Consider the following 111,552-nt stretch of genomic DNA (forward strand, 5'->3'; position numbering starts at 1 on the left):
GGGCCGATCCTTCTCCGATAAATCTTTCCCCCGAAGGGCGTATAAGGTATTACTCACCGTTTCCAGTGGCTATTCCTTAGAGAAGGGCACGTTCCCACGCGTTACTAACCCGTCCGCCGCTCCCTCCGAAGAGAGCGCTCGACTTGCATGTGTTAGGCCTGCCGCCAGCGTTCGTTCTGAGCCAGGATCAAACTCTCAAGTTGAAACGCTGTCACCAGCGTATCCTTGACGTTCGAACCTCTGCACATCTTCAATACTCAGGACCGCTTTGGGGGCTGATCCCTATGTCCACCCGGCTAAGGATTGAACACGTATTGAAAGTCATCTGTTTGATGCACACAGTTTTCATCAGAAAACCGCGAGCCGTTCAAACAGTGAAGCTGACATCTTATCATCGGCGTTACCGCCTAAAGATGCTGATATACAGACGTTGATCCATCGAAACGAACCAAACCGCCCACATATCTCTTCAGTTATCCATCAATGTCAAAGAGCACCACCCAGAGGCCAAAAACAAGACCGATGCGCCAGTAGTTCCCAGCGCGCCCGCCTGTCAGATCGCCCAAATGACCCAGTCTCTCCTGAGCGTCCGGCCGCCTCTCCGGCCCGTCCCTGTCTCTCCAGGCGTCCCAGCGTCTCTCCGCCGCGTTTCCCGTCCCGTCCTGCGTTCCCGCCGTCCCGTCCGGTGTGTCTCAGCAGCATCTCGTCGCTGCCGGTGAAGGGGGTTCTAAGGTTACTCCCAACAACCCGCAAGCCAAAAAACAGCAAAAACCGGGCTTTCCGCAAAGAAAAGATGCAAACCAAACAAAATCAATGGCTTACGCACCAAAAAAGTCAGCAGCACTGACCCGGATGCCGCAGCCGCAAACACCGCAGAACACCCAATCCGCCCCGCAGCACAACTTACCCACAGAACAACCGCGCTTATCCACAGACTCACAAACCGGAAGCACAGCAAATCACCCCACAAAAACGAGTCACCCCGCCCGGAATCACACCAACCCGGCCAAAAAAAGCCAATCAGCACCGCCCCGCCCAAGTCTCACCCGCCAAAAACACTCAGCGGCAGCCGCAAAACAGCCACCACAACAGACCAAAAGAAAAAAGACGGCCAATCAGGCCGCCTTGCTATTCATACGCCAGTGACGCGGATCCGATTCAGGCCCTGCCTGACGCCCTGGGTGCAGACTGCCGCTTCCGGAATTGAGCGGCAGGCAATCGAAGGGCCAGCAGGACAACCACCGCGCCAAGATAGAACAGCGGTTCAATTTGGAAGCCCTTCACAAGCATCACGTAGTGCAGCGCACCTAGAAGGCCTGCCGCATAGGTCAGCCTGTGCAGCCGCGGCCAGGCACGCCCCAGCCGCCGGACAGAGAAATTGTTGGAGGTCAAAGCCAGCGGCAGCATCAGGACAAAGCCCCCCATACCAATGGTGATGTAAGGACGCTTGGCAATATCCGCGAGGATCTGGCCAAGGATCTGCACGTCCAGCACCAGCCAGACCAGCAGATGGCAAGACACATAGAAGAAGCACAGCAGGCCGATCGACCGGCGGAACTTCATCAGGTTCAATCCCAGCAGCCTGCGCATCGGGGAAATAGAAAGCGTCAGAACCATCAGCTGCAGCGCCAGTTCGCCATATTCATGCTCCAGCGCCTTGATCGGCTCTACCCCCAGGCCGCCGGTGAGGCCGAGGTAAAAGAGCCAGAACGCAGGCAGCGTTCCGAGCAGATAAACTGCCCAGACTGGAAAGCGGCGGAAAAGCTGGTTTACCGTGTCCATCAGGCGGCTCCGGTCAGAAGTGCTGGGCAAGGTCCATCCCGTCATACAGGGCGGCCACCTCTTTCCCGTAGCCATTGAACATCAGCGTCGGCTGACGCTTGGCAAACAGCCCGCCGCCAATGCGGCGCTCACTGGCCTGGCTCCAACGCGGATGCGAGACATCGGGGTTCACATTACTATAGAAGCCGTATTCCCGGCTATTGGCCATATTCCAGCTGGTCGGCGGCTCCTTATCCGTCAGCGTGATGCGCACGACGGACTTGATCGACTTGAAGCCGTACTTCCATGGAACCACCAGCCGCAGCGGTGCGCCGTTCTGGTTGGGCAGCGGTTTACCGAAGATACCTGTTGCCATCATCGTCAGCGGGTTTATCGCCTCATCCAGGCGCAGGCCTTCGCGATAGGGCCAGTCCAGCACCTTATAGGCAGTGCCTGGCATTTCAGACGGCCGGTACAGCGTCTCGAATGCAACATATTTGGCGCCATCCTGCACACCGGCCATGTTCAGCAGGTCCGCCAGCTCGAACCCCTGCCAGGGCACCACCATGGACCAGGCCTCGACACAGCGGAACCGGTAGATACGCTCCTCCAGTGTCATTTCTCCCAGAATCTGTTCAAACGAGTAGTCGCCCGGCTTATCCACCAGGCCGTCAACCTTGACACTCCAGGGCTTGGTGGTCATCCGGTCCGCGTATTTGGACGGGTCGCCTTTGCCGGTGCCAAACTCATAAAAGTTGCAGTAGTTGGTCACTTCCTCCCAAGTATTGGGCTCCAACGCCTCTTCCGCATGCGCCTGACCGCCGAGCGCCGCGGCCAGCCCGCTGCCTGCCAGCCCCGCCATGATCTGGCGGCGGTTCCAGAACGCAGCCTCCGGGGTTGCATCTGCAAGGGTCAAATCATTGGTCCAACGGCCCGCCATCTGCGTCTCCTGAGTTTGCTGCTCCCTTTCAGGTAACGGTCCCGTGCGCAAAACCCAAAACATATCCTGTAACGACTGCGCGAGAGAACTGTAACGTTGCACCGTCTTCTTCATTCAGCGTTAACAAAATGGGGCTTTCAGCGGCGCGGTGCCTGAACCGGCTAAGCGGAAACTTTCCGGTGGCGGCTGCCTCCAACTCATGCAAGAAATGTAATATGTCAGCGCACGGCCCTGCAGGGCAGCGGACGCGGGTCAGCAGTCACCAGGGAGATACCCGATGAAGATATACGTAATTGCAGCCGCCCTTGCCCTCAGCACCGGTGCGGCTGCGGCGCAGGACATGGTGAGCTACACCACTCCCCTGTCCTTTGATGACGTAACCTTCGGGCTTGAGAGCGCCGTCACTAACCGGGGATTGCGGATCGACCACATCAGCCATGTGGGCGACATGCTGGAACGCACCCGCGCCGATGTCGGCTCGGATATTGTGCTGTTTGAACATGCGCAGGTCTTTTCTTTCTGCTCCGCCAAACTGTCTCGCCAGGTGATGGAGGCCAATCCCATGAACATCACCTTCTGCCCTTATGACATATTCGTCGCTCAGCCTCCTGGCGCAGAAAACGTCACCATCGGCTTCCGCGCCTTCCCCGAGGGCGAGATGCAGGTGATCCACGATCTGCTGGACGGTATCGTGCAGGAGGCGATCGAGGAGTAAGCTCTGGAGTATCCCCTGGCTGCAAAATTCCCCGCTGCACTGCTTGCGCGTTTTCACTATGCTGGCCGGAAACTGAAATTCCGGCACGGGCAGACCATGATGAAATCCCTTTTTGCTTACCTGATGATGCTGGCAGCCGCCACGCTGGCTGGCTGCGCTACCGGCCCTGCGGCGACCAAGAATGATGTCCAAGAACTCTCGCTGGCGCTGCAAACCCTGGATCCGAAAGTGGACCCGGCTGAGGCCCGCCGCGCGGCCGAGATCGCCTACAGCCACTCCGCCAGGCTGGCCGAGCAGTATAATGTCACCACCTCGCCGATCCTGCACAACACGATGGTGAACACCGGGGTCAAAGACCGCGGCCTTTGCGTGCATTATGCCGAGGACATGCAGGCGCGGCTTAGCCAGGAGAACTTTCAGACGCTCACGATGCTGCGCGCCATAGCCGAGCCGAAGAACGATTTCCGCATCGACCACAGCACCGCGGTGATCGCCGCCAAGGGTGATGGCATCTATGAAGGTATCGTTCTCGACCCCTGGCGCTACGGCGGCAAGCTGTTCTGGTCCGCCACAACCGAGGACGGACGTTACAATTGGGAACCCCGCCTGAAAGTCCTGCGCCGCAAATATGAGCGGCGGGTGGCCAAGGACGCGATAGCACAGTGAAGCTGCCTCTCTGGGACTACGGGCCTGCTGCGTCAATAGCTGCCCGGAACTGCCCCGGTGTCATTCCGAACTGCTTCTTAAATTCGCTGATAAAATGGGACGTGCTGTCATAGCCGACAGCCAGCCCGATGCCGGTGACTGCCTCTCTGGTGCTTTCCAGCAACCCCTTGGCCTGATCCAGCTTACGTTGCTTGCGCCACTGCGCTGGCGACGCACCGAAAATACGCGGCCTGCTGATTGTTGAGGAATGGCTCTCCAAACAGCACCACGCCGCGTACATCCAGGCCATTTCCGAAAACGGTGTCCTCGCCCGCCTGGCCGCCTTCATGACCGCGCCGCCCAAGGTGCGTTACTACAAAAGGCTGGTGATCTGATGGCAAGCTGCTCCGAAGGCATTTCGCGCCGCACTGCCCTTAGCTGCACAGCCGCGGCCGCCGCGGCCGCCTGGTTTTCGCCGGCAATTGCTGCGACGGCATCCACAGAGATGCGTTTCCATACCGTAAGGCTCCGCAAGTCCGGCACGTCTGAATACCTTTTGGGCATGCGCCGCAACCCGTCTTCAATCAGCCGACTGGTACTGGAAGGTGAGGACTTTTGCCGGATCCTGGCGGGTGAACGCGCCCGAACGGGCGCACGCCGACTGGAACTGTAAGGCTCCCCATTCATGACAAAGGCCCGCCATCGCTGGCGGGCCTTCTTTGTTACTTCTCCTTAATGCACCACCGCATCGTCGGGTCTGGGCCGGTCTGACGTCCCCAGCCGGTCGCCGATGACCAGCCCGTCACTGCCGGCAGAAACCGGGACGGTATCGCCGTCCTTGATCTCACCTCCCAGCAGGGCTTCTGCCAACGGGTTCTGCAACGCGCGCTGTATCACCCGCTTCAGGGGCCGGGCGCCGAACACCGGGTCATAGCCCTCATCCGCCAGCCAGGTCTTGGCCACCTCGTCCAACTCCAACGCGACCTTGCGGCCTGCCAGCCGCTTCAGCAGCCGCGCCAGCTGGATCTCGACGATACCGTCCATGTCAGCCCGGGCCAGACGGTCAAAGATGATGGTCTCATCCAGGCGGTTCAGGAACTCGGGCCGAAAATGCGCCCGGACCGCATCCATCACATCACGCCGTGCGTCTGAGGCATCCGCGCCCTCAGGCAGTTGGCTCAGCGCCTGAGCGCCCAGGTTCGAGGTCAGGATGATCAGCGTCTGTTTAAAATCCACGGTGCGGCCCTGGCCATCGGTCAGCACACCGTCATCCAGCACCTGCAAGAGCACGTTGAACACATCCGGATGCGCCTTTTCGACCTCATCGAACAGCACCACCTGATAGGGGCGGCGGCGCACGGCCTCAGTCAGCACCCCTCCCTCATCATAGCCGACATAGCCCGGAGGCGCGCCGATCAGACGGGCGACCGAGTGCTTCTCCATGAACTCCGACATGTCGACGCGGACCATCGCGTGCTCGTCGTCGAACAGGAAGCCGGCAACCGCCTTGGTCAGTTCGGTCTTACCCACGCCGGTCGGCCCAAGGAACAGGAACGACCCCAGCGGCCGGTTCTCATCGTTCAGGCCTGCACGTGCCCGGCGTACAGCATTGGCCACTGCGGTCACTGCAGCGTTCTGGCCGATCACCCGGCGGTGCAGATCATCTTCCATGCGCAGCAGCTTCTCCCGCTCGCCCTCCAGCATTTTGGAGGTCGGAATGCCGGTCCAGCGCTCGACCACCCCGGCGATCTGCTCCGGCCGCACGGCCTCTTCGACCATCAGGCCCTTTTCTTCGCGGCTCTCGGCATCGGATAGCTGCTTTTCCAGCCCCGGAATGACGCCATAAGACAACTCTCCCGCCTTGGCGAGATTGCCCTCCCGCTTGGCTATGTCCAGGTCGGCGCGGGCACGGTCCAGCTGCTCTTTCAGGTCGCGAGCCCCTGCCAGCTTGTCCCGTTCCGACTGCCACTGAGCGGTCATCTCGGCAGACTGCTCCTGCAGGTCCGACAGTTCCTTTTGCAGCGTCGTTAGCCGGTCCATGGAAGCCGCGTCGTCCTCAAGCTTCAGCGCCTCTTCCTCGATCTGCATCTGCAGGATCTGCCGGTCCAGCGCATCCAATTCCTCGGGCTTGGAATCCACCTGCATGCGCAGGCGGCTGGCGGCCTCGTCCATCAGGTCGATGGCCTTATCCGGCAGGAAGCGGTCGGTGATATAGCGGTTCGACAGCGTCGCCGCCGAGACCAGCGCCGCATCGGCAATCCGCACCCCGTGGTGCAGCTCATACTTCTCCTTGATGCCGCGCAGGATCGAAACAGTGTCTTCCACCGTTGGCTCGGTCACCATCACCGGCTGGAACCGGCGGGCCAGCGCTGCGTCCTTCTCAACATACTTGCGGTATTCATCCAGCGTGGTCGCACCGACGCAGTGCAGCTCGCCGCGCGCCAAGGCCGGCTTGATCAGGTTGGCGGCATCCATCGCGCCGTCGGATTTACCGGCGCCGACCAGTGTGTGCATCTCGTCGATGAACAGAATGATTTCGCCTGCAGCCTCAGTGACCTCGGTCAAAACCGCCTTCAGGCGTTCTTCAAACTCGCCGCGGTACTTCGCACCGGCAATCAGCGCGCCCATGTCCAGCGACAGCAGCTTCTTGTCACGCAAAGACTCCGGCACATCGCCATTCACAATGCGCAGCGCCATGCCCTCGGCAATCGCGGTCTTACCCACACCTGGCTCACCGATCAGCACCGGATTGTTCTTGGTCCGGCGCGACAGCACCTGCATCGAGCGGCGAATTTCTTCGTCGCGGCCAATGATCGGGTCGATCTTGCCCTCGCGCGCCGCCTCGGTCAGATCGCGGGCGTATTTCTTCAGCGCATCATAGCCTTCCTCAGCCGTGGCCGAGTCAGCTGTGCGTCCCTTACGGATATCGTTGATCGCCTCATTCAGTTTCTGCGCGGACACGGCACCAGCCTCCAAGGCGTCCTTCGCCTTGGACTTCACCATGCACAGCGCCATCAGCAGACGCTCAACCGGCACAAAGCTGTCGCCTGCCTTCTCGGCAATCTTGGCAGCCTCGTCCAGCACCTTGGCAGTCTGGCCGTCCAAATAGATCTGCGCCGCATCGCCGCTCACCTTCGCCTGCTTGGCAACAGCAGCCTCGACAGCCTCAACCACGCGCGCCGGTGCGCCGCCCGCGCGGGAGATCAGGTTGCTCGCCAGCCCCTGATCATCGTCCATCAATGCTTTCAGAATATGCTCCGGCACCAGCCGCTGGTGCCCCTCGCGCATCGCAATCGTCTGCGCTGCCTGCACGAATCCGCGTGCACGCTCCGTGAACTTGTTCAAGTCCATCTTGCTCTCCTCTATCAAGCGCCCGATGTTTGGCAGCGCCCGCTCTGCGGCACGCCCCGGTCCGGGCCTCAAAGTTCAATGTGGGAAGCAATCCAGCCGCTTCAAGATCATTAAACACCGAAAAGATGAGCAATTCACTGACCTGCGTCAATTCCCTCTGGCGCCCCAGGCGCAACCGCGCCGCGCCTGCGCGGCGCCGGGCCCAAAACTGTAATCTGTCCCCGCGCGGGGGCAGCTTCAGTTGCGGGAGCACCCGGCCGCCGCGTCCGCATCTTGCCGAATGGCCGCCCCTTGCGTATGAAACGCCAGTTTCACGCCAAATCCGCCAAAAGTAAGGACCGCCCCATGACCCAAACCCCGCGCGCCGATGACCGCCTGATTGTTGCCATGGATGTCCCCGACGCGCTGGCCGGGCTGAAGCTGGCCGAACAGCTGGGCGATGCGGTCTCCTTCTATAAAATCGGCCTCGGCATGCTGACCGGCGGCGGGCTGGCGCTGGCCAATGAACTGAAGCAGGAACACGGCAAGCGCATCTTCCTCGACATGAAACTGTTCGACATCGGCGCCACCGTGGAAAATGCAGTGCGCGGTCTGGCCCAGTTCGACCTCGACTTCCTCACCGTTCATGGTGACCCTTACGTGGTGCAAGCTGCCAAGGAAGGCGCTGCCGGCAAAGACCTCAAGATCCTCGCCGTCACCATCCTGACCTCGCTGGACCGCCAGGATTTGGACGGCGCGCTGATCAAAAAGGGTGCGGTGCAGGAACTGGTACTGGAACGCGCAGGCAATGCCTTTGCCGCCGGCGCCGACGGGGTCATCGCCAGCCCGCAGGAAGCGGCACTGATCCGTGCCCTGCCCGAAGCCGAAGGCAAGCTGATCGTCACCCCCGGCGTCCGCCCCGCCGGTGCCGACCTCGGCGACCAAAAACGGGTCGCGACACCTGCAAGCGCTATTGCTGACGGTGCTGACCATATCGTTGTCGGCCGCCCAATCTGGAAGGCAGACAGCCCCCGCACCGCGGCTGAGTCTATCCTGGCTGAGCTGGCCGGCGTGCAGGATTAACACCGAACAGCCACAGACTGCCTGCGCTGCCAATAGTTCAGGCGCCTTATTGCCCAAAAATTAGGCAGGAATAAATCTTTTGCGCCAAGCACAAGACAACAGCCGTGGCTACAGTTCGAAAGTATAGTGACGCGACGTCAAGCGTTTCTTTTCACTGAGAAATCCGCCAATAGCGGCAGAATCTGCGCCAAATTACCCTGTGCCTTCAAAAGCACACCACGCAACTCCGCAAGCTCTGACCGCTACCGCGGACTTTGCGAACTACCGCCGACTGAGCGATTCTAGGACTTGAGACACTCCCCAGACGGGCTTTTCTTCCTGAGACCCGTCACCTCCCCCCGCTAATTAGCGGGGGATCTTTCTTTCAGCCCCCCGGTTCAGGCGGCCCGGACAACAAGATACTCCCGCAGCCGCTCGGCAAAATGCGGTACCGCCAAAGGGTGCGCGCAATAGGTTTCCGGTGTCATTAATCTCCAGCGCTGCCCCTCGTCCCCCAGCCTGACCTGCCTGACGGCCGCCGCGGGCAGATGTCCCGCAAAGAACCAGACTCGCCCGCGCGGGCGTTGGTAGGAGCGGGCCCAGACCAGCACATCAGGCTGCAGAACCAGCCCGGCTTCTTCCTCGGTCTCCCGCAGCGCGCAGGCTTCGGGACTTTCGCCGCCTTCGCGTCCGCCGCCCGGCAGGTCCCAAAACCCGGGGTATGGGATATCCGGCTTGTCATCCCGCTGGATCACCAGCAAATCCTGCCCCAGAAAAAGAGCCAGCTTTGCGCCTGAAAAATCTTCGTCTGCTCGTGCCATGATCTGTCACTTGGACACGGGCCGCGTTAAAGACAAGGCCTCCGCCGCAAGCTATACTAGCCCGTCCCTTGATCCAGCAGAATCCTTGCCCGCCATGCATGCCCTGTGCCGAGACTGCCTGAGCCAGATCGCCCCCGCCCGGCGCTGCCCGCATTGCGGCAGCCCGCGGATCAAGGCGCATGCAGAGCTGTTTTCCCTCACCATCGCCCATATGGACTGCGATGCTTTCTATGCCAGCGTCGAAAAGCGCGACAATCCAGAATTGGCCGCCAAGCCGGTGATTATCGGGGGCGGCAAACGCGGTGTGGTCTCTACCGCCTGCTACGTCGCCCGCATCCGCGGAGTGCGCTCGGCCATGCCGACGTTTCAAGCCTTGAAACTTTGCCCTGATGCGGTGTTCATCAAACCGCGGATGAGCGTCTACGTCGAGGTCAGCCGCGAAATCCGCAAGATGATGAACGAGCTCACTCCGGAGGTGGAGCCGCTGTCGCTGGATGAAGCCTTCATGGATCTCAGCGGCACCGAAAAACTGCACGGTGCGCCGCCCGCCGTGATGCTAGCCAGGCTGGTCAAACGGATGAAAAACGAACTGGGCGTCACCGGCTCCATCGGCCTCAGCCACAACAAGTTTCTGGCCAAGGTTGCCTCCGACCTCGACAAGCCGCGCGGGTTTTCGGTGATCGGCAAGGCAGAGACCGGTGATTTCCTGCGCGAAAAACCAGTGCGGCTGATCTGGGGCATCGGCCCCGCCGCCCAAGCCAGCCTTGAGAAAGCCGGCATCCGCACCTTCTCGGACCTTTTGCGCTGGGACCGCGAGGCCCTGCACAGCCGCTTCGGCTCCATGGGGGACCGGCTCTGGCATCTGGCCCGCGGTCAGGACCGCCGCCGGGTCTCTGCAAACGCTCCGGTCAAATCGATTTCCAAGGAAACCACGTTTTTTGAAGACACCGCCAGCATAGACATTCTGGATGGTCATCTGTGGCGGCTTGCAGAACAGGTTTCCGACCGCGCTAAGGCGCGGGAGCTTGCAGGCAGGGTTGTCACCCTCAAACTGAAACGCGCCAATCATTCCGCATTGACCCGGCGGGTGACACTGCACAGTCCCACCCAGATCGCCGACCGCATTTACCGCACCGCACGCAACCTGCTGGACCAGGCGGGCAATCAAGGGCCCTACCGGCTGCTGGGCTGCGGCATCTCTGATCTCGTGCCCGAATCGCAAGCCGACGAAACCGGCGACCTGCTGGATCCGCAGGCTGGCAAGCGGGCTGAGGCGGAACGCGCCACCGATGCCATCCGCAAACGATTTGGAGACAGCGCGATTCTGAAAGGCCGCGCGCTGCGCTGAGCCGCGCAGGCGTTTTCTTCTTACTCCGCCGCCAGTGGCAGTTCTTCACGTCCAATAGCCGCGATCTCGGCAATCACTTGGCGCAACAGCTGCTGCAGCAATTCAAAATTCCCGTTGGGGCGGATTTTGGCCTCATCCATATACAACGCCCGGTCTATTTCGATCTGAACCGCGTGCTGGCGCCGTGATGGGCGGCCATAGGTCTGGGCGATATAGGCCCCGGCAAACGGCGTGTTGCGGGCGACGTTCAGTCCGGCCGCAGCAAAGGCAGCCTCAATCCGGTCCACAACGCTGCTATCGGCTGCGGCACCGAAGCGATCGCCCAGTACCACCTCTGGCTTGCCGCCCTTGCACGGAACCATGGTATCGATCGCCTCATGCGGCATCGAATGACAATCAACTAGAATTGCTTGGCCGAAATGCTGATGCGCCTGCTCCAGAAGTCCTTTCAGCGCCTGGTGGTAGGGGTGCCAGCAGCATCTGATCCGCAGCTCGGCTTCCGTCGCTGGCAGTTTGCCCCGGTAAATAGCACGGCCATTGGCCACCACCCGGGGAATCACCCCAAGGCCGGACGCCACCCGCGGGTTCTGCCCGCGCCGCTGCACTCCTTCGATCACCGCCGGATCCAGCTCATCCGGAGACCGGTTCAGATCCAGGTAGGCACGTGGTTTGACTGCCATCAGCAGCGGCGATCCAAACTCTGGCGCGGCCTTAAACAGCCGGTCGACAAAGGCGTCCTCCGAGCTGCGGATCTCCTTCCGCCCCAGAATCGACTGGGCCAGAAAGGAATCGGAATAGTCCGTGCCGCTGTGCGGAGAGGCAAAAACCACGGCCGAAGCCAGTTTCTGCGGTGAAATCACGGAAAACGCTGTATCAGGCATCCTTGCTCCGGTGCTTCTTGTGCAAGAAACAGCATATCGCGGAAATTTCTGCGGTCAAAAGCTCTTGCACCCCTGAGCGACTCTATTTATAGACCCCCTCACCGGCGCGGCACCCCGCGCTCCTTTCACTTCTAAGGGGCAGGACGGCGCGCAGGCCAGAGTGGGCGATTAGCTCAGCGGTAGAGCACTTCGTTGACATCGAAGGGGTCACAAGTTCGATCCTTGTATCGCCCACCATTCATTCACGGCTTCGGCTCCGGCCGAGCCACCCGCTAACCCAGGCGCTGGTTCGCGCCGCAGACAAGGAGAGAGACCATGAAGGTCAAGAACTCGCTCCGTTCGCTGAAGAACCGGCACCGCGATTGCCGGGTTGTGCGCCGCAAAGGCCGCGTTTACGTGATCAACAAGACCCAGCGCAAGTTCAAAGCGCGCCAGGGCTAAGATCCGACACAGCGACACGCAAAAAACCGCATCATCCGATGCGGTTTTTTTGCGTTTGGCAGCTGCGGTTTCCGGAAAAGACACAGGTAAATGCTCCCGCGCCCGCAGATCCCCGGCCAAAGCCGGGCGAGTCTCGCGGCCTTGGGCGTGGCACCGCGCATGGCGCGGAGCCACGCCCAATCGGAACGGGCTTTGCCAAAAGTCCGGCGACGGGCGGGAGCGCACCGCGCCATCTGCCCCTCTCCTCTACTGATGCCCGGCTGCTCTCAGTTGGAACCCGGCCAAGCGAAGAATTTACCAAGTGTTTCAGTCGGAAATCCGTTGCATCTTCTGTCAATTGCTTTAATTGACTATTTCAGTCGGAATAAAAGCCACAGAAGAACGGGACACCCAATGCTGAAAGCCACCACTGTACTGGCCGGCGCCCTGACCGCTGCCATTGCCACCTGCGCTGCTGCCGAAGGCGAGCTGAACATTTATTCGTCGCGCCATTACGACACCGACGAACAGCTCTATTCGGATTTCGAAGCGGCCACCGGCATCACCATCAACCGCATCGAAGGCAACGCGGACGAGCTGATCGCCCGAATGAACGCCGAAGGTGAGAATTCCCCTGCCGACATCCTGATCACCGTCGACACCTCGCGCCTGACGCGCGCCAAAAATGCCGGTGTGCTGCAGAGTATCGACAACGATGTGCTGGAATCCCGCGTGCCTTCTTATCTGCAGGATGAGGACAATCAGTGGTTCGGCTTCAGCCAACGCTCCCGGATCATCTTCTATGACAAGGACGAACTGGCTAACCCGCCGCTCACCTATCTGGATCTGGCAGATCCCGCCTACAAAGGCCTGGTCTGCATCCGCTCTTCCAAGAACACTTACAACCAGACCCTTCTGGCCTCGATCGTGACTCACCACGGGGCCGCAAAGGCCCAGAAATGGGCTGAGGGCGTAGTCGCCAACATGGCCCGCGCCCCACAGGGCGGCGACACCGACCAGATGCGCGGCATCGTCTCAGGCGAATGCGATATCGCGGTGGCCAACACCTACTACTTCGCCCGTTCGATCCGTAAAAACGTCAAAGGTATCTCGGACAACCGCGATCAGATCGGCTGGCTGTTTCCCTCGCAGAACACAGAGGGTGCGCATATGAATCTGTCTGGCGGCGGCGTGGCCGTGCATGCGCCGAACAAGGAAAACGCCATCACCTTCCTGGAATATCTCGCCGGTGATTCCGCCCAAGCGTATTTCTCGGCCGGGAATGACGAATATCCGGCGGTTCCCGGTGTCGGTCTGGCGCCCTCAATCGCAGCGCTTGGCCACTTCAAACCGGATGACGTGAGCCTTTCGGACGTTGCCAAGAACCTTCCCGAAGCACAGAAGATATTCAACGACGTTGGTTGGAAGTAAGTCCAGCCGGCAGCCAACACCTAATAAGCGCGGCTTGAGCCGCGCTTATTTTAACTACTGGTTCCCCAAAAACACACTGGCAGGCCCCTGGCGAAAGATTGAAGCTGACAGAGCTTTTGCTAGACCCATTCAGGCCACCGGCCTATAGATTCCCGCATCTTGAATTTCGGGGGGAATCATGCAGTCGAGAGCTTTCCACGCTCTGAAGGAACAGAGCGTATGAACCGGTTGCCGGTAACGATTATCAGCGGCTATCTGGGCGCTGGCAAAACCACGTTAATCAACCGCCTTTTGGCCGAAGATCACGGATTAAAGCTGACCGTGATCGTGAATGATTTTGGTGCAATCAACATTGATGACGCCCTGATCCAGGACACCGCTGGCGGCACGGTTGCTCTCACCAATGGCTGCGCCTGCTGCACGATGGGCGATGACCTGTCCCTCGCGTTGCGCGACATCTTGAACCAGCCGAACCATCCGGATCATCTGGTCATCGAGGCCAGCGGCATTTCCGACCCGGTCGCCATTGCCAATTCGGTGCTGAATGAAACCGGGCTGAGCTATGGCGGTATCGTTACTCTGGTGGATGCGGAAAATGCCGAAACCTTGCTGAGCGACCCGCTGGTTGCACCGCAGGCTGAGCAGCAGATCCGTGCGGCAGACCTTGTGATCGTCACCAAATGCGATGACATGTCCGAAGCGGTCTCCGCCCTGCTGACGAAGGCCGGCGCCCGCACTCCCACCGTGCTGAATGGGTCGCCCGTGGCCGAGCTGCTGTTCGACGTGGTGCCGCTGCCCAAAGGCGGCGCCGTTGCCGCACATCCCGCCTATGCCACCTGGCAGCACCGCAGCAGCGATGTGCTGGACCGCCGCGCATTGGGGGACAAGCTGGCGGCCCGGCCCGCGGGGCTTTACCGGATGAAAGGCTTTGTGCTGACTACCGGAGGCGCCTATGAGCTGCATGTGGTAGGCCGCCATGTCGAGGCCAAACGCTGTGAGGCTGAGGAAACCGTGCTGGTGGGCTTGGGTCCGGCAAACCGGATTTCCCGCGATGAGATTGAGGCCTGGTGGGCGGCCTAAGCCGCACCCGGGCTAAGAAAATTCAAATTTTCTTGGCAAGAATTTTCAAAAACTCTTACGCCTAGCGCCGCCGCCCCACCTGGCGGCAGATCAGAATCACCGGCAGCAGCCCCACCGCCATGATCACCAGCGAGGGCACTGCAGCGCCTTCCAACCGCTCATCCGCCGCCAGCCGGTGCGCCTGCACCGCCAGCGTGTCGAAATTGAAAGGCCGCATGATCAGCGTCGCCGGCAGTTCCTTCATCACATCGACAAAAACAATCAGCAGCGCGGTCAGCAGGCTGGGCGTCAGGATCGGCAAATGCACCCGGCGCAGCATCCCCAAGGGCCCCTGCCCCAGCGACCGCGCCGCCGCATCCATGTTGGAATGCATCGTCGCCTGCCCGCCCTCATAAGCGCCAAGCGCGGCGGCCATGAAGCGCACGCCGTAAGCCGCGACCAGCAACCAGATCGACCCTGTCACCAGCAGCCCGGTGCGAATGCCAAAGGCCTCGCGCATCCAGGCATCCAGCGCATTGTCAAAGGCCGCAAAGGGAACGATAAGCCCCACCGCAATCACCCCGCCCGGCACCGCATAGCCCAGCCGCGCAAAATAGGCCGCAGCAGCGGACACCCGCCCGGGCCGCAGCCGCTGGTAGAACCCAAGGCACACCGCTGCCGCCACCGTCAGCACCGCTGCCGCCGCCGCCAGGGTGATCGAATTGGCGGTGAAATCAATGTAGCGGCGGCTGAACAGGTTCTGTTCGGAATCAAAGCTCATCGAAAACAGCACTGCCACCGGCAGCAGGAACCCCAGAACCACCGGCACCGCGCAGAAGAAGACCGCAGCCGCTGCCTTGATACCGCCCAGCTCTGCCGGCGGCATCTGGTTGTGATGCTTGCCCGCATGGTGATATTTAGCCCGCCCGCGCGTCGCCCGCTCCATCACTGCAAGCGTCAAGGCAAAGCCCAAAAGGCACAGCGCCAGCTGCGCCGCCCCGCCCCGGTCACCCAGCGAGAACCAGCTGGTGTAAATCCCGGTGGCAAAGGTCTGCACTCCGAAATAGGAGACCGTGCCGAAGTCTGCGATGGTCTCCATCACCGCCAGAAGGACGCCAGAGGCAATTGCCGGCCGAGCCATCGGCAGGCTGACCAGCCAGAATCCCTGCCAGGCGCTCTTCCCAAGTGCCCGCGCCGCCAGAAATGCCCCGGCGCTTTGCTGCATGAAAGCCGCCCGCGCCAGCAAATAAACATAGGGGTAAAGTACCAGCACCAGCATCGCCGCCGCCCCTCCGGTCGAGCGGATCTCTGGAAACCAGTAGTCCCGCGGCCCCCAGCCTGTCACCTCGCGCAAAGTCGACTGCACGATGCCGGGATGATCCAGAACATGGGTATAGGCATAGGCCAGCACATAGGCCGGAAAAGCCAGCGGCAGCACCAGCGCGATTTCCAGAAACCGCGCAGCGGGAAAACGCGTCATCGTCACCAGCCAGGCCGCCCCGGTCCCGATGGCAAAAGTGCCAAGCGCCACCATTGCCACCAGCGCCAGTGTGGTCAGCGAGTAGCCGGACAGAACGGTCTCAGCCAGGTGGCTTATGGTCTCGGTTCCGCCAAACGCCGCCGCCAGCGCCACTGCCACCATTGGCAGCAGGCAGGACAACGCCACCACCCAGGCCATCACAGAAAAGATACCGCCGCCGGTCTTGCCGCCGCGTCGCCGTCCGTGCGGAGCGTACTCTATGAGATCATTGGCAGCAGTCATTTGCGTGGGTTACGGGTCCTGCAGAAGTTTTACACTGCCCTATTTCGACCATTCCAGTCAGAAATTCCAGCCGGAAAGCGCGGCGCAGGCCGCAGAGGCTCCTCGAATAGCAAACGGGCGCCGGCATCCGGCGCCCGTTCCCTTCCAATTAACAGGAGGGTTAGTCGTAGGTCCGCTGATCTTCGATCACCAGCCCGTCCTTGGGCAAAGCATCCGGTGCCACAACTTCAACCTTGCCCTTGAGCTTCAGCACCTCGATCACCGAGCGCGCATAAGCCGCCTCGTCGCCGCCCAGCGCTTCGATCTGCACTGTCATTGCGTCCATCTCGCCATCGCGGCTCGCAACCACACGCGCCTTGACGATCTCGGTATGTTTGTCGACCAACGCCGCCACCTGTTCGGGCCGCACAAACATGCCCTTGATCTTGGTGGTCTGATCGGCCCGGCCCATCCAGCCCTTTATCCGCATATTGGTGCGGCCGCAGGATGAAACGCCCGGCATCACCGCCGACAGATCGCCGGTGGCAAAACGGATCAGCGGGTAATCCGGATTGAGCGTGGTCACCACGACTTCGCCCACCTCACCCGGCGCCACCGGGTTACCGGTGCCGGGTGTGACGATTTCGACAATCACATGCTCGTCGACAATCATCCCCTCCATCGCCGGGCTTTCATAGGCGATATTGCCCAAATCAGCGGTGGCATAGCATTGCAGGCAGGAAATCCCGCGATCGGCATACTCCTGACGCAGGGAAGGAAACAGTGCGCCGCCACCCACCGCCGCCTTGGTGAAGGCCAGCTCCACGCCCATCGCATCGGCCTTGTCCAGGATCACCTTCAGGTAATCCGGCGTGCCGGCATAAGCGGTGGCTCCAACATCGCGCGCAGCCGTCACCTGCAGCTCGGTCTGGCCGGTGCCGGCTGGAAGAACCACGGCCCCCACCGCCCGTGCACCGTTTTCAAAGATCATGCCCGCAGGCGTCAGATGGTAGCCGAAACAGTTCTGCACCACATCGCCCTGGCCGATCCCGGCGGCGTTCAGGAACCGCCCCATCCGCCACCAGTCGCCATCCACTCCGCCCGGCTCATAGATCGGGCCCGGACTTTGAAAAACATGGGCAAAGCCGGTCGCAGGCTTCACGGTAAAGCCGCCAAAGGGCGGGTTCTCGGCTTGCGCCCGGCTCAGCTCCGACTTGCGCAGCACCGGCAGCGCCGCCAGTGCCTCGACCGAGGTCACCGCCGCCGGATCCACGCCGTCCAGCAGTTCTGCATACCCGGAAGCGGACTTGGCGCGGGCGATCTGCTCTGGCAAAGCCCTGGCAAGATCTGCGGCGCGTTCATCTGCGCTGCGGGTCTCAAGCGTGTCAAAAAAGGTCATCACGTCATCTCCCCGCATCAGCTCAGCCACCTCTTGCGGCGGCGGTACGACCGCACGTCGCGGAAGCTTTTGCGCCCCTCATCCGACATGCCCAGGTAGAATTCCTTCACATCCGGGTTTTCCCGCAGCTCCGCCGCAGGCCCGTCCATCACCACACGGCCCGATTCCAGGATGTAGCCGTAATGGGCATAGCGCAGGGCGACGTTGGTGTTCTGCTCAGCCAGCAGGAAGGTCACGCCCTCCTGCTCGTTGATCGACTTTACGATCTCGAAAATTTGCTCCACCAGCTGCGGTGCCAGTCCCATCGAAGGCTCATCCAGCAGGATAGTTTCCGGTTTGGACATCAGGGCGCGGCCCATTGCCACCATCTGCTGCTCGCCGCCCGAGGTATATCCGGCCTGGCTTTTGCGGCGCTCCTTCAGACGCGGGAAATAGTGATAGACTCTCTCCAGATCTTCCTGAATCTTTGCGCTGCTGTCCGAGCGGGTATAAGCGCCGGTCAGCAGATTTTCTTCCACCGTCAAATGCTCGAAACAATGGCGGCCTTCCATCACCTGGATCACGCCTTTCTTCACGAGTTCCGCCGGATCCTGCTCATGCACATGCGCACCACGGTATTTGATCGATCCTTTGGTGACCTCGCCGCGTTCCGAGTGCAGCAGGTTCGAAATTGCCTTCAGCGTGGTGGTCTTGCCGGCCCCGTTGCCGCCCAGCAGCGCAGTAATGCCGCCCTTAGGCACATTCAGGCTGACGCCTTTCAGAACAAGGATCACATGATTGTAGATCACCTCGATATTGTTGACCTCCAGCAGGGTCTCTGCCTGCACATCGGCGGTGTCGGCGGCGGTGTTCGCTGCATCCAGCATCAAAGCGTGTCCTCATGCCTGTCCCGGATCTGAACCGGGACCCGTTTGCGCGGCGCGGCGGCTCCCCGCCGCGCCAGTTGTTCCAGGCTCTGCCAAGGCAGAGCCGCCAAGCCCTTAGTTGCAGCGGGGCTCAATGTTGTTTTCAGCCGCATAGGCGCCCGAATCTTCCTCGATCAACTTGCCGATCACTTCGGTATCGGACGGTTTGAAGTCCGAGATCAGCGACCAGGTTTTGCTCTCCGCATCCCACTGGGTCACACCCACCAGGCCAGGGCCGCCGTGGTTATCGCAGGAAACATTGAAGGTCGGGCCAAAGTTCGGCATCCCCAGCGCAGCCATCTTGGCTTCGTCGATTACCAGCGCTTCCATGCCGTCCCGCATCATCGCAGCGTCGATATCCCCGGTGCCGTGGATGTCTTGCGCGGTTTTAGCGGCCTCGGCAGCCAGCATCGCCGCGTACATGCCGCGGTTATACAGAACGTTGCCCACCTGATCGCCGGCACCTGCAGCCTTGCCTGCGTCCACGACATACTTCTGGATGTCGTCAAACACAGGGAAGTCGCGGCCCACGTTGTGGAAAGTCACCGCCTTGTAGCCATCCGCCTTGGCGCCCGCCGGCATCACGTCATGCTCGGCACCGGACCACCACACGCCGATGAAGTTCTCCATCGGGAAGCGGATGTTGGCGGCTTCCTGAATCGCCACCTGGTTCATCACACCCCAGCCCCACATCACGACATTGTCGGGACGCTCGCGGCGGATCTGCAGCCATTGCGACTTCTGTTCCTGGCCCGGGTGATCCACCGGCAGGGCGATCAGTTCGAAGCCATGCTTCTTAGACAGCTCCTCCAGGGTGCGGATCGGCTCCTTGCCATAGGCAGAGTTATGATAGATCAGCGCAATCTTCTTGCCGCTGACGTCGCCGCCGTTGGATTCCAGCAGGTAGTTCACAACGCCCGAGGCGCCGTTCCAGTAGTTGGCGGGATAGTTGAACACATGGCTGAACACTTCGCCGTTTGCCGCCGAGGTGCGGCCATAGCCCATGGTGTGCAGCGGGATGTTGTCCGCGGTCACCTTGGGGATCAGCTGATAGGTAATGCCGGTGGACAGCGGCTGATAGATCAGCGCGCCCTGGCCCTTGGTAGACTCATAGCATTCCACGCCTTTTTCGGTGTTATAGCCGGTCTCGCATTCGATCACCTTGGCCGGCACGCCGCCGATACCGCCATCGCGTTCATTCAGCAGGGTGAAATAGTCGTTATAGCCGTCCGAGAACGGAATGCCGCCCGCCGCATAAGGCCCTGTCCGGTAGCTGAGGTCCGGGAACACCAGGTCCGCCATTGCCGGACCGGCTGCCATCGCGGCGCCCAGCGCCAGTGTGGTCAGTGTCTTTTTCATCGGCTTAAATCCTCCCTATGGTCTTATCCGATTGTTTCTCAAAAACGGGGGTGGTCTTGCTTTTCTCCCCGCCAGCTCTCAAGGCCGCCCGCATCAGTGCGGGAAGGGCCACAGTCTCAGTTTTTCCTTGGCGACGCGCCACAGCTGCGCCATGCCGTGCGGCTCGGCGATCAGGAACACCACAATCAGCGCCCCCACGATCACCAGCTGAAAATGCGCCACGATATCGGTGGGCCAGCCCAGAAGATCGACGCCTACCACCTTCAGCACCACCGGCAGCAGCACCAGGAAGGCCGCGCCGGCAAAGGAGCCGAAGATCGAGCCCAGACCGCCCAGGATCACCATGAACAGCACCAGGAACGACTTGTTGATACCAAAGGCCTCGCCGACCTCGACCGCACCCAGGTAGACCGCAAAGAACAGCGCGCCGGAAATCCCGATGAAAAAGCCGGACACCGCAAAAGCCGTCAGTTTCGCCTTCAGCGGGTTCACCCCGATGATTTCAGCCGCGATATCCATGTCGCGGATTGCCATCCAGCTGCGGCCCACGGTGCCGCGGGTCAGGTTGCGGGCAACCAGCGCGCAGAACGCAAGGAAGATCAGACAGAACAGATAGGTGGCCCAGGCCGGCGCATTGGGGCCGGTGATTAGGATGCCGAAAGTATCGCGCTCCGGCGCGTTGATCTGGCCCGACGCCGAATAGTTGTAGAACCACGGCACCCGATTGAACAGCCACACCAGGAAGAACTGCGCCGCCAGCGTCGCCACCGCCAGGTAGAAGCCCTTGATCCGCAGGGACGGCAGGCCGAAGGCCACACAGACCACCGCGGTAATGCCGCCCGCCAGCAGCACATGAATGAACATGCTGACCTCTGGAAAGGCCGTCATCAGCTTGTAGCAGGCATAGGCGCCAACGGCCATGAACCCGCCGGTGCCAAGGCTCACCTGCCCGCAGTATCCAACAAGAATGTTCAGCCCGATCGCCGCAATGGAATAGATCAGGAACGGCAGCAGGATCGCATTGGCCCAGTAGTCATTGACCAGGAAGGGGATGATGCCGAACGCCACCGCCAGCACCACGTAATAGCGGACGCGGTCGAACTTGATCGGGAAGGTCTGGCTGTCATCGGCGTAGGAGACTTTGAAATCTCCGGCTTCACGGTAGAACATGTCTCAGATGCTCCCTTTCTGTTGCAAACGGGGCCCGGTCCGGGTGTTTGTCTTTGATATTTCAGCGGCGGCAGTCATTCGATCTGCCCCCATTGCGCCTGCGCCGCGTCGCGCTGCGCGCGGGTCATCCGGTTCGACGGTTTGGCATAGCCGCTGCACTCGCTGCCGCGCACCAGACGCAGGTATGCAATGATGCCGGTGATCAGGCCTGAGGCTGCCAGCAGCGATGCGGTGACGATCTGGGTTTCCGTGAACCCTTCCGCCGTCAGCGCCAGGTATCCGAACGCCCAAAAGCCCGCCCAGGCAATCACGTTGATGACGGCAATCGCCTTGGTCATGCCGCCGCCCCGCCGTTAACCAGTTTGTCAGAAATCCGTGCTTGGCCACATTTTGCCCATTTCTTTCTGCCACCCTGTTCTTGGGTAAAGTGAGTGGGATCAATGACCGCGATTTTCGAGGAAATCCGGCGGCTGGAGGCCGCGCGGAAAAAGGGTGATATATCCGCTGCCGAATTTGCAGAGGCCAAGGGCCGGCTGCTGGCAACGGTGGAAGATGCAACAGTGCTGCCGCCGTGCGAGTTCGAGCCGCCGCGCCGGGAGACACGCAGGGAAACCTCCGGGACCGCACCCGGCCCCTGGGGGCTGATGCTGATGGGGCTTCTCGGGGCTGGTCTGCTAACGCTCCTGGCCGGGCAGCTGATCGGCGATCTGACCATCGCCTTCACGCTGATCGCCACGGTGTTCGCCGCCATTGTCATCGCCGCCTTCCGCCGGCTCGAAAGCTGAACGTTCCGGGAGCAGGTCATATGCGGATCAGACCCGTTCAATGATCTTCTCCCCGAACAGACCCTGCGGACGGAACACCAGAAAGATCAACGCCAGCACATAGGCAAACCAGTTCTCGGTGGCACCGCCGACCATCGGGCCGATGGCGAACTCGAAAAGTTTCTCGCCCACACCGATGATCAGCCCGCCGACAATGGCGCCGGGGATCGAGGTGAAGCCGCCCAGCATCAGCACCGGCAGCGCCTTCAGCGCGATCAGCGACAGCGAGAACTGCACGCCGGACTTGGTGCCCCAGACGATGCCCGCAACCAGCGCTACAAACCCGGCAACCGACCAGACCAGCACCCAGATGAAGTTCAGCGAGATACCGACCGACAGCGCCGCCTGATGGTCATCCGCCACCGCACGCATCGCCCGGCCCTGCTTGGTGTATTGGGCAAAGCAGACCAGCCCCGCCACCAGCAGCGCAGCAATCACCGTCGCCACAATGTCCAGATTGTCGATAAAGAAGCCGTAGCCGAAGATGTTGAAGGTGGCCTCGTCGATCCACAGGTTGATGCCCTGCGGCAGACCGACGTCCAGCGTCTTAATCTCGGAACCCCACATCAGGTCGGCAACGCCTTCCAGGAAATAGGCCAGGCCAATGGTGGCCATGAACAGGATAATCGGCTCCTGCCCCACCAGATGCTTCATCACCAAAACCTGCACCAGCCACGCCAGCAGAACCATGACGCCAATGGTCAGCGCAATCGCCAGAACCCCCGGCACGTTCCAGCCGAAATGGGTGATATGACCGCCAAAGACCGCGTTGATGATATGCGCAAAGGGCACCTGCCCCTGCATGATCCCCACCAACGTCATCGCCGCAAACAGCGCCATCACGCCCTGGGCATAGTTGAAAATGCCGGAGGCCTTGTAGATCAGCACGAAGCCCAGCGCGACCAGCGCGTACAGAACGCCTGCCATCAGGCCGTTCAGCGTCACTTCCATCGCAAAGACGAGTTGTTCGGGCATTAGATGCTCTCCTCGGAATTCTGCACTGCGGCGGGGCACAGGGGGGGCACAAGGGGTGTATGGGTGTTACCCTGCCGGGGCCGGGTGTTGCTGCATTGCAACTCAGTCATGGCTGACCCCCAGATAGGCGTCGATCACATCCTGGTTATTGCGCACCTCATCCGGGGTGCCGTCGCCGATTTTTTTGCCGTAGTCCATCACCACGACTCGGTCCGACAGATCCATCACCACCCCCATGTCGTGCTCGATCAGGGCGATGGTGGTGCCGAATTCGTCGTTCACATCCAGGATAAAGCGGGACATGTCCTCCTTCTCCTCGACGTTCATGCCGGCCATCGGTTCATCCAGCAGCAGCAGCTTTGGCTCCGCAGCCAGCGCGCGGGCCAGTTCGACCCGTTTCTTCAGGCCATAAGGCAGCCGGGACACCGGGGTCTTGCGGATGTGCTGGATCTCCAGAAAGTCGATGATCCGCTCTACAACCTCGCGGTTTTCGGTCTCTTCCTTTTCCGCCTTACCCTTCCACAAAGCCTGCGAAAACAGGCCTGTTTTCATATGGTTGAGCCGTCCTGTCATCACGTTGTCCAGCACGCTCATGCCTTCGAACAGCGCGATATTCTGGAACGTGCGTGCGATGCCCTGACGTGCCACCTCATACGGGCGCATCTGCGGGCGCTTCTTGCCGTGGAACAGCACTTCGCCTTCCTGCGGCACATAGAACCCCGAGATCACATTCAGCATCGAGGATTTGCCGGCGCCGTTGGGGCCGATGATCGCGCGGATCTCGCCCTCGCGGATGTCAAAGGAGATGTCCTTGATCGCCACCACACCGCCGAACCGCAGGGTGATGTTCTTCATTTCCATCACCACACCACCGATGGTGCGACCGTCTTCGGTGACATAGCTTAAGGAATTGTCAAGCATAACAACGGCCTCCATTATTCTGCCACATAGAAATTTTAAGATTTCCATGCGATACTTGTTCAAAACGAGCAGCAAGGAGACCAAAGCAATGTTTGGCGAACTTGAACATTCCTGCCTTCTGAAGATGGCCGTCGAATGCAAGCAGATGGGCCTCAGCCAATCCGAAAGCCTGACCTCGATCATCGAGCAGACACACGGGTTCAGCTCTCCCTTCAAGATCCAGCAGGTGGTCAACACGGCCTTCAATCCCGGCCTCAATCCCGACTTGATCTGAGATCGGCCCGGCCTGCCCGGCACGGGGCAGATTTTTCTCCGCAAATACGTGCATCATTCTGCGGCCACCTTGTGAACCGCAACCGGTTTCACGTCCGCATCGACTATGGTCAACGTCGCGCTGATCGACCCCTTGCGTCCGTCTTCATAGGTCACTTCAGTCACTGTCGAGACCTGCTCCGAGCCGTCGTACAGCGCCGTAATGATGTCGTCGAACTTCTCCTCGACGATGCGGCGGCGCACTTTGCGGGTGCGGGTCATTTCGCCGTCATCCGCATCCAGTTCCTTGTGCAGAACCACAAAGCGGTGGATCTGGCAGCCTGACAGCATCGGGTCTTCCGCCACCGATTGGTTCACCGCCGTCACATGCTCACGGATAGACTCCAGAACCTGCGGATGCCCGGCCAGTTCCTGATAGGATGCATAGGCGATATTATTGCGCTCGGCCCAGTTTCCAACTGCTGTAAGATCAATATTGATGAAGGCCACGCAGCGGTCTTTACCATTGCCAAACAACACAGCTTCCAGAATGTCCGGGTAGAATTTCAGCTTGTTTTCAACATACTTGGGCGCAAACATCGCACCATCGGCCATCTTGCCCACGTCCTTGGCACGGTCGATTATCCGCAGGTGGCCGGAGCCTTCCTCAAAGAAACCAGCATCGCCGGTGGCTACCCAGCCCTCCGGATCCTTGGTTGAAGCGGTAGAGTCAGGATTGTTGAAATACTCCACGAACGTGCCGGGAGAGCGGTAGTAGATCTCGCCGTTGTCGCCGATCTTGATCTCCACCTCCGGTGCAGGAACCCCTACGGTATCGGCGCGCACTTCGCCATCCGGCTGCACGGTGATGAACACGGTGGCCTCGGTCTGGCCGTAAAGCTGTTTCAGATTGATGCCCAGAGAGCGGTAGAAATCAAAAATCTCCGGCCCTATCGCCTCCCCTGCGGTATAGCCGACGCGGATGCGTCCATAGCCTAGTGTGTCCTTGAGCGGACCGTAGACCAGCACATTGCCCAGCGCGTATTTCAGCCGGTCCATCAGGCCAACTGGCTTGCCATCCAGAATGTCGCCACCAACCTTTTTCGCATGCGCCAGGAAATGGTGGAACATCTTGCGCTTCAGCGCGCCCGCGTCCTCCATCCGGATCATCACATTGGTCAGCTGGCCCTCGAACACCCGCGGCGGAGCGAAAAAATAGGTCGGACCGATTTCGCGCAAGTCGGTCATCATGGTGTCAGCGCTTTCCGGGCAGTTCACGCAGAAGCCGCACCAGTAGGCCTGGCCAATTGAGAAGATAAAGTCACCCACCCAGGCCATAGGCAAGTAGGACAGGATGTTCTCACCCAGGGTCAGATGGTCGAACTCAGCCGAGTTTTTCGCGCTTTGGATCACATTCCGGTTCGAAAGCACCACACCCTTGGGCTTGCCGGTAGTGCCGGAGGTGTAAAGCATTACGCAGGTGCTGTCGTAGGTCAGCTTGGCTTGACGCGCCTGCAGCTCGCCGGTCAGCTCGTCACGCGCCGCGCGGCCCTGATCCTGGATATGGCTAAACTCATGCAGTTGGGTATGGTCGTATTTCCGCATACCGCGCGGGTCGAGATAGATCATATGCTCGAACTGATGCAGCTGATCCTGGATCTCGATCACCTTGTCGGCCTGCTCCTGATCGCCCACGATCACGAAGCGCGCGCCGCAATGGCCCAGCACATAGGCCATCTCCTCGGCCACCGCGTCCTGATAGAGCGGTACCGGCACTGCACCCACCGCCTGCGCGGCAACCATCGACCAGTAGAGATAAGGACGGTTGCGGCCGATGATAGCGACAAAATCGCCCTCATTCACGCCAAGGTTGATGAGGCCCAGCGCCAGTGCCTCGATTTCCTTTGCCGCCTCGGCCCAAGTCCAGCATTGCCAAATGCCGAATTCTTTTTCCCGGTAGGCCGGCGCGTCTGCGAATTGCGCCGCATTGCGTTGAAGCAGCGCCGGCAGGGATTGCATCCCTTCGGCGCCCATCTGCATCTGAGCCAACTTTCTTTCCTCCCTTTCCGGCGTTCCTGCCGGACTGACCGCTGCCCGCGGTTCTGGCCCCGAGTAGGGACGTGCAAAGAATAGCCCGTCAACTTTTTCCTGATGTTTTCCCAAATCTTACGAATTGTAACAACGCTGTTCCCCTTGTTTTACCGGCTGTTACGCAAGCTGCCGTGCCACCGGACACACAAAATCCTTCAGCGCTCGGAAACACGACGGGGCAAAGCGCGCGGGATGCGCACGAACTGGCCGGGATTCGAATCAAACACAGCGGGCAGGCGTTTCAGGTTTCACATCGGATGCCGCATCTTCCGCTCACTGCGTCCAGTAACCCTATAGGCGATTGCCAGTCTGACGCGACTGCATGGCCTTCTCCCGCGGCTGAATGGCAATTTGCCCCGCACCCACCGCAGTGCTAGCCATGAAGCGGGGAGAACCATGAACCGAACAAGCAAGCCGCACGCCGCCATGACTACCGCCGGGCTGAACCTGATCGCCCAGGCGCTGTCGATCTATGACAACGATCTGCGCCTGGCGGTCTGCAACAGGCGCTTCCAAGAGATGTTCTCTCTGCCCGATCACCTGGTGCAGCCGGGCGCGCCCTTTGCCGACACCATCCGTTTTCTAGCAGAAGCCGGTGAATATGCGCCGGAAACAGATATCAAGGACATCGTGCAAAACCGGGTCGATCAAGCACTGGATTTTGTGCCGCACTACCTGGAGCGTGAACGGCCCAACGGGCAGATGATTTCGATCGAAGGCTCGCCATTGCCGCAGGGGGGCTGGGTCACTGTCTATACCGACATCACCCGCGCCAAACAGGCTGAACAGCTGCTGCGTTCCCGGTCCGAGGAACTTTCGGAAAAGCTGATCACCCATACCGAGGAACTATCCGCCGCCAACCGCCAGCTGGAGGCCACCAATACAGCCCTGGAAGAGGCCAAGCGCCAGCTGACCGAGATCGAAGGCCGCACCCGGCTGACGACAGAGATGATGCCCGCCCATATCGCCCACGTCGATGCGGACGGTTTTTACACCTACACCAACCGCCGCCTCAGCTCGGTGTTTCCCAGCCGCCCCTCTGAAATCCTGGGCATGCATATCGCAGACGCGCTGGGAGAGGCTGCTTTTGACCGGATTGAGCCGCATTTGCTGGCCGCCTACAAGGGCAGCAGCCCGGTATTCGAGTTCACCGAAAGCCACGGCAGCCGCCGCATCCGGGTAGCGTTCACCCCGGATCAGCACGGCGGCGTCTATATCCTGTCAATGGATGTAACCGAAGAAACTCAGGCCCGTGTGGCCCTGCAACAGGCGCGCCGCCGCGAGATGGCAGCGCAGATGACCAGCGGCCTGGCGCATGATTTCTCCAATCTCTTGACCATAATCCTCGGCATGCAAAGCAAGCTGGAGAAAATGGGGCTGAACAGCGAGGCCAGCGAACTGGTCCAAGGCACGCTTTTCGCCGCCAAGCGCGGCGGCCGGCTGCTGAGCCGGATTGCCGAAATGACGGGCCAGCGCACCTTGCGCCCGCAGGCGGCCGACATGCATGCGCTGCTGGGTGAATTGAAGATCCTCGCCTCTCCCTCTCTGCCGCAGGGAATTGGGCTAAGCATCCTTGATAACATGCCGGACGAGGTGCTGCTTTTGGACAGCGGCAAGCTGCAGGATGCACTCTTGAACCTGATCCTGAACGCCCGCGACGCTTGCGGAACTTCCGGCCAGATAACTGTCAGCGCCCACGCAGTCGGGCAGACCTGGGTGGAAATCACGGTGACTGACAGTGGCCCCGGTTTCTCCCCCGAAGCGCTGGACAAGGCGTTGAATCCTTTCTTCACCACCAAAGGCAGCGAAGGCTCCGGTCTTGGCCTGCCAATGGTCTACGACATGGCCAAACTGGCCGGCGGCGACATGCGGATCAGCAACACCCAAACCGGCGCTTCGGTCACCCTGCGCCTGCCCTACCGATTGGCGCCTGATGCCAAGGGCGGCATGGCCCTGCTGGTCGAGGACAGCCAGGAGCTGCGTGCCGCCTTTCGCGATATGCTGATTGATCTTGGCTACTCGGTGATCGAAGCGGCCAGCGTGGACGAAGCCAGTGCGCTCACCGCCGATTTGCCGGACATCGCGCTGGTGCTCTCCGACATCAAACTGGAGGGAACTGCCACCGGCATAGACCTCGCAACCCGGCTGGACGGCTCAAACCTGCCTTGCATCCTGATGACGTCCCTTCCCGTCAGCGACCCGTTGTTCCGCAAGGCCTTGAAATGCGGCCCGGTATTGCGCAAACCATTCACCACGCACCAACTGTCCGCGCTGATCAAACCGGAGCCTGCCGCATGACATCGCCCTTGGTCACCATCCTGGATGACGAGCCGGAAATCCGCCGGATCCTGACCAGCACGCTGGAGGACGCAGGCTTTCGCACCCAAAGCTTCGCCCGCGCGCGCGAGTTTGAGGCGGCTCTGAACCGGATGACACCGGATGTCTGCCTGGTAGACCTGTCACTGCCCGACACGGATGGGCTGACGTTGGTGCACCGGCTTGCACTGGAACAGGGCGCGGCGGTCATCATCATCTCCGGCCGCGCCCAGGTGCAGGACCGGGTGACAGGGCTGGAACTGGGAGCTGATGACTACATCACCAAACCGTTTGATCCGGCCGAAGTGGTCGCCCGTGTCCGCGCCCGTCTGCGCAGCGCCCCCCGCACAGCGGCTCCAGCCAGCGACACTGCCCGGTTCTCAGGCTGGATCGCGCATTTCGACCGCTATGTGCTGGAAGATGACACAGGCTGCGAAACCCCGTTTTCCCATGCCGAGGGCGAAGTACTGCGGTTGTTCCTCGACAGCCCCAAACGGCTGATCTCCCGCGCCCAGATGCAGGAGGCGCTTGGCGGTGCGGCAGGTGAAAGCTTTGACCGGGCAATGGATGTGCGCGTCTCCCGCCTGCGCACCAAGCTGCGCGAAGACCCCAAGAACCCGCGTCTGATCAAGACGATCTATGGCGCGGGCTACATCTTCTTGGGAGATGTGGATTGGGGCTGACCCTGTTCTGGTAGAAAACCAATTTGCCTGTGCTACGCTCTTTCTTCCAAGTAAGAGGTCGAAAGAAGACGCAGCTGCAGTATTTCACCGCCCTTGTCCATTCCGGCTATGCTGGCGTTCGCCGTGGCGGCGCTGTCTTCCGCGCTCTTAAGCCTCACACTTGTCAGCACGGCACAGAGATTCTTGCCGCGGCGAATCGCTTGACGTAGAATCAGGTCATGGCCACCTGTCTGCTCTACCGCCAAGCCCCTTCGCGCCCGTCCCGGTTTTACCGCATTGAGCTGGCCATGAACCTGTTTTCCGAGGTCTCCGTGCTGCGCGAATGGGGCATAGCCGGCGGCAACGGGCAAAGCGTCATCAACATCTATGGCAATCTGCGCGAGGCTTCCCTGGCCGCCGACAGGCACCGCAACCGGATGCTCAAACGCGGCTACGGCCGGGACTGACTGCGCCGCGCCAGCGGCGCCCGGCCCAACTGTGAGAGCACATCCCGCACGATGTTCGGGAACAGGTGGGAGAACCTGCCGGCAAATCACACAGCCAACACCCGGGCAGCGCGATCCAGCACCTGCAGGCCCAGAACCAGATCCGCCTCCGCCGTATCCTCGTCAAAGGCATGGCTTATGCCGCCGATTGAGGGCACAAACAGCATAGCCGCAGGCATCACCGCCGCAAGATTAGCCGCATCATGCAAAGCTCCCGACGGCATCTTTTGCCACTTGCCCGGTGCAAGTATCTCGGCGGCGGCACCCAACTCTGCCTGAAACCGGGCATCCATCGCCTCCGGGTCCAAGCCCTTCACCGGGCCAAGCTCCGATGCCACACCGTGATCGGCCGCAATCTCCTGCGCTGTCGCCTTGATGAGCGTTTCCATCCGCGCCAGCCGGTCTGCATCAGCATCTCGCCATTGCACGGAAAATTCGACGCGCCCGGGCACAACAGAGGACGCATTGGGATGCAACGCCACATGACCGATAGTCCAAACCGTGGCAGGCGTGACCACATTCTCGAAGCGGCTGCTCAGCGCCGTGTTGAAGGCCGACAGAGCCTGAAAGGCATCCCGGCGCAGGTGCATCGGCGTGGTGCCGGCATGGTTCTGACGGCCCTCAAACGTGATTCGCACATCGCGGATGCCGACGATATCCGTCACCACTCCAAGCCCAAGCCCAAGCCCGGCTTCCTCCAAATACGGCCCCTGTTCGATATGCATTTCCAGAAATCCGCAGAACCGGTCGTGCGGCAGGAAACCCCCGGCCAGGTCCGCCATCTGTGCCCGCATGTCCGCAAGCGTGTTGCCCTGAGTGTCTGTAAACCCGTCCGCCTCCGCCAGCGCCAGCTTGCCGGTCCAGACGTCCGAGCCGGTCAGCACTCCGAACCGCCCCTCCTCATCCTGGAAACTGACGCATGAGATGGGCGGCCTGCCATCCTCCTTCGCGGCGCGGGCAATCTCTAGCCCGGCTGCAACGCCCAGCGCGCCGTCCAGCCAGCCGCCTTCGGGCTGGCTGTCGCTGTGCGACCCCACCAGCAGGCTCTTCTCTCCGGCCAGTCCGAACAGGTTGCCGAGCGGGTCAAAATGCAGCTCTAAACCAGCATCTTTCATCCGTTGGGCCAGCCATTGGCGCGCGGCATAGTCCGCATCTGAGTAGGCCTGCCGCACCACTCCCTTACCTACGCCGGACGCGCCAAAACTGCGAAGCACGTGCAAGTCGCCGGTAAAGCGCTGAGGGTCGAGGGGCATGCCGAGTCTCCAAACTGACAGAGGCACATTGCGCCATGTTTCGGCAGCCCTCAACGAATTTGATCCGTGCAGCGCCAAGCCTGCCCTTCCCTCTGCCCGGAACCTCCCCTAAGACTTCCCCGGTAACAACGGAGCCGCCTGCCCATGTCCCACATCACGCTGATCCGCCACGGCCAGGCCAACACCGGCGCCCGGGACGAGGCCAGCTATGACCGTCTCAGCGATCTGGGCCATCAGCAGTCAGCCTGGCTGGGTGACCACCTGCGCGCCAGCGGCAGCCATCATCCGCGCATCTATTGCGGCACGCTGACCCGGCATATCGAAACCGCTGCATCGATGGGCTTTGCCGCTCCGGTGCAAGACGCCCGCCTGAACGAAATGGAGTATTTCACCCTCGCCGAGGCGATGCGCGATCAGCACGGGCTGCCGATCCCGGAAGAGCGCGAGGGCTTTGTCGAGCATCTGCCAAAGGTCTTTGCCGCCTGGGCAGCCGGCGACATTGCCGAGCCTTACGAAAGCTGGGAAGCCTTCGAGACCCGCACCCGCCAAGCGCTGGACGACATCGCTGCGGGCGAGGGTCCGGCACTGGTGGTCACCTCCGGCGGGCTGATCTCGATGGCACTGCGGCAGGCCATGGGGCTCGAAACCGCGGCCATGGCACGGGTTACGCTGGCCATCATGAACACCTCCATGCACCGGCTGTTCCCCATCGGCGGCCACCTCAGCCCGGTTTTGTTCAACGCAGTGCCGCATCTGGAAGCGCCGGACCGCCATTTAGCCCAGACACATCTCTGAATGCCCTGAGGGAGGAAAAGACATGCAGCTCTATTACGCCCCCAACACCATCTCGGTGGCCGTCGCCATCGCGCTTGAGGAAGCCCGGATCGACTACGAGACGGTCAAGGTGGACTTTGCCGCCAAGGAACAGACCGGCGCCGCCTATGCCCAGATCAACCCCAAGGGCCGCGTGCCCGCCCTGGCGGTCGAGGGCGGCATCCTGACCGAGACCGGCGCGCTGCTGGAATATATCGCTGACATGGCACCCGACGCAGGCCTGCGCCCGCAGGACCCGGTGCTGCTGGCCCGGATGCGCGAGGTGATGTTCTACCTCGCCTCCACCATGCATGTGAACCACGCCCATATGCGGCGCGGCCACCGCTGGGCCAAGGAACGCTCCAGTTGGAAGGACATGCAGAAGATGGTGCCCCAGACGATGGCGGCCTCCTGCGAATACCTCAGCCAGTCCGGCCTGCGCGGGCCGTTTGTGCTGGGCGAGGCGGTCAGCCTCGCCGATTGCTACCTCTATGTGGTCTGCACCTGGCTGAAGGGCGACGGGGTGAATGTGGAAAACTTCCCCAAAATCCAGAATTTCATGACGGCAATGGAACAGCGCGAGTCCGTGCGCGCGGTCTACGCCAAAGGAATGCTTTGAAGGACATGACGATGACGCATCTGTGGGTACGGGCCGAACAGCGCCCCAATGAAGAGCGGGTGGGCCTGACCCCCGAAGGCGCTAAGGCCCTGCAGGCAGGCGGCATCGAGGTCACGGTCGAGGAAAGCTCAGTGCGGGCGATCCCGCTGCAGGGCTACATTGATGCAGGCTGCGAAATTGCGCCGGAAAATTCCTGGCCCCAGGCGCCTGCGGACGCCATCATCTTTGGCCTCAAGGAACTGCCCGAAGACGGCACCCCGCTGCCGCACCGCCACATCATGTTCGGCCACGCCTTCAAGGGCCAGCATTCCGGCAAGGCGCTGCTGGAGCGGTTCAAGGCCGGCGGCGGGACCCTTTATGATCTCGAATACCTGGTGGACGAGGCCGGCCGCCGGGTTGCGGCCTTCGGCTATTGGGCGGGCTATGCGGGCGCGGCGGTAACGCTGAAAGCCTGGGCTGCCCAGCAGCGCGGCGAGCTCTGCGGTCCGGTTGGCGTCTATGGCGGCAAGGATGCGCTGCTGGCAGATCTTGGCGCGGAACTCGACGCGCTGAACAAGGACCGCCCTTCGGCAATTGTGATCGGCGCGCTTGGCCGCGTCGGCACCGGTGCTGCCGACCTCTGCGAGGCGATGGGCGTTCAGGTCACCAAATGGGACATGGCTGAGACCGCCAGCGGCGGCCCTTTCCAGGAGATCCTGGCACACGACCTGTTCCTGAACTGCATCTTCGCCCGCCCCGGCACCCCGGTCTTTGTCCCCCGCGAGGCGCTGACTGCGGACCGCCAGCTGACCGCCATCGGCGATGTCGCCTGCGACCCGGACAGCGATTACAATCCGGTGCCGGTCTATACCCAAGCCACCGCTTGGGAGGCCCCGGCGCTGCGCGTCGCCGACAACCCGGTGCTCGACGTGATGGCGATCGACAACCTGCCGTCGATGCTTCCGGTGGAAAGCTCCGAGGACTACGCCGCTCAGCTGCTGCCCTCGCTGCAGACACTGACCGATCTGACGTCCGGCGTCTGGGGCCGGGCGGAAGCCACATTCAACGAACATCTTCCGGGCTGAATGCCGCCGGAACCAAGCAAGGGAGAACTCTCATGACAATTCACTGGTGCGGCACCGGCCTCTCCGCCATCCCCGGCCTCCGCCGCCTGCTCGAAGCGGGCCACGACGTGGCGGTCTGGAACCGGACCACCGACAAGGCGCGCGAGGCCGTCGGCGATCTGACCACCAACATTCACGCCTTCAGCATCGCCAACCTTGGCCAGATGCTGAGCCCTAAAGACGTCATCGTTTCGATGCTGCCGGGCGACTGGCATGTGCCGCTGGCCGAGCTGGCCATCGAGCACGGCGCGCATTTCGTCTCGTCGTCCTACATCGCACCGGAAATGCGCGCGCTGGACCAGAAGGCCAAGGATGCAGGCGCCTGCCTGATCAACGAGGTGGGCCTGGATCCCGGCATAGACCACCTGATGGCGCATGCGCTGGTGGCGGATTACAAGACGTCGGATGCCTTTGACGCGGGAAACGAGATCAGCTTCATCTCCTACTGCGGCGGCATCCCCAAGACACCGAACCCGTTCCGCTATAAGTTCAGCTGGTCGCCGCTGGGCGTGCTGAAGGCGCTGCGTTCGCCGTCAAAGTCGATCCGCGATTTCCAGGAACTGGACGTCGCCCGCCCCTGGGATGCGATCTCCTCCTACGAAGCACCGCTGCCAAGCCCCGAAAGCTTCGAGGTCTACCCGAACCGCGACTCGATCCCCTTCATGGCGCAGTACGAGTTCGGCGAGGACTGGAAAGTGAAGGAATTCGTCCGCGGCACCCTGCGCCTCAACGGCTGGGCGGATGCCTGGGCGGATGTGTTCAAGGAGGTCGAGACCCTGTCCGGGCCCGAAGGCGACGCCCGCCTCAAGGAAATGTCGGACCAGTTCTGGACCGAGAACGCCTATGACGAAGGCGAGCCGGACCGGGTGGTGCTCTGCGTTGGCTTGCAGGCGGAAAAAGACGGCACCGAGGTCTGGCATAAAACCTATGTGATGGACGCCTGGGGCGACGACCGCGGCACCGCAATGGCGCGTCTGGTCTCCTATCCGGTGTCCTTCGCCGTCGAGGCGGCCATGAACGGCAGGATCGCTGCCGGCGTGCACGCCGCGCCCAGCGACAAGGGCCTGGTCGAAAAGTGGATGGACGAGATCGGCAAACTGGCCCAGCACCTAGAGGTCGTCGATAGCAAGGCCTGATGGTTGCTGGAAACAACAAGGGGCGCCGGATTGCGGCGCCCTTATACCTTTTAAACCGGTGCGGCCCCTAGCGGCCGATCACATCATCTTCGACATCGTTCACGTCAACCCCCAACGCCTCCATACCAGCCTCAAGATTGTCAGCCAAATGCGGCGTGCCGAGCAAGTAATCGACGGTCGGCGTGGTTGCTTCCTGCCGGGCGGTATAGATCGCTTCATCCAGCTCTTCCGGCTCAAAACTGCCGCGGCCGACCCACATGATACCAACCAGTTCGGACTGCTGGTCTTCCCCCATCCGGTCGATGAAGGCACGCAGTTCCCCTTCAGCCCGACCCAGTTCACGGGCCATCATCGCCACCTGTGCCACCTTACGGGCTGAGATCTCCAGCATAGCCTCATTCCTTCTGTTCGCTGCCTCAGCATATCAAACAGCAGGCCAAACGCCTAAGTCTTTGATCTGTGGCAAATGGAGAGGTGCCTAGCCTTGCGTCTTTCCGAACAGCGCGAGCCCGCTGCGGCGCCCGCGCAATTGCTCCGCCGGCAGCTTGGTCCAGCCGCCGCGCGCAGGCTCTGTTCCGGCTTCCTGCAGCAAGGCTGCAGACGCGATCAGCGCCATGCCATTCGTCTTGGTCAGCTGCTCCAGCCGCGCCGCAGTGTTCACCGTGTCTCCGAACACGGAATACTCCAGCCGTGCCTGTGTGCCTGTGACACCTGAAAACACCTCGCCCCAATGCACTCCGATCCCTGCAGCCAGGCCGGTTTCTCCAGCGGTCTCCCGTTCCTGGCCCCAATCCTCCATCTCCGCAAGCAGCTCTTCGGCGCAATTCAGCGCCCGCGCTGCAGCCCGCTCTCCTTCAAAGAGGATCATCGCTGCGTCGCCAATGTATTTGTCGATCAGCCCGCCGGTCTGACCCGCCGCCTTTTCTACACGGCTGCGGAATTCGGTGATCAGTCTGCTGACATCTTGCGGTTCGCGGCCTTCGCACCAACTGGTGAAGCCGCGGATATCAATGAACAGGATCGCCATTTTCTGCTGGCGGCCTTCCTGCAGCGCCTCCAGCCCGCCGCCGGCAAGACGGCCCGCCATTTGGGCCGGCAGATAACGAGTCAGATTGGCCTTCTGCCGCGTTTCTTCTATGGAGCGGTGCAACAGTCCCCGCATCCGAAGCGCTGCAACCATCAGCACCAAACCGGCCAGCGCCACCATCAGCACCCGCATCAGATTGGGGGGGGTGGCCATGGCCAAATGCACCCGCTGCATGGCAGCGTCAGAGATGATCGCCGGTTCCCACAGAACCAGCCACAAAAGGCCGGCCGTAACCAGCAGCACTTGGTATCCCAGCAGCAGCGGGTTGAATCGCAACACGCCAAAAGCCAGGATCAGCGGTGCCATCCAGGCCGAAGGCATGGCAAAGACAACTTCACCGGATAGCCCGGAATTCACCAAAGACAACCACGAATTCAGGAAAAGAAAGACACCGTCCGCGGTCACTGCAGCCCAGATCATCCAGTGCCGGAAGACGCCTTTGCGGATAGCCGCAAAACTCAGGCCTCCAACCGCCATGTAAGCCAGTATGGTTGCCGCCGCCAAACCGACTTGGTGCCAAAGGTAATCCTGGTCCACCGTCTGCACCGCGTCAACCGCCAGCACCAAAGCTGCCAGCAGCCCGGCGGATACAACAATCCGCAACAGTGCAACAATGCGCTCCGCCTCGACCTCGGCCGCACGCAGCAGCGCCGCCTCGCCCGGGTTGCCCCTGCGGAACGCGGACGGAAGCCGCACTTACTCCTCCGCCAGCAGCGCCACCTGGCGCGGCTCGACTTCCACCTGGCCGGGGTTCTCCAGCTCTGCGCCTTGCGCGACAACGCCCATCGCCTCGAATTTGCGCGCCGATGGCAGCACACGGGCTTCCAGCGAGCCGACCGCCTTGTTGTAGTTGTTCACCGATGACGACAGTGACTTGCCCACCGAAGCGAGGCTCTTGGAAAACGTCGCCAGCCGATCATAGAGTTCTTTGGCAGTCTTCTGCACTTCGACCGCATTTTCCGCCATCTTCTCCTGCTGCCAGCCATAGGCAATGGACTTGACCAGCGCCATAAGGGTGGTTGGCGTGGCGATCAGGACCTTGTTTTCAAAGGCATATTCAATCAAACCCGGATCCGCCTCTGCCGCGGCAGAAACAAAAGTCTCACCGGGGATGAACATCACCACAAAATCCGGCGTCTCTCCCAGCGCGCTTTGATAAGATTTCGACGCAAGCTGACGCACATGGGTTTTCACGTGGCTCGAATGGCGCAGCAGTGCCTCCTGCTGCAGTTCCGGTGTCTCCGCCTCCAGCGCATCCAGATAGCCCTCCAGCGGGGTTTTGGCATCCACCACAATGCTCTTGCCGCCGGGGATGCGCACCACCGCATCGGGGCGGCGCAGACCGTCATCGGTGCCGACGCTTTTCTCCAGCTCATAGTCAACATGCTCGGCCATGCCAGCCATCTCGAATACCTGGCGCAGCTGCATCTCACCCCAACGGCCGCGGGTCTTGGGCGCGCGCAGCGCTTGCACCAGCTTGCGGGTCTCGCCGCCCAACGCCGCCTGACCATCGGCCAAATACTTTACCTGCGTCTGGATCGCGCCATAGGCCTCGTTGCGGGCCTTCTCGATTTCTTTGATCCGCTCACCGAACTGGCCGAGTTTCTGATCCAGCGGCTTCACCAGTCCCTCGATGGCGGCATGGCGCTTGGCCAGATCCGCATCCGCCGATTTGCTATGCGCCTGAAAGCGTTCGCTGACCAGGCTCAGGAAGTTTTCCGAGTTCTGCTTCAGCACGCCAGAGGCCAGCGATGCAAACTTGTGTTCCATCTGCTGGTTCATGTGGCTGAGCTCTTCCAGCCGTGCCGCATGCTCGGCCTTCAAGGCCTGCACCTGCGCTTCGGCCTGATAGCGGGCGGCGCGTTCGTTTTCGCTGGTGCGGCGCAGCGTTGTCAGCTCATCGTTCAGCTCCGGCAGCCGCTTGAGCTCTGCCCGAAGCCCGGCCGCCTCCTGGTTCAGACCTGCATTGGCATGTTCCAACTGCCGGGCTGCCCCGCGTAGACGCAATCCTGCCAAGGCAAAAACCGCGGCCAGCCCGGCCAACGCGTAAATGACCCATTGGGTCTGTTCCAGTGTCACTGCTCGTCCTCCCTTTACCGGGGGTTCTTTTCAGGTGCGCCCGAACAGGCGCTCGATATCTGCCAGTTTCAGTTCCACATAGGTGGGGCGGCCATGATTGCACTGGCCGGAATGGGGTGTTGCCTCCATCTCGCGCAGCAGCGCATTCATCTCCTCGCCCCGCATCCGGCGGCCTGAGCGGATTGAACCATGGCAGGCGACCCGGCTCAGGATTGCTTCGATCTTGGCTTGCACCAGCTGGCTTTCGCCCTGGTCGGACAGTTCGTCCAGGATGTCCTTGATCATCGCCTCGGCGTTGACCTCGCCCAGGATCGCCGGGGTTTCGCGCACCGCAACCGCACTGCCGCCAAAGGGCTCGATGCCAAGGCCGAACTTTGCCAGTTCCTCCGCCACGCCCAAGAGGCAAGCACAGTCATTGTCGCTGAGCTCAACAATCTCCGGGATCAGCAGCGCCTGGGCCGCAACACCATTCTCTTCCATCTGATGTTTCAGCTTTTCATAAACCAGCCGCTCATGTGCTGCGTGCTGGTCAACGATCACCATACCGTCGGTAGTCTGAGCGATGATGTAATTCTCATGCACCTGGCCGCGCGCCGCGCCCAGCGGCAGGGCTTCTGCCCCGGGCACGGTGGCCCCGGACGCATCCGAAGCCTGACCCGGGGACACTGGAGTCACTGGCACCTCTGTGACCTGCCCGCTGTAGACCCCCTGCAATTCGGCAAAACCCGGCGATGGCGGCGCATCCAAGGGAGACGCCTGCGGCAAACCGGGGGATTGCGCCGCGTACGCACTGCTGCGCGCGCCCAGCGAAGGCCGGTCCATCTGATAAATCCGCGGCGCACCTGTCGCCGTGGGCTGTTCCGGTTTCATCGCCCCCAGCGTGGCGCCTGCCACTGTGGTCGACGCACGGTGCCCGGCCTCTGCCAGCGCATGGCGCAGGGCAGACACGATCAGCCCCCGAGCCAATCCGGGATCGCGGAAGCGCACCTCGGATTTGGCGGGATGCACATTCACGTCCACCAGCTGCGGGTCGCAATCAATGAACAGCGCTGCCGCCGGATGCCTGTCGCGGCTGAGGAAATCAAAATAGGCCGCCCTGAGAGCGCCGGTCAGCATCTTGTCCTTTACCGGCCGGGTATTCACAAACAGGAACTGCGCCACCGCCGCGCCGCGCGAATAGGTCGGCAGCGCCGCATAGCCAAAAAGCCGGATCCCTTCGCGGGTCGCGTCGATCTTCAGCGCGTTTTCGGCAAACTCACGCCCCAGAACCGAAGCCAGCCGCCCGTGCAGCGCATCAAACAAGTCTCCCGGCAAAGGATCGGCGCGGAAGGTCACCCGGCCCTCGCTGCCTCCGGGCACGTCGCGCAGGGTGAAGCCAACCGAAGGTTCCGCCATCGCCAGCCGTTTCACAGTATCGGAAATCGCCTGGCTCTCGGCCCGGTCGGTGCGCATGAACTTGAGCCGCGCCGGAGTGGCGAAAAACAGATCGCGCAGTTCGACAATGGTGCCCGCCCGCAGCGCCGCCGGTTTGACTGGCTCCAGCCTGCCGCCCGACACCCGGATCTGCGCCGCCTCATGCCCTTCCGCCCGGCTGGTAATGGTCAGCCGCCCGACCGCGCCAAGCGAGGGCAGCGCCTCGCCGCGGAAGCCGAAGGTGTGGATGTTCAACAGGTCAGAACCGTCGATCTTGGAGGTGGCATGACGGCTCAGCGCCAGCGGCAGATCCTTAGGTGTCATGCCGCAGCCGTCATCACTCACCCGGATCAGGGTCTTGCCGCCATCGGCGATTTCCACAGTGATGCGGGTGGCGCCAGCGTCAATGGCATTTTCCACCAGCTCCTTGACCGCCGAAGCGGGCCGTTCCACCACCTCGCCGGCCGCAATCCGGTTAATGGCGCTGTCATCCAGCTGGCGAATGATTGGCCGGGTATTCGAAGGCGATTCTTCGCTGATATGGGGGTTTGCACTGCTCATACCGCTAAATTTAGCATGTATGTGCGATTCTGCCACCGGAATGCGCAGCCATCTGGCTGCAGTCCCGTAAAACAGGAAGGTGCCCCCGCAAGCCATGCTGCGAACGGGAAACCGCAGGCACCCTCACCCCGCAGCTTGCATTTTTGTCCATTCAGTCAAAAAATATGCCCGTCTGCGAGGCCGCTCGCTTGCCAATATGCCGCACCCGTGCGAATTTCGCACGGAACTCTGCTGAGGACTCCCCGAATGGAAAGCCAAATCGCTGAACGAAGCGCGCAGTTGCCGCAGCTGGCCGAACCGCGCAATCCGGGCATGGCGCTGGACCTGGACTGGGTCGCCGCCGTGCAGGCCAATACGTCGGCCATCGAACACCGCTGCGCCACCCTCCCGGGCCGCCGCAGCGTGAAGAAAGACCATCAGGCTGCCTGGCTGCTGAAGGCCATCAGCCTCATTGATCTCACTACACTCTCCGGTGACGACACCGAGGGCCGTGTCCGCCGCTTGTGCGCCAAAGCCCGCCAGCCGGTCAGCGCCGGTGTTCTGAGCACATTGGGGATGGAGGGTCTCACCACCGGGGCGGTCTGCGTCTACCACGACATGATCCCCACGGCTGTTGCCGCACTGCAAGGCACTGGCATTCCGGTTGCCGCGGTCTCCACTGGCTTTCCGGCCGGCCTGTCGCCCTTCCACCTGCGGCTGGCGGAGATTGAGGAAAGCGTCAAGGCAGGCGCCGAGGAAATCGACATCGTGATATCGCGCCGCCATGTGCTGACCGGCAACTGGCAGGCGCTTTACGACGAGATGAAGGCCTTCCGCCAGGCCTGCGGCGACGCCCATGTGAAGGCGATCCTCGCAACCGGCGAGCTGGGCAGCTTGCGAAACGTCGCCCGCGCCTCGCTGATCTGCATGATGGCAGGCGCCGATTTCATCAAGACTTCCACCGGCAAGGAAAGCGTCAACGCCACCCTGCCCGTGTCGCTGGTGATGATCCGCGCGATCCGCGACTATTATGACCGCACCGGCTATCGGGTCGGCTACAAGCCCGCAGGCGGCATCTCCAAGGCCAAGGATGCACTCGTCTATCTGGCACTGATGAAGGATGAGCTGGGCGACCGTTGGCTGCAGCCCGATCTGTTCCGCTTTGGCGCTTCTTCGCTGCTCGGCGATATTGAGCGTCAGTTGGAACACCATGTCACCGGGGCATACTCCGCCGGCTACCGCCATTCCATGGGCTGAGGGCTGAATACATGACTATCAAAGAGATTTTCGACACCATGGAATACGGCCCCGCCCCCGAAAGCGCTGCCGAGGCACTGGCCTGGCTGGTCGATCAGGGCAGCCGGTTCGGCCATTTCATCAATGGCGGTTTCACTGCCCCTGGCGATGGCTTTGAGAGCAAGAACCCAGCCACTGGCGAGGTGCTGGCAACCCTGACCCAGGCCACGCAGGCAGATGTGGATGCTGCGGTTGAAGCTGCACGCAAGGCGCAAGACGGCTGGGCGGGCCTGGGCGGAGCGGGACGCGCCAAGTACCTGTATGCCATCGCCCGGTTGCTGCAGAAGCATTCCCGACTGTTTGCAGTTTTGGAAACACTGGACAACGGCAAGCCGATCCGCGAATCCCGCGATATCGATATCCCCCTGGCCCAGCGGCATTTCTACTATCACGCAGGCATGGCCCAGCTGATGGAAAGCGAACTGCCGGACGCCGAGGCCCTGGGCGTCTGCGGCCAGATCATTCCGTGGAATTTCCCCCTGTTGATGCTGGCCTGGAAGATCGCGCCTGCTATTGCCATGGGCAACACCGTGGTGCTGAAACCGGCGGAATACACATCCCTCACCGCGCTGCTGTTTGCCGATATCTGCCGTCAGGCGGGCCTGCCTAAGGGTGTTGTCAACATCGTCACTGGCGATGGGGCCGCGGGCGAGATGATCACCGCGGCGGATGTGGACAAGATCGCCTTCACCGGCTCCACCTCCGTTGGCCGCCGGATCCGCGAGGCCACCGCAGGCAGCGGCAAGGCGCTGACGCTCGAACTCGGCGGCAAATCTCCCTACATCGTTTTTGACGATGCCGATATTGATTCAGCTATCGAAGGGCTGGTCGATGCGATCTGGTTCAACCAGGGCCAGGTCTGCTGCGCCGGCTCACGCCTCTTGGTGCAGGAAGGCATCGCCGGACGGTTCCACACTAAGCTCAAGACCCGGATGGACGGCTTGCGCATCGGCAACCCACTGGACAAGTGCATCGACGTGGGTGCCGTGGTCGATCCGGTGCAGTTGGACACTATTTCCGGCATGATCGCCTCCAACCGGGCTGGCACCATGCACCAGGCCCAGGTGGAAATGCCTGAAGGCGGCTGTTTCTACCCGCCGACGCTGATTGAAGGCCTGTCGCCGGCCGATCCGCTGATGCAGGAAGAGATCTTTGGCCCGGTGCTGGTCTCCTGCACCTTCCGCACGCCGGAAGAAGCGGTGGAGCTGGCCAACAACACCCGCTACGGCCTTGCTGCAACGCTTTGGACCGAGAACGTGAACCTGGCGCTCGGCATGGCGCCGAAACTGGCGGCCGGCGTTGTCTGGATCAACGGTACCAACATGTTCGACGCCGCTGCGGGTTTTGGCGGCGTGCGCGAAAGCGGCTTTGGCCGCGAGGGCAGCTGGGAAGGCTTGGCGGCATACACCCGGTCAAAAGCCAAGGCGAAACCGCTGACCGAGATGGAAGCATTCGAGGGCAATGGCGCCCCGGCGGACCCGCTGGACCGTACTGCCAAGATGTATGTCGGCGGCAAGCAGACCCGCCCGGACAGCGGTTACTCCCGAGCGGTTTATGGCAAGTCCGGCGCGCTGCTGGGCCACGTCGGCCTTGCCAACCGCAAGGACGTCCGCAACGCAGTTGAAGCCGCCGCCAGTGCCGGAAAATGGTCCAAGACCACCGGCCATCTGCGGGCACAGATCCTATACTATATTGGAGAGAACCTCTCAGCCCGAGCCGCGGAGTTTGCCGCCCGCATCGACGCAATGACCGGCAAGAAGGGCGGCACGGCAGAGATCGAGGCCTCGATCCAGCGCCTGTTCACTGCTGCAGCCTGGGCCGACAAATACGACGGCCAGATCCACGGCGTGCCAATCCGCGGCGTGGCGCTGGCAATGAAGGAACCCGCCGGTGTGATTGGCGCGCTTTGCGCCGCTGAGGCACCGCTTCTGGGTCTGGTCTCGGCAATGGCGCCGGCCATTGCCATGGGCAACCGGGTGGTGCTCGCGGCCTCCGAACCCTTCCCGCTGGCGGCGACCGATTTCTACCAGGTTTTGGAGACATCAGACGTGCCCGCAGGCGTGGTCAACATCCTGACCGGCAGCCACGCCGAGCTGGCAAAACCGCTGGCCTCGCATTTGAACGTGGATGCGGTCTGGAGCTTTTCCTCCACCGATCTGTCGGCGGCGATCGAAGCCGCATCGGCGGGCAATCTAAAACGGACCTGGGTCAACAACCGTACCGCCACCGACTGGACGCAGGACCACAGCAAACGGTTCCTGCAGGAAGCCACCGAGATTAAGAACATCTGGGTGCCCTACGGCGAATGAAGCACAGGTCCCAGGGCTTTCCCGCTTCTGGTCAAGATATACAGCGCCGCTCCATCGGGGGCGGCGGTTTCTATTCGGCCCTGCCGGCGTCCCAGGCCCAAGACAGGGCTTGCGAGCAAAAGAAAACGCCCGCTCCTTTCGGAACGGGCGTAGAAATCCGGGATTAGCGCGGATTAGCGGCGGATACCCAGGCGCTTGATCAGGTCCTGGTAACGGGACACGTCCTTGCCTTTGGTGTAATCCAGCAGCTTGCGGCGCTGAGCAACCATCTTCAGAAGGCCACGGCGGCCGTGGTTGTCCTTCTTGTGGGTTTTGAAGTGCTCAGTCAGGGTGTTGATGCGCGAGGTCAGGATTGCAACCTGGACTTCCGGCGAACCGGTGTCGCCGTCCTTGGTTGCGAATTCTTTCATCAGGCGGTTTTTTTCTTCTGCAGTGATCGACATCGGGGTCTCCTTAAAAGGTTAGAGTGGATGGCTCAGGCCGGGATGTCGTCCAGCACAGGCCCATGGAGAAATCCGCTGCAGAATCGCAGCGGATGCGGGCGTATATGATGTTTCCCTGGTAAAGGCAAAGATTAACTGCCAGCCGCTGGATCCGCGCGGGCCTACTGCGGCAGCAACCCGGTTGCAGCGGCTGAGGCCGGATCGATCAGCACCAGATCCGCCGCTGTCAGCCCGCTGGCTCCGGTAACCCGCAAGGCAGGCTCGCCGTCGACAAGGATAACCTGTTCGTCCTCTGCTTCAGGGTTTTGCTGCAGCTCCACGGAAGGCTCTTCACCGTCTTCAAAATCCCAAACAAGCACTAGCGTGTCTTCGTTCGAATCAAAATCCATCAACTGCACCGCATCGTCGGTCCCGGTCCAGTCGCCCGCCATGAACTGATCCTCCCCGGCACCACCGGTCAGCACATCCCCTGATCCGGCAATCAGTGTGTCATCACCGGCACCGCCATTGACATAGTCCTGCTCCGTGCCGTCCCCGGCACCGGACACCACATCATTTCCATAACCGCCAAACAGCGTGTCGGCGCCGCCGCCGCCGGCAAGGCTGTCGTCGCCGTCATTGCCGTGCAGTGAGTCCCGGCCTTCACCGCCCTCCAGCCAGTCCTGGCCTTGGCCGCCATGCACCAGATCCGAGCCGCCGCCGCCCTGAAGCTTATCATCCCCGAAATGCCCAAAAAGACTGTCCTCTCCGGCATCTCCTTCCAGCGAGTCGGAACCGTCTGCGCCGTGCAGCAGGTCCTGGCCTTTGCCGCCGGACAGGCTGTCATCGCCGCCATCGCCGTGCAGAACGTCGCTGCCCTGGCCCCCGTCGATCCAGTCATGACCGCTGTACCCGCCAAGCTGGTCATCGCCATCCCCGCCCCTAAGGCTGTCAGCCGCCCCGGTTCCCGTGATGACATCATTTTCATCTGTACCGGTTACGGTTCTGCCTTCCGGCTCGATAAACCCTCCATCCAGCCCATCCCCGCCGGTGTCAGCCTCCTGATCGGGGCCGGAGGCCGTCCCCTCCCCATCCGGGGTTTCGGTATCAACCAGGACCGCGCTGCCCACCGCAACAAGGCCCAGAACACTTGCCAGCCACAACATTGCCCGCTCAACCTCAATAAACACTCATAACCCACTTGCACGATCACACGCTATGATTGCAGGTGCAAAACAAATAGGGAACATCAGTTAACAGCCACCGAAGAGCCCGCTAAAGCTGCTGCCAAAGCTCCGGTTGCTCGGAGTAGGCGATGTAAAGCGGATGCTTCGGATGGCCGGCCTTGCTGAGACCGAGGTGATGCAGCGGCTTTCCGGTTGCGCGCAGCGCCGCCGCAACCCGGGCCCCTTGCCCGCGATGCTCACCGTGGGTGCCCCAGGCGCAGATCACCATGTCAGCCCAATCCATGCCGTTCAAAATGGCCGCCATGTTGTCTGGGCCTTCTGGTTCTTCCAGATGCCGCATCCCGCGCGGATCGGTGACCCGGCAGGCAAAGATATTGGTGGCCCGGAAACCGCCGAACCCCAATGACCGTGCGCGGCGCTCGCAGCGTTCAATGGTCGGATCGTTCTGCACTTCGGTTGCGGTTGACGGGTTCAGCATCACAAACATCACCCGTCGCCCGGCAGGATCCCAAACCCGGGTCAGGCTGTAGCGATAGGTTTCGCAATCGGAATAGACGGCGGTTGAGGGCGCATCGCCCTTGGTGTGGCTGCGGGTGATCATCAGCCGTCTGTAGCAGGGCTTTTTCGACTGTCCAAGCTTACTGTCCTAGTATCAGTACCAACCCTGAATACACCCCTAAGTGTATTGCCGGACGCCACAATACATATTAGTTGTTGGTGACGCATTTCATTCGGACAGTTTATTCATGGAATTGCTGCCGCTAGGATTTGGCTTTGCGGCAGCCGGTCTCATCCTAGGTGCGGACAGGCACACAGACATACTCAATCATAAGAGGAATAGGTCAGAAATCCTGGCCCAATGTTTCGCGCGCGAAACATTCAGTCAAAACTACTGACCTGTTAAATTGCCCTTGTGGCTGACAGCTCAGCAGCGTGGACCGGCTGCAGGCAGATCATTCCGGCTGCACAAACACCCGGCTTGGGTGCAATTCACCAGCCTTGTAGATCCCCACAGCCACCGCCTGCCCGTCCAGAGAGGCCCAGGCCTCATCGCCGTACTCCACATCCGCGGCTATCACCATGCCCGGGTTGCCATTGCGCAAGCGCACCGCACCCTGCGGGGTGCATTTCAGCTCGGGCAGATCGGCAAGCCCTTCTTCCAGAGGCCGCAGATACCGGTCCAGATCGGTGGATTTCGCTAGTTCATCCACCAGCTCCAGCGAAATGCCGTCTTCTGCATCAAACGGGCCGGACCAGATCCGCCGCAGCTGCTTCACATAGCCATGGCAACCCAAGGCCGCACCCAGATCGCGGGCGATTGAGCGCACATATCCGCCTTTGCCGCAGGTCATCTCCAGTACTGCATGGTCTTCGTCGGGACGATCCAGCAGGATCAGCTCTTCGACCCACAGCGGGCGGGCAGAAAGCTCCACCTCTTCGCCGTCACGAGCCAGTTTATAGGCACGCTGGCCGTCTATCTTCACCGCGGAGAACTTGGGCGGCACCTGCATGATCTCGCCCAGGAAGGGTTGCAAAGCTTCCTTGATCTGTTCGTCGGTGGGGCGCTCGGCGCTTTCTGCAATCACCTCGCCCTCGGCGTCGTCGGTATTGGTTGCAGCACCCAGCCGTACAGTGAATGTATAGGCCTTCAACGCGTCGGTGATATACGGCACAGTCTTAGTTGCCTCGCCCAGCGCCACGGCCAGAACACCGGTTGCCTCGGGGTCCAGGGTGCCCGCATGGCCTGCCTTCTTGGCATCCAGCGCCCAGCGCACCTTGTTCACAACCGCCGTGCTGGTCAGCCCCGCGGGCTTGTCCACCACCAGCCAGCCGGAAATATCGCGCCCTTTGCGTTTGCGTGCCATGCCTAGTCCCCATGTGTACGTGAGGCGCGCCGGTTACCGGATCGCCGGGACAGTGTCAATTTAGCAAATGACAGGTCCCGAAGGAAAGCCTGGAGATAAACCCGATGGGGACCGGAACCGGCCAGTGCTTGCCCCTGCCGACCAGTGGCGCTAGGCAGGCGGTCATGGCCGTTTCAAGCGAATACACACCGCCGCAGGACCCGCTGGAGATCCTGCACCACGACGCCGAGCTGCTGGCAGTAAGCAAGCCTGCCGGGCTGTTATCGGTGCCTGGGCGCGGCGCGCATCTGGCCGATTGCCTGATCTCCCGCATTCAGGCGGTGTTCCCCGAGGCGCTGCTGGTTCATCGGCTGGACCGGGATACGTCGGGCGTGATGGTGTTCGGCCTCTCCCCGCATGCGCAGCGGCATCTGTCGATGCAGTTTGAAAAGCGCACGGCGAAAAAGGCCTATGTGGCGCGCGTGGCTGGCAGGCTGGAGCCGCGCAGCGGCACAGTGGATCTGCCGCTGATCGTGGATTGGCCGAACCGGCCCAAGCAGAGGGTCTGCAACGAGACCGGCAAACCCGCCGTCACCGAATGGCGGGTGATGAAGTACGAGGACGGCGCCACACGGGTGCGGCTGACACCGAAGACCGGACGCACGCATCAGCTGCGGGTGCATATGCTGTCGCTGGGGCACCCGATTCTGGGCGATCCGCTTTATGCCAGCGGTGCAGCACTGGAGCATCCCAGGCTCATGCTGCATTCCCAGGAGCTGCGGATCAAACACCCGAACAGCGGCGAGTCTCTGAAATTCCGGGTTAAGCCGGAGTTCTGAGGCCCCGGTCAGGGCGCCTCCATCACCATCAGGAACACTGTGCCGCTCCGCGTCGCCTCATAACTATGCGGGTGGTCGCCGGGAAAGCTGTAGTAATCACCCGGCCACAGCAGCTCCTCCCGCCCTTCCAGCCCTGCCCGCATCTGCCCGGAACAGACCAGCATATGCTCCACTGTGCCGCGCGGATGCGGCGCGGCGCGGCGGGTTTCGCCCGGCTGCATCACCACGCGGTAGACATCCCGGCGCACATTCGGCGGGCTGCGGGACAATAGAACGGCAGCGAAGTCTGACTGCTCCGACTCCAGCACCTCACCCTCGCTTGCGCGGATGAGCCTAGTGGCAGGGGCCTCGGTCTCGAACAGCAAGCTCAGCGGAACGTCCAGCGCTGCGGCCAGTGCCCAAAGTGTCTCTACACTGGGGTTTCCGTTACCGGCTTCAAGCTGCGAAAGGGTTGATTTGGCAATTCCAGCTTGTGCGGCCAGCCCCGACAGCGACTTTCCCGCGCGGCTGCGCTCGCGTTGGATGGCGGCAGCAATCATTTGATGAGGTGCTGACATGTTCGATATTTCACCCTTTTGTTCGACTTGACGAACGAACGTATCGTTCGGTATACAATACTTGCGTTCGATTTAAGCGAAATCATGCCCCGTTTCCAGAGGAACTTCCCTCAATGGCAATCCAGAACATCTCCGCCCGGCCCCCCGCCTTCAGCCAACTGACCTCCGGACTGCGGGATATCCTGCCATTGGCTGCCGGCGTGGCTGTCTATGGGCTGGCTTTCGGCCTGCTCGCAGCGCAGGCAAGCATGGATGGGCTGCAGACCGGAGTAATGGGCACCATCGTCTTTGCCGGATCTTCACAGATCATCGCAGTGGAACGGCTGGCTGCGGGCACCGGCGCGGGTGCAGCCATCCTGGCCGGGCTGGCACTGAACCTGCGGCTGCTTCTGATCACGGCCTCGCTCCGGGATGAGTATTCCGGACGGCCCTGGTGGCAAGTGCTGCTTGGTGTGCATCTGGCCACGGACGAAAATTGGGCTCTGATGCACGCGATGCGCGCCCGCGGCCATCAAGCCGGTTACTGGTACTTGATCGGCGGCGGCATCGGGCTGATTGCAGTCTGGGTGCTGTCCACAGTGGCAGGCGCGAGTTTTGCCAGCACTGTGCCTGAACCCAAGGCCCTGGGTATGGATTTTGCCTTCACCGCAGCTTTCATCGCCATTCTCCGGTCGCTGTGGAGCGGTTCAACTATGCTTTTGCCCTGGGCCGGTTCTGTGGCCATCGTACTGCTGGCAGGTCTCTTAACGCCGATGGATCCCACCTGGACACTGATCCTGGGCGGCCTGGGCGGAGCGGTCCTTGCCGGAGTGCTGAATGATGACTGAAACATGGATCCTGATTCTCGGGCTGGCAGCGGCTACTTTTGCGGTACGGCTGTCCGGTTATCTGCTAGGCCAACGGCTGCCGGATCATGGCCCTTGGGCGCGCGGCCTGCAGGCGCTGCCAGGCTGCCTGATCCTGTCGCTGGTTACTTACCTCTTGATGCAGGGCGGCCCGCAAGAATGGGCAGCCGGAACGGTGGCCCTGGCAGTGGCTCTTGCCACCCGCAGCCTGCCCCTGACTATGGCTGCCGGAATAGCAGTGATCTACCTTCTTAGAGCCTATTTCTGACCAACCCCGCGAAGGCCCCCTGCCCGTGCGCAGCACGGGCCACGCCCAAGGCTGAGGACCGCCCGGCGCAGCCGGGGGAACAAAGGCACGGGAGCTCTGCCGGTGCCCAAATTACAACGCCGCAAATAGAAAAGCCGCCCGGAAAGGCGGCTCTCCATAACTTCGAAGGCTGCGGGTTTATTCAGCCGCCCAGCCGCCGACGGCCTTCACTTCCAGAAAGTCCTCGATGCCCCATTTGCCGCCCTCACGGCCCTTGCCGGACTGCTTCATACCTCCAAAGGGCGAGCCGGCCGAGCGGGACTTACCGTTCATCTCGACCATGCCAGAGCGCAGCGCACGGGCCACGCGGTTGGCGCGGGCGCCATCCTGGGTCTGCACATAATTGGTCAGCCCATAGGGCGTGTCGTTGGCGATCCCGATCGCGTCTTCCTCATTCTCAAACGGAATGATCGACAGAACCGGGCCAAAGATTTCTTCGCGCGCGATGGTCATCTGGTTGTTCACATCGGCAAAGACCGTGGGCTTTACATAGTAACCCTTGTTCAAACCGTCCGGACGTCCAGTGCCGCCGGCAATCAGCTTGGCGCCTTCATCGATGCCCTGCTGGATCAAGTCCTGGATCTTGGTCCACTGCATCTCGTTCACCACCGGACCGATGTGACGGCCTTCCTGGCTGGCCGGGCCGACCTCGACCTTGGCAGCCACTTCCGCCGCCTCGGCAACCACGCGGTCATAGATGCTGTTCTGCACCAGCATCCGGCTGGGCGCGTTGCAGCTTTGACCGGTGTTTTGCATCATGTGCAGCACACCGCGCTTCACCGCCTTCTCGTCAGCGTCCTCAAAAATCACATTGGCGCCTTTGCCGCCCAGCTCCAGGTCCACCTTCTTCAGCGTCGGTGCCGCAGCCTGGGTAATCGCGATCCCTGCGCGGGTGGAGCCGGTGAAGGAGATCATGTCCACATCCGGATGGGTGGTCAGCTGAGAGCCAACACCCGGGCCGTCGCCGTTCACCAAGTTGAAGACACCTGCCGGGAAGCCGGCCTCATCCATCAGCTCAGCAAAGATCATCGCGTTCAGCGGGCTTTGTTCGGAGGGCTTCAGCACCATGGTGCAGCCGGCAACTGCCGCCGCGCCAACCTTAAGCGTCACCTGGTTCATCGGCCAGTTCCACGGCGTGATCAGTGCGCAAACGCCCACCGCCTCGTGGATGATGCGGTCGTTAGGGCTGCGCGCGTTCAGCGGCGCGTCAAAGTCAAACTCCTTGGCCGCGGCGATGAAGTTACGCAGGTGCCAGCTGCCGGCGCCGACTTGCGAGCTGCGCGACATGTCGATCGGCGCGCCCATTTCCAGCGACATCGCCTGAGCCAGGTCCTCGGCGCGGGCTTCATAGACATCGACCAGTTTTTCCACCAGCGCGATACGCTCTGCCACTGGGGTCGCCATCCAGCCCGGCAGCGCTGCCTTGGCCGCGGCAACCGCGGCGTTGGTGTCGGCTTCGGACCCCAGAGAGATCACCGCGCAGGGTTCCTCGGTCGAAGGGTTCACCACCTCGAAATCGTTTGAAGCAGCAGGAGCGGCCCACTGGCCGTTGATGTAAAAGTCGCGTTTCTCGATCATGTCGGGATCTCCCAAGTCAGAGGTATTCTGGTTTCCGCCTTGCCAGTTTCGCGGCCACTGTGTCACTGCTCCGGCATAGGGGCAAGGGCGGGGCAAAGGCATCGCCGCGTAATTTGATCAAATTATCGCGGGCGCTGTCAATGGCCCCTTGGAACGGTTGCAATTCTTCGCCATGGGGTCTTGCGGCAATTTTTCGTGGTTTCCCGGTACGGGGACTGTATCCTTGCGCTAGACTACTTAGGTTGCAGACAAGACGACTCAAAATTCATATGACAAGGAGATACCGCCATGGGTTTGCGCATTAACGACACGGTCCCCGATTTTACTGCGGAAACGGATCAGGGCACCATCACCTTCCATGACTGGATCGGCGACAGCTGGGCGATTCTGTTCTCGCACCCCAAGGATTTCACCCCGGTCTGCACCACCGAATTTTCCGCTGTGGCGCAGCTGAGCGAGGAGTGGAGCAAACGCAACACCAAGGTCCTTGGCGTTTCGGTTGACGGTGTTGAGGACCATAAGAAATGGAAAAAGGACATCGAGGAATACGGCAAGGCCGCGCCGGGCTTCCCGATCATCGCCGATGACGGACTGGCGGTTTCCAAAGCCTTCGACATGCTGCCTGCCGAGGCGTATCTGCCCGACGGCCGCACCCCGGCGGACAGCGCCACCGTGCGGTCGGTGTTCATCATCGGCCCGGACAAGCAACTGAAACTGTCGATGACCTATCCGATGACCGTGGGCCGCAATTTTGCCGAGATCCTGCGGGCGCTGGACGGCCTTCAAATGTCGCTGGGCAAAGGCGTCGCCACCCCGGCCAACTGGATGCCCGGCGAGGATGTGATCATTCCGCCTACCGTGTCGAACGAGGACGCTAAGGTGAAGTTCGGCGAATTCGATACCATCTTCCCCTACTTGCGCAAGACCAAGGCACCAGAGTAACCCGCACTTTCCATCGCAGTGCTTGCAAGCCGCCTTCGGGCGGCTTGTTTATTTATATTATGACTGAAATCCGCCCGGTGCCGGTGGAAACTCCGGCGCCCGGCTTTGACGCAGTTGGCGCGCCTCTGCGGCAAAGGCTTGACCAGCTTCTCCTGTCAGCCCGGCTGCAAAACGCAGAGTGATATCCGACCCGTCCCGGGTCAGCCAGCAGGACGATTTCTTGAGGAAGGCAAACCCTGCCTCGGCATGCAGGTAGGCGGGCAGCGTATAACTGACGCCTTGGGTGGCAACGGCGGTCAGGATGAAAGACAGGTAATCTTCCGTTGGGGCGTCGTCGTTTGACAGCAGCCTGGCCTTTAGCGCCGCCAGGCTGGGGCGGCCAAAGATGACAGCTTCTTCGGCGATGCGCCGGATCCCGTCCCGGGGCAGCTGCGCCAGACGATGATCCAAATCCGCGATTTTCAGCACCGCGCCATGCGAATACCCATGCGCCAGAACCCACTGGGTGAGGCCGGTTTCACCGCGGCGGACAATGAATTTCTTGTTGTTGGTCAGCGGGAAGCGCTTCCAGAACCTGATGAACTCCGGATCCGCCATCATCCGCCCGGACAGCATCAGCGCATAGGAGCAATACTGGAAATTCCGGCTGGCGGTTGAATACCCCCAATTGATGCTGCGGAAATGCTCTGCCTCCACCCGCGGATGGCCATAATTGCAGGCGGCGGCGGCAAAATCCACAGCCAGCGCCTGTGCGCCCGCCAGCCAGTCGCCTGCCTCCGGCAGCGGAAACCAGGAAGAGTCGTTCAGCAGCACCAGCCGGTCAATGTGCGTCAGCCGCGTACGCGCCGCCAGCAGCCCGTCGCGGTAGCCGCCAAAGTCATATCCGAAATTCGGGCGTTCTATGCACAGCCAGCAGACGTCGCTCAGCCGTTGCCGGTCTTCCTCGCTAAGCGGGATGTTGGAGACCACAACCGGGGCATAGCCGCTGGCGATCAGATAGCGCAGCGCGATGAAGTGGGACTCCTGCAGACCCTGACTGGGGAAGATCAGATAGACCGCAGGCTGCGGCCCGGGCGGTACGGCGCCCTCGGTGCAGCGGATCTGGCGCGCGAGGAACACGTCATAATACCAGCGCCCCAGCAGCAGTGAGCCGAGGCGGCTGGGCAGCTGGGTGATCTGCTGCAACGGGCGTTTCAGCTCGCGGATGATTTTCCAGAACGGGGGCCGTTTCATGCGGGTCGCCTGTAACTAGTAACGAATGGATTGCGCACCAGGTCAGCGCGGCTGCCAGGGCGGCGGGCGGTCTGCAGACCGCTGGCCGGCGCTGCTGAGAATGGCGCGAAAGTAGTACCAGTTCTTGGACCGTTTGCGCGCCGACAGAAGGTTCAGCGGTGAGATCAATTGCAGCGATGCCTCCCCCAGAGCCCGCAGGAAGCCAAAAGGCAAGCCGTGCTTGCGAGCGCCATAGACGCGCGACTGGCCCATGTACCAGGCTTTCAAAGCCGCTGTTTTGGCGGAGCGTTCGGTGGAATGGCCCAGCAGATGCCGGACTTGCGCTGCGTAAACATACCGCAGCGGCCCGCATTCCGCCTTCAGCCGCAGGCTGAGGTCGTCATCCTCATGGAACAGGAAAATTTTGGGGTCAAATCCACCGACCTGGTCAAAGGCTGATTTGCGCACCAGCAGAGCACCGCCGGACAGCACCGGCACCTCACCGCCCTGTTTCGCGGCTTCGCGGCCCAGCCAGTGCGATTTCGCGATCAGTTTGCTGCGGCGTTTGAAAAACAGCGAACCGTCGCCTTTGACAATGCGGGTGTTGAAGGCGGAAGCCTTTGGGTGGGCATCGGCTGCGGCGAACAGGTGCTCCAGCGTGTCCTCGAACAGCTCGGCATCGGGGTTCACGAAGAACAGAAATTCAGTTTCCGCCTGTGCAGCCCCCTGATTGCAGGCCGGGCCAAAGCCGGCGTTTTTCGGGTTCTCTATAAACCGGGCACCATATGCTGCAGCCAGCGCGCCGGTGTCTTCTGCATCCTGGGACGCGTTATCGACCAGAATGCAAGGCACCGAAGATGGAATGGAGCGCAACAGGCCCTCAACAACGGCGGAAGAATTATAGGTGACCGTTATGATGGTCACACGGGGCGGCAAAGACTGTTCCATAAGCGTCCCGGCGGAAATGGAAAACCCGGGGCGCGGATCAAACGCGCCCCGGGCTGGTTATGTGCAGTCAAACAGGGATTAGTCCTGCTCTGCTTTTTCTTTCTTCTCCGGCGCGATTTCTTCGCCGGTTTCCTGATCGACAATCTTCATCGACAGACGGACCTTACCGCGGTCATCAAAGCCCAGCAGCTTGACCTTCACTTCCTGGCCTTCCTTCAGAACGTCCGAAGGATGGTTCAGGCGGCGGTTTTCGATCTGGCTGACATGCACCAGGCCGTCGCGCTTGCCGAAGAAGTTCACAAAGGCGCCGAAGTCGACGATCTTCACAACCTTGCCGGTGTAGACTTGGCCTTCTTCCGGCTCTGCCACGATCGAATAGATCATGTCATAGGCCTTCTTGATGGCTTCGCCGTTCGGGCTGGCGATCTTGATCACGCCATCGTCGTTGATGTCGACTTTTGCGCCGGACACTTCGACGATCTCGCGGATCACCTTGCCGCCCGAGCCGATCACTTCACGGATCTTGTCGGTCGGGATCTGCATGGTTTCGATGCGCGGAGCGTGGACCGAGAATTCAGACGCTTCGGTCAGGGCTTTCGCCATCTCGCCGAGGATGTGGATACGGCCGTCTTTGGCCTGGGCCAGGGCTTTCTCCATGATCTCGGGCGTGATGCCTGCAACCTTGATGTCCATCTGCAGTGAGGTGATGCCGTTTTCGGTACCAGCAACCTTGAAGTCCATGTCGCCGAGGTGGTCTTCGTCACCCAGGATGTCGGACAGGATCGCGTAGGAGCCGTCGTCTTCCAGGATCAGGCCCATCGCAACACCGGCAACCGGTGCTTTCAGCGGCACGCCTGCATCCATCATCGACAGCGAGCCGCCGCAGACGGAGGCCATCGAGGACGAACCGTTCGATTCGGTGATCTCGGAGACCAGGCGGATGGTGTAGGGGAAGTCGGTTGCCGCGGGCAGAACCGCCTGCAGCGCACGCCATGCCAGCTTGCCGTGGCCGATTTCGCGGCGGCCGGGGCCGCCGACACGGCCAACTTCACCCACCGAGTAGGGAGGGAAGTTGTAGTGCAGCAGGAAGTTGGATTTGAAGTTGCCGTGCAGCGCGTCGATGAACTGCTCGTCATCGCCGGTGCCCAGCGTGGTCACAACCAGACCCTGGGTTTCACCGCGGGTGAACAGCGCCGAACCATGGGTCCGCGGCAGCAGGCCGGTTTCCGAAACGATATCGCGGATTTCGTCAGTCGCACGGCCGTCGATACGCTTGCCGGTTTTGACAACGTCGCCGCGCAGAATGCCGGCTTCCAGCTTTTTCAGTGCGGAACCCAGGTTTGCGTCACCCAGCTGTTCTTCGGACAGCGCACCCTTGATGGTTTCGCGGGCGGCGGCAACAGCGGCGGTGCGCTCCTGCTTGTCGCTGATCGCAAAGGCGGCGCGCATCTCGGTTTCGCCAGCAGCTTTGACCGCTTCGTACAGCTCGGAATAATCCGGTGCCTGGAAATCGAACGGCTCTTTCGCAGCTTCTTCGGCCAGCGAGATGATCAGGTCGATCACCGGCTGAATCTGCTCATGCGCAAATTTTACCGCGCCCAGCATTTCTGCTTCGGACAGTTCGTAAGCTTCCGATTCCACCATCATCACGGCGTCTTTGGTGCCGGCAACTACCAGGTCCAGACGCTGCTCGGGGTTCAGGCGCAGATCCTGCATGTCGTCGACGGTCGGGTTCAGGATGTATTCGCCATCCTCGAAACCAACGCGGGCACAGGCAATCGGGCCCATGAACGGTGCGCCGGACAGAGTCAGCGCAGCGGAGGCGGCGATCATTGCAACCATGTCCGGGTCGTTGACCAGATCATGGGACAGCACGGTGCACATCACCAGCACTTCGTTTTTGAAGCCGGGAACGAACAGCGGGCGGATCGGACGGTCGATCAGGCGCGCGGTCAGGGTTTCTTTTTCGGTCGGGCGCGCTTCGCGCTTGAAGAAGCCGCCGGGCACTTTGCCCGCAGCATAGTATTTTTCCTGGTAATGCACGGTCAGCGGGAAGAAGTCCTGGCCGGGCTTCTGCTGACGGGCGAAGGTCACGTTGGCCATGACCGAGGTTTCGCCCAGCGTGGCAATCACAGAGCCATCAGCCTGGCGGGCAACCTTGCCGGTTTCCAGTGTAAGCGTCTCTTCGCCCCACTGCATCGATTTTTTCGAAACGTTAAACATCTAGCGTATCCTAATTGGGAGCACTCCCGGCCCTCCGGGTCTCCCGTTTGCGTGGCGGCCCCATTGCCGCCGGCCCCCTCTATCTTGCTTTCGCGTGCCGGGGCCTGGCACATCGTCTCAGACAAGCCCGCCCATACATGAGTTTGGGGTAAATTGAAAGGGAAAGCGGCACGCATCCGCTGCCGTGGGCGGCAGTGTGTTTTGCAGGATGCCAGGCGGGGTATCGCGGCCCCGCCTGAATGCTGTCAGTTGGTGGTTTCCAGCCCTTCGGGGCGTCCGGCAATGGCGAAATGCAAACCGTCAGGATCCATGAACTCCGCGGCAAAGCCGTTCACATCTTCCAGCGTGACCGCGTTGATACGGTCGTTGCGGGTTTCTACATAGCTGATCGGCAAATGGTCCATCTGCATGCCCGCGAGGATCGAGGCAATACGACCATTGCCGTCAAAACGCAGCGGATAGGCACCTGTCAGATAGGTCTGCGCATCCTTCAGCTCTTCCTCCGTCACGCCGCTTTCGGCCATGCGGCGCCATTCGTTGCGGATTACCTCGACCGCTTCGGCCATCTTGCCGTTGGCCGAAGCCACCGATCCCATATAGACCGCCGCCAAATCACGCGGCACCAGGTAGGAATAGACCCCGTAGGTCAGCCCGCGCTTTTCCCGCACTTCGGTCATCAGCCGGGTCTCGAATGAGCCGCCGCCCAAGATCTGGTTCATCACATAAGCAGTGAAAAAATCCGGATCCTCGCGTTTGATCCCCTTTTGGCCGAACAAGGCCACAGATTGCGGCGTGTCGAAATCCACAACAGTGACACCGCCCCCAATTGTAACTTCAGCCGGGCCCGGAATTGGGCCGCCCTCTGCCGGCAGGGCACTCAGCAGCTCATCCAGGAGCACACCAAGCTCCTCGGCGGTGATATCGCCCACCGCGCTGACGTACAGCCTGTCTCGCGCAAAAACCGCTTCATAGGCATCAAAAATATCCTGCCGGCTAAGCGCGGAAACGGACTCCAGCGTCCCCTTGCCGTCGCTGGCATAAGGGTGATCGCCAAAGGCCATCCGGGAAAAGGCCTCGCCCGCGATCGTGTTCGGGTTCTTGGCATCAGACCGCAATCCCGCCAGCACCTGGGCCCGGACCCGGTCCAGCGCATCCTGGTCAAACCGCGGCTCAAACAGGGTCTGGCGCAAAAGATCCACTGCATCCTTGCGGTTTTCGGTCAGGAAACGGGCGGAAATGGATACTGAATCCTTGTCGGCATCATAAGAAAACTCTGCCGCCAGGGATTCCAGTGCACGGGCATAATCCTGCGCCCGTAGATCGCCAGAGCCTTCCTCCAGCAATCCGGCCATCAGGTGCACCGCCCCGCGTTTTCCGGGGGCATCCAAAGAGGTGCCGCCGCGAAAGCGCAGCTCAAGAGCGGAGAAAGGAATCGCATGGTCCTCGACCAGCCAGGCGGTGATTCCGCCGGGAGAGGTGACTTCCTCGATCTTAACTCCGGCCCAGGCGGGCAATGCCAAGACACAGGCCACCACAGATGCCGCCATGAATTTCAGCAAGGTCATTGGGTCACCTCTTGGTCGCGCGTCATCCAGCCGGTGACTGATGTTTCCGGCCGCAGAACCTCATTTGCGGCGGCGATGATCTCATCCGCCGTGACCGATTGCAGGATCTTGGGCCAGTCTTGCACGTCCTGAACTGTCAGCCCGATGCTGAGCGCCTGGCCATAGCGGTTGGCAATACCGTTCACGTTGTCGCGGTCATAGATTTCGGCGGCCCGCAGCTGCAGCTTGATGCGCTCCAGCTGGGCCTCATCCACCCCTGCTTCCAGGAAGCGGGCGATAGTAGCATCCAGCGCCTCCTCGGCCTGGTCCATGCTGACGCCCTCAGCCGGAACAACAAGAAAGGTGAAGGACGTATCATCCAGCGAGCTGCCAGAATAAAAGGCACCGGAGTAGACGGCGACCTGCTGGTCGAACTGCAGCGCATTGGCCAGATAGGAGGTGCTGCCGCCGCCCAAGAGTTCGGCCAGCAGGTAAAGCGCAGCAGCTTTTTGCTGGGCGCCGCTGTCGCGTTCCGGCGCCAGATAGGACCGCTGAACATAGGGCTGAGCAACCCGCGGATCCTCGAAAGTCAAGCGGCGGGCTGCAGTTTGCGGCGGTTCCTGGCTGCGGAAGCGCTCCGGCAGCTCCGGGTTTGCGGGAATGACGCCATAATACTGCTCAGCAAGTGCCTTAACTTCTTGCGGCTCCACATCGCCGGAGACCACCAGGATGGCGTTATTGGGTGCATAGTACGTGCGGTAGAAGGACAGCGCGTCCCCCATATCCAGGCTTTCCATTTCGTGCCGCCAGCCGATAACCGGCTGGCTGTAACGGTGGTTCAGGTACTGCACCGCTTGCAGCTGCTCCCGGAAAAGGGCCACCGGGTCGTTGTCGGTGCGCTGGTTGCGTTCTTCCAGGATAACCTCCCGTTCGGTGGCGATATCCTCTTCGCTCAGCCGCAGATTGACCATACGGTCGCTTTCCATCCGCATCATCAGCTCCAGCCTGTCGGCGGCGACGCGCTGGAAATAGGCGGTGTAGTCATAGCTGGTAAAAGCGTTGTCCTGGCCGCCATTGGCGCGCACGGTCGCCGACAGTTCGCCCGGGGCCAGTTTATCGGTGCCCTTGAACAGCAAATGCTCCAGGAAGTGGGCAACCCCGGACTGGCCCGGCGGTTCATCAGCGGAACCGGCACGGTACCAGACCATCTGCTGCACCACCGGCGCGCGATGATCCTCAAGCACCACCACTTCCATGCCGTTGTCCAGGGTGAACGCGGTCACCGCCTCATCTTCGGCCCATAGCGGGCCAGTCAGGGCAGCCATCAGCGCTGCGGCAGCCAATGTGATCCTCTGGATCATCTGGCATCCTCCAAATTCTGCACGTTTGCCCTTGCCTGGCACAGTGCGTTTACTGCTCGTTTGTTCAATGCAGCCACAATTCGCCACCCATTGCCAGCAGAAAGACTGCTGTCAACCTACGCTGCTGCTGGCGTCTTACAAGACTGGCTGGCAGAAAAGTGAGGATCAGAAACCGTCAACCGGCGGTGCGGAAGGGGTAGCAGCTCCGGCACGGCGGAATTGTTCGTTGGCGGTGTGCGGATCCAGTGTCTGTTTTTTGTAAAGCTGCTCGTAGCGATCGACCGGCAACAGTTTGATCCGGCCCACACGGCGGTTGCGGTGGCGGAATTTGGCATCCTCTTGGGCGACCGTTTCGCGCACACCCGGTTCCACGCCATACCGGCTGGATGCTGTCACCAGGGCCGCATCGCTGGAGGGGATACCGCTGCCAGGAACCAATGCGCCGGGTTTGCCGCCCAAAGCAGCAACCGCTTCAGCCTGCGGATTGGGATCCGTCAGGTTGGCGCCGCCCGGTGTCGGGGCCGGCAGGCTGCTGTAGTTTTCCGGTGTGCTCAGCGGTTTGGAAGGCAGAACCAGAAACTCATCCGGGCCGGTGCCAGGTTTCTGGATGAGGCGCAGCCCCTTTTGCCCGCAGCCGGCCACGGCCAGTGCGCCTGCCAGAACAATCACTCCGAACGGGATCCGCATTACCCCAAACTCCTGCCTGTTTCTCAGCGCTTTTAGCGCAATTGCCCAGCGAGGTCTACGCAGGCTTTTTGCGCCGCCCATCAAAGAAGATCAGCCCTGCTGCGCCTGCAAAAATAAAGATATCGGCGACATTGAACACAAACGGGTTCTGAATACCGCAGCACGATGTGTTGAGGAAATCCAGCACGTATCCGTACAGCAGCCGGTCCGCGACATTGCCCAGCGCGCCGCCGATCACCAGCCCGGCCGAGAGCTGCATGCCCCAGGCCGCCTTTTGCGCGCGGGCGATCCAGATCACAAGGGCCAGGCAGATCGCCAGAGACATCCCGATCAGGATCCAGCGCGACGCCTCATCACCGCCGCCGAACAGGCCGAAGTTGATGCCGGTATTCTCGCCGTAGCGGAAGTTAAGAAACGGCGGCAGCACGTCGATCCGGTGGCGTTGGTCCAGCCCCATCCAATGGATCACCAGGTATTTGCTGGCCTGATCCGCCAGGAACGAGAGGCCGGCGCCCCAGATCATCCAACGTGCTGCCATGTCTTAACTCTGCCTGCTTAGTGCCGGAAGTGGCGCATGCCGGTGAAGACCATGGCCAGGCCCGCCTCGTTGGCCGCCTTGATCACCTCCTCGTCACGCATGGAGCCGCCCGGTTGAATGACGCAGGTCCCGCCTGCGGCTGCAGCTTCCAGCAACCCGTCCGCAAACGGGAAGAAGGCATCCGAAGCGACGGCGCAGCCTTTGGCGAGGCTTTCTTCCAGCCCCAGTTCGGCGGCCATGCGGCCGGCCTTGGCCGCGGCCACATTGGCGCTGTCCAGACGGCTCATCTGACCTGCGCCAACACCGACAGTCGCGTTGTCCTTCACATAGACGATAGCGTTGGATTTGACGTGCTTGGCAACTTTCCAGGCAAACAGCATGTCCTGCATCTGCGCATCAGACGGCGCCTTTTCGGTCACCACCTTCAAGTCTTCCATGCCGACGTAGCCCACGTCCTTGTCCTGTACCAGCATGCCGCCGGCCACCTGTTTGTAGGCGGTGATGGCTTTGCGCGGTTCGGGCAGACCATCCGTCAGCAGCAGGCGCAGGTTCTTTTTGGCGGCAAAAACTGCCTTAGCCTCCTCCGAAGCACCGGGGGCAATCACCACCTCGGTGAAAATCTCGGTGATCTTGGTGGCGGTATCGGCGTCCAACGGCTGGTTCAGCGCGACGATGCCGCCGAATGCGGACGTGCGGTCGCAGTCGAAAGCATTCTGATAGGCCTCGGCCAGGGTCGCACCTTTGGCCACGCCGCAAGGGTTGGCGTGTTTGATGATCGCCACTGCGGCGCTGTCCGCCGGATCGAACTCCGCCACCAGCTCATAGGCCGCGTCGGTGTCGTTGATATTGTTGTAGCTGAGTTCCTTACCTTGCAGCTGCACCGCGGTGGCCACGCCGGGACGATTGCTGCCATCGGTATAGAAGGCCGCTTCTTGATGGCTGTTCTCGCCATAACGCAGGGTCTGCTTCAACTCGCCCGCAAAGGCCCGGCGGCGCGGGGTCTTCTCTTCAATCGCCGAGGCCATCCAGTTCGACACGGCAGCATCATAGGCAGCGGTGCGGGCATAGGCGGTCTGCGACAGGCGCTGACGGAAGGCGTAGGAGGTCTGGCCGTCGTGTGCGTCCAGTTCCGCAAGCAGCGCGTCATAATCCTGTACGTCGGTCACCACGTTCACAAACAAGTGGTTCTTGGAGGCCGCACGGATCATTGCCGGGCCGCCGATGTCGATGTTTTCGATCATCTCGTCATAAGCGGCACCGCGCGCCAGGGCCGCTTCGAACGGGTAGAGGTTCACCACCAGCAGATCGATGGCACCGATGCCGTGCTCGTTCATTGCAGCAACATGGGTGTCGTTGTCACGCAGCGCCAGCAGGCCGCCATGCACCATCGGGTGCAGGGTCTTCACGCGCCCGTCCATCATTTCCGGGAAACCGGTCACTTCCGAGACGTCCTTGACTGTCAGACCCGCATCGCGCAGCGCCTTGGCGGACCCTCCTGTCGACAGCAGCTCAACACCGCGCCCGGACAGCGCCTTGCCCAGCTCGATCAGGCCGGTCTTGTCGGATACAGAAAGCAGCGCACGGCGTACGGGGTGAAGGTCGGTCATGGCAAGGCGGTCCTTTTCAAAGGCTCAGTCAAACGTCTCGGGGTCGTCCCGGTTCAGGTCTCGCACAGCAACCGCAGTCTCCTGCGCCTTGCTGAGCGTCCACCGGATGCGCGTCGCATAACCCATCGCGCGCCCGGATAAAACGATTTGCTTTGCCGCACGCGGCTTCAAGCGGGTCTTTTCCAGAAAAACACTCGGCTCCAGCCGCAGCTGGCAGGTGCCGTCATGGCGGAACACCCAGATTTCCCCGCTCTTGAGCGCCACGGATACCGCGGCGCCGCCTAAGTCAAGGGCTGCGTCCACATCCGGGTGCAGATGCAGCCGGAGGTCAAAGCCGATGCCGCCCTCAGCGCTGGTATCCCGCACCTTGGTGAACTGGCGCTTGGCGGCATCATCCAGCGCCACCAGCATGTCCTCGCCGCTGAGGGCCCGCCCGTCAAACGACAAATCCAGGGTGCGGGCATGGGTCAGCCCGAAATGGGCAGCATAGCCATTGTGCCCGCCCTGAAAACGGCAGCCTTCGGCCAGGTCGCTGACTTCCAGCGGCACCTCATCAGGCGCTTCGATCAATTCCTCATGGCCGGTGGTTTTATGCGGCGCAGCCAGCCTGGCACTGGAGTGCCCCTCGATGCACAGCGTGGTATGGGAGGGCGTGGCGCGCCCTGCCCGGCGCCATTCGACGCCAAAGGTTTCGCCCGATCCGCAATTCACAATCAGGGGCCGCCGCCCTGAAGTCAGTTCAAACGCCAGGGTCGAGGCATGGCCATAGTTCGACGCCTTGCCCCTGGGGGGCGCCGAGGCGTCGACAATAACCGAGGTCCGCCGCGCCGACAGCCGGGCGAATCCCATCGCCAGCCCGTCCGCATGACGTTCTGCCACATGGCTGGCCGCGAGGGCATGGTCCAGCCGCCCTTCCAATCCGCGGCCGCCGCCATGGAACCGTGCCAGCCCGCCATCACTGTGGCGCAGGGTGCGCAAAGTGGGAGCGATCCGCTCGATAGCATTGATATGCGCAGGCGGCACTGCGCGTCCGGCTTCATGCAGGGCAGCCGCGGCCCAGGTCAGCAGGGTGAAAACCTCCAGCAGCTCTTCAGGGTTGCGGGTCGGCAACCCGCCCTGGTCATCAATCTGCGCATCGCATTCTGCTGCCAGCGCGCGGACTGCCGGATCGGCCAGCTCTTCGCGCCCCTGCAGGGCAAGACCGGCATAGATCAACCCGCATAAAGCCTCGAACCGGGGCAGACCGGGCGCGGCCCCCTGCCAGCGCTGTGCCAGGAACCAGGTCTGTTGCGACAGCGAATGATAAAAGGCTTCGGTCTCGTCCTTTTCCTTGCCGCTAAGCAGGAACAGAGCGTGGTTGATCCAGCGGATCACCCGCCGCCCGGTCAGATCGGGCAGCCAGGCCAGCCCGCCGCTGCGCCCGTGCTGCTGGATCCAGCCCCACACCCATTTCTGCGCCTTGGCGCGGGCCTTGAAATCGCCGACCGCCGCCAAGTCATCGAGCCAGGAAAATCCGTGCCGCTCTGCATCAAAGGCCGCATCCGGGGCTGCAACCTCCCACAGTCCGGTGTCAGGCGATTCGACCAGGTAACCGGCAAACAGCAGGTTGCCCGCCACAAGCTGGCGCCCGCGCGCAAAGCTGCCAATGGTGCGCGGCTCGGGCTGCGAGACAAAGCCGGTAGCAGCCGGCTGGCTGCGCGCCCGCCACGCAAAATAGCTGTTCAGCAGCCGGGTGCCGCGACCGGCCATTCTGTCAAAAGTGGACATGCTCTTTTTGCCTCACGCCGGATTTTGCCAGGGCGTTTTGGCGCGAGCATAGCGCGAGGGGCGGATCAAGTCACCGGCGAATACCGGGGACTCCCCGGGGTCACGCGGATTTGCGCAAAAGGGCCATATAGAACCCATCCATACCGCCGCGTTCCGGCCAGTAGTCGGGGCGCAAGCGCAGCCCGCCCTCTTCGCTGATCCAGTCCGGATCCACGCCGGGCAGCAGCAGCGCCTCGCGGTCTGCTGCCATCTCCGGGAACATGTCCAGCGCGTCCTCAACCTGGCATTCACCCTCATCCGGCAGCAACGAGCAAGTGCAGAACATCAGCCGCCCGCCGGGTTTTACCAAGGACCAGGCGTGCGCCAGCATCTGCGCCTGCAGTTCGATCAGGACGCCGAAGTCACTGCCGTCTTTGGCCTGAGGAAGATCCGGGTGGCGGCGGATTGTGCCGGTGGCCGAACAGGGGGCATCCAGCAGCACGGCATCGAACTGGCCCTGCTGTTCCAGTGCGTCGCCCACAATCAGTTCTGCCTGCAGTCCAGTACGGGAAAGGTTTTCCTGGAGCCTGGATATGCGGTTTTTGGAAACATCCACTGCGGTCACTTTGGCACCCGCGGCCGCCATCTGCATGGTTTTGCCGCCCGGCGCCGCGCAAAGTTCCAGCACATTCTCGCCTGGATGAACATTCAGAATGCGGGCGGGCAACGCGGCGGCAGCATCCTGGATCCACCAGTCACCGGTCTCATACCCCGAAAGCGCTGAAACCTGCCCGGCATTGGCGATCCGCACAGAGCCGGTGGGCAAGGTTTCCCCGCTCAAAGCGCTCAAGTCCGAATTGGGTTTGGCCGTTACATCCAGTGAGGCACCGGTGAAATGCGCCGCCTCCATGCCCAGCATCGCCTCCGCTCCCCAGGCCTGAACCAATGGTTTGCGCAACCAGTTCGGCAGGCGCGGCACACGCAGCTTGGCCCATTCCGCCGGACCGTCCTCGGCCACCTTGCGCAAGACCGCATTGACCAGCCCCTTGAGCTGCCCATGACGCCGGTGCTTGGAGACGATGGCCACCATCGCGTTCACTACGCCGTGCGCCGCGCCGCCCGAACACAGTTCCACCGCTCCCAACCGCAACACATTCAGTACGGTCATTGGTGGTGTTTTTTTAAGATGTTTCTTCAGCACCCGGTCTGCGCGTTCGAGATTGCGCAGAGTTTCCGCTGCCAGCCGCTGCGCCCGCGCCCGGTCTTCAGGCGCCAGTTTCTCGAGCGCACCAGCGGCATAGCATTCCGACAGCAGCCGCCCCTCTCCCAGAACCTGATCCAGCAGGTGTACCGCGGTGCGGCGGGCGTGATTGGCGTCGGACATCTGGCAACTCCTCAGGGCGCGGCTTGTTTGCGCGGGACAGGGGCGTATATCATGGGCCGAGCATAAAGGAACCCGCGATGAGCGAAGAGACTGCACCTGATAAAAATGACCTGCCGCCCGCCGCCCGCCGCGCACTGGCCGAAGCCGAGGAGCGCCGCAAGGCAGCCGAGGCGCCGGACCAGCGCCCCAAGGAGCTGGGCGGACGCGATGGACCCGATCCAGCCCGCTATGGCGATTGGGAGAAAAAAGGCATCGCTGTCGATTTTTGAGCCGCGGCCGGGGGCTTTGCCCCCTCGCAGGCGCTGCCTGCTCACCCCCAGAGTATTTTCCCAAAGGTGAATGACTTTCATCTTTTCAAAAATACTCACGTTCCGCGGCCGGCGGGCGGCTTAGCCGCCGAAAGGCGAGGCAGCGGCCCCTCAGGGCCGCATTTCAGACCTTAGAGCCCCAACACATCCACCATATCATACTGACCCGGCCCCTTGTCCTGGCCCCAAAGCGCAGCCTTCAGAGCGCCGCGGGCAAAGATGGCGCGGTCGGTGGCCATATGGCGCAGCACGATGCGTTCGCCAGCGGCGGCAAACAGAACATCATGCTCGCCCACGATGTCGCCGCCGCGGATGGCAGTGAAGCCGATGTCGCCGCGCTTGCGGGCGCCGGTGATACCATCACGCCCGGAATCGCGCACATCTGGCAGATTAACACGGCGGCCCTCGGCTGCGGCTTCGCCCAGCATCAATGCAGTACCAGACGGGGCATCGACCTTGTGATGGTGATGCGCCTCGATCACTTCGATGTCGAAATCCTCGTCCAGCGCCGCGGCCACCTTCCTGGTCAGCTGCACCAGCAGGTTCACACCAAGACTCATGTTGCCAGCGCGCACAATCACCGCATGGCGGGAGGCCGGCTCCAGCTGGGCGATCTGCGCATCCGTCATGCCGGTGGTGCCGATCACATGTACCGCGCGCGCTTGGGCTGCCAGCTTGGAAAAATCCAGCGTCGCCTCCGGCGATGTGAAATCAATCACTGCTTGCGCTTTGGAAAAGGCCTCCAGCGCATCCGACGTGACGGTGACGCCAACAGGCGCCCCGCCCATTGCTTCGCCCGCATCACGGCCAACCCATGCATGCCCTTCACGCTCCACCGCGCCGGCCAGCGTGGCCTTATCGCTTTCCAGCACCGTTTTGATCAGCATCTGCCCCATGCGGCCTGATGCGCCGGTAATCACGATCCCTGGTTTGTGAGTCATTGGCCAATTCCCCTATTCAAGCTGGAATTGTCCTACATCGCCGGGCAGCGCTTGGCAAAGCCCGCGATCCGGCATAGATCGGGAATATGGCAAAGAACAAATTCCACGATGGCCCCGGCCCGTCCCAGCGCCAGCTTCGCGTCGGCGAACTGATCCGCCGCTCTCTCTCTGAGGTGCTGGCGCGCGGGGATGTGCATGACCCGGACCTGAACCGTATGTCGATCACCGTGGGCGAGGTGCGTACCTCCCCCGATCTGAAAATCGCCACCGCCTTTGTGCTGCCTTTGGGTGGAAAGGGGCAAGAGGATGTGCTGAAGCTCCTCGCGCGGAACAAGGGCGAGCTGCGCCGCGCGGTCGGCAAGAAGCTGGGGTTGAAGTTCGCCCCGGATCTGCGCTTCCGGCTGGATGAAACCTTTGATCAGATGGACGATACCCGCCGGATGCTGTCCCAGGACGCGGTGCGCCGCGACACGGAAGAGTGATCCGCAAGGCCGCCTTGCTGCTGGCCGCGCTCTGGGCCGCCCCGGCCGCAGGCGCGGTGGAATGCAGCGATGCGGCCTATGAAGGCAACAGGTATTCGATCTGCGAAGTGGATGCATCACGGGAGCAGCTGCGGCTGTTCCTGCGCGATGGAGAGGGGCAGGTCTACGGGCATTTTTCCACACTGGGCACGTCGCTGGCTGAGGACGGCAAAGCGCTGGTTTTTGCCACCAATGCCGGGATGTATCACAGCGACCGCTCACCCGTGGGTCTCTATGTCGAAGACGGAGCCGAGGAAATGCGGCTGGTGACCAATGCCGGCCCTGGTAACTTCGGCCTGCTGCCCAATGGCGTCTTCTGTATCCGTGAGGCCCGGGCCGATGTTATCGAAACACTGGCATTCGGCAAAGCCGCCCCGGACTGCACCTATGCCACCCAATCCGGGCCGATGCTGGTGATCGATGGAGAATTGCATCCGCGCTTCCTGCCCGATTCGGACAGTTATTATGTGAGGAACGGGGTAGGCACCTCAGCCGATGGCCGCCGGATCGTCTTTGCCATCTCGCGCAATGCTGTGACGTTTCACCAGTTCGGCAGCCTGTTCCGGGATTACCTGAAGCTGCCAAACGCGCTGTATTTCGACGGCAATATCTCGCGCCTGCATGCACCGGCGTTGGGGCGCAGCGATGCCGGTTTCATGATGGGGCCGGTTGTCGGCGTGATCGAGGAGGCGGCCTCAGCCGACTGAACGCCTCAGCCCGGGCGCCTGCGCATCTGCTGCACCATCGGAACCGAGTAAATCACCAGCGCGGCCCAGATCATTGGGAAGGCGATCATCCTGGCTCGTCCGAATTCCTCGCCAAACAGCAGCACCGCAGCCAGCATAATCATCGTCGGTGCGATGTATTGCAGGATTCCCATGGTCGACAGCCGCACCAGCTTGGCCCCGTTGGCATAGACAATCAGTGGCACCGCAGTGACCACCCCGCAGCCCAACAGCAGCGAGGTGTCCGTGAGAGAGCCGCCAAAGCTGCTGCTGCCGGTCGCGGTGAGATAGGCAAAATAGCCCAGCGCCGGGAACAGCAGGATCAGTACCTCCAGCAAGAAGCCCTGATTTGGACCGATCGGCAGCGATTTCTTGAAAAACGCATAAAATCCCCAAGTCAACGTCAGCCCAACTGAGGCCCAGGGCACGCTGCCGGCTTCGACCGTCAGAACCACCACTGCGGCAGCGGCCAAAGCAACAGCTGCCATTTGGGCCTTGGTGAGCGGCTCACGCAGCAGGAAGGCGCCCAGGGCAATGCTGAACAACGGATTGATATAGTAGCCCAATGCCGCGTCCAACGCCCGGCCAGAGGCAATCGACCAGACATAGATCCCCCAATTCACCGAAATCAGCGCCGCAGTGATACAGGCCATGCCCAGCATCCGGGGGTTTTTCAGCGCTGCCTGCAGATCCCTTGTCCGCCGCAGGATGAGCAGAAGCGCCCCTGCGACAGGCACTGACCAGATCACCCGGTGGGTAACAACCTCAGCTGCGGGAATGTGCGACAGCGCTTTCATGTAAAGCGGCAAAAACCCCCACATCAGGTAGGCCGCAATGGCAAAAGCCAACCCGCGGGGCGTGTCTGTGTTTTCGGAGGGCGGCTGTGTCATGCGGAGTTCCTGTCCAGGACGCTGTTATGGCTGGTTTTGACAATGTTGAAACATAGTTTTCTGCGAATGCGGATATTCACATGTTGAATGGATGTGCCGGCATGCCGTTCCGGATGCATCGCACAAAAAAAACGGCCCCGGAAACCGGGGCCGCAGTGCAAATTGGGGTAAGCAGTTTGGGCTAAAACCGCCCGTCAGGCTTCAAGCGACCGGCGCAGCATTTCCACATCTTCGGCGATCTGGCCGTCAGTTGTCTTCAGTTCCTCGATGCGCTTCACACCATGCATGACAGTGGTGTGGTCGCGCCCGCCGAAGCGGCGGCCGATTTCCGGCAAGCTGCGGCTGGTCAGCTGCTTGCACAGATACATCGCCACCTGACGCGGACGCGCATAAGAGCGCAGGCGCTTGGGGCCGATGATGTCGGACATGCGGATGTTGTAGTACTCGGAAACCTTGCGCTGGATCTCCTCGACTGTGATCTTACGCTCGGAGGCGCGCAGCACGTCGGCCAAGCAGTCTTGGGTCAGATCCATGTCGATCTCACGGCCCACAAGCGAAGCAAACGCAAACAGCCGCGTCAGAGCGCCTTCGAGCACGCGAACGTTGGTCGAGATGCGGTGTGCCAGAAATTCCAGCACGCCATCGGCGATGCGCAGGTCCGGGTAGGTTTGGCGCTGCTGCTCCACCTTGGTCTGCAGGATGCCCAGGCGCAATTCATAGTCGGTCGGGTGCAGGTCCACCACCAGGCCGCACTGCAGGCGGGACTTCACCCGGTCTTCCAGATCCTTGATCTCGCCCGGGGCGCGGTCGGCTGAGATGATGATCTGCTTGTTCTGGTCAACCAGGGCATTGAATGTGTGGAAAAACTCCTCCTGAGTGGAGTCTTTGCCGGCAATGAACTGGACGTCATCCACCATCAAAACGTCAACTGAGCGGAACAGATGCTTGAAGTCCATCATCTTGCGCTCGCGCAGCGCCTGCACAAAGCGGTACATGAACTGTTCCGCCGACAGATACAGCACGTTCAAAGCTGGGTTCTTTTCCTTCAGCTCCCAGGCAATGGCGTGCATCAGATGGGTTTTACCCAGGCCTACACCGCCATACAGCACCAGCGGGTTGAAGGTGACCGGGCCGCCTTCACCAACGCGGCGCGCGGCGGCATGAGCCAGCTCATTCGGCTTGCCCACAACAAAGCTGTCGAAGGTAAAGCGCGGATCCAACGGGGCCGCCTGCAGCGCTTCCAGCGTGTCCTTGCCGGCCGCCGATGCCGGAGCAGCTGCGGGGGCTGTCATGACCGCCACCTCGCCCTGCGCGCTGCCGTGTCTGTCATCCGTCCCGGCGGTTTCTGCCGGGCGTGCCGGGCTGTTGGCCGCGACCCGGAAGGCCAGCCGCTGGACCGGCTCGCCGGACATTGTCAGCTCATGCAGAATAAGATCCGCAAAATTCTGGCTGACGTAGTTTCCCATGAAATTGGTCGGCACCTTAAAGACGGCAACCCCACCGTCCACGGTGTCAAACTCCAGAGGCTCGATCCAGGTTGTGAAATTGTTCTGGCCGACCGTCTTCAACAGCCGGTTTCTGAGCTGTCCCCATTTTTCTTTTGTCATGCTGCGCCTCACGCGTCCCCAAAAAAGCAGCGGCCCCTTGGCCGGGCCAATTCTATTCTATCTTCACCCCCAACCACCCGGGGGGCATTCACGCACAGGACGAATGTGTGCGGACCAGCAGCGGCCGCATTGCCCGAAGGCTGAAGGTTCGCGCAAAACAGCAAAAACAGCCGCAAGAAGCGGCGGATTTGCCGTGACGAACAATATCGCACACAATTGAGACAAGGCTGCTGTCCATAACCGATACAGCAGTGGATTCCGGCCAGAACCACGCACGGATGTGCCGTCTGTACCGGATAACCTGACAACCTTGATGCCCGTCAAGATTGCCGCAAGCAGCCTGTCCCCCCAGCGAGTGAATCGCTGTCCTATTGGTAGCAATTTGAGGGGGGCGGCAGCAACGAAACTATGATGTTGACTCTGCCTTTGGCGACAAAGAATCTCTCGCGCCTGCAGAACACCGCCGAGGGTTTTCCCAAAAAACAAGGCGCTGCAATCTGCAGCGCCCTGACAACTTTTCAATTCTGCTTGAGCTTGCTCAGCAGAGAAAATCTCAGGCCAGTGCCTTAACGCGTGCGGACAGGCGCGAGATTTTCCGGGAAGCGGTGTTTTTGTGGTACACACCTTTGGTAACGCCGCGCATCAGCTCGGGCTGAGCTGCGCGCAGAGCTGCGGTTGCAGCTTCTTTGTCGCCGGAAGCGATAGCTTCTTCAACTTTACGCAGGTAGGTGCGGATGCGCGAACGACGGGCTTTGTTGACGGCAAAGCGCTTTTCGTTCTGACGTGCGCGCTTCTTGGCCTGAGGCGAATTTGCCATGGTGTTTGACCTTATCTCGGGTTCTGTTTCTATCGGACGCAATGCCAGCCGAACCCGGGTCACAAAACCGGTGTGATTCTAGCCAGAGCGGGCTGCACGCGCATGTATGGGGCGGCATTTATCCAATCCGGTGCAGAATTGCAAGCGCGCCGTCCCGCAATGTCTATCGCTGGCAGGGCTCACTTGTCCCGGAATTGCGCCTCACGTTTTTCCAGGAAGGCTGCCATGCCCTCTTTCTGGTCTTCGGTGGCAAACATCGAGTGGAAAACCCGGCGCTCGAACAGCAGCCCCTCGTTCAGCGGCAGCTCGTAGGAGCGGTTCACCGTCTCCTTGACGGCCATCGCGGTCAGCAGCGATTTCTCGGCAATCTTCTGCGCCGCCGCAGTGGCTTCCTCGATCAGCTTCTTGGCCGGCACCACGCGCGACACCAGGCCCGCGCGCTCGGCTTCCTCGGCGTTCATGAAGCGCCCGGTGAGATTCATATCCATCGATTTGGACTTACCCACGAACCGGGTCAGACGCTGGGTGCCGCCAATTCCTGCGACAACGCCCAGGTTGATCTCCGGCTGGCCGAATTTAGCAGTCTCGGCAGCGATAATGAAATCGCAAAGCATCGCCAGCTCGCAACCGCCGCCCAGCGCATAACCGGCCACCGCCGCGATCACCGGTTTGCGAATGGCTGAGATCCGGTCATTGGCATCGGCAAAAAGGTTCGTGGTGAACACTTCGGTAAAGCTCAGCTCCGACATCTCCTTGATGTCGGCACCGGCAGCAAAGGCCTTTTCTGAGCCGGTCAGCACAATGCAGCGCACCTTGTCGCTGGCATCGGCTTCCTCAAGAGCATCACAGAGCTCGCCAATGAGCTCCTTGTTGAGCGCGTTCATCGCCTCTGGGCGGTTCAGTTTTATGAGGCAAACGTGGTCCTGCACATCGACGTTGATCGTCTCGTAGGCCATGATTTCTCTTTCGGTTGTTCCGTTCAGATCCGAGTCCTTACCAAAAGGGTCCCTCTGATCAAGCTATCTTTGACACTTTACACAGTAGAAGGTGGAGCGCCCGGATTGGGTGATTCTGGCAATTGCCCCCGCGCAACCTCCCCGCTTGCACGGTTCGCCCTCGCGCCCGTAGGCATCGAAAGAGTGTTGAAAATATCCAAGTTCACCAGAGGCTTGCCGGAAATCCTTGAGCGACGATCCGCCTGCACGGATGGCATCTTGCAGCACTTTCCGGATGATCGGAACCAGCGCCGCAACCCGATGCGCGGCAATCTGCCCAGCCTTGCGACGTGGCGAAATTCCCGCACGGAACAAAGCCTCGCAAACGTAAATGTTACCAAGGCCAGCGATGATTCCCTGATCTAGTAATGCGGATTTCACTGGCGTGTTGCGACCCTGGAAGGCGGCAACCAGATGGTCCTCGTGGAAATCATTGCCCAAGGGTTCCGGCCCCAGCACCGCCAGCAGCTTGTGGCTTTCGGCACTGGCGGTCTCCAGCAGGTCCATCGCCCCGAACCGGCGCGGGTCGTTGAAGGTGATGCGAGCGCCATTATCCATGTCCAGCACAACATGGTCGTGCTTCTCCGCCTGCGGGTGCTCATGCGCGAACTGGCCCAGCGGGTCACCAGACACCGTCATCCGCCCCGACATGCCCAGATGAATGAGCAGTGTCTCATCAGTGTCCAGGTCCGCCAGAATATACTTCGAACGCCGCCGCAGCCCATTGACCCGCGAACCGGTCAGCCGCTCGGCCATCCGCTCTGGAAACGGCCAGCGCAGATCAGGACGGTTCACAGCCGCATTTGTGATCACCGCCCCCTCCATCGCAGGCGCCAATCCGCGTTTCACCGTCTCGACCTCGGGCAATTCTGGCATTACACCCCTCCTAAACCAACGGGCCGCATTGTGCCTGCCCCACAGCGCCTTATAACAAGGGCGGAATTCAGCAAACGGCAAGCCTCATGAGCGATAGCAGCGACAATACCACCCATTTCGGGTTCGAAACCGTCCGCGAGGAAGACAAGGCCGGCCGCGTGCAGGGGGTCTTCAACTCGGTCGCCTCGAAATACGACATCATGAACGATGTGATGAGCGTCGGCATCCATCGGGTCTGGAAGGACGCGATGATGGACTGGCTGGCGCCGCGACCCGGTCAGCGGCTGCTGGATGTGGCAGGCGGCACCGGCGACATTTCCTTCCGCTTCCTGAAACGCGCAGGGTCCGGCCACTCCACCGTGTTTGATCTCACCCGCCCGATGCTGGAGGAAGGCCGCAAGCGTGCCGAGGCCGAGCAGATGGTGGACAGCCTCGACTGGGTTACCGGCGACGCGATGAAGCTGCCATTCAAGGACAATACATTCGACGTCTACACCATCTCTTTTGGCATCCGGAATGTAACCCGCCCGCAGGAAGCGCTGAACGAAGCCTACCGGGTGCTGCGCCCCGGCGGGCGGCTTATGGTGCTGGAGTTCTCGCAGCTGCCGAACGACGGGCTGCAGAAGCTTTATGACCTCTACAGCTTCAACGTGATCCCGCGCATGGGGCAGATGATTGCCGGCGATTACGACAGCTATCAGTATCTGGTGGAATCGATCCGCAACTTCCCGGATCAGGAAACCTTCCTGGGCATGGTGCGCAAAGCAGGTTTTGGGAACGCCAAATACCGCAACCTGTCGCTGGGCATCGCCGCCCTGCATTCCGGCTGGAAAATCTGATCCATGCGCGGTCCCCACAACATTCTGCGCCTGATCCGCACAGGCGCCACATTCGAGCGCACCGGCGCCATGCATTCAGTGCTGGAGGCATTCGAGGCCCCCAAGCCGCTGCGCATCCTGGCCCGCACCCTGGGCTGGCCGTTCAAATGGCTGGGCTACAAAGGCGACCCGGCAATGCCACCCGAAACCCGGGCTCTGAACGCACTGGGACCGGCCTATATCAAGTTTGGCCAGGTGCTCTCGACCCGGCCCGACGTGGTGGGCAAGGACCTCGCCAGGCAGCTGCGCGTCCTGCAGGACAAGCTGCCGCCATTCTCCCGCGCCGAGGCGCTGGCCGAGGTGGAAAAGGAACTGGGTTGCCCCGCCTCGGAAATCTTCTCCGACTTCAGCGACCCGGTTGCCGCCGCCTCCATCGCCCAGGTCCATCGGGCAACTCTGGCCGAAAGCGGCGAGGAAGTCGCGGTGAAGGTGCTGCGCCCCGGCATCGAACGGGCCTTCAACAAGGACGTCGACGCCTTCTATTTCGCGGCCCGCATCGTCGATCTCTTTGCACCTGGTGCCCGCCGCCTGAAACCCATGGATGTGATCGAACATTTCGACGGCGTTGTGCAAGGGGAATTGGACCTGCGTCTGGAAAGCGCCGCCGCCTCGGAATTTGCCGCTAATACCGTGAATGACGAAGGCTTCCAGCTGCCCGAAATCCGATGGGGCTATTCCGCCAGGCGGGTGATGACAATGGGCTGGGCGGACGGCGTTGCGCTCGGTGACAATGACGCGCTGGATGCAGCCGGCCATGACCGCCGGGTCCTGGCCGACCGGGTGCTGTCGCTGTTTCTGCGCCACGCGCTGCGCGACGGTTTCTTCCACGCTGACATGCACCAGGGCAACCTCAAGGTCGCGGCAAACGGTGACATTATCGCCTATGATTTCGGTATTATGGGCCATATTGATGAGTACACGCGCCGGGTCTACGCCGAGATCCTCTATGGCTTTATCAAACGCGACTACAAACGCGTGGCAGAGGTGCATTTTGAAGCCGGATACGTGCCTGCCAACCGTGATGTAGACGAATTTGCCCGCGCCCTGCGCGCAGTGGGGGAGCCGATCTTCGGCATGAATGCCTCAAACATCTCCATGGGCCGGCTGCTGAACTACCTGTTTGAAGTCACCGAACGTTTCGGCATGGAAACCCGCACCGAGCTGATCCTGCTGCAGCGCACCATGGTAGTGGTCGAAGGCGTCGCCCGCTCGCTGGATCCGCACATCAACATCTGGGAAGCCGCCCAGCCGGTGGTCGAGGACTACATCAAGAAATCAATCGGCCCGCGCGCCGTGGTTTCCGACCTTTTAGACACCGCCAAGGTGATGGCCCGGTTTGGTCCCCGGCTGCCCGCGCTGGTGGAACAGGCGCTGATCGCGCAAGCGGCGCAGAACGGGACACAAAAACGCAGCGCGAACAGCTGGGTAACTCCGGCCGTTCTGGGAGCCGCCGGCGGAGCAAGCCTCTGTGCCGTAGTTGCCTTGCTGCTGTGAGCATACAAAGGCCCTAATGGCTCCAGTCTTCTTTCTGGTGTCAAATACTCCAGGGGTGAGCGCCGCAAGGCGCGAGGGGGCAGCGCCCCCTTCTCTTTCCCTTTCAATTACAACCGCTCGATTGCCAAAGCGATGCCTTGGCCACCGCCGATGCACATGGTGATCAGACCTTTCGATCCGCCGGTCCGCTCCAATTCATAGAGCGTTTTCAATGTGATGATAGCGCCGGTCGCGCCTACCGGATGGCCAAGCGCAATCGCCCCGCCATTCGGGTTTACGGCGGCAGGATCCAGCCCCAGCTCTTTGTTTACCGCCAGCGCCTGCGAGGCAAAGGCCTCATTCGATTCGATCACGTCAAAATCACTGGGTGACAGGCCGGTTTTCTCCAGCAGGCTGCGCACTGCGGGCACCGGGCCGATGCCCATTACTTCCGGCCGCACTCCTGCATGGGCATAGCCCAGAATCCGTGCCTTGGGTTTCAGACCTGCCTTCTCTGCGGCGGAGGCTGTGGCCAGTACCACCGCCGCCGCGCCATCGTTGATTCCGCTGGCATTGCCGGCGGTTACCCGACCGTCTTTCTGGAACACCGCTTTCAGCCCGCCCAGCACATCCAGACTGGTGGCCTTGGGGTGCTCGTCCACTTCAAACGGTACCATGTCGCGCTTGACCTTCACTTCAACCGGCGCGATTTGCGATTTGAAATGCCCGGCCTCGATTGCCGCCGCCGCACGGGCCTGGCTGGTGACGGCAAACTCATCCATCTGGGCGCGCGTAATACCATGCTCATCGGCGACGTTCTCGGCTGTAACCCCCATGTGGCCTGTGCCGAACGGACAGTTCAGTGCGCCCAGCATCATGTCGAGAGACTTTACATCGCCCATCTTCGCCCCCCAGCGGCTTTGCTGGAGGATATAGGGGCTGCGCGACATGTTTTCGGCGCCGCCGGCCAGTGCGAACTCCGCATCACCCATGGCAAGAGATTGAAACGCTGAGATGATTGCCTGCACTCCGGAACCGCAAAGCCGGTTCACGTTCATCGCGGGCACCGTATCAGGCACGCCCGCCTGCATCGCGGCAACCCGGCTCAAGTACATGTCGCGCGGCTCGGTATTGATGATGTGGCCGAACACCACATGACCGATCTGGCCCCCCTCCACTCCCGAGCGCTGCAACGCAGCCTTGGACACGGTGGTCGCCAGATCGATGGGTGCAGTGCCCGCCAAAGCGCCGCCAAACGTTCCGATGGCGGTACGGGCGCCGTCCAGAATCACGATATCAGTCATTGTCTTTCTCCTCACTCCTGCGTTGCCGCCATTATGCGCCCGCAGCATGACCCTGTCTGCCGGGACGTGCCGTCATGGAAACGCGGCGTCACTCCCCCCGAGCACCGCCGCGGCGCACCATTCCGAAAGACCGGAAGATTTGACAAATCCTGCCTAACGGCGCAGAGATTCCGTCATGACGGAAAACACAGACGATATCCTGACCCTGCTGCCCGCCCGCCTGAAAGAGGCCCGCCGCACCCAAGGGCTGAGCCTGGAAGCGGTGGCGAATCTCTCCGGTGTCAGCCGCTCTATGGTAAGCCAGATCGAGCGCGGCGAAAGCTCCCCCACCATTGCAACACTGTGGAACCTCACCCGTGCGCTGCAGGTGGATTTTGCCGGGCTGCTGGAAACAGGAGACATGAAGGACCGGATTGAGGTTCTGCGCGCAACAGATGTGCCCAAGATCGAGAACATGGGCCAAGGCTGCCGGATCCGCATTCTGTCGCCGCCAGAGGACGCCGGCGGGCACGAGGTCTATGATATCCGTTTCGACAAAGGCGGTGCACTGATCAGCCAGCCCCACACCCGCGGTACAGTGGAACAGCTGACCGTTCTAGAGGGCGAAATTGCACTTTCTTCGGGCAATGCCAACAACTTGCTGCAAACAGGCGACACTGCCCGCTATGCCGCTGATGTTGCGCATTCGGTCACCGCTCCCGAGGGGCCGGCGCGGGTGTTTCTTATTGTGAAAACGGCTTGAGGTATGCCCTCAAGCCCGGCTGCACCCTTTGTTTCAATACCAGCCCAGGCATTGGCAGACCTTTCAGACAGGCGGGAGATTTTGGATTTGAGCAAGATCTTTTCAGCTGGACCAGCGTAAACGCACCGGCAAGAAAGCCCCTCTCTCCACCTTTCCGGAACAAAGCCCTTGAAAGACTCACGGCATCGGACCATATGTGGATCGCTAACGTTATTCTTGTCGATCCACTGTCTCCCGCTTTGCGGCGTTTTCAGTCTCTCGATCCAGACCGACTACGCCAGGCTGCCGCACTTCCGCGGGCAGCAAATACTAGGAGACTACGGATATGGCCACCGGCACCGTAAAATGGTTCAACACCACTAAAGGCTTCGGCTTCATCGCACCCGACGGCGGCAGCAAAGATGTGTTCGTGCACATCTCCGCTGTTGAGCGTTCCGGCCTGACCGGCCTGGCGGACAACCAGAAAGTCACTTTCGACATCGAGCCTGGCCGTGACGGCCGCGAGTCGGCTGTGAACCTGGCGCTGGCATAAGCTTTTCAGCTTAGCAGTTCTGAAACGCGGTCCCTGCAAGGGGGCCGCGTTTTTTGTTGCGCCTGCCATTCAGACCGCCTGGCACCATCAGCGCTTGCTCTTCTCATCCCAAAGCGCAGGCTCCCACAGCTCCACCTTGTTGCCTTCCGGGTCCATGATCCAGGCAAAGCGGCCGTTTTCATGGGCGTCAGGCCCTTTCAGAATGGGAATGTCTGCGGCCGTCAGTTGCGCAACCATGCCGTCCATGTCATCAACCCGGTAGTTGATCATGAAGCCCGAGGTACTGGGGTCGAACCAGGTCCCGTCCGGATCAGCAGTGGCCCATACGGTGAGGCCGCCGTCGCGGGCCTTGTCCTCCTGCCAATTGAGGACGGCGCCGCCGAAATCCGCCAGGTCCAGCCCCAGATGGTCGCGGTACCATTCTGCCAACTCCTTGGCGCCGCCGCGCGCCTTGATGAACACCCCGCCGATGCCTGTGACCCGTGCCATGACTGTTTCCTCCCTGTTTTGGGATGAGATAGTCCAGCCGGGTGAAATTTCCGCCCTCACTTCCGGTTTCACGGATTTCTTTCCGCGATACTGAAATCCTGTATTTCGGAAACACGTCCGCTATGATAGACACGCGACTCGAGACACCCAGGGAGTTAGCTCATGTCCAACGCATTTCTGACCGACATCTCCAACACGCTTGCCCAGATCGAGGCTGAGGGGCTGTACAAACGTGAGCGAATGATCACCTCCCCGCAGGGGGGCGAGATTACGGTTGGAGACCGGCAGGTGATCAACCTCTGCGCCAACAACTACCTGGGTCTGGCCGACCACCCTGCCCTGATCAAGGCCGCCAAGGACGCGATGGAGCCGAAAGGGTTCGGCATGGCCTCGGTGCGGTTCATCTGCGGCACCCAGGACATTCACCGGGAGCTGGAGCAACGGCTGGCGAAGTTCCTCGGCAAGGATGACGCGATCCTGTTTGCCGCCTGTTTCGACGCCAATGGCGGGCTGTTCGAGCCGCTCTTGGGGCCGGCGGATGCGATCATTTCCGACAGTCTGAACCATGCGTCGATCATCGACGGGGTGCGTCTGTGCAAGGCCAAGCGCTACCGCTATCTGAACAGCGACATGAACGACCTGGAGGCCTGGCTGAAGCAGGCCCGCGAGGACGGGGCGCGGCATATCATGATTGCGACCGACGGCGTGTTCTCGATGGACGGCTATCTGGCCAAGCTGCCGGAGATCCGGGCGCTGGCGGACAAATATGACGCTGTGGTGATGGTGGATGACTGCCACGCCACCGGCTTCATGGGCGCGACGGGCGCAGGCACGCCGGAGCATTTCGGGGTGGACGTGGACATCCTGACGGGAACCTTGGGCAAGGCACTTGGGGGGGCCATCGGCGGTTATATTGCCGGGCCGCAGCCAGTGATCGACCTGCTGCGGCAGCGGGCGCGGCCCTATTTGTTCTCCAATTCGCTGCCGCCATCGATTGTTGCTGCCGGGCTGGAGGCGATCCGGCTGGTGGAGGAAGGGGATAGCTTGCGGGCGCAGCTGTTCGAGAATGCGCGGTACTGGCGCGCGGGGCTGGAAAAGCTGGGCTTTGACCTGTTGCCGGGTGAGCATCCGATCATCCCGGTGATGCTGGGCGAGGCGCAGCTGGCGCAGGACATGGCGGCCCGGCTGTTTGACGAGGGCGTCTATGTCTCCGGCTTCTTCTTCCCGGTGGTGCCGCGCGGCCAGGCCCGGATCCGCACCCAGATGAATGCGGCGCTGACGCGGGGCGAGCTGGACCGGGCGCTGGAGGCCTTTGGCAAGGCCGGCAAGGAACTGGGGATTGTGTCATGAGCCGGCCCAACACGATGAAGGCGCTGGAGAAGAGCCATCCGCAGGAGGGCCTGTGGATGGTGCAGGCGCCGGTGCCGGAGATCGGCCCGGACGAGGTGCTGATCAAGGTGAAGAAAACCGGCATCTGCGGCACCGACATTCACATCTGGAACTGGGACGAATGGGCATCCCACACCGTCCCGGTGCCGATGATCACCGGCCATGAGTTTGCAGGCGAAATCGTCGAGATCGGGCGCAATGTCACCGATCTGGCGGTGGGTCAGCGCTGCTCCGGCGAGGGGCATCTGATCAAGACGGACTCGCGCCAAAGCCGGGCCGGCAAGTTTCATCTGGACCCCGGCACCCGCGGCATCGGGGTGAATGAGCAGGGCGCCTTTGCCCAGTATCTGAAGCTGCCGGCCTTCAATGTGGTGCCGCTGCCGGAGGATATCCCGGATGAGATCGGCGCCATTTTGGACCCCTTGGGCAATGCGGTGCATACGGCGCTGAGCTTTGATCTACTGGGGGAGGACGTGCTGATCACCGGTGCAGGCCCCATTGGCATCATGGCGGCGGCGGTGGCGAAACATGCCGGCGCGCGCCATGTGGTGATCACCGATATCAACCCGGACCGTCTGAAGCTGGCGGAACATGTGGTGCCGGCAGTGCGCGCGGTGAATGTGGCGCAGGAGGACCTGCAGGACGTGGTGCGCGATTTGGGCCTGAAACAGGGGTTTGACGTCGGGCTGGAGATGTCCGGAAGCCAGGCAGCTCTGGATCAGATGGTCGAGGCACTGGTGATGGGCGGCAAGATTGCCCTGTTGGGCATTCCGCCGGGCAAATCGCCGGTCGACTGGTCGCGCATGGTGTTCAAGGCGATCACCCTCAAGGGCGTCTATGGCCGCGAGATGTTCGAGACCTGGTACAAGATGATCGCGATGCTGCAGAACGGACTGGACGTGAGCCGGGTGATCACCCATCGCTTTGGGGTGGATGATTTCGCCGAAGGCTTTGCGGCGATGAAATCGGGATCCAGCGGCAAGGTGGTGCTGGACTGGAGCTGATAGCCGGTTGAGGGGGCTTTGCCCCCTCGGCCTTGCGGCCTCACCCCCAGAGTATTTTTGACCAGAAAGAAGCGGAAGCGTTCAAGGGATCAGCGGCACCCGCCCCTGGTCCGTAAGCAGCCAGCAATCGCGGCCTTCGAACACGGCGGCGGTGAGCGGGCGACCGTAGCCGGCGCCGCTGTCGAGGTTGACGCGATTGCCGTGATGGCTGGGCCGGTCCACCGGCGTGTGGCCATGCACGATCAGTTTCGGATGCGGGCCGGTGTGGTCGTGAAATGGCTGCCGGATCCAGACCAAATCGTTCTCCTGCTGCTGGGCCAGCGGTACACCGGGACGAATTCCGGCGTGCACAAAGGCAAGGTCCGGCGTTTCGTAAAGGGGCGTGAGGCTGCGCAGGAACTCTGTGTGCCGCGCCGGGATCATCTCTTTGGCCCGGGCATGCAGGTCGTCAAGCCGGGTGCGGTCCTTGAATGTCAGCCCATAGCTGGCCAGGGTTTCAGTGCCGCCGATCCGCTCATGCAGCCAGTGGTAGCCGATCAGAAGATGCGGGTCATGGCGCGGAATGTCCTCCATAAACCATTCAAACATCCGGTCGTGGTTCCCCTTGAGGCAGATCCAGTTACGCCCCTCTTCTTGGCCTGCGATCAACCGTTCGATCACCCCGCGGCTGTCCGGGCCGCGGTCGGTATAGTCGCCGACGAAGACGATGCGGGCACCCGGGCCACCATCAACCTCGATCCGGGCCAAAACCTCCTCCAGCATGGCAAGCTGGCCGTGAATGTCGCCGATCGCGTAAAGGGGGGCGGTCATGGCAAGGTCCTTTGTTAGAAGAGGCCGGATACGAAAACGCCGCCCTTATAACCGGGCGGCGTTCCTGATTGAACCCCTGATTGAACCGGTTACGCAATCAACGTTCAGACGACGTCGAATGCCAGCGGCTTGATCTGGTTGAACAATCCGGTTTCGGCCAGTTTGGCGCGGACCCCGGCGGGCACCTCGTCATCCACATAAAGCAGCGCGATGGCTTCGCCGCCGGCTTCAGAGCGGCCCAGGGTGAAATTGGCGATATTCACATCGCTTTCGCCCAGAGTGTGACCCAGGGTGCCAATGATGCCGGGCACGTCCTCGTTGGTGGTGTACAGCATATGCGCACCGACCTCGGCCTCGATGTTGATACCCTTGATCTGGATGAACCGCGGCTTGCCGTCGGAAAACACGGTGCCCGCTACCGAACGCTCGCGCTTGGAGGTCACTGCGGTCACCTTGACATAGCCGTCGAATGTGCCGGATTTGTCCTGGTTTGTGGTCGAAATCTGGATGCCGCGCTCCTTGGCGACCACCGGAGCGGAGACCATGTTCACCTCGGGGTTGGCGCGTTTCATGATCCCGGCAATAACCGCACAGTTCAGTGCGTCCAGGTTCATCTCCGAAGCGGCACCGTCATAGAGGATGTTGATCGCCTTGATCGGCTCATCCGTCATCTGGCCCACGAAAGAGCCCAGATGATCGGCCAGCTTGATCCAGGGGCCCATGACCTTGGCCTCCTCGGCGGTGACCGAAGGCATGTTGAGCGCGTTTTCCACCGCGCCGGTCAGCAGGTAATTGGACATCTGCTCGGCCACTTGCAGAGCGACATTTTCCTGCGCCTCGGTCGTGGCAGCGCCCAAGTGCGGGGTGCAGACCACGTTGGGCAGGCCGAAGAGGGCGTTTTCCTTGGCCGGTTCCACCGAGAACACGTCGAACGCCGCACCTGCCACATGGCCGGAGGTCAAGAGTTCCGCCAGCGCGCCTTCGTCCACCAGGCCGCCGCGGGCGCAGTTGATGATGCGCACCCCCTTCTTGGTCTTTTCCAGGTTTTCCTTGGACAGGATGTTGCGGGTCTGGTCGGTCAGTGGCACATGCAAGGTGATGAAGTCGGCACGGGCCAGCAGCTCGTCCAGCTCAATCTTTTCGACGCCCATCTGATCGGCCTTCTCAGTGCTCAGATAGGGATCATAAGCCACGACCTTCATCTTGAGGCCGCGGGCGCGGTCGCAGACGATGCCGCCGATATTGCCGGCGCCGATGACGCCCAGTGTCTTGGCGGTCAGTTCGGTGCCCATGAATTTGGACTTTTCCCATTTACCGGCATGAGTGGACGCCGAAGCCTCAGGCAGCTGGCGGGCGGTGGCAAACATCATCGCGATGGCGTGTTCAGCGGTGGTGATCATATTGCCGAAGGGCGTGTTCATCACAATGACGCCACGCTTGGAGGCGGCTTCCTTGTCGATGTTGTCGGTACCGATGCCGGCGCGGCCGATCACCTTGAGGTTTTCGGCGTTTTCCAGGATCTTTTCGGTCACCTTGGTGGCGGAACGGATCGCAAGGCCGTCGTACTGGCCGATGATTTCCGCCAGTTTATCCTTGTCCTTGCCCACGTCGGGCAGGAAATCGACGTCAATGCCGCGGTCGCGGAAGATCTGCACGGCGGCTTCGGACAGTTTATCGGAGATGAGGACTTTGGGAGCCATGTTTGCGGTCCTTTTCATACGGAGGCCTGTGCGGCCTGAAATTGAGAGGTGTCCCACGGATGGGGATCCGGGGCCGGCGCCCCGGAACAGGGCGTGGATCAGGTCGCTTCGGTCTGGAGGGCGATCTCGGCCTCGAAGGCCCATTTAATCCAGGGCATCAGTGCGGCCACGTCGGCAGCCTCCACGGTGCCGCCGCACCAGATGCGCAGGCCCGGAGGCGCGTCGCGGTAGGCGCCGATGTCATAAGCCACACCTTCGGCTTCCAGGCGCTTGGCCACGGCCTTGGCAAAGGCCGCGCCGTCCTGGATGCGTTCGTCAGCGAACTTGAGGCAGACCGAGGTGTTCGAGCGGTATTCCGGCTGCTCAGCCAGAAAGGCAATCCAGGGGTTGTCCTGCACAAAGCTTTGGACCGCGGCCAGGTTGGCGTAGGCGCGTTCGCGCAGGCCTTCCATGCCGCCCACCGAGCGCGCCCAGTCAAGCGCCAGCAGGTAATCCTCCACCGCCAGCATCGAGGGCGTGTTGATGGTGGCGCCCTGGAAGATGCCGTCGATCAGCTTGCCGCCTTTGGTCAGGCGGAAGATCTTGGGCAGCGGCCAGGCGGGGGTGTAGCTTTCCAGCCGTTTGACCGCGCGGGGGGACAGAATGATCATGCCATGCGCCGCTTCGCCGCCCAGCACCTTCTGCCAGGAGAAGGTGGTCACATCCAGCTTGTCCCAGGGCAGGCGCTGCGCAAAGGCTGCCGAGGTGGCGTCGCAGATGGTCAGCCCGTCGCGGTCCGCCGGGATCCAGTTGCCGTTGGGAACCCGCACGCCGGAGGTGGTACCGTTCCAGGTGAAGACAACGTCATTGGTGAAATCGACAGAGGCAAGGTCCACGATCTGGCCGTAATCGGCGGTCTTGACCGTCGCGTTCAGCTTCAGCTGTTTCACGACGTCAGTCACCCAGCCGGAGCCGAAGCTTTCCCAGGCCAGCATTTCAACACCGCGGGCACCCAGCAGGTTCCACATCGCCATTTCCACCGCGCCGGTATCTGACGCAGGGACAATACCGATCTTGTAATCAGCAGGGATGTTCAGAATTTCGCGAGTGCCTTCGATTGCAGCCTTCAGGCGCTCCTTGCCCACCGCAGCGCGGTGCGAGCGGCCCAGCGGGGCGTTGGCCAATTTAGCAACGTCAAAGACAGGAGGTTTGGCGCAGGGGCCAGAAGAAAAACGCGGGTTGGCCGGCCGCGTGACCGGGTGTGCAATAGCCATAAATGCTACCCTTCCAGATAAGCGCCCCTCGTTGGGGAGGGGTGTCCCGCCATCAGAGCTAGGCCGCTGCAGCGCGGCATGCAACAGAAAAGTCGGAGAAATACGGCCATACGAACTCTTTTTGCGACACGTTTTTCCACCATCGGAAACAAGCGCCCTGAATTCACTTCTGGCGGCCTGCCTTACAACGCCCCCTGTTTTCCACAACATCGAGCAGGCTGGCCGATCCAGCGGCGGGCCGTTATGACAAGACGAATCCCGACGAAACGGAGCCTTCCGATGTTTGCTGCCACCCTGCTTTGCAACCCTGCCAGCCCGGTTCTGGAGCCTGCGCTGATCGAATCGCTGCGCAATGCCTGGGGCGGCGGCGAGGCCGTCTGGCTGGCGCCGGGCGCCGCGGCTGAGTTTCCGCTGGCGCAGATGCCGGACAACCGGTGGGACGTCTGGGAAGATCTGCAGAAGCTGGGCGTGGATCTGGTTATTCAGCCCAACGCCGGACGGAAGAAGAAGATGCTGCTGGCCGACATGGATTCCACCATGATTCAGCAAGAGTGCATTGACGAACTGGCAGAGGAAGCGGGCATTGGCGCGCGGGTCAAAGACATCACCGCACGGGCAATGAACGGCGAGCTGGATTTTGAAGGCGCACTGACCGAGCGGGTGGGACTATTGAAAGGGCTGCCGGAAACGGTGATCGCCAAGGTGCTGGCCGAGCGCATCACGCTGATGCCCGGCGGCAAGCATCTGCTGGCCACGATGAAGGCAGAGGGCGCTTATGCGGCGCTGGTGTCCGGCGGCTTCACGGCGTTCACCGCTCAGGTGGCGGCCGAGCTGGGGTTTGATGAAAACCGCGCCAACACGCTGCTGATAAAAGACGGCAAGCTGACCGGAGAGGCAGGCAGGCCGATCCTGGGCCGGGAAGCCAAGGTGGAGGCGCTGGAGCAGATCACCGCCCGGCTGGGGATTGGCGAGGCGGATGTCATTGCGGTCGGCGACGGCGCCAATGATCTGGGGATGCTGACGCGTGCAGGCGCCGGGGTGGCGCTGCATGCCAAGCCTTCGGTTGCGGCGGAATGCGATATCCGCATCAACCACGGCGACCTGACTGCGCTGCTGTATATCCAAGGCTACGGCCAGGACGATTTCAAAGGCTGATCAATCACATGCTGGAAGTGGGGATCGAAACCCTGCTGCTTTTGCTGGCAGCCGGGTTTGTCGCGGGTTTCATTGACGCGGTTGCCGGCGGCGGCGGGCTGGTCACTTTGCCTGTTCTGCTTTTGGCGGGGGCCAGCCCGGTCACGGCCCTGGCGACAAACAAGGTACAGGCGCTGTTCGGGGCCGCCACTGCAGCGGCCAGCTATGCCAAAGCCGGCCACGTTGATCTGAAGTCACAACGCATTCCTGCGCTGATAGCCTTTGCCGCGTCCGTCGCAGGCGCCTTTCTGGTGACCTTCCTGCCCACCGAGTGGATCCGGCTGTTCCTGCCGGTGCTGCTGATTGCCATTGCCATCTTCTTTGCAACCAAGAAAGGTCTGGATGATCTGGACCGGCAGCGCCGCCTGTCGCCAGCCCTGTTTGCTGCAACAATGGTTCCTTTGTGCGGTGCCTATGACGGGCTGCTGGGACCCGGGGCAGGCAGTTTCTACATGCTCGCCTTTGTCTCCATTGCCGGTTACGGCATCCTCAAGGCCACGGCCCATACCAAGCTGTTGAACTTTGCTTCCAATGCGGGCGGCCTCGTTGCCTTTTCCTTTTTTGCCTCCCCCTGGTGGATCACGGGCTTGCTGATGGGATTGGCCCAAATTGCCGGTGCGCGGGCAGGAGCCGGGCTTGCGAAAAGGCAGGGGGCGAAGCTGATCAAACCGCTGCTGGTGATGACCTCAATAACCCTGGCGGCCAAGCTGCTTTGGGATATGCGGTGATTTCCTGACCCGCACCTGCCGCCGCCGGAACCGGCAGCGGACCTTCGAACGCGCGGTTTTGTCTTGCTGTATACGGGCCAATTGCACCCAGATGCCCACTACTATTTTTAACCTGACACTTAATTAACAAAAGTGATAATAATAGATATGATACCGATTCTGAAGTCTTTTGCCGCGCTGTCGGATGAAACCCGTATGTCGATTGTGGACCAGTTGATTGTCAAAGGCGAACTGCCTGCAGGCGATCTGGCACCGGGTGCGGGCATTTCGGCGCCTGCGATCTCGCGCCATCTTAAGGTGCTGCGCGAGGCTGGGCTGGTATCGCAGCGCGCCGATGGCACCAAGCGGCTGTATTCCGCCCGGCCCGAAGGCCTGCAGATGATTGCCGAGTGGACCCAGTCCCGGCGCGCCTTCTGGGAGGGTGGTCTGGACCGGCTGGAGGCGGCTTTACTGGAAGATGATGCCTGATGGAGGAAACCGCATGAGTGATCTGCATCTGCAAAGGGTTTTCCCCGTCAGTCCGGAAAAACTGTTCGCCTGGGTGACCACCCCGGACAAGCTGCTGAAATGGTGGGGCCCAGAGGGGGTGCATATCCCGGAACATGATCTGGACCTGAGCCGCACCGGCCCTTGGTTTTCCGTCATGCAGAACAGTGACGGCCAACAGTTCCATGTCTCCGGCCAGGTAACCCATGTGGATGTGCCGAAGTCCGTCGGCTTCACGTGGGCCTGGCACGACGAGAACGGAAACCGCGGCGCCGAAAGCCATGTGACCTTTACAATTGCTGCCACAGAAAACGGCGCCATGCTGCTGATTGACCACCGTGATCTGGACGGCAGCGAGATCGCATCGCGCCACGAACAGGGCTGGACTTCGACCCTGCGCAAGCTGGAGGCGCAACTGGCCGAAAACCCCTGAACAGGAATTCATCGCAACCAAGGGAGAAAACCAATGCCACAGTTCATTTTTGCCTATCACGGCGGCAAGAAGCCCGAGAGCGAAGCAGAAGGCGCCAAGGAAATGGAGGCCTGGAAAAACTGGATGGGGGCGATGGGAGATGCGCTGAAGGTTCCGGGCGCGCCGGTTGGCCTCTCCAAAACAGTCAGCGCCGGAGGGGTCGTGGACAATGGCGGCGCCAATCCGCTTTCGGGCTACACGGTGGTCGAAGCGGCCGACCAGGATGCTGCCTGCGAAATGGCCAAGGGCTGCCCGATGGTGGTGAGCGGCAACGGTTCGGTCGAAGTGGCCGAGATCATAGACATGGAAATGTAGGCTGCATGCCCCGGGGCCGGCCCGGGGCATCTGTTTTCAGAACAGCAGTTCGGCTGCCGGGCGGATGGATCCACACTCCAGCCCGCGGCGGCTGTAGAGTGCCTTGTTCATGTATTTGCGGGTTTCCGGATGCTCCGCCTCCAGCACGCCAAGGCTGACCATCAGCGCCGCTATCGCGCATTCGCTGGCGCGGGTGGCGCCGTCAGTGATTTTCACGGCCACACCCATTTTCTGCTCGGGCAGGATGGCGATGAACACCGCCTCGGCGCCGGTCTTGATCGCCACCTTGCCGCCCATGGCCCGCATCAGGTTGGTGCAGCAGCGGGTTTCGCCTGCAACCAATTCAGGATACGCCGTCATTGCCGCGACCAGCTGCTGCGCCGCTTGCGATGCGCGGTCGGAACGGTCTGCGGCGCTGGCAAACCAGGCCATGGACCGCGCGAGGCCAGTTACGGTGGTGGCAAAATTCGGTGCTGAGCAGCCGTCGATGCCATAGCCGGGGCTGTCCTGCCCGGTGGTTTCCTCAAACGCTGCCAGGCAGGCCTGCTGCACCGGGTGGTCGACTTCGATGTACTCGGCCCCTGCCCCCAGATACTGGGTCAGGGTCAGAAAGCCTGCGTGTTTGCCGGAGCAATTGTTGTGCACCTGGCAGGGACTGTTGTCGGTCTTGATCAGCTCATTGCGGGCCGGGATGTCATCCGGCAATTGCGAGCCGCAGCGGAAGTCGTCATCGCCAAGGCCCAGCTGATCCAGCCAGCTGTTCACCCGGTCTGTATGGATGTGCGCACCATTGTGGGAGGCGCAGGCCAGGGCCAGCTGTTCAGACGTCAGACCATAGCGCGCAGCGGCGCCGGAGGTGATCAGCGGCAGCGCCTGGATCATCTTGGCCGAGCTGCGCGGGTAGATCACCGCATCCGGGTCCCCCCAGCTGCGCACCACCTTGCCCGTGTCATCACAAATGACGGCATGCCCCAAATGCAGGCTCTCCAGCAGCGGGCCGCGCCAGACTTCGGCCATGGGCACAGGTTTCGGCATAATGTCTCCCCTCATGTTTCCGTGCGGTTTTCTGGGCGAAATCCTGCCAAAACGCACTTTCGCCCGTGGTGCTAGTTACGTTAGTGTGCTTGTGTAGCGCAAGCGAGGGGATCGGGATCAGACGGCGGTTGAAACGCTGCGGACCCTTTGTTTGGTATTTGAGGTTTAGAGAACAGTCTTGGAGTCGGGACAAATGGCATTGAAACTCGCCCGCGTGGCTGCGGGCCTGTGTCTGGCAGCATTGGCAACCACCGCATCTGCGCAAGCAACGTCGAATAATCGCGTTGCAGCCAAGGTGGACTGGAGCGTCTTTGAAGGCGACAATCCGAATGAATGCTGGGGGGTTTCCGCACCAAAGGAAACCGTGAACACCCGCGACGGCCGCGTCGTGGCGGTGCGCCGCAGCGAGATCCAGCTGTTTGTCACCTTCCGCAGCAGCGACAGCCCCAAGGGCGAAGTCAGCTTTACCGGCGGCTACCCGTTTGCGCCGGGATCCACTGTGAACATGGCCATCGGCGAGTCCGAGTTCGAGCTGTTCACAGAGGGCGAATGGGCCTGGCCGGCCACACCTGCGGATGATGCCAAGATTGTCACCGCCATGAAGCGCGGCGCCAATGCGGTACTGACCGCGCGGTCGGCCCGTGGCACCCAAACCAAGGACAGCTTCTCGCTGCTGGGTTTCACGGCAGCCTTGGAAGATGCGGAAAAGCGCTGCAGCAAGTAACGTCCGGCGCTTAGCGAAAACACACCAAACCCCGGCCTGTGCCGGGGTTTTCTTGCTTGAGGTCCGCAAGCGGCGTAGCATGGGAAGCAGGAGGTGCTTGCCATGCCGAACTCAGCCAGTCTCCCGTGCGCTTGCCTTGCAGTTGCGCTGCTTTTCCCGCCCGCTTTTGCCAATCCGGCGCTGGAATGCAGCGCGGGAAGCCGTGAGGAAATCGGTTCCTGCGTGGCGGACGATGAAGAAGGAGTGGAAGCTGCACTGCTCAAAGCGCTGGAAGCGGCAATGATCGCCGCTGCAGAGCGCGACAACACCAATGGCGGGACTGCGGTTGAAGCTGCGCTGATGCAGAGCCAAACCGCATGGGAAGCCTTCCGGGGGGCGCATTGCGCCTTTGCCGGCGAAGCCCATGCAGTGCGTGAAGACGCCGGAATTGCAACCCGGGCCTGCTGGACGACCCTGGGGCGCGCCCGGGTTGAGGAGCTGGTACGGTTTTCCAAATAGGCACGGGCCAGGTTGCGGCCTGAACATTGTGCCCAAGGATTCCTTTTGATCTTCCGCGGGAATCCTATATAGAGCCGCATCCGCCCACCAGCACCGAGGCTAAAGCCAATGACCGCCAGCGCGCCGATTACCCAGGACGTATTGACCCTGCCCCGCAAGGATCCCGAAGGCGGCAAGATCAATCTTGTCGGCCTCACCCGCGAGCGCATGCGCGAGGTGTTGATCGAACACGGCACACCGGAAAAACAGGCCAAGATGCGTGTCGGACAGATCTGGCAGTGGATCTACCAGTGGGGCAAGCGCGACTTCGCGGATATGACCAACTTGGCCAAAGCCTACCGTGCAGATCTGGCAGACACTTTCGAAGTCCGCATTCCGGAAGTGGTGAGCAAGCAGGTCTCCACCGATGGCACCCGCAAGTATCTGGTACGGATCGCCGGCGGGCATGAAGTCGAAGTGGTCTATATCCCAGAAGACGGCCGCGGCACGCTGTGCATTTCCTCGCAGGTGGGCTGCACGCTGACCTGCTCTTTCTGCCATACCGGCACCCAGAAGCTGGTGCGCAACCTGACCCCGGCTGAAATTGTCGGCCAGGTGATGATGGCACGCGACGATCTGGAGGAATGGCCGGTACCCGGCGCGCCCAAGGACGAGACCCGCCTGCTCAGCAACATCGTGCTGATGGGCATGGGCGAGCCGCTCTACAACTTCGATAACGTTCGCGACGCGATGAAGATTGCGATGGACCCGGAAGGCATCTCGCTGTCCCGCCGCCGGATCACGCTGTCGACCTCAGGCGTGGTGCCGGAGATTGCCCGCACCGCGGAAGAAATCGGCTGTCTGCTGGCGATATCCTTCCACGCCACCACCAACGAGATCCGCGACAAGCTGGTGCCGATCAACAAGCGCTGGAATATTGACGAGCTGCTGCAAGCTCTTGCGGATTACCCCAAAGTGTCGAACTCCGAGCGGATCACATTTGAATATGTGATGCTGGACGGGGTCAATGACACCGACGAGGACGCGCACCGGCTGATCGAGCACATCAAGCGCTACAACATCCCGGCCAAGATCAACCTGATCCCGTTCAACGAATGGCCCGGCAGCCCCTACAGGCGGTCCTCGAACAACCGAATCCACGCCTTTGCCAATATCGTCTATCAGGCCGGTTATGCCTCGCCGATCCGCAAGACCCGCGGCGACGACATCATGGCCGCCTGCGGCCAGCTGAAATCGGCGACCGAGCGCGCCCGCAAAAGCCGCAAGCAGATTGAGGCCGAAGCAGGGTTGAAGTAACCCCGCTCCGGCCCCGGTGCGGCAGGGTCCCCGGCTGCCGTATCAGGTAAACAGGAAGTGGTCCTCGGTGAGCGTGCCGGTATAGCCGGTCAACTCGATCTGGTGACTGCCGAAAAATCCGATCAGGGTGCTGCCATTTTCCTGTGTAATGGTCAGATCGCTGAAATCTTCCACTGAGGTGTCAAAGAATTCGATCCGGTCATCGCCTTTGCCGAAATCCGTGATGACTTCGTCTTCCCAATAATCGGCAGAGACAAACACAAAGACATCTGCGTGTTTGCCCCCCGTCAAAATGTCAGATCCTTCGCCGCCGACAAGGCGGTCTTTGCCGTTGCCGCCGATCAGCCTGTCGTCCCCTTGGCCGCCGAAAAGCGTGTCCCTGCCGCCATTTCCTTTCAGGAAATCGTCTTCACCATAGGCGCCTGAATAGTCGGTCTCATCCAAACCGCCGATCAGGACGTCCGCCCCCTTGCCGCCCGCTAGCCTGTCTTCGCCATAACCCCCGGTAAGACTGTCAGCGCCGCCGCCGCCGAACAGGCGGTCATCCGCTTCGCGGCCGATGACGGTATCTTCGCCGCCCTTGGCATAAATCTTGGTATCCTGTCCGGTCGCCAATACAGTTTCTGCACGGCTGCTGGCCTTGATCACCACGTCGCCCGCCGTGTTGACGTAAGCTCTCCATCCTGCGGTTCCGCCGGTATCGCCATAAATATGGGTCAGAGCTTGCACATCGAATGTGCCCAGTTCCGTGACGCTGTACCCGGCATAGTTATAGGTCATCACGGTGTGTTCCTGATCGTCCAGGTGGTCCGCCAGCGTATTGTCACCGTCATGCGGATGTTCAAGACCCAGGGCATGGCCGATCTCGTGCAGCACCGTTTCATAGCCATAGGATCCCGGTGCCATATCAGTGCTCTCAATCGCCAGCTCCCCCTCATTGGTAGAGTAGGCGTTGGACCAGGCAAGATCCGCCCAGCCTGCAGCAGAGCCGCCGTTGTAGCCAAAGGCGTTGATCATTGCCGGGCCGTCCGTTTCGACAAACAGCAAGCCGGACGCCTCTTCAAACTCCGCAAGAGCCAGGCGGAAATAGTCGCGCTGCGTGCTGTTGAAGGACCAATAGCTGCTGGCGCCATAAGGGTCGTCAGCCACATTCCCCAAGTCGCCGCTTTCGACAAAGCTGTATGTCACCACAGTTTGAGTGCCAAGATCAGCCAGGCTGTTCCAGCGGAGGCTGTTGTTCGATGTATAGGCTAAAAGCGCCGTGTAATCTGAAACTTCGGGCATCAACGGTCTCCACTATCCTGTCAACGGTAAGTTTTTGTTTGTAAATGTGGCCAAGTTTGGCCCGCTTCTGGCCTGAGGCCGAGCGAAGAAATGACAATTTGCTGCAATTGGCAAATTACTGCGCGAAAACCGTCTGATGAAGTCCGGTTTCCCGCCGGTTCACCCGCCCGCGTCGCCGCAGCATCACCACGTCTGAGAGCTGTTGCACAAGAGCCGCACTCCAGGACGCAGGCCAACCCGCCGTATTCTTTTCACAATACAGCTCAAATTCCGCCGCTTGCCGGGAACAGTTTCCAAAACGCAGACAATTCATTTTCAGAAGGACTCACAGATGGCTCCAATGGAACGCAAGACTGCCCCGATTGACCCCAGCGTGCTGGACCTGATCCGCAGCGAACGGGAAAAGGCTCTTAGTCCGCGGGAATGGCAGTTCCGCCTGCGCGGGTATGGCTATTCTATAAAAACCGTAGAAGGTGCTCAGATCCTCACCCGTCTGACAACCGGTGACGAGGTTGGCAGGCTGCCGCCGGAATTTGCTTGATCACGGCAACAGCTGCTTTGCTTACGGCGCTTAGCGCTCGCGTCCGGGCAGGCTGTCGCGCGGCGGCGCAGGCTCCCAATTTTCGATGATCTCCACCGCCTCTTGGGCGGTGTCGACCACGCGGAACAGGTCCAGATCCTGATCCGAAATGGTGCCGGCATCAGCCAGCGCCTCCCAATTGATGATCTTGTCCCAGAACGCCTTGCCGAACAGCAGGAACGGCACCCGCTCCATGCGGCCGGTCTGAATCAGTGTCAGGCTCTCGAACAGTTCGTCCAGGGTGCCAAAGCCGCCGGGGAACACGGTGATCGCCCGCGCTCGCATCAGGAAATGCATTTTGCGGATCGCGAAGTAGTGGAAATTGAAGCTGAGGTCCGGCGTTACATAGCCGTTGGGCGCCTGTTCATGCGGCAACACGATCGACAGGCCAATGGACTGGCCGCCCGCGTCCAGCGCACCGCGGTTGCCCGCCTCCATCACACCAGGGCCGCCACCGGTCACAATTACATTCTGACGGCCACCGCTCTGCTTCGACTTTTCGGTCATCAGCCGGGCGAACTCGCGCGCCTCATCATAGAAATGCGACAGATCCGCCAGTGTCTGGGTGCGCGCCTGATCCTTGTGCTTGGGATCCGGGATCCGGGCGCCACCGAACATCACGATGGTGCTTTCGATGCCATGCTCGTTCAGCATCAGCTCCGGTTTCAGCAGCTCCAGCTGCAGCCGCACCGGCCGCAGCTCCTCCCGGCACAGAAACTCTTCATCGGCAAAGGCAAGCCGGTAGGCAGGCGCCTGGGTCTGAGGGGTGGCGGGCACATGTTCGGCCCGGTCCCGGTCGGAATGGGCATCGCGGAATCGGCTGTGGCGGTCTTCGGTCATAGAAAATCCCAGATTAATCAACAGGACTCCCTTTGTAGCCGCCCTTGGCCGTTAGCGCCAATCAAGAATGCAACAACGCGCCGTAGCGCTTGCACACGGCAGCGGCGCGGATAAGGTTCCCGCGCAGCAGGCAGGGAGATCGGCGCATGAACTGGCAGAATGAAATCAGGAACGCAGCAGAACGCGTTGCCCCCCATGTGCAGCAGACCCCGGTGATGCAGGCACAGGGCTTCAGCCTGGACTTCCCGGTGGAGCTGAAGCTAGAACACATGCAGCACACCGGCAGCTTTAAGGCCCGTGGTGCTTTCAACACCTTGCTGAGCCAGCCTGTGCCCCTGGCCGGATTGGTGGCAGCTTCCGGCGGCAACCACGGCGCCGCCGCGGCCTATGCCGCGCATCAGCTCGGGCACAAAGCCCGGATCTATGTGCCCGAGATGGCCGGCCCGGCCAAGATTTCTCTGATCGAACGCACCGGAGCAGATCTGCAGGTGGTGCCCGGTGCCTATGCCAACGCACTGGAGCAAGCCCAGGCCTACGAGGCAGAGACCGGAGCCATGCAAGTCCATGCCTATGATGCGCCCGCGACTGTTGCGGGCCAGGGCACCTGCTTTGCCGAATGGCAGACCCAAGGCCTTGAGGCGGATACTCTGCTGATCGCCGTGGGCGGTGGCGGGCTGATTGCTGGCGCAATGGCCTGGTTCCACGGCGCAAAGAAGATCGTGGCGGTGGAGCCGGAAACCTCCTGCGCGCTGCATGCGGCCTTGCAAGCCCGCCAGCCTGTGGATGTGGAAGTTTCCGGCGTGGCGGCCAACGCCCTTGGTGCCAAACGCATTGGCGCTATCTGTTTCGAGTTTGCCTCGGCACAAGACCTGGCATCGGTGACCGTGCCGGACAGCGCCATCACCGCGGCGCAGACGGCGCTCTGGCGCGAGCGGCGGATCCTGGTGGAGCCCGCCGGCGCCACCGCCCTGGCGGCGCTGATGTGCGGCGCCTACCGCCCTGCCCCCGGCGAGCGGGTGGCGGTGTTGATCTGCGGCGGCAACATCGCCCCGGACCCGCTGGGATAATCCTTGCGGGCTGACCCCGGCGCGGGTATCGCCGTGGCATGTCCGCAACCATTGCCGATACGATATATCACGCCTTAAGCGAGCGCATCATCACCGGCAGCCTGCCTGCCGGCGAAAAACTGCGCCAGGACCATATCGCGCGCGAGTTTGACGCCAGCCACGTCCCGGTGCGCGAAGCGCTCCTGCGACTGGAGGCGCATGGCCTCGCCCAATCCGAACCCCGCCGCGGCACACGGGTAAGCGCCCTGAATCCTGCTGAGATCCGCGAAGTGATCGAAATGCGGGTGGCGCTGGAGGTGCTGGCCCTCACCCACGCCTTTGCCCGCCTGACCCCTGAGGACATCGAGACGGCCGAGGCCGCCCGCCTCGCCTGCGACGCGGCGGAAGACATGGCCAGCTGGGAACGCCTGAACCGCGCCTTTCACCGGGTGATCCTGGCGCCTTGCGCGATGCCGCGGCTGCTGGCCTCGATTGACGATCTGCACATCGCCGCCGCCCGGCATCTGTTCGCCAACTGGCAGCACCAGTGGACCCGCCGGGTGGATGCCGACCACGCCGCCATTGTCAGCGCGATGACCCGCCGCGATCCCGCCGCCGCCTGCGAAATCCTGCGCCGCCACCTGCGCCGGGTACGCTGACTGCAGGCAAAACGCCGTGCAGGGCGGCAATTTGGACGCAATCCGGACATGACCTGCGGTCAGATTGCCGTTATGTAACCCCGAATCTAACGGATGCCGGAGGAACCCCCATGTCCAACGCCCAGCTGGAAGCAGCAATCGAAGCCGCCTGGGAGGCGCGCGACACCATCACCCCCGCCACCACCGGCGAACAGCGTGAAGCCATTGAGGACACCTTGAACGCGCTGGACTCCGGCGCGCTGCGGGTGGCCGAAAAGCTGGACAGCGGCGACTGGCACGTGAACCAGTGGGCCAAGAAGGCGGTGCTGCTGGGCTTCCGCATCAAGGACATGGAAATCCAAGAAGGCGGCCCGCAGGCCGGCGGCTGGTGGGACAAGGTCGACAGCAAGTTTGCCGGCTGGGGCGAAGCTGACTGGAAATCCGCAGGCTTCCGCGCGGTGCCGAACTGCGTTGTCCGAAAATCCGCCTATATCGCCCCCGGCGCGGTGCTGATGCCCTCCTTCGTGAACCTGGGCGCCTATGTCGGCGAAGGCACCATGGTCGACACCTGGGCCACCGTCGGCTCCTGCGCGCAAATCGGCAAGAACGTGCACCTGTCCGGCGGTGTCGGTATCGGCGGCGTGCTGGAACCAATGCAGGCTGGCCCCACCATCATCGAAGACAACTGCTTCATCGGTGCCCGTTCGGAAGTGGTCGAAGGCTGCATCGTGCGCGAAGGCTCTGTTCTGGGCATGGGCGTGTTCATCGGCAAATCGACCAAGATCGTCGACCGCGAGACCGGTGAAGTCACCTATGGCGAAGTGCCGCCCTATTCAGTTGTGGTCGCAGGCTCGATGCCGTCGAAGAACAACATCAGCCTCTACTGCGCGGTCATCGTGAAGCGGGTTGATGAGAAGACCCGCTCCAAGACCGGCATCAATGAGCTGCTGCGCGATTGATCCGCACTGCAGCGCTAAATCTTGAAACGCGCCCCTGGCCGGGCGCGTTTTTCTTTTGCCTCCGGCAGCTGGGGCTTTGCCTCAGGCCCCAGGATATTTGAAGCCAGAAGAAGGCTGGATCCCCGTTCTTCCGGCCCGGAAGCATCCCGAGGTGAGGCTACCCGGCCGAGGGGCAGCGCCCCTCCTGCGCAAAATCCTTGCCGTGCAATAAGCACGCCGCTAATAGTAATACATCTACACATAAGAGAGTCAGATGCAGACAATATTCGCTCAGCGCGCCCGCCTGCCCCAAGGGTGGGCAGAGAACCTCCGGCTGACAGTTGAGGCTGGGCGGATCACGTCTCTGGAAACGGATGCCCGGCCGCAAACCGGGGATGCGCGGGCGGACGTGCTGCTGCCGTCTCTGGGCAATCTGCATTCTCACAGCTTCCAGCGCGCAATGGCCGGCATGACTGAGTACCGCGCAGCGGGCAAGGACAGTTTCTGGACCTGGCGCGAGCTGATGTACCGGTTCGTTGACCGCATCACCCCGGAGCAATACGAGGCTATCGCTGCGCTGGTTTTTATGGAAATGCTGGAAGCCGGTTATGCCTCGGTTGGCGAATTTCACTATGTCCATCACCAACTGGGCGGGCCCCGTTTTGCATCACTGACAGAACTCAGCGAGCGGGTCTTTGCCGCCGCCGGCCAGACCGGCATCGGTCTCACCCATCTGCCGGTGCTTTACAGCTACGGCGGCGCTGATAAGCAAGACCTGAATGGCGGCCAGCAACGGTTTGGCAATTCGGTAGCCGAATTCTCTGAACTGGTCACCCGCGCCCGCGAAATTTCGGCGCGAAACCTGCCGGCAGACGCTTGTGTCGGCATTGCTCCGCACTCGCTGCGCGCCACTTGCCCCGAAGATCTGGCCGAAGTGCTGCAGATCCAAGAAGGACGGCCTGTGCATATCCATATCGCTGAGCAGCCCAAAGAAGTTGCCGATATCAGCGCTTGGCTGGGCGCAAGGCCCGTTGAATGGCTGCTGGACAACGCTCAGGTTGACGACAAATGGTGCCTGATCCATGCGACCCATATGACCAGCGCCGAGACCGTGGGCATGGCACAATCCGGCGCCGTAGCAGGGCTGTGCCCGATCACCGAGGCAAACCTGGGCGACGGCCCGTTCAACGGGGTGGAGTATCTGGCGCACGATGGTGCGTTTGGGGTGGGATCAGACTCTAACGTGCGGATTTCGCTGCCGGAGGAGCTGCGCACACTGGAGTATTCTCAGCGTCTGCGCGACTTGGCACGCAATGTTCTGGTGCCGGGTGAGGGCTCGGTTGGCGAGACTCTGTATCTGGGTGCTGCCAAGGGCGGGGCGCAGGCCCTTGGGCGCGATGCAGGTCGGATCAAGGAAGGCGCTCTGGCGGATCTGGTGGCGATTGACAGCAGTGTTCCTGCGCTCTGCGCGCTGAAGCCGGAGCAGATGCTGGACGGGCTGTGCTTTGCGGCGGGCGACGATACTGTGACCGACGTCTGGAGCGCCGGCCGCCATGTGGTGAAGCAGGGCTGCCATATCGCCCGCGACAGTGTGGTTGCCGGATACCAGACCGCGATCAAAGACTTGCTAAACAGTCTCTAGACAGGCGAAAACTGCACTTGGATGACTGCGCCGCCATTGGAAACCGTTCCGATGGCGGCACTCTCCGTCAAGATCCCTTCGCCAGGATCAAAGCGGCCTGTGCCTGTGATCTGCAGACTGCCGGCGACAACAAACAGCGCGTGTTGTCCTTTGACTGTAGAAACCTTGCCCTCCCGCAGGATACAAGCACCGACCGTGACCAATGCCGGTTCATAGATCACGTTGAACGCGGTGCAGGGACCGTTCCGAAGGCGGCAGCACAGATCCAAGCTGCCTTCGAACGCAAGCGGTTCCAATGGCCGAGCCTCCAGTGTTGTCCCGCTATTTGACAAAACATGACCTGCCCCCTCGGTTATGCAGTGTATGCGGGCCAGGCCGGGAAACGCGGAAAACGGGCCGTCCTGCGAGATCTCTGCTAAGCTGAGGCGCCAGACCATCCGGCCGCCTTCTGCGTGCGACGCCAGTTCACGGGTCACACCGCTGCCGTTCTTCCAGGGAACCGGTTGGGCAGTTTGGGCGGAGAAGCGCATTGGCATGTCCCTTTGGCGTTGTAGTAGGCTTAGACATAAAACCCGAAGGCAAAAGACCACAAGCCCTCCGCTTGCTGCCCCTCCAGTCTGCGCGTCATCTCTATTTGATTGACCACCCCCTGCCCCGGGGCTATGGCGGCGGCATGGAAAAGAAGAAACCCTCCCGCCAGCAAGTCTATACCCTGCTTGTCCAGATCGGACGCAAAGACGGGGACGGCCTGCCCGACGGTGCCACCGGTGCAGCGCTGATGATCTATGCCTCCGGCGTGGATGAGGCCGAGGCGGTGCGCGAAACCGTGGCGATCCTCAAGCAGGCCGATACCGCGCCGCTGGATGTGACCGGCTACGGCACGCTGGAAGAGCGTGAAGCCGAAGGCCATGAGATCGGCGATGAGGAACGCGCATTAATGCAGCGGGCGCTGGAGGAAAACGCAGTGATCGTCGCCCAGATGACCCCGTTCTTTGACGGTGAGGAGCCGGTTTTCCACTAGCCCCGCAGGTCAGTTCTGGCTGCCGAACCATTTGCGGTAGAGGGCGTCATAGCTGCCGTCCTCCTGCATAGCCAGCAGCGCCTGGTTGACCTCTTCCACCAGCGGCGAGCCGGCCGGGAACACCAGCCCGTAATTCTCGCGCAGGAACGGCTGACCGATGGTGTGGCCGTATTGATGACCGCCTTGCTGTACATAGAAATTCAGCACCGGCGCATCAAAAACCAGCGCCGTCACCTCACCAGCTTCAAAGGCGCCCAGCATCTCATCCAGACCGTTAAAGGCGGAATAGTCGATTTCGCGCCGGTCAAGGAACCCCGCAGCGGTCGACCCGCCAATGGTTCCCACGGATCTGCCATACAGATCATTCACCGAGTTCACCGAGCCGCTGATTGCCTCCACCGTCATCACCGCAGTGATTTTGGCGACAAAGACCGAGACGATGAACAGCGAAGATACCACCAGCACCACACCGAACATCCGGCCCACCGGTGTGCGCGGCACCCGTTCTTCGAATCCGCCGTTCACCACCAGGTTCAGCGCCCACCAGAAGGAGGGGAACCAGGCCTCGTTCAAAGGACGGTCGAAATAGGGCTGGGCGCGGCGCTCGAAAACCCACATCAGCATACCGCCGCCGAACAGCAGCAGGAATGCAATGCCGATGGCGGCAGCCAGATCCCAGGACAACAACGCCCGCACCAGGGACGGCTGGCGGATTTCATCGGCCTGCACCATGATCTGCAGCCCGCTTTCAAAGATCGGATGGCTGAAATCCATCGCGATTTCGCGCGATGCGGTGATCGAGATGTTGGCGGCGGCCAGATCCGCCGCGCCGCCGCGCACCCCGTCCAGCATCTCCGCAAAGCTGTTCGTACGATTGACGCGGTACTCCCAATTCAGCCGCCCCGCCAGGATTTTCAGAAGCTCCAGCGAGAAGCCCGTGTCACGCCCCTCCTCCACCATCGAAAACGGCGGCCGGGTGACAGTGTTGACTGTCAGCACCTGCGCAGACAGCAATTGCCCCCAGATCAGGAACAGGGCGGCGATGGTCAGGCGAAGATACAGCACGGAAACGCTCGGGTCAGGCCTCTGGGACGGTTTCAACGTCCTTAGGCGGTTCCCCTTTTTCACGCAAGCGCCTTGGCAGCAGAGGCCGGATTCGAAGCTGCGGATGTGTCAGGCGGTCCTCTGCTGGGCCAGCACTGCGGCGTCAAAGGCCCGCAGCACCGGGAACTTCGGCTGCCGGTGCTCGGGCAAGGCCGCGGCGCCCAGCGGCGCCAAAAGGCTGGCAGCCAGACGCTGGGGGTCGCGCCGCAGGCGGCCCAGGAACAGGCTTTCTGTCATGGCGCCCGCGGCCAGCAGCGGCTCATGATCCGGCAGCACCGCCTGGCGGTAAGTGATCAGCGGCGCACCTGACGCGCCTGGCAAGGCGGTGCCGGTCCCCAGCAGATTGCCGGCCGGCACCAGAACCGCAGGCTGGCCGAACAGATACTCCACCTCCGAGCCGGACAGCACCAGTCGCTGGAACGGTGCCGCGTGAATATCCCGCTGCAGCCCGAAATAGGGCGCCCTGAGCCGCACCGGCGCAAAAGAGCCCAGCGCAGGCACCTGGCGTTCAACCACATGCAAGACCGGCACCGCCTCACCGCTGCTGGTCAGAACCAGATCGCCCCGCTGCAGACCGTTCAGCGCACGGTAGCCTTCGGGTGTGGCAATGGGAGTGGACGGCAGCAGCGCCGGGGCCGGACCCGCGGGCTCAATACTGCTGGATAGCGCCAGATAGTCCACCGAAGGCGCCACGTAGCCCAGCGGTCCGGCCAGCGCCTGCAGGTCCCGCAACCGCCAGGGCTTGGGTTCAGGCAGGGCGGCAATCTGCATCTGGCTGCCGTCCGGCCGCTCCAATGTCAGCCGCCCCGTGCGGGCAGGCGCGTCCCAGGCATAGATCAGCCGCAGCCTGCCAGTGCGCCCCAGGCTGGTTGGATTCAACGTCTGGTGCAGCACGGCACCGTTTTGCTCCAGCACAAAGCTTAAGCCGCCGCCCGGTACCGCCTGCAATGCCAGCTGCAACGGCCAATTGCCGCCTTGAGAGTAGAGCAGCAGCGGCTCTGGCCGCGCGCTTTCAGGCAGGTGGAATTCCAGCATCATGGTGCCGCGCACCAGCAAGCAATCGCCGTCAGTTATTCCCGCCGTCAGCAGCGCTTGCGGGCCGCTCCAGTTGCGCCCGCCGCCAAAGACCGCAAACCAACCCACCTGCGTCAGGCCGCCTGGATCGCGGCCAGCAGCCGCCCTTCATATGCTTTCAGCGCAGGCCGCGCCGCCGCGCTGTAACCCGCGCCGGTTTCCGGATCCAATTCCGGGAACAGCGCGCAGATCTCCTCTGCCACCGGCCGTTCGAACAGGTTGACGATCTGCGGGCCGGGCAAAAAGCTTTCAGTGGCCAGGCCTTCAGAATAGATCACCTGATGGCGGTCGAACATCAGATGCACATAGGTGACCTCGCCGCCTGGACAGCGGGCCACACTGCTCCCGTTAATCAGATCCTTGGCTGCCACCAGCACCTCTTCTTCGCCAAAGAACAGCTCGGCATGAGCCCCGCGCACCAGCACCCGGTGCTGCGGCGACACCAGCAGTTCACCATGCCGGCCAAACGTGTCCGCGGCAATGCGGATCGGCGCGAAATCATCTTCCGCCGCCACAGATCGTCCGCCAGTCCAGCACAGCACCTGCGCACCGTCGTCCCGAGTTTCCACCAGATCGCCAGGCATCAATTCCTCTACCGGCACCTCCCCATAAGGCGTCCGGATCCGGGTGCCCGCCACGAAACAGGGGATCGAGCTGGCATTGACAAAACCGGTATCGGAATTGACGCCATTGGTCACCTGATAGGTGAAATTGAAGTCTTCGACGTCGCCGTCGCCAACCAGTGTCAGCGTGCCATCCGCGTTCAGCTGCACCTCCTGGCCGGTGTTAAGTGTCACCACCGAACCGGCCGTGACTTCGGTGCCGTTGACATGCGTGATGGTCAGCGTGCCGCCGGACTGGTTCACGTCATTGGCCAGCACATCGATAGTCTTGCTGTTGTCAGGCGCCACAAAGACATTGTCGGTCATCGCCACCAGATCAGTCTGCACCGAATCTGCGGCAATCAGCAGGTTACTGTCGTAGCGGCTGTCGCTCACATCCGCGATGCCGATGCGGATGTCGTTCACCTCACCGGGATTAACGCGCATCGTGAGCGTCATGGTCAGGGTAAGCCCGTCCATCTCGGTGTTGAAATCGTCGCCTGCGTTATCGAGATACAGGTTCTCGTTGATAGAGGAACTGATGTTGCTGGGGTTGGCCTGTCCGTTGCCGACCTCCATCAGCACCTGCTCGCCGTTGACCCAGACTGCGACCACGTCCTGATAGACCGAATTCTGAAATTCCGGGAATTCCTCGGAGGAAAAGACGAATTGCATCGTCATCACATCTGAATCGGGGATGAAACTCACATCCAGGTAGGAGGCATCATAAGTATTGGTGCCAGCTGCGGCATTGAAATCCGCGTTGTTGCTTTCGCCAGGCGTGTTGGTCGATGTCTGGGTGGAGCGGTTGGGATCCCCGCCGGAGCGGGTGAAATGGCTGGCCCGCCCGGTCGACAGGATTATGCCGGAATCGCCGGGTGTTGCGCCCGGCGCCAGGGAATCGCCGCCGGAATAGATCGCCGAAGACTGGCTCCACCCCGAATAGGACGCCCCAACAACCGTGGCGCCATCGCCGAAAATGGTCTGCGCCATCTGCGTTGCAGAGGCGTTCGTCTGATAACTGAGTTCAGCGCCTGTTGCCATGATCTGCCCACCTCTTGCCTGTCAGAGGCCGGACAAACGAGAGAGACAGACTTGCGCCTGCCGTCAATCACAGTGGCGCCGCGGCTGCGCGCAGCTTGCTCCTGCTTGCCTTTGCGGCCCTTGTTGCTCGTTTGGTTGCCCTGCCTCGGGTCATTATTAACAAAGCCTTAACATAAAATTTTATGTGAGTCAGACTGGCGCGGATGCATCTGCAAAACCGCAGCTTTTGCGCCACAACCCTTGCCGCAGCGGTGAATTGCACCGCACCCCGATCCGCGCTAGGCCTGTGCGCACCCGAATTTCAGGAGCCATCCCATGCCGCAGACCGATCCCGCCCGCCTGACTGCCGACCTGATCCGCTGCCCGTCGGTGACGCCCGAGGAAGGCGGCGCGCTGGTGCTGCTGGAGAAACTGCTGAGCGGTGCAGGTTTTGAGTGCACCCGAACTGACCGAGGCGAGGTCAGCAACCTGTTTGCCCGTTGGGGCGCCAAAGGACACGTCAAGACCTTCGGCTTCAACGGCCACACTGATGTGGTGCCGCTGGGGGATGAGACCTCCTGGACCATGCCGCCCTTTGGCGCCGAGGAGAAAGACGGGCTCATGTACGGCCGCGGCGCCACTGACATGAAATCGGGGGTTGCCGCCTTTGCCGCTGCCGCGATTGATTTTGTGCGGAATTCACCGCCGGACGGCGCCATCATCCTGACCATCACCGGCGACGAGGAAGGCGATGCAGTGGACGGCACCACCGCGTTGCTGGATTACATGGGCCGCGAGGATGAGCAGATGTCCGTTTGCCTGGTGGGCGAACCGACATGCCCCAACGAGATGGGCGAGATGATCAAGATCGGCCGCCGCGGCTCATTGACCGCCTGGTTCACCATCACCGGCGTGCAGGGGCATTCGGCCTATCCGCACCGCGCCAACAACCCGCTGAACGCGATGGCACGGCTGATGGACCGGCTGGCCAGCCACAAGCTGGACCAGGGCACCGATCATTTCGACGCCTCGACACTGGCGGTCGTCACCATCGACACCGGCAACCCGGCCACCAATGTGATCCCGGCGCAGGCGGCCTCTACCGTCAATATCCGATTCAACGATTCTCATACGGGCGCCGGGGTGACCGAGTGGCTGCGAGGGGAGGCGGACAGGGCGGCCGCAGAATTCGGCGTGGAAATCGGGATGAAGGTCAAGATCTCCGGCGAAAGCTTCATCACTCCGCCCGGCGCGCTGTCGGATCTGGTCGCGGCTGCTGTTGAAGCGGAAACCGGCAGAAAACCGGACCTGTCGACCACGGGCGGCACCTCGGATGCGCGGTTTGTGAAAAATCACTGCCCGGTGGTGGAGTTCGGACTGGTCGGCAAAACCATGCATCAGGTGGATGAACGGGTGGAAGTGACACAGATTCACCAGCTGAAAGCGATCTACGCCCGCATCCTGCAGGACTATTTTGCATGACCCTGAGTATCTCCGTCACGGACGACCTGGCGGCCTGTTTCGCCCTGCGCGATCGCGTCTTTGTCGTGGAACAGGGCGTGCCGGCGGCACTGGATCGTGACGCGCTGGATGCCTCTGCCACCCACCTTCTGGCCGTTCAGGACGCAACCCCGGTGGGGACAGCGCGGATTGTATTCAACGATGACACCGCCAAGATCGGCCGGGTCTGTGTGCTGCCCTCCACCCGCGGCACCGGGCTTGGCGCCAAGCTGATCAAGGCGGCGGTGGACACTGCGCGGGCGCACCCGGGCATAGCCAGGGCCAAGCTGGGCGCGCAAGTCCATGCCATCGGGTTCTATGAAAAGCTCGGCTTTACCGTCCTTGGCCCGGTCTATGACGACGCCGGCATCGATCACCGTGACATGGTGCATGATTTCACGTGAAACCTTCTCTGGTGATCATGCTCAAGGAGCCGCGCCCGGGGCGGGTCAAGACCCGCCTGGGCCGCGGCATTGGCAAAATCCCCGCTACCTGGTGGTTCCGCCACCAATCCGCCCGGCTGATCCGCTCGTTGCGGGATCCGCGCTGGCAGATCGTGCTGGCGGTGGCACCGGACCGGGCGGTGGCGTCGCGGGTCTGGCCCGCTGCCCTGCCCCGCCTGCCGCAAGGCCGCGGCGATCTGGGACAGCGCATGAAACGGATGCTGCAATCCACCCCCGGTCCAGCGTGCCTGATCGGCGCCGATATTCCCGGCATCACCCCCGCCCATATCGCCCGCGCTTTCGCTGCGCTTGGTGATCACGACGCTGTCTTTGGCCCTGCCGATGACGGCGGCTATTGGCTGGCGGGCGCCAAACATCCCTCCCGCCTGCCCCATGACCTGTTCGGAAATGTCCGCTGGTCCAGCGAACATGCCCTTGCCGATACCCTGAAAACCCTGCCCGGACACCGTATCGCGCTGACCGACACCCTGCGCGACGTCGACACCGCTGCCGATCTGCCCCGCCGCTAAGCTGTGCTTTTCACAATGACGCCGACCCCGCGCCGTGATACGCGGGAACTATGAGCCGTATTCCCTCCAAGGCCGAAATCCTCGACTGGATCTCCGCCAACCCGACCCATACTTCCAAGCGCGACATCGCCAAGGCCTTTGGCATCAAAGGCGCCGACCGCATCGACCTCAAGCGGATCCTCAAAGAGCTGGAGGGTGAGGGCCACTTGCAAAAGCGCAAGAAGACTTACCGCGACCCGGACCAGCTGCCTCCTGTGACGATGCTGCAGGTAAAGGCGCCGGACGCGGATGGCGATCTCTACGGACGCCCGCTGGAATGGCATGGCGAAGGGGTGGAGCCGGTCATTCTGGTCCTCCCCCGCGCCTCAGACCCGGCCCTGGGCGAAGGCGACAAGATCCTGGTCAAACTGCAGCTGGTGCCGGATCAGGACCACAACTACGAGGCCCGGCTGATCCGCCGCATCGGCAGCAATCCGAAACGGGTTCTGGGCATCTTCCGCGCCGGTTCCGAAGGCGGGCGGATTGTGCCGATCGACAAGGCCGCGTCCAGCGAATGGATGGTGGCCCCGGATGCCATCAAAGGCGCCAAGGACGGCGAGCTGGTCGAAGCCGAACAAGCAGGCCCCAAGGGCCGCATGGGTCTGCCGCGCGCGCGGATCGTGGAACGGCTGGGCGATCCTGCCGCGCCCAAGGCTGTGTCGCTGATCGCCATTCATCAGCATGGCATCCCTGACCATTTCCCCGACCCGGTCATGGCTGAGGCAGATGCCGCCAAACCGATGGGCCTCAAGGGCCGCGAAGACCTGCGCGAATTGCCCTTGGTCACCATTGACCCGGCCGATGCCCGCGATCATGACGACGCCTGTTATGCCCATGCCGACGACGACCCTGAAAACCCGGGCGGCCATGTGATCTGGGTGGCGATTGCCGATGTTGCCGCTTATGTGCGCCCCGGTTCCGCCCTGGACCGCGAGGCCCGCAAACGCGGCAACTCCAGCTATTTCCCCGACCGGGTGGTGCCGATGCTGCCGGACCGGCTGTCGGGCGATTTGTGCTCGCTGCATGAAGGCGTGCCGCGCGCCTGTATCGCGGTGCGGATGCAAGTGGACGCCGATGGCAACAAGATCGGCCATCGCTTTGTGCGCGGGCTGATGCGCTCCGCCGCCTCGCTGCATTACGGCGAGGTCCAGGACGCGATGGACGGCACTCCGAACGAAAAAACCGCGCCCTTTGTGGAAGATGTGATCAAGCCGCTTTACGCCGCATATCAGGCTCTAAAAAGAGCGCGTGCGGTACGGGAACCCCTGGACTTGGACCTGCCAGAGCGCAAAATCATCTTGGATGACGCTGGTCAGGTCACCTCGGTTGCCTTCCGCGACCGTCTGGATGCGCACAAGCTGATTGAGGAGTTCATGATCCTCGCCAATGTCGCCGCGGCCGAGACGCTAATCAAAAAGCGCTCGCCGCTGCTGTTCCGGGTGCATGAGGAACCGGCGCAGGAAAAGCTGGAAGCCTTGCGTGAAACCGCCCGTGCAGCGGGATTGAATCTGGCCAAGGGCCAGGTGCTGCAAACCCGGCATCTGAACGCGCTGCTGAATGGCGCGGCGGGGACCGATGAGGCGGAGCTGATCAACATCTCCACCCTGCGGTCGATGCAGCAGGCCTATTACAACCCGGAGAACTTTGGCCATTTCGGCCTGGCACTCAAGAACTACGCGCATTTCACCTCGCCGATCCGGCGCTACGCGGATCTGATCGTGCACCGCTCGCTGGTCTCCTCGCATGGCTGGGGGGACGATGGGCTGGACGAGGCCCAGATCGAACGGCTGGAAGAAACCGCCACCCATATCTCTGACACTGAACGGCGCTCGATGATTGCCGAGCGGGATACGACAGACCGTTATTTGGCATCCTATCTCAGCGAACGGGTCGGCAATGAATTCCAGGGGCGGATCAGCGGTATTGCCCGGTTCGGGGCCTTTGTGAAACTGGATGAAACCGGCGCGGACGGGCTGGTGCCGGTACGCTCGATCGGGCGCGAGTTCTTTCATTTCGACGCCCAAGCGGGGACGCTGATGGGGGCCGATACCGGCATGACCCTGGCTATCGGCCAGCGGGTGACAGTGCGGCTTGTTCAGGCAGCGCCGGTGACCGGCGGGCTGGAGCTGGAACTGCTGGCGATTGAAAACCTGGAACTGCCCAAGGGCGGCGGATCCCGCAAAGGCGGACGGCGCAGCCCGGCAGGCCGCACCGTGAAGCGCAAAGCAGCAAAGTCCAAGCACAAGGCCGCCAAAGTAAAACGCAAAGTTGAGCGCAAACGCCGGGATTAAGCAACTGTCCCCGTGGGGACAGCCTGGTATTTTGTCAGGCCGGAATTTCCAGCGGTGGCCGGATACGGTAGGTCAGCGCCCGTTTGATCAGCCAGCCATGGCGAATGGGTTCGACCTCTGCCGGATCGTTGAACAGGACTGCGCGTGTGCCCTCGAACCGGTCCCACGCCGGGAAAGCGCTGGCAAACTCCGGGATTAGCCGGCTTTGGCAATGCACAAACAACGCAAAGCGCGCGCCCTTGGGCACCCCCAGCCGGATGGTGGATCCAGTCTTGCACTCCGGCGTGAGATAGGAGGGCTGGCCCCAGCGCAAGGCCTCCTCGACCTGGCCGGCCTCCGGTGTTTCAGCGGCAATATCAAAAATCAGCTGCCGGAGCCGCAGCAGCCCCTTCCGCGCCAAGGGATCAGAGACCGCAAAGGCGGCCTTGATCTCTGGAGTTGCAAAGGCAGGTTTCATGGCAACGGCACCGTCTCAAACACACGGTCAACATAGGGCTGCAGTACCGTATCGTCGAGGATGCGGCTGACCAGCGCGGTGCGGACAGGTGTTGTCCCCATCGCCTGCAACATGGAGGCCACACTGAAATCGGCACTGGAGATCTGGGCGCCAAACAGGAAATCCTGCCCTTTCAGCAAATCGGCGAGGGCCCGCAGATCCTGGTGCAGACGCTGGTTCCTTTCAGTCTCATTGAAACGCGCGGTGCCTTGAAACATCAGGCCGTTGTGCACCGAGCGGCGGATTGCGCCAGTCACCGGGCGGCGTATCAGCGCAGGGATTTCCTGAAAGTAACTGTCACGGATCGTGGGCCAGACCGCATCATTGTCCCAGCGGTCGCGCACCACGTGGAAATAGAGCGTATCTTCTGCCATGCGGATCAGCATCTGCGCCTGGGCCCGGTCCCGTGTGCCAAGGGCGGAATCAAAGTCAGCCCCCTGCTGCTCCAGCCAGGCGCGGATTGCATTGCTGTCCGGGACCAGCCCGCCTGGCGTGCGCAGCACCGGCAGCTTGCGATGCGGCATCTTGCGGGGATCGTTCAGGTCTTCACGGATCCAGCTTTGGCCGGAGAAGGCCAATAGTAGAGCCGCTTTTACGCAGAAAGGGCTGAGGCTGAAGACCGGACCGTTGTTGGGATAGGTAAGAAGGGTGAGCATGGGGATATCCTGTCGTTTCGGGTTGCGGACAGCCTAGATCTGCATAGTGACAAAAATTGTCATCAGGCGTAGAGAGAATGGGCTATGTCCCGAACCCACCGCCTTTTCCATTTGATGCAGGCCCTGCGCCTGGGGCCCGGCCCGCATACCGCGGCACGGCTGGGCGAGGAATTGGGAGTATCCGCCCGCAGCATTCACCGTGATATTGCCACGCTGCGCGAAATGGGGGCGGTGATCGACGGCGAGGCGGGTTATGGGTTTACCCTGATCGAGGACAATGCGCTGCCGCCGATGGGATTCCGCGACACCGAGCTGGAGGCGCTGGTCCTCGGGCTGCGCGAAGTTGAACAAATCGGCGATCCCGAGCTTGCCACCGCGGCCTCGGAAGCCTTGCGCAAACTGCAGGCACGGCTGCCGCCGCGGCAAGCCCACCGGCTGCGCCACGCGGTGCTGGCACCCTACCGGTTCGACCGGCCCATCCCGCCCGCGATTTCGGCGCAGGAGCTGCGGCAAGCGACTTGGGACGAAGTGGAAGTCCGCTTTGGCTACACCGATGGGCACGGTGCGGTGACCGAGCGGCAGGTGAAGCCGCTGAGCGTGGTCTATTTCGACCGCTCGACCGTGCTGATTGCCTGGTGCTGCCTGCGCGAGGCGATACGCGTGTTCCGGCTGGACCGGATGCAGGCTCTGGTGGTCACAGGGCAAAGCTTCCGTCCGCACCGGGTGCCGATGCTGCGGGACGCGCTGGAGCAGTTCCGCCAGGAACACCGGCAGGCGGCCCGCCGCACATGCAATGACTGACCTCTTTACCCGGACGGCGCCGCCGCTAGACTGGTGATGAGCAGTGAAAATGAGGTGCATCATGCGCAAATGGGTTGCAGCGTCCCTGGTAGCAGGCGGCGCCATGGCGGCAGAAGCCGCACCGGACAGTTCCCTGAGGCCCGCCCAGAGGCCAGGGTTGCTTGCACAAGAGGTGCAGGCTGAAGCGATTCAATTGGCTGCAGCCACAGCCATGAGACCAGCGGCAAGGCCGACCGCCGCCATCCAAGAGCCTGAGCTTGCCGCTGCTGACCTGAATTTCCAAGGCTGGATCAGAGCGTTCCAAAACCGTGCCAAAGCGCAGGGCGTCAGCGCACCGGTGCTGGACAGTGCCTTTGCCGGGGTCAGTTATGATCCGGAGGTGGTCCGCCGGGACCGCAACCAGTCGGAATTCACCAAGACGATCTGGGATTATCTGGACAGTGCCGCCTCTGAACTGCGGGTGAAGAACGGTAAGGCGGCGCTGCAGGCACAGCGCGCCCGGCTGGATCAAATCGAAGCAACCTATGGCGTCGAGAAAGAGATCGTGGTGGCGGTCTGGGGGCTGGAAAGCAGCTATGGCACTTTCCGCGGGAAGATGGATGTGATCCGTTCCTTGGCAACACTGGCCTTTGACGGGCGCCGCGGTGCGTTTTTCGAAGGGCAGCTGGTGGCCGCGCTGAAAATCCTTCAAGCCGGCGATGTTGCCGCCCGCAAGATGACCGGCAGCTGGGCTGGCGCGATGGGGCACACTCAGTTCATCCCGACTTCCTATCTGGATTACGCGGTGGATTTCACCGGCGACGGCAAGCGCGACATCTGGTCGGACAATCCGGCCGATGCGCTGGCGTCGACCGCGGCTTACCTTAAGAAATTCGGCTGGGTAAAGGGACAGCCTTGGGGTGTGGAAGTGTCCCTGCCCGAAGGATTTGACTATACTCTGGCGGATCGGGAGATCGAAAAATCATCTTCGGACTGGGCTGCGCTTGGCATCAAGGGGCTGGACGGGCGCCCGGTTGCCGATCACGGACCCGCAGCGATCCTGTTGCCCGCGGGCAGTGCCGGAGCGGCCTTTATGATATTTGGGAATTTCGCCGTCCTGGAACGCTACAACACCGCAGATGCCTATGTGATCGGCGTCGGCCATCTGGCTGACCGGATCAAGGGCGGTGCGCCGATCCAGGGCAGCTGGCCGCGCAGCGACCGCGCGCTGACCCTGTCCGAACGGGAAGAGATGCAGCAGCGGCTGACCCGTGCGGGTTTTGATACCGAGGGCATTGATGGCAAAATCGGACCAAAGACCATCGGCGCGGTGCGCGACTATCAGGCCGCCAAAGGATTGACGCCGGACGGCTATGCGTCCCTGCATTTGTTGCAAGAACTGCGGTGATCACGTCTTGAGGGGGCCAGCCCCCTCTTTGCCTTACGGCGAGGAGAATAAAAAAGGCCCCGGTTCGGGGCCTTTTTTATTTTATTCTATGTCCTGATCAGCTGGGCGACATGCCGCGCAAACGCTCGGAGCGGCGGCGCAGCATTTCCACCGTAGCCAGCAGCATGATGGAAATCGCCACCAGCAATGTTGCCACAGCCAGGATGGTCGGCGAGATCTGCTCACGCAAGCCGATGAACATCTGCCAGGGCAATGTCTTCTGCCCGGCTGAACCAACAAAGAGCACGACGACGACCTCGTCAAAAGACGTGATGAAGGCAAACAGACCGCCCGAAATCACCCCTGGCAGGATCAGCGGCATTTGCACCCTGAAGAAGGTGGTCACCGGATCCGCACCCATATTGGCAGCGGCGCGGGTGAGGGAACGGTCGAAGCCGACCAGGGTTGCGGTCACCGTGATGATCACAAACGGGATGCCCAGTGCAGCATGGGCGAGCACCACACCAACGTAGGTCCCCTGCAGGCCAATACGGCTGTAGAAGAAGTACATGCCCGCCGCGGAGATGATCAGCGGCACGATCATGGGCGAAATCAGGATCGCCATGATCGCCCGGCGGAACGGTACATGCGGCTGGCTGAGGCCGATGGCGGCGAGCGTGCCG

108 protein-coding genes, 1 tRNA gene, 1 rRNA gene and 1 pseudogene (1 of these 111 only partly in view) are annotated in these 111,552 nt (G+C 61.7%); 53 read left to right on the plus strand and 58 right to left on the minus strand.

Annotation, left to right across the window (positions count from 1 at the left end; genetic code table 11):
- From A2I95_RS03375 to msrP, 3 genes are all read right to left on the minus strand, one after another.
- Window positions 1-203: ribosomal RNA gene (locus A2I95_RS03375) — 16S ribosomal RNA — on the minus strand; the annotation flags it as partial.
- Window positions 204-1,158: 955 nt separating this feature from the next.
- Complete coding sequence (gene msrQ / locus A2I95_RS03380; protein WP_291727819.1) at window positions 1,159-1,782, minus strand: protein-methionine-sulfoxide reductase heme-binding subunit MsrQ; 624 nt, start codon at window positions 1,780-1,782, stop codon at window positions 1,159-1,161.
- Between the two features lie 13 nt (window positions 1,783-1,795).
- The gene (gene msrP / locus A2I95_RS03385; RefSeq protein WP_291727821.1) at window positions 1,796-2,701 is read right to left on the minus strand and encodes a protein-methionine-sulfoxide reductase catalytic subunit MsrP; all 906 of its coding nucleotides are present in this window, start codon (window positions 2,699-2,701) and stop codon (window positions 1,796-1,798) included.
- Window positions 2,702-2,978: 277 nt separating this feature from the next.
- Here msrP and A2I95_RS03390 point away from each other — a divergent pair, with 277 nt between their 5' ends.
- Window positions 2,979-3,416 carry a DUF302 domain-containing protein gene (locus A2I95_RS03390; RefSeq protein WP_291727823.1) on the plus strand — a complete coding sequence of 146 codons (438 nt, stop codon included), beginning with the start codon at window positions 2,979-2,981 and terminating at the stop codon, window positions 3,414-3,416.
- A 99-nt stretch (window positions 3,417-3,515) separates the two neighbouring features.
- The gene (locus A2I95_RS03395; protein ID WP_291728189.1) at window positions 3,516-4,082 is read left to right on the plus strand and encodes a hypothetical protein; all 567 of its coding nucleotides are present in this window, start codon (window positions 3,516-3,518) and stop codon (window positions 4,080-4,082) included.
- A gap of 16 nt (window positions 4,083-4,098) precedes the next feature.
- On the opposite strand, the gene A2I95_RS42505 is transcribed toward A2I95_RS03395, so the two are convergent.
- Complete coding sequence (locus A2I95_RS42505; RefSeq protein ID WP_367150772.1) at window positions 4,099-4,362, minus strand: helix-turn-helix transcriptional regulator; 264 nt, start codon at window positions 4,360-4,362, stop codon at window positions 4,099-4,101.
- On the opposite strand from A2I95_RS42505, the gene A2I95_RS03400 reads away from it, so the two are divergent.
- Window positions 4,274-4,456, plus strand: a complete 183-nt coding sequence (locus A2I95_RS03400) for a hypothetical protein (protein ID WP_291727825.1) — start codon at window positions 4,274-4,276, stop codon at window positions 4,454-4,456. The genes A2I95_RS42505 and A2I95_RS03400 overlap by 89 nt on opposite strands.
- 337 nt (window positions 4,457-4,793) lie before the next feature.
- Here the strand turns inward: A2I95_RS03400 and clpB are convergent, their stop codons facing one another.
- A complete protein-coding gene (gene clpB, locus A2I95_RS03405) occupies window positions 4,794-7,412 on the minus strand; it encodes an ATP-dependent chaperone ClpB (protein ID WP_291727827.1) in 2,619 nt (872 codons plus the stop codon).
- A 345-nt stretch (window positions 7,413-7,757) separates the two neighbouring features.
- Here clpB and pyrF point away from each other — a divergent pair, with 345 nt between their 5' ends.
- Complete coding sequence (gene pyrF / locus A2I95_RS03410; protein WP_291727829.1) at window positions 7,758-8,474, plus strand: orotidine-5'-phosphate decarboxylase; 717 nt, start codon at window positions 7,758-7,760, stop codon at window positions 8,472-8,474.
- 377 nt (window positions 8,475-8,851) lie between these two features.
- Here pyrF and A2I95_RS03415 read toward each other — a convergent pair whose 3' ends face one another.
- A complete protein-coding gene (locus tag A2I95_RS03415; protein ID WP_291727830.1) occupies window positions 8,852-9,274 on the minus strand; it encodes an NUDIX hydrolase in 423 nt (140 codons plus the stop codon).
- A 94-nt stretch (window positions 9,275-9,368) separates the two neighbouring features.
- On the opposite strand from A2I95_RS03415, the gene A2I95_RS03420 reads away from it, so the two are divergent.
- The gene (locus tag A2I95_RS03420) at window positions 9,369-10,622 is read left to right on the plus strand and encodes a DNA polymerase IV (RefSeq protein WP_291728191.1); all 1,254 of its coding nucleotides are present in this window, start codon (window positions 9,369-9,371) and stop codon (window positions 10,620-10,622) included.
- Between the two features lie 20 nt (window positions 10,623-10,642).
- On the opposite strand, the gene A2I95_RS03425 is transcribed toward A2I95_RS03420, so the two are convergent.
- Window positions 10,643-11,503 (minus strand): N-formylglutamate amidohydrolase, encoded by an 861-nt coding sequence (locus tag A2I95_RS03425; RefSeq protein ID WP_291727832.1) that lies wholly within the window; start codon window positions 11,501-11,503, stop codon window positions 10,643-10,645.
- Window positions 11,504-11,665: 162 nt separating this feature from the next.
- On the opposite strand from A2I95_RS03425, the gene A2I95_RS03430 reads away from it, so the two are divergent.
- The 4 genes from A2I95_RS03430 (at window position 11,666) to A2I95_RS03445 (ending at window position 14,434) form a co-directional block, all read left to right on the plus strand.
- Window positions 11,666-11,740 (plus strand) — tRNA-Val (locus A2I95_RS03430).
- A 78-nt stretch (window positions 11,741-11,818) separates the two neighbouring features.
- Window positions 11,819-11,944, plus strand: a complete 126-nt coding sequence (gene ykgO / locus A2I95_RS03435) for a type B 50S ribosomal protein L36 (protein WP_005648635.1) — start codon at window positions 11,819-11,821, stop codon at window positions 11,942-11,944.
- Window positions 11,945-12,337: 393 nt separating this feature from the next.
- The gene (locus A2I95_RS03440; RefSeq protein WP_291727876.1) at window positions 12,338-13,354 is read left to right on the plus strand and encodes an extracellular solute-binding protein; all 1,017 of its coding nucleotides are present in this window, start codon (window positions 12,338-12,340) and stop codon (window positions 13,352-13,354) included.
- 219 nt (window positions 13,355-13,573) lie between these two features.
- Complete coding sequence (locus tag A2I95_RS03445) at window positions 13,574-14,434, plus strand: GTP-binding protein (RefSeq protein ID WP_291727878.1); 861 nt, start codon at window positions 13,574-13,576, stop codon at window positions 14,432-14,434.
- 61 nt (window positions 14,435-14,495) lie between these two features.
- Here A2I95_RS03445 and A2I95_RS03450 read toward each other — a convergent pair whose 3' ends face one another.
- From A2I95_RS03450 to A2I95_RS03475, 6 genes are all read right to left on the minus strand, one after another.
- Entirely contained in the window at window positions 14,496-16,175 is a 1,680-nt protein-coding gene (locus tag A2I95_RS03450; RefSeq protein ID WP_291727880.1) for an iron ABC transporter permease, read from the minus strand.
- Window positions 16,176-16,335: 160 nt separating this feature from the next.
- Window positions 16,336-17,553: a phenylacetate--CoA ligase family protein gene (locus tag A2I95_RS03455; RefSeq protein ID WP_291727882.1), complete on the minus strand. Its 1,218-nt coding sequence runs from the start codon at window positions 17,551-17,553 to the stop codon at window positions 16,336-16,338.
- A gap of 17 nt (window positions 17,554-17,570) precedes the next feature.
- Window positions 17,571-18,419, minus strand: a complete 849-nt coding sequence (locus A2I95_RS03460; protein ID WP_291727884.1) for an ABC transporter ATP-binding protein — start codon at window positions 18,417-18,419, stop codon at window positions 17,571-17,573.
- A 114-nt stretch (window positions 18,420-18,533) separates the two neighbouring features.
- Window positions 18,534-19,817, minus strand: coding sequence for an ABC transporter substrate-binding protein (locus A2I95_RS03465; RefSeq protein ID WP_291727886.1), 1,284 nt, complete (start codon window positions 19,815-19,817; stop codon window positions 18,534-18,536).
- A 93-nt stretch (window positions 19,818-19,910) separates the two neighbouring features.
- Complete coding sequence (locus tag A2I95_RS03470; RefSeq protein ID WP_291727888.1) at window positions 19,911-20,987, minus strand: branched-chain amino acid ABC transporter permease; 1,077 nt, start codon at window positions 20,985-20,987, stop codon at window positions 19,911-19,913.
- Window positions 20,988-21,061: 74 nt separating this feature from the next.
- A complete protein-coding gene (locus A2I95_RS03475; RefSeq protein WP_291727890.1) occupies window positions 21,062-21,325 on the minus strand; it encodes a hypothetical protein in 264 nt (87 codons plus the stop codon).
- 102 nt (window positions 21,326-21,427) lie between these two features.
- Between A2I95_RS03475 and A2I95_RS03480 the strand changes: the two genes are divergently transcribed.
- Window positions 21,428-21,772 carry an SHOCT domain-containing protein gene (locus A2I95_RS03480; protein WP_291727891.1) on the plus strand — a complete coding sequence of 115 codons (345 nt, stop codon included), beginning with the start codon at window positions 21,428-21,430 and terminating at the stop codon, window positions 21,770-21,772.
- Window positions 21,773-21,799: 27 nt separating this feature from the next.
- Here A2I95_RS03480 and A2I95_RS03485 read toward each other — a convergent pair whose 3' ends face one another.
- Together A2I95_RS03485 and A2I95_RS03490 are read right to left on the minus strand one after the other, a co-directional pair.
- Complete coding sequence (locus tag A2I95_RS03485) at window positions 21,800-22,786, minus strand: branched-chain amino acid ABC transporter permease (protein WP_291727893.1); 987 nt, start codon at window positions 22,784-22,786, stop codon at window positions 21,800-21,802.
- Between the two features lie 102 nt (window positions 22,787-22,888).
- Complete coding sequence (locus A2I95_RS03490) at window positions 22,889-23,707, minus strand: ABC transporter ATP-binding protein (protein ID WP_291727895.1); 819 nt, start codon at window positions 23,705-23,707, stop codon at window positions 22,889-22,891.
- A gap of 88 nt (window positions 23,708-23,795) precedes the next feature.
- On the opposite strand from A2I95_RS03490, the gene A2I95_RS03495 reads away from it, so the two are divergent.
- A complete protein-coding gene (locus A2I95_RS03495; RefSeq protein ID WP_027257200.1) occupies window positions 23,796-23,981 on the plus strand; it encodes a hypothetical protein in 186 nt (61 codons plus the stop codon).
- A 53-nt stretch (window positions 23,982-24,034) separates the two neighbouring features.
- Here the strand turns inward: A2I95_RS03495 and A2I95_RS03500 are convergent, their stop codons facing one another.
- On the minus strand, window positions 24,035-25,999 hold the full coding sequence (locus A2I95_RS03500; protein WP_291728193.1) for an AMP-binding protein: 1,965 nt from the start codon (window positions 25,997-25,999) through the stop codon (window positions 24,035-24,037).
- A gap of 447 nt (window positions 26,000-26,446) precedes the next feature.
- Here A2I95_RS03500 and A2I95_RS03505 point away from each other — a divergent pair, with 447 nt between their 5' ends.
- The 3 genes from A2I95_RS03505 to A2I95_RS03515 all read left to right on the plus strand — a co-directional run bounded on the left by A2I95_RS03505 (window position 26,447) and on the right by A2I95_RS03515 (window position 29,495).
- The gene (locus A2I95_RS03505; RefSeq protein ID WP_291727899.1) at window positions 26,447-28,348 is read left to right on the plus strand and encodes a PAS-domain containing protein; all 1,902 of its coding nucleotides are present in this window, start codon (window positions 26,447-26,449) and stop codon (window positions 28,346-28,348) included.
- Window positions 28,345-29,049, plus strand: a complete 705-nt coding sequence (locus A2I95_RS03510; RefSeq protein ID WP_291727901.1) for a response regulator transcription factor — start codon at window positions 28,345-28,347, stop codon at window positions 29,047-29,049. The genes A2I95_RS03505 and A2I95_RS03510 overlap by 4 nt, the downstream gene beginning before the upstream one ends.
- Before the next feature lie 218 nt (window positions 29,050-29,267).
- Window positions 29,268-29,495, plus strand: a complete 228-nt coding sequence (locus A2I95_RS03515) for a WGR domain-containing protein (RefSeq protein WP_291727903.1) — start codon at window positions 29,268-29,270, stop codon at window positions 29,493-29,495.
- Between the two features lie 86 nt (window positions 29,496-29,581).
- Here A2I95_RS03515 and A2I95_RS03520 read toward each other — a convergent pair whose 3' ends face one another.
- Window positions 29,582-30,787 (minus strand): hydantoinase/carbamoylase family amidase, encoded by a 1,206-nt coding sequence (locus tag A2I95_RS03520; protein ID WP_291727904.1) that lies wholly within the window; start codon window positions 30,785-30,787, stop codon window positions 29,582-29,584.
- Between the two features lie 144 nt (window positions 30,788-30,931).
- On the opposite strand from A2I95_RS03520, the gene A2I95_RS03525 reads away from it, so the two are divergent.
- Genes A2I95_RS03525 through A2I95_RS03540 form a run of 4 tightly spaced genes read left to right on the plus strand, consistent with a single transcriptional unit; the run spans window position 30,932 to window position 34,458 of the window.
- Window positions 30,932-31,582, plus strand: a complete 651-nt coding sequence (locus tag A2I95_RS03525) for a histidine phosphatase family protein (protein ID WP_291727906.1) — start codon at window positions 30,932-30,934, stop codon at window positions 31,580-31,582.
- 22 nt (window positions 31,583-31,604) lie between these two features.
- The gene (locus A2I95_RS03530; RefSeq protein ID WP_291727908.1) at window positions 31,605-32,219 is read left to right on the plus strand and encodes a glutathione S-transferase family protein; all 615 of its coding nucleotides are present in this window, start codon (window positions 31,605-31,607) and stop codon (window positions 32,217-32,219) included.
- 11 nt (window positions 32,220-32,230) lie between these two features.
- Entirely contained in the window at window positions 32,231-33,283 is a 1,053-nt protein-coding gene (locus A2I95_RS03535; protein WP_291727910.1) for a saccharopine dehydrogenase, read from the plus strand.
- Between the two features lie 32 nt (window positions 33,284-33,315).
- The gene (locus A2I95_RS03540; protein WP_291727912.1) at window positions 33,316-34,458 is read left to right on the plus strand and encodes a saccharopine dehydrogenase family protein; all 1,143 of its coding nucleotides are present in this window, start codon (window positions 33,316-33,318) and stop codon (window positions 34,456-34,458) included.
- Between the two features lie 67 nt (window positions 34,459-34,525).
- Here the strand turns inward: A2I95_RS03540 and A2I95_RS03545 are convergent, their stop codons facing one another.
- From A2I95_RS03545 to mutL, 4 genes are all read right to left on the minus strand, one after another.
- Window positions 34,526-34,849 (minus strand): DUF3775 domain-containing protein, encoded by a 324-nt coding sequence (locus tag A2I95_RS03545; RefSeq protein WP_291727914.1) that lies wholly within the window; start codon window positions 34,847-34,849, stop codon window positions 34,526-34,528.
- 87 nt (window positions 34,850-34,936) lie between these two features.
- Window positions 34,937-36,241, minus strand: a complete 1,305-nt coding sequence (locus A2I95_RS03550) for an adenylate/guanylate cyclase domain-containing protein (RefSeq protein ID WP_291727916.1) — start codon at window positions 36,239-36,241, stop codon at window positions 34,937-34,939.
- Entirely contained in the window at window positions 36,242-37,624 is a 1,383-nt protein-coding gene (locus tag A2I95_RS03555; protein ID WP_291727918.1) for a DNA recombination protein RmuC, read from the minus strand.
- Window positions 37,625-37,654: 30 nt separating this feature from the next.
- Window positions 37,655-39,598, minus strand: a complete 1,944-nt coding sequence (gene mutL / locus A2I95_RS03560; protein WP_291727920.1) for a DNA mismatch repair endonuclease MutL — start codon at window positions 39,596-39,598, stop codon at window positions 37,655-37,657.
- A 246-nt stretch (window positions 39,599-39,844) separates the two neighbouring features.
- Between mutL and deoC the strand changes: the two genes are divergently transcribed.
- Both deoC and A2I95_RS03570 read left to right on the plus strand, forming a co-directional pair.
- Window positions 39,845-40,834: a deoxyribose-phosphate aldolase gene (gene deoC, locus A2I95_RS03565; protein WP_291727922.1), complete on the plus strand. Its 990-nt coding sequence runs from the start codon at window positions 39,845-39,847 to the stop codon at window positions 40,832-40,834.
- 11 nt (window positions 40,835-40,845) lie between these two features.
- Window positions 40,846-43,182 (plus strand): aldehyde dehydrogenase family protein, encoded by a 2,337-nt coding sequence (locus A2I95_RS03570; RefSeq protein ID WP_291727924.1) that lies wholly within the window; start codon window positions 40,846-40,848, stop codon window positions 43,180-43,182.
- 173 nt (window positions 43,183-43,355) lie between these two features.
- Here the strand turns inward: A2I95_RS03570 and rpsO are convergent, their stop codons facing one another.
- The 4 genes from rpsO to truB form a co-directional block, all read right to left on the minus strand.
- On the minus strand, window positions 43,356-43,625 hold the full coding sequence (gene rpsO, locus A2I95_RS03575; RefSeq protein WP_027257184.1) for a 30S ribosomal protein S15: 270 nt from the start codon (window positions 43,623-43,625) through the stop codon (window positions 43,356-43,358).
- Between the two features lie 161 nt (window positions 43,626-43,786).
- A complete protein-coding gene (locus A2I95_RS03580; protein WP_291727927.1) occupies window positions 43,787-44,794 on the minus strand; it encodes a calcium-binding protein in 1,008 nt (335 codons plus the stop codon).
- Window positions 44,795-44,879: 85 nt separating this feature from the next.
- The gene (locus A2I95_RS03585; protein ID WP_291727929.1) at window positions 44,880-45,392 is read right to left on the minus strand and encodes a DUF1643 domain-containing protein; all 513 of its coding nucleotides are present in this window, start codon (window positions 45,390-45,392) and stop codon (window positions 44,880-44,882) included.
- Window positions 45,393-45,744: 352 nt separating this feature from the next.
- Complete coding sequence (gene truB, locus A2I95_RS03590) at window positions 45,745-46,656, minus strand: tRNA pseudouridine(55) synthase TruB (protein WP_291727931.1); 912 nt, start codon at window positions 46,654-46,656, stop codon at window positions 45,745-45,747.
- 164 nt (window positions 46,657-46,820) lie between these two features.
- Between truB and A2I95_RS03595 the strand changes: the two genes are divergently transcribed.
- Window positions 46,821-47,474 carry an RluA family pseudouridine synthase gene (locus A2I95_RS03595; RefSeq protein WP_291727933.1) on the plus strand — a complete coding sequence of 218 codons (654 nt, stop codon included), beginning with the start codon at window positions 46,821-46,823 and terminating at the stop codon, window positions 47,472-47,474.
- Window positions 47,475-47,482: 8 nt separating this feature from the next.
- Here A2I95_RS03595 and A2I95_RS03600 read toward each other — a convergent pair whose 3' ends face one another.
- Window positions 47,483-48,013: an XRE family transcriptional regulator gene (locus A2I95_RS03600; protein WP_291727934.1), complete on the minus strand. Its 531-nt coding sequence runs from the start codon at window positions 48,011-48,013 to the stop codon at window positions 47,483-47,485.
- Window positions 48,014-48,144: 131 nt separating this feature from the next.
- Between A2I95_RS03600 and A2I95_RS03605 the strand changes: the two genes are divergently transcribed.
- Both A2I95_RS03605 and A2I95_RS03610 read left to right on the plus strand, forming a co-directional pair.
- Window positions 48,145-48,858, plus strand: coding sequence for an AzlC family ABC transporter permease (locus A2I95_RS03605; protein ID WP_291727937.1), 714 nt, complete (start codon window positions 48,145-48,147; stop codon window positions 48,856-48,858).
- Window positions 48,848-49,144 (plus strand): AzlD domain-containing protein, encoded by a 297-nt coding sequence (locus A2I95_RS03610; protein ID WP_291727939.1) that lies wholly within the window; start codon window positions 48,848-48,850, stop codon window positions 49,142-49,144. The genes A2I95_RS03605 and A2I95_RS03610 overlap by 11 nt, the downstream gene beginning before the upstream one ends.
- 177 nt (window positions 49,145-49,321) lie before the next feature.
- Here the strand turns inward: A2I95_RS03610 and A2I95_RS03615 are convergent, their stop codons facing one another.
- Window positions 49,322-50,761 (minus strand): aldehyde dehydrogenase family protein, encoded by a 1,440-nt coding sequence (locus tag A2I95_RS03615; protein WP_291727941.1) that lies wholly within the window; start codon window positions 50,759-50,761, stop codon window positions 49,322-49,324.
- 288 nt (window positions 50,762-51,049) lie between these two features.
- Between A2I95_RS03615 and A2I95_RS03620 the strand changes: the two genes are divergently transcribed.
- Window positions 51,050-51,703 (plus strand): peroxiredoxin, encoded by a 654-nt coding sequence (locus tag A2I95_RS03620; RefSeq protein WP_291727943.1) that lies wholly within the window; start codon window positions 51,050-51,052, stop codon window positions 51,701-51,703.
- Window positions 51,704-51,760: 57 nt separating this feature from the next.
- Here A2I95_RS03620 and A2I95_RS03625 read toward each other — a convergent pair whose 3' ends face one another.
- The 10 genes from A2I95_RS03625 to A2I95_RS03670 all read right to left on the minus strand — a co-directional run bounded on the left by A2I95_RS03625 (window position 51,761) and on the right by A2I95_RS03670 (window position 64,953).
- Complete coding sequence (locus A2I95_RS03625) at window positions 51,761-52,936, minus strand: rhamnan synthesis F family protein (RefSeq protein WP_291727944.1); 1,176 nt, start codon at window positions 52,934-52,936, stop codon at window positions 51,761-51,763.
- A 42-nt stretch (window positions 52,937-52,978) separates the two neighbouring features.
- Entirely contained in the window at window positions 52,979-53,839 is an 861-nt protein-coding gene (locus A2I95_RS03630; protein ID WP_291727946.1) for a glycosyltransferase family 2 protein, read from the minus strand.
- A 102-nt stretch (window positions 53,840-53,941) separates the two neighbouring features.
- A complete protein-coding gene (gene pnp, locus A2I95_RS03635) occupies window positions 53,942-56,086 on the minus strand; it encodes a polyribonucleotide nucleotidyltransferase (protein ID WP_291727948.1) in 2,145 nt (714 codons plus the stop codon).
- Between the two features lie 245 nt (window positions 56,087-56,331).
- Complete coding sequence (locus A2I95_RS03640) at window positions 56,332-57,651, minus strand: pitrilysin family protein (protein ID WP_291727950.1); 1,320 nt, start codon at window positions 57,649-57,651, stop codon at window positions 56,332-56,334.
- Entirely contained in the window at window positions 57,648-58,991 is a 1,344-nt protein-coding gene (locus A2I95_RS03645; RefSeq protein WP_291727952.1) for a pitrilysin family protein, read from the minus strand. Before A2I95_RS03645 ends, A2I95_RS03640 begins: the two co-directional genes overlap by 4 nt.
- Before the next feature lie 165 nt (window positions 58,992-59,156).
- Complete coding sequence (locus tag A2I95_RS03650; RefSeq protein WP_291727954.1) at window positions 59,157-59,678, minus strand: DUF3035 domain-containing protein; 522 nt, start codon at window positions 59,676-59,678, stop codon at window positions 59,157-59,159.
- Between the two features lie 55 nt (window positions 59,679-59,733).
- Window positions 59,734-60,216 carry a signal peptidase II gene (gene lspA, locus A2I95_RS03655; RefSeq protein ID WP_027257169.1) on the minus strand — a complete coding sequence of 161 codons (483 nt, stop codon included), beginning with the start codon at window positions 60,214-60,216 and terminating at the stop codon, window positions 59,734-59,736.
- 17 nt (window positions 60,217-60,233) lie between these two features.
- Complete coding sequence (gene purH / locus A2I95_RS03660; protein ID WP_291727956.1) at window positions 60,234-61,823, minus strand: bifunctional phosphoribosylaminoimidazolecarboxamide formyltransferase/IMP cyclohydrolase; 1,590 nt, start codon at window positions 61,821-61,823, stop codon at window positions 60,234-60,236.
- Window positions 61,824-61,847: 24 nt separating this feature from the next.
- The gene (locus A2I95_RS03665; protein WP_291727958.1) at window positions 61,848-63,590 is read right to left on the minus strand and encodes a heparinase II/III family protein; all 1,743 of its coding nucleotides are present in this window, start codon (window positions 63,588-63,590) and stop codon (window positions 61,848-61,850) included.
- A 100-nt stretch (window positions 63,591-63,690) separates the two neighbouring features.
- Complete coding sequence (locus tag A2I95_RS03670) at window positions 63,691-64,953, minus strand: transcription antitermination factor NusB (protein WP_291727960.1); 1,263 nt, start codon at window positions 64,951-64,953, stop codon at window positions 63,691-63,693.
- Between the two features lie 77 nt (window positions 64,954-65,030).
- Between A2I95_RS03670 and A2I95_RS03675 the strand changes: the two genes are divergently transcribed.
- Window positions 65,031-65,222, plus strand: a complete 192-nt coding sequence (locus A2I95_RS03675; RefSeq protein WP_291727962.1) for a DUF1674 domain-containing protein — start codon at window positions 65,031-65,033, stop codon at window positions 65,220-65,222.
- Window positions 65,223-65,392: 170 nt separating this feature from the next.
- Here A2I95_RS03675 and dapB read toward each other — a convergent pair whose 3' ends face one another.
- Complete coding sequence (dapB, locus tag A2I95_RS03680; protein ID WP_291727964.1) at window positions 65,393-66,202, minus strand: 4-hydroxy-tetrahydrodipicolinate reductase; 810 nt, start codon at window positions 66,200-66,202, stop codon at window positions 65,393-65,395.
- Window positions 66,203-66,288: 86 nt separating this feature from the next.
- Here dapB and rbfA point away from each other — a divergent pair, with 86 nt between their 5' ends.
- Entirely contained in the window at window positions 66,289-66,684 is a 396-nt protein-coding gene (gene rbfA / locus A2I95_RS03685) for a 30S ribosome-binding factor RbfA (RefSeq protein ID WP_291727966.1), read from the plus strand.
- The gene (locus tag A2I95_RS03690) at window positions 66,681-67,430 is read left to right on the plus strand and encodes a phosphodiester glycosidase family protein (RefSeq protein ID WP_291727968.1); all 750 of its coding nucleotides are present in this window, start codon (window positions 66,681-66,683) and stop codon (window positions 67,428-67,430) included. Before rbfA ends, A2I95_RS03690 begins: the two co-directional genes overlap by 4 nt.
- A 5-nt stretch (window positions 67,431-67,435) precedes the next feature.
- Here the strand turns inward: A2I95_RS03690 and rarD are convergent, their stop codons facing one another.
- The 5 genes from rarD to mutM all read right to left on the minus strand — a co-directional run bounded on the left by rarD (window position 67,436) and on the right by mutM (window position 72,633).
- Window positions 67,436-68,338, minus strand: a complete 903-nt coding sequence (gene rarD, locus A2I95_RS03695; RefSeq protein ID WP_291727970.1) for an EamA family transporter RarD — start codon at window positions 68,336-68,338, stop codon at window positions 67,436-67,438.
- A gap of 194 nt (window positions 68,339-68,532) precedes the next feature.
- Window positions 68,533-69,945 carry a chromosomal replication initiator protein DnaA gene (gene dnaA / locus A2I95_RS03700; protein WP_291727972.1) on the minus strand — a complete coding sequence of 471 codons (1,413 nt, stop codon included), beginning with the start codon at window positions 69,943-69,945 and terminating at the stop codon, window positions 68,533-68,535.
- 553 nt (window positions 69,946-70,498) lie between these two features.
- The gene (gene rpsT / locus A2I95_RS03705) at window positions 70,499-70,762 is read right to left on the minus strand and encodes a 30S ribosomal protein S20 (protein WP_027257159.1); all 264 of its coding nucleotides are present in this window, start codon (window positions 70,760-70,762) and stop codon (window positions 70,499-70,501) included.
- A gap of 179 nt (window positions 70,763-70,941) precedes the next feature.
- Window positions 70,942-71,718, minus strand: a complete 777-nt coding sequence (locus tag A2I95_RS03710) for an enoyl-CoA hydratase (RefSeq protein WP_291727975.1) — start codon at window positions 71,716-71,718, stop codon at window positions 70,942-70,944.
- Window positions 71,719-71,781: 63 nt separating this feature from the next.
- On the minus strand, window positions 71,782-72,633 hold the full coding sequence (gene mutM / locus A2I95_RS03715; RefSeq protein WP_291727977.1) for a bifunctional DNA-formamidopyrimidine glycosylase/DNA-(apurinic or apyrimidinic site) lyase: 852 nt from the start codon (window positions 72,631-72,633) through the stop codon (window positions 71,782-71,784).
- Between the two features lie 86 nt (window positions 72,634-72,719).
- Between mutM and ubiE the strand changes: the two genes are divergently transcribed.
- Both ubiE and ubiB read left to right on the plus strand, forming a co-directional pair.
- Window positions 72,720-73,472: a bifunctional demethylmenaquinone methyltransferase/2-methoxy-6-polyprenyl-1,4-benzoquinol methylase UbiE gene (gene ubiE / locus A2I95_RS03720; protein ID WP_291727979.1), complete on the plus strand. Its 753-nt coding sequence runs from the start codon at window positions 72,720-72,722 to the stop codon at window positions 73,470-73,472.
- Between the two features lie 3 nt (window positions 73,473-73,475).
- A complete protein-coding gene (gene ubiB / locus A2I95_RS03725) occupies window positions 73,476-75,005 on the plus strand; it encodes a 2-polyprenylphenol 6-hydroxylase (RefSeq protein ID WP_291727981.1) in 1,530 nt (509 codons plus the stop codon).
- Between the two features lie 107 nt (window positions 75,006-75,112).
- On the opposite strand, the gene A2I95_RS03730 is transcribed toward ubiB, so the two are convergent.
- The gene (locus A2I95_RS03730; protein WP_291727983.1) at window positions 75,113-76,288 is read right to left on the minus strand and encodes an acetyl-CoA C-acyltransferase family protein; all 1,176 of its coding nucleotides are present in this window, start codon (window positions 76,286-76,288) and stop codon (window positions 75,113-75,115) included.
- 175 nt (window positions 76,289-76,463) lie between these two features.
- On the opposite strand from A2I95_RS03730, the gene A2I95_RS03735 reads away from it, so the two are divergent.
- Together A2I95_RS03735 and A2I95_RS03740 are read left to right on the plus strand one after the other, a co-directional pair.
- The gene (locus tag A2I95_RS03735) at window positions 76,464-77,030 is read left to right on the plus strand and encodes an XRE family transcriptional regulator (RefSeq protein ID WP_027257153.1); all 567 of its coding nucleotides are present in this window, start codon (window positions 76,464-76,466) and stop codon (window positions 77,028-77,030) included.
- A 325-nt stretch (window positions 77,031-77,355) separates the two neighbouring features.
- Window positions 77,356-77,562 (plus strand): cold-shock protein, encoded by a 207-nt coding sequence (locus A2I95_RS03740; RefSeq protein ID WP_024092327.1) that lies wholly within the window; start codon window positions 77,356-77,358, stop codon window positions 77,560-77,562.
- A gap of 87 nt (window positions 77,563-77,649) precedes the next feature.
- Here A2I95_RS03740 and A2I95_RS03745 read toward each other — a convergent pair whose 3' ends face one another.
- Entirely contained in the window at window positions 77,650-78,051 is a 402-nt protein-coding gene (locus tag A2I95_RS03745) for a VOC family protein (protein WP_291727991.1), read from the minus strand.
- A 162-nt stretch (window positions 78,052-78,213) separates the two neighbouring features.
- On the opposite strand from A2I95_RS03745, the gene A2I95_RS03750 reads away from it, so the two are divergent.
- Both A2I95_RS03750 and tdh read left to right on the plus strand, forming a co-directional pair.
- Complete coding sequence (locus A2I95_RS03750; protein WP_291727993.1) at window positions 78,214-79,401, plus strand: glycine C-acetyltransferase; 1,188 nt, start codon at window positions 78,214-78,216, stop codon at window positions 79,399-79,401.
- 14 nt (window positions 79,402-79,415) lie between these two features.
- On the plus strand, window positions 79,416-80,444 hold the full coding sequence (gene tdh, locus A2I95_RS03755; RefSeq protein WP_291728195.1) for an L-threonine 3-dehydrogenase: 1,029 nt from the start codon (window positions 79,416-79,418) through the stop codon (window positions 80,442-80,444).
- Window positions 80,445-80,525: 81 nt separating this feature from the next.
- Here tdh and A2I95_RS03760 read toward each other — a convergent pair whose 3' ends face one another.
- The 3 genes from A2I95_RS03760 to A2I95_RS03770 all read right to left on the minus strand — a co-directional run bounded on the left by A2I95_RS03760 (window position 80,526) and on the right by A2I95_RS03770 (window position 84,207).
- Window positions 80,526-81,254, minus strand: coding sequence for a metallophosphoesterase family protein (locus tag A2I95_RS03760; RefSeq protein WP_291727996.1), 729 nt, complete (start codon window positions 81,252-81,254; stop codon window positions 80,526-80,528).
- Window positions 81,255-81,358: 104 nt separating this feature from the next.
- Complete coding sequence (gene serA, locus A2I95_RS03765; RefSeq protein WP_291727998.1) at window positions 81,359-82,954, minus strand: phosphoglycerate dehydrogenase; 1,596 nt, start codon at window positions 82,952-82,954, stop codon at window positions 81,359-81,361.
- A gap of 98 nt (window positions 82,955-83,052) precedes the next feature.
- Window positions 83,053-84,207: a phosphoserine transaminase gene (locus tag A2I95_RS03770; protein ID WP_291728000.1), complete on the minus strand. Its 1,155-nt coding sequence runs from the start codon at window positions 84,205-84,207 to the stop codon at window positions 83,053-83,055.
- A gap of 279 nt (window positions 84,208-84,486) precedes the next feature.
- Between A2I95_RS03770 and serB the strand changes: the two genes are divergently transcribed.
- From serB to A2I95_RS03795, 5 genes are all read left to right on the plus strand, one after another.
- Window positions 84,487-85,362: a phosphoserine phosphatase SerB gene (gene serB / locus A2I95_RS03775; RefSeq protein ID WP_291728002.1), complete on the plus strand. Its 876-nt coding sequence runs from the start codon at window positions 84,487-84,489 to the stop codon at window positions 85,360-85,362.
- Between the two features lie 8 nt (window positions 85,363-85,370).
- On the plus strand, window positions 85,371-86,129 hold the full coding sequence (locus A2I95_RS03780; RefSeq protein ID WP_291728004.1) for a TSUP family transporter: 759 nt from the start codon (window positions 85,371-85,373) through the stop codon (window positions 86,127-86,129).
- Between the two features lie 147 nt (window positions 86,130-86,276).
- Window positions 86,277-86,597 carry a helix-turn-helix transcriptional regulator gene (locus A2I95_RS03785; RefSeq protein ID WP_291728006.1) on the plus strand — a complete coding sequence of 107 codons (321 nt, stop codon included), beginning with the start codon at window positions 86,277-86,279 and terminating at the stop codon, window positions 86,595-86,597.
- A gap of 13 nt (window positions 86,598-86,610) precedes the next feature.
- The gene (locus tag A2I95_RS03790) at window positions 86,611-87,048 is read left to right on the plus strand and encodes an SRPBCC domain-containing protein (protein WP_291728008.1); all 438 of its coding nucleotides are present in this window, start codon (window positions 86,611-86,613) and stop codon (window positions 87,046-87,048) included.
- A 33-nt stretch (window positions 87,049-87,081) separates the two neighbouring features.
- Window positions 87,082-87,402, plus strand: coding sequence for a YciI family protein (locus A2I95_RS03795; RefSeq protein ID WP_291728009.1), 321 nt, complete (start codon window positions 87,082-87,084; stop codon window positions 87,400-87,402).
- Window positions 87,403-87,438: 36 nt separating this feature from the next.
- Here the strand turns inward: A2I95_RS03795 and A2I95_RS03800 are convergent, their stop codons facing one another.
- Window positions 87,439-88,437: an asparaginase gene (locus tag A2I95_RS03800; protein WP_291728011.1), complete on the minus strand. Its 999-nt coding sequence runs from the start codon at window positions 88,435-88,437 to the stop codon at window positions 87,439-87,441.
- Between the two features lie 193 nt (window positions 88,438-88,630).
- Between A2I95_RS03800 and A2I95_RS03805 the strand changes: the two genes are divergently transcribed.
- The 3 genes from A2I95_RS03805 (at window position 88,631) to rlmN (ending at window position 90,955) form a co-directional block, all read left to right on the plus strand.
- Entirely contained in the window at window positions 88,631-89,161 is a 531-nt protein-coding gene (locus tag A2I95_RS03805; protein ID WP_291728013.1) for an invasion associated locus B family protein, read from the plus strand.
- A gap of 102 nt (window positions 89,162-89,263) precedes the next feature.
- Entirely contained in the window at window positions 89,264-89,659 is a 396-nt protein-coding gene (locus A2I95_RS03810; RefSeq protein ID WP_291728014.1) for a lysozyme inhibitor LprI family protein, read from the plus strand.
- A 108-nt stretch (window positions 89,660-89,767) separates the two neighbouring features.
- Window positions 89,768-90,955: a 23S rRNA (adenine(2503)-C(2))-methyltransferase RlmN gene (rlmN, locus tag A2I95_RS03815; protein WP_291728016.1), complete on the plus strand. Its 1,188-nt coding sequence runs from the start codon at window positions 89,768-89,770 to the stop codon at window positions 90,953-90,955.
- Between the two features lie 42 nt (window positions 90,956-90,997).
- On the opposite strand, the gene A2I95_RS03820 is transcribed toward rlmN, so the two are convergent.
- Entirely contained in the window at window positions 90,998-92,239 is a 1,242-nt protein-coding gene (locus A2I95_RS03820) for a reprolysin-like metallopeptidase (protein WP_291728018.1), read from the minus strand.
- Window positions 92,240-92,570: 331 nt separating this feature from the next.
- Here A2I95_RS03820 and A2I95_RS03825 point away from each other — a divergent pair, with 331 nt between their 5' ends.
- Window positions 92,571-92,780: a hypothetical protein gene (locus A2I95_RS03825; protein WP_027257136.1), complete on the plus strand. Its 210-nt coding sequence runs from the start codon at window positions 92,571-92,573 to the stop codon at window positions 92,778-92,780.
- A gap of 30 nt (window positions 92,781-92,810) precedes the next feature.
- Here A2I95_RS03825 and A2I95_RS03830 read toward each other — a convergent pair whose 3' ends face one another.
- Window positions 92,811-93,659 (minus strand): TIGR00730 family Rossman fold protein, encoded by an 849-nt coding sequence (locus tag A2I95_RS03830; RefSeq protein WP_291728021.1) that lies wholly within the window; start codon window positions 93,657-93,659, stop codon window positions 92,811-92,813.
- A 146-nt stretch (window positions 93,660-93,805) separates the two neighbouring features.
- On the opposite strand from A2I95_RS03830, the gene A2I95_RS03835 reads away from it, so the two are divergent.
- The 4 genes from A2I95_RS03835 (at window position 93,806) to A2I95_RS03850 (ending at window position 97,923) form a co-directional block, all read left to right on the plus strand.
- Complete coding sequence (locus tag A2I95_RS03835; RefSeq protein ID WP_291728023.1) at window positions 93,806-94,726, plus strand: threonine/serine dehydratase; 921 nt, start codon at window positions 93,806-93,808, stop codon at window positions 94,724-94,726.
- 38 nt (window positions 94,727-94,764) lie between these two features.
- Window positions 94,765-95,364, plus strand: a complete 600-nt coding sequence (locus tag A2I95_RS03840) for a GntR family transcriptional regulator (protein WP_291728025.1) — start codon at window positions 94,765-94,767, stop codon at window positions 95,362-95,364.
- Between the two features lie 110 nt (window positions 95,365-95,474).
- Window positions 95,475-96,302, plus strand: a complete 828-nt coding sequence (gene dapD / locus A2I95_RS03845) for a 2,3,4,5-tetrahydropyridine-2,6-dicarboxylate N-succinyltransferase (protein WP_291728027.1) — start codon at window positions 95,475-95,477, stop codon at window positions 96,300-96,302.
- Between the two features lie 253 nt (window positions 96,303-96,555).
- Window positions 96,556-97,923, plus strand: coding sequence for a formimidoylglutamate deiminase (locus A2I95_RS03850; RefSeq protein WP_291728029.1), 1,368 nt, complete (start codon window positions 96,556-96,558; stop codon window positions 97,921-97,923).
- Here the strand turns inward: A2I95_RS03850 and A2I95_RS03855 are convergent.
- The gene (locus tag A2I95_RS03855) at window positions 97,920-98,459 is read right to left on the minus strand and encodes a HutD family protein (RefSeq protein WP_367150776.1); all 540 of its coding nucleotides are present in this window, start codon (window positions 98,457-98,459) and stop codon (window positions 97,920-97,922) included. The two genes, A2I95_RS03850 and A2I95_RS03855, sit on opposite strands and share 4 nt — an antisense overlap.
- A 137-nt stretch (window positions 98,460-98,596) precedes the next feature.
- On the opposite strand from A2I95_RS03855, the gene A2I95_RS03860 reads away from it, so the two are divergent.
- A complete protein-coding gene (locus A2I95_RS03860) occupies window positions 98,597-98,944 on the plus strand; it encodes a hypothetical protein (protein WP_024092300.1) in 348 nt (115 codons plus the stop codon).
- A 9-nt stretch (window positions 98,945-98,953) separates the two neighbouring features.
- Here A2I95_RS03860 and A2I95_RS03865 read toward each other — a convergent pair whose 3' ends face one another.
- From A2I95_RS03865 to A2I95_RS03875, 3 genes are all read right to left on the minus strand, one after another.
- Complete coding sequence (locus tag A2I95_RS03865; protein ID WP_291728035.1) at window positions 98,954-100,009, minus strand: transporter substrate-binding domain-containing protein; 1,056 nt, start codon at window positions 100,007-100,009, stop codon at window positions 98,954-98,956.
- 108 nt (window positions 100,010-100,117) lie between these two features.
- Window positions 100,118-101,191, minus strand: a complete 1,074-nt coding sequence (locus tag A2I95_RS03870) for a Hint domain-containing protein (protein WP_291728038.1) — start codon at window positions 101,189-101,191, stop codon at window positions 100,118-100,120.
- Window positions 101,192-101,196: 5 nt separating this feature from the next.
- Window positions 101,197-102,768, minus strand: coding sequence for a Hint domain-containing protein (locus tag A2I95_RS03875; protein ID WP_291728040.1), 1,572 nt, complete (start codon window positions 102,766-102,768; stop codon window positions 101,197-101,199).
- 315 nt (window positions 102,769-103,083) lie between these two features.
- Between A2I95_RS03875 and dapE the strand changes: the two genes are divergently transcribed.
- The 4 genes from dapE to rnr are packed head-to-tail and all read left to right on the plus strand — an operon-like array spanning window position 103,084 to window position 107,550.
- Window positions 103,084-104,229: a succinyl-diaminopimelate desuccinylase gene (dapE, locus tag A2I95_RS03880; protein ID WP_291728042.1), complete on the plus strand. Its 1,146-nt coding sequence runs from the start codon at window positions 103,084-103,086 to the stop codon at window positions 104,227-104,229.
- Complete coding sequence (locus A2I95_RS03885) at window positions 104,226-104,651, plus strand: GNAT family N-acetyltransferase (RefSeq protein ID WP_291728044.1); 426 nt, start codon at window positions 104,226-104,228, stop codon at window positions 104,649-104,651. The genes dapE and A2I95_RS03885 overlap by 4 nt, the downstream gene beginning before the upstream one ends.
- On the plus strand, window positions 104,648-105,220 hold the full coding sequence (locus A2I95_RS03890; RefSeq protein ID WP_291728046.1) for a TIGR04282 family arsenosugar biosynthesis glycosyltransferase: 573 nt from the start codon (window positions 104,648-104,650) through the stop codon (window positions 105,218-105,220). The genes A2I95_RS03885 and A2I95_RS03890 overlap by 4 nt, the downstream gene beginning before the upstream one ends.
- Window positions 105,221-105,270: 50 nt before the next feature.
- Window positions 105,271-107,550, plus strand: coding sequence for a ribonuclease R (rnr, locus tag A2I95_RS03895; protein WP_291728048.1), 2,280 nt, complete (start codon window positions 105,271-105,273; stop codon window positions 107,548-107,550).
- A gap of 34 nt (window positions 107,551-107,584) precedes the next feature.
- Here rnr and A2I95_RS03900 read toward each other — a convergent pair whose 3' ends face one another.
- Together A2I95_RS03900 and A2I95_RS03905 are read right to left on the minus strand one after the other, a co-directional pair.
- The gene (locus A2I95_RS03900; protein ID WP_291728050.1) at window positions 107,585-108,007 is read right to left on the minus strand and encodes a DUF1801 domain-containing protein; all 423 of its coding nucleotides are present in this window, start codon (window positions 108,005-108,007) and stop codon (window positions 107,585-107,587) included.
- Window positions 108,004-108,702 carry a glutathione S-transferase family protein gene (locus tag A2I95_RS03905; RefSeq protein WP_291728052.1) on the minus strand — a complete coding sequence of 233 codons (699 nt, stop codon included), beginning with the start codon at window positions 108,700-108,702 and terminating at the stop codon, window positions 108,004-108,006. The genes A2I95_RS03900 and A2I95_RS03905 overlap by 4 nt, the downstream gene beginning before the upstream one ends.
- Before the next feature lie 84 nt (window positions 108,703-108,786).
- Here A2I95_RS03905 and A2I95_RS03910 point away from each other — a divergent pair, with 84 nt between their 5' ends.
- The gene (locus A2I95_RS03910) at window positions 108,787-109,503 is read left to right on the plus strand and encodes a YafY family protein (RefSeq protein WP_291728054.1); all 717 of its coding nucleotides are present in this window, start codon (window positions 108,787-108,789) and stop codon (window positions 109,501-109,503) included.
- A 49-nt stretch (window positions 109,504-109,552) separates the two neighbouring features.
- Window positions 109,553-110,890, plus strand: a complete 1,338-nt coding sequence (locus A2I95_RS03915; RefSeq protein WP_291728056.1) for a lytic murein transglycosylase — start codon at window positions 109,553-109,555, stop codon at window positions 110,888-110,890.
- Between the two features lie 97 nt (window positions 110,891-110,987).
- Here A2I95_RS03915 and A2I95_RS03920 read toward each other — a convergent pair.
- Window positions 110,988-111,552, minus strand: a pseudogene (locus tag A2I95_RS03920) (ABC transporter permease) (its annotated part continues 281 nt past the right edge of the window); the annotation flags it as partial.

The sequence above is a fragment of the Leisingera sp. F5 genome (assembly GCF_001593695.1).

Bases quoted from the DNA above. Each gene is read 5' to 3' on its own strand.
- A2I95_RS03910 (WP_291728054.1), top strand. From the start codon at position 108,787: ATGTCCCGAACCCACCGCCTTTTCCATTTGATGCAGGCCCTGCGCCTG.
- A2I95_RS03915 (WP_291728056.1), top strand. From the start codon at position 109,553: ATGAGGTGCATCATGCGCAAATGGGTTGCAGCGTCCCTGGTAGCAGGC.
- A2I95_RS03750 (WP_291727993.1), top strand. From the start codon at position 78,214: ATGTCCAACGCATTTCTGACCGACATCTCCAACACGCTTGCCCAGATC.
- A2I95_RS03730 (WP_291727983.1), bottom strand. From the start codon at position 76,288: ATGACTGATATCGTGATTCTGGACGGCGCCCGTACCGCCATCGGAACG.
- A2I95_RS03455 (WP_291727882.1), bottom strand. From the start codon at position 17,553: ATGACCTTTTTTGACACGCTTGAGACCCGCAGCGCAGATGAACGCGCC.
- rpsT (WP_027257159.1), bottom strand. From the start codon at position 70,762: ATGGCAAATTCGCCTCAGGCCAAGAAGCGCGCACGTCAGAACGAAAAG.
- dapB (WP_291727964.1), bottom strand. From the start codon at position 66,202: ATGACTCACAAACCAGGGATCGTGATTACCGGCGCATCAGGCCGCATG.
- rbfA (WP_291727966.1), top strand. From the start codon at position 66,289: ATGGCAAAGAACAAATTCCACGATGGCCCCGGCCCGTCCCAGCGCCAG.
- ubiB (WP_291727981.1), top strand. From the start codon at position 73,476: ATGCGCGGTCCCCACAACATTCTGCGCCTGATCCGCACAGGCGCCACA.
- A2I95_RS03835 (WP_291728023.1), top strand. From the start codon at position 93,806: ATGAACTGGCAGAATGAAATCAGGAACGCAGCAGAACGCGTTGCCCCC.
- pyrF (WP_291727829.1), top strand. From the start codon at position 7,758: ATGACCCAAACCCCGCGCGCCGATGACCGCCTGATTGTTGCCATGGAT.
- A2I95_RS42505 (WP_367150772.1), bottom strand. From the start codon at position 4,362: ATGTACGCGGCGTGGTGCTGTTTGGAGAGCCATTCCTCAACAATCAGC.
- A2I95_RS03450 (WP_291727880.1), bottom strand. From the start codon at position 16,175: ATGACTGCTGCCAATGATCTCATAGAGTACGCTCCGCACGGACGGCGA.
- A2I95_RS03495 (WP_027257200.1), top strand. From the start codon at position 23,796: ATGTTTGGCGAACTTGAACATTCCTGCCTTCTGAAGATGGCCGTCGAA.
- A2I95_RS03625 (WP_291727944.1), bottom strand. From the start codon at position 52,936: ATGAAACGGCCCCCGTTCTGGAAAATCATCCGCGAGCTGAAACGCCCG.
- ubiE (WP_291727979.1), top strand. From the start codon at position 72,720: ATGAGCGATAGCAGCGACAATACCACCCATTTCGGGTTCGAAACCGTC.
- A2I95_RS03760 (WP_291727996.1), bottom strand. From the start codon at position 81,254: ATGACCGCCCCCCTTTACGCGATCGGCGACATTCACGGCCAGCTTGCC.
- A2I95_RS03795 (WP_291728009.1), top strand. From the start codon at position 87,082: ATGCCACAGTTCATTTTTGCCTATCACGGCGGCAAGAAGCCCGAGAGC.
- A2I95_RS03395 (WP_291728189.1), top strand. From the start codon at position 3,516: ATGAAATCCCTTTTTGCTTACCTGATGATGCTGGCAGCCGCCACGCTG.
- A2I95_RS03460 (WP_291727884.1), bottom strand. From the start codon at position 18,419: ATGCTGGATGCAGCGAACACCGCCGCCGACACCGCCGATGTGCAGGCA.
- truB (WP_291727931.1), bottom strand. From the start codon at position 46,656: ATGGCACGCAAACGCAAAGGGCGCGATATTTCCGGCTGGCTGGTGGTG.
- A2I95_RS03810 (WP_291728014.1), top strand. From the start codon at position 89,264: ATGCCGAACTCAGCCAGTCTCCCGTGCGCTTGCCTTGCAGTTGCGCTG.
- A2I95_RS03790 (WP_291728008.1), top strand. From the start codon at position 86,611: ATGAGTGATCTGCATCTGCAAAGGGTTTTCCCCGTCAGTCCGGAAAAA.
- serA (WP_291727998.1), bottom strand. From the start codon at position 82,954: ATGGCTCCCAAAGTCCTCATCTCCGATAAACTGTCCGAAGCCGCCGTG.
- A2I95_RS03545 (WP_291727914.1), bottom strand. From the start codon at position 34,849: ATGCTGGAGATCTCAGCCCGTAAGGTGGCACAGGTGGCGATGATGGCC.
- A2I95_RS03840 (WP_291728025.1), top strand. From the start codon at position 94,765: ATGTCCGCAACCATTGCCGATACGATATATCACGCCTTAAGCGAGCGC.
- A2I95_RS03735 (WP_027257153.1), top strand. From the start codon at position 76,464: ATGACGGAAAACACAGACGATATCCTGACCCTGCTGCCCGCCCGCCTG.
- A2I95_RS03570 (WP_291727924.1), top strand. From the start codon at position 40,846: ATGACTATCAAAGAGATTTTCGACACCATGGAATACGGCCCCGCCCCC.
- A2I95_RS03665 (WP_291727958.1), bottom strand. From the start codon at position 63,590: ATGTCCACTTTTGACAGAATGGCCGGTCGCGGCACCCGGCTGCTGAAC.
- msrQ (WP_291727819.1), bottom strand. From the start codon at position 1,782: ATGGACACGGTAAACCAGCTTTTCCGCCGCTTTCCAGTCTGGGCAGTT.
- A2I95_RS03490 (WP_291727895.1), bottom strand. From the start codon at position 23,707: ATGCTTGACAATTCCTTAAGCTATGTCACCGAAGACGGTCGCACCATC.
- A2I95_RS03860 (WP_024092300.1), top strand. From the start codon at position 98,597: ATGGAAAAGAAGAAACCCTCCCGCCAGCAAGTCTATACCCTGCTTGTC.
- rnr (WP_291728048.1), top strand. From the start codon at position 105,271: ATGAGCCGTATTCCCTCCAAGGCCGAAATCCTCGACTGGATCTCCGCC.
- ykgO (WP_005648635.1), top strand. From the start codon at position 11,819: ATGAAGGTCAAGAACTCGCTCCGTTCGCTGAAGAACCGGCACCGCGAT.
- A2I95_RS03500 (WP_291728193.1), bottom strand. From the start codon at position 25,999: ATGCAGATGGGCGCCGAAGGGATGCAATCCCTGCCGGCGCTGCTTCAA.
- msrP (WP_291727821.1), bottom strand. From the start codon at position 2,701: ATGGCGGGCCGTTGGACCAATGATTTGACCCTTGCAGATGCAACCCCG.
- A2I95_RS03390 (WP_291727823.1), top strand. From the start codon at position 2,979: ATGAAGATATACGTAATTGCAGCCGCCCTTGCCCTCAGCACCGGTGCG.
- serB (WP_291728002.1), top strand. From the start codon at position 84,487: ATGTTTGCTGCCACCCTGCTTTGCAACCCTGCCAGCCCGGTTCTGGAG.
- clpB (WP_291727827.1), bottom strand. From the start codon at position 7,412: ATGGACTTGAACAAGTTCACGGAGCGTGCACGCGGATTCGTGCAGGCA.
- A2I95_RS03420 (WP_291728191.1), top strand. From the start codon at position 9,369: ATGCATGCCCTGTGCCGAGACTGCCTGAGCCAGATCGCCCCCGCCCGG.
- A2I95_RS03425 (WP_291727832.1), bottom strand. From the start codon at position 11,503: ATGCCTGATACAGCGTTTTCCGTGATTTCACCGCAGAAACTGGCTTCG.
- A2I95_RS03585 (WP_291727929.1), bottom strand. From the start codon at position 45,392: ATGATCACCCGCAGCCACACCAAGGGCGATGCGCCCTCAACCGCCGTC.
- dnaA (WP_291727972.1), bottom strand. From the start codon at position 69,945: ATGACAAAAGAAAAATGGGGACAGCTCAGAAACCGGCTGTTGAAGACG.
- rpsO (WP_027257184.1), bottom strand. From the start codon at position 43,625: ATGTCGATCACTGCAGAAGAAAAAAACCGCCTGATGAAAGAATTCGCA.
- A2I95_RS03510 (WP_291727901.1), top strand. From the start codon at position 28,345: ATGACATCGCCCTTGGTCACCATCCTGGATGACGAGCCGGAAATCCGC.
- A2I95_RS03650 (WP_291727954.1), bottom strand. From the start codon at position 59,678: ATGCGGATCCCGTTCGGAGTGATTGTTCTGGCAGGCGCACTGGCCGTG.
- A2I95_RS03745 (WP_291727991.1), bottom strand. From the start codon at position 78,051: ATGGCACGGGTCACAGGCATCGGCGGGGTGTTCATCAAGGCGCGCGGC.
- A2I95_RS03615 (WP_291727941.1), bottom strand. From the start codon at position 50,761: ATGATCGAGAAACGCGACTTTTACATCAACGGCCAGTGGGCCGCTCCT.
- A2I95_RS03465 (WP_291727886.1), bottom strand. From the start codon at position 19,817: ATGAAAAAGACACTGACCACACTGGCGCTGGGCGCCGCGATGGCAGCC.
- tdh (WP_291728195.1), top strand. From the start codon at position 79,416: ATGAAGGCGCTGGAGAAGAGCCATCCGCAGGAGGGCCTGTGGATGGTG.
- A2I95_RS03440 (WP_291727876.1), top strand. From the start codon at position 12,338: ATGCTGAAAGCCACCACTGTACTGGCCGGCGCCCTGACCGCTGCCATT.
- A2I95_RS03905 (WP_291728052.1), bottom strand. From the start codon at position 108,702: ATGCTCACCCTTCTTACCTATCCCAACAACGGTCCGGTCTTCAGCCTC.
- lspA (WP_027257169.1), bottom strand. From the start codon at position 60,216: ATGGCAGCACGTTGGATGATCTGGGGCGCCGGCCTCTCGTTCCTGGCG.
- A2I95_RS03520 (WP_291727904.1), bottom strand. From the start codon at position 30,787: ATGCCCCTCGACCCTCAGCGCTTTACCGGCGACTTGCACGTGCTTCGC.
- pnp (WP_291727948.1), bottom strand. From the start codon at position 56,086: ATGTTTAACGTTTCGAAAAAATCGATGCAGTGGGGCGAAGAGACGCTT.
- A2I95_RS03825 (WP_027257136.1), top strand. From the start codon at position 92,571: ATGGCTCCAATGGAACGCAAGACTGCCCCGATTGACCCCAGCGTGCTG.
- A2I95_RS03670 (WP_291727960.1), bottom strand. From the start codon at position 64,953: ATGTCCGACGCCAATCACGCCCGCCGCACCGCGGTACACCTGCTGGAT.
- A2I95_RS03530 (WP_291727908.1), top strand. From the start codon at position 31,605: ATGCAGCTCTATTACGCCCCCAACACCATCTCGGTGGCCGTCGCCATC.
- A2I95_RS03850 (WP_291728029.1), top strand. From the start codon at position 96,556: ATGCAGACAATATTCGCTCAGCGCGCCCGCCTGCCCCAAGGGTGGGCA.
- dapE (WP_291728042.1), top strand. From the start codon at position 103,084: ATGCCGCAGACCGATCCCGCCCGCCTGACTGCCGACCTGATCCGCTGC.
- purH (WP_291727956.1), bottom strand. From the start codon at position 61,823: ATGACCGACCTTCACCCCGTACGCCGTGCGCTGCTTTCTGTATCCGAC.
- A2I95_RS03645 (WP_291727952.1), bottom strand. From the start codon at position 58,991: ATGATCCAGAGGATCACATTGGCTGCCGCAGCGCTGATGGCTGCCCTG.
- A2I95_RS03805 (WP_291728013.1), top strand. From the start codon at position 88,631: ATGGCATTGAAACTCGCCCGCGTGGCTGCGGGCCTGTGTCTGGCAGCA.
- A2I95_RS03820 (WP_291728018.1), bottom strand. From the start codon at position 92,239: ATGCCCGAAGTTTCAGATTACACGGCGCTTTTAGCCTATACATCGAAC.
- deoC (WP_291727922.1), top strand. From the start codon at position 39,845: ATGGAAAGCCAAATCGCTGAACGAAGCGCGCAGTTGCCGCAGCTGGCC.
- A2I95_RS03610 (WP_291727939.1), top strand. From the start codon at position 48,848: ATGATGACTGAAACATGGATCCTGATTCTCGGGCTGGCAGCGGCTACT.
- A2I95_RS03770 (WP_291728000.1), bottom strand. From the start codon at position 84,207: ATGGCTATTGCACACCCGGTCACGCGGCCGGCCAACCCGCGTTTTTCT.
- A2I95_RS03675 (WP_291727962.1), top strand. From the start codon at position 65,031: ATGAGCGAAGAGACTGCACCTGATAAAAATGACCTGCCGCCCGCCGCC.
- A2I95_RS03605 (WP_291727937.1), top strand. From the start codon at position 48,145: ATGGCAATCCAGAACATCTCCGCCCGGCCCCCCGCCTTCAGCCAACTG.
- A2I95_RS03595 (WP_291727933.1), top strand. From the start codon at position 46,821: ATGGCCGTTTCAAGCGAATACACACCGCCGCAGGACCCGCTGGAGATC.
- A2I95_RS03875 (WP_291728040.1), bottom strand. From the start codon at position 102,768: ATGGCAACAGGCGCTGAACTCAGTTATCAGACGAACGCCTCTGCAACG.
- A2I95_RS03600 (WP_291727934.1), bottom strand. From the start codon at position 48,013: ATGATTGCTGCCGCCATCCAACGCGAGCGCAGCCGCGCGGGAAAGTCG.
- A2I95_RS03855 (WP_367150776.1), bottom strand. From the start codon at position 98,459: ATGCCAATGCGCTTCTCCGCCCAAACTGCCCAACCGGTTCCCTGGAAG.
- A2I95_RS03540 (WP_291727912.1), top strand. From the start codon at position 33,316: ATGACAATTCACTGGTGCGGCACCGGCCTCTCCGCCATCCCCGGCCTC.
- A2I95_RS03640 (WP_291727950.1), bottom strand. From the start codon at position 57,651: ATGACCTTGCTGAAATTCATGGCGGCATCTGTGGTGGCCTGTGTCTTG.
- A2I95_RS03475 (WP_291727890.1), bottom strand. From the start codon at position 21,325: ATGACCAAGGCGATTGCCGTCATCAACGTGATTGCCTGGGCGGGCTTT.
- A2I95_RS03525 (WP_291727906.1), top strand. From the start codon at position 30,932: ATGTCCCACATCACGCTGATCCGCCACGGCCAGGCCAACACCGGCGCC.
- mutM (WP_291727977.1), bottom strand. From the start codon at position 72,633: ATGCCAGAATTGCCCGAGGTCGAGACGGTGAAACGCGGATTGGCGCCT.
- mutL (WP_291727920.1), bottom strand. From the start codon at position 39,598: ATGAGCAGTGCAAACCCCCATATCAGCGAAGAATCGCCTTCGAATACC.
- A2I95_RS03620 (WP_291727943.1), top strand. From the start codon at position 51,050: ATGGGTTTGCGCATTAACGACACGGTCCCCGATTTTACTGCGGAAACG.
- dapD (WP_291728027.1), top strand. From the start codon at position 95,475: ATGTCCAACGCCCAGCTGGAAGCAGCAATCGAAGCCGCCTGGGAGGCG.
- A2I95_RS03415 (WP_291727830.1), bottom strand. From the start codon at position 9,274: ATGGCACGAGCAGACGAAGATTTTTCAGGCGCAAAGCTGGCTCTTTTT.
- A2I95_RS03800 (WP_291728011.1), bottom strand. From the start codon at position 88,437: ATGCCGAAACCTGTGCCCATGGCCGAAGTCTGGCGCGGCCCGCTGCTG.
- A2I95_RS03535 (WP_291727910.1), top strand. From the start codon at position 32,231: ATGACGCATCTGTGGGTACGGGCCGAACAGCGCCCCAATGAAGAGCGG.
- A2I95_RS03830 (WP_291728021.1), bottom strand. From the start codon at position 93,659: ATGACCGAAGACCGCCACAGCCGATTCCGCGATGCCCATTCCGACCGG.
- A2I95_RS03470 (WP_291727888.1), bottom strand. From the start codon at position 20,987: ATGTTCTACCGTGAAGCCGGAGATTTCAAAGTCTCCTACGCCGATGAC.
- rarD (WP_291727970.1), bottom strand. From the start codon at position 68,338: ATGACACAGCCGCCCTCCGAAAACACAGACACGCCCCGCGGGTTGGCT.
- A2I95_RS03785 (WP_291728006.1), top strand. From the start codon at position 86,277: ATGATACCGATTCTGAAGTCTTTTGCCGCGCTGTCGGATGAAACCCGT.
- A2I95_RS03740 (WP_024092327.1), top strand. From the start codon at position 77,356: ATGGCCACCGGCACCGTAAAATGGTTCAACACCACTAAAGGCTTCGGC.
- A2I95_RS03900 (WP_291728050.1), bottom strand. From the start codon at position 108,007: ATGAAACCTGCCTTTGCAACTCCAGAGATCAAGGCCGCCTTTGCGGTC.
- A2I95_RS03710 (WP_291727975.1), bottom strand. From the start codon at position 71,718: ATGGCCTACGAGACGATCAACGTCGATGTGCAGGACCACGTTTGCCTC.
- A2I95_RS03445 (WP_291727878.1), top strand. From the start codon at position 13,574: ATGAACCGGTTGCCGGTAACGATTATCAGCGGCTATCTGGGCGCTGGC.
- A2I95_RS03505 (WP_291727899.1), top strand. From the start codon at position 26,447: ATGAACCGAACAAGCAAGCCGCACGCCGCCATGACTACCGCCGGGCTG.
- A2I95_RS03885 (WP_291728044.1), top strand. From the start codon at position 104,226: ATGACCCTGAGTATCTCCGTCACGGACGACCTGGCGGCCTGTTTCGCC.
- A2I95_RS03515 (WP_291727903.1), top strand. From the start codon at position 29,268: ATGGCCACCTGTCTGCTCTACCGCCAAGCCCCTTCGCGCCCGTCCCGG.
- A2I95_RS03480 (WP_291727891.1), top strand. From the start codon at position 21,428: ATGACCGCGATTTTCGAGGAAATCCGGCGGCTGGAGGCCGCGCGGAAA.
- rlmN (WP_291728016.1), top strand. From the start codon at position 89,768: ATGACCGCCAGCGCGCCGATTACCCAGGACGTATTGACCCTGCCCCGC.
- A2I95_RS03780 (WP_291728004.1), top strand. From the start codon at position 85,371: ATGCTGGAAGTGGGGATCGAAACCCTGCTGCTTTTGCTGGCAGCCGGG.
- A2I95_RS03485 (WP_291727893.1), bottom strand. From the start codon at position 22,786: ATGCCCGAACAACTCGTCTTTGCGATGGAAGTGACGCTGAACGGCCTG.